Raw genomic sequence first — 115,343 nt, 5'->3', positions numbered from 1 at the left:
ATCCGGATTTTGTAACATTGTTACTGTCGTTGGTAATATCAGCGGCATAACCCACCAAAAGTCCTGGAAGGAATACCGAGCTTATATTGGAAGTGACAATTTTATCTCCATCCTTTAAATCACTATCCTTTAAAACATTGGTGATTCTAAGTCTTCCTTCTTTAAATAAAGTCAGATCACCGGCAACAATACAGCTGTCACCAGACTGCATTGCCATACTGCTTACACGGCTGGAATCATCAATGATGGAACGGACTGTAGCATAATTGGCACCTACATCCGTAACGATTCCCACAAGACCGCCGCCAGCCATTACATTCATATTCACAGCAATGCCATCCTTGGAGCCCTTGTCAATACGGAACACCTGAAACCAGTTGCTGGAATCATTGGCAATGACTCTGGCTCCCACTTTTTCATATTGTCCGTACTGCTGATCCAGACCATAGAGCTTTCTAAGGCGGTTTAGTTCCAGTTCCTCTGATTGAAGTCTGGTATTTTCTTCGGTCAGCTGTGTGATGATATCTTTCATCTCTTTATTTTCTTTTTGGGCACTGTGCAATTTAGAAAGGTCTGTGATTTCCCCGTATATGGCGGAACCCACTGAATTAACTCCTGATTGCACCGGAATCAGGACATAGCCCACGCCCGTCCGAAGAGGGGTCAGCCACGTGTCGCGAATCGAGGTCAGCCCAATCAGCAGGATACAAAATACGGTTAAAGATATAAGAACATATTTACTGCGCTTTGATTCCATTTACAAGATTCCCCGTTCTTTCAAACTGATATAACAATTATCTCCTATAATTATGTGATCTAACAGCCGAATGCCTAATAATTCTCCGGCTTCCTTAACTCTTTTTGTAAGGTTGATATCTTCTCTGCTTGGAGCTGGGTCACCGCTTGGGTGATTGTGAATCATCACCAGGCTCACAGCATGATGCTTCACAGCTTCAATGAAAATCTCTCTGGGAGAAACAACGGATACATTGACCGTTCCCTGAGAGATCATTATGTCCCTGATCAGGACTCCTTTTGTATTCAGAAGCATTACATAAACAAGCTCCTGTTCCCTGTGACGCATGTCTTCCACATAGTAGTTGACGATGTCAAGGGGATTATGAAAAGAGGCCGCTTCCAGCTGTGCTGTTCTTTTCCAGATGCGTTTAGAAAGCTCTCCGATGCATAAAAGCTGGGCACCTTTGACTGTTCCGATCCCTTTCACCTGCATGAGTTCCTGCATAGAAAGGTGTAAAAGCCCTAAAATACCCTTCTTCGGATAATTTAGGGCCAGTATCTTTTGTGCCAGTATCAGAGAATTCTCTCCTCTGCTACCCGTGCGGATAATGATCGATAAAAGTTCCGCGTCGCTTAAGCTCTGTGCCCCTTCTTTCAAACACTTTTCATAGGGCCTCTCATCCGATGGGATGTCTTTCATGGTTATACGTTTCATATGTCTCCTGTCCGTTACTCTCCAGGCACGTGTATAGACATATGTAAGAATCAAATGAACCGATACGTTATGAGGGCTGCCCCTATTCCTATAATGCCGGACATGGTGATTTTTATATTAAAACCAAAGGTAATGACTAAAATGCCGAAATTTACTACAATGGGCGTATCGAATCCAAAAGACTGTCCTGCACTTAGCCATGACAATCCGGATATACCCTCAGTAAGATTTCCAACAAAGCCTCCTAATACAACACCGGCAAGCATAAGAAGAAGCAGTATCCAGCAATTTTTGTACTTCATCTGCTCTGCTACCCCTTTTGGTTTAATGGCAGGAATGTCCATACCTATCATGATATTTTAGCATAGTTTTCCATTCGTGTATACCGTTTTTTTAGATTTGAACCAATCCTGCATCCAAAAGCTTTTGCAGAGACATTAAAATACCAAGCTTTGCATGATACCAGGTAAGTCCTCCCTGAAAATAAACAGCGTAGGGAGGTTTTATAGGCCCATCCGCACTTAATTCAATGGAGGAACCCTGAACAAATGCACCGGCTGCCATAATGACAGGGGCATCGTATCCTGGCATATCCCATGGCTCTGGGGAAACAAAGCTGTCAACCGGAGCTGCCGCCTGAATTCCCTGGCAAAATGCGATAACGCCCTCCGGATTTCCAAAGGTAACAGCCTGAATGATATCATGACGGGATTCGCTTCCGTTTGGAACCACTTGAAATCCCAGCTTTTCGTATACATTGGCAGCGAATACAGCTCCTTTTAAAGCACCGGCAACTACCGTTGGTGACAGGAATAATCCCTGATAAAAGGCCTGGTTAAGTCCAAGACTTGCTCCTACCTCTTTTCCAAGACCAGGGGCTGTCAGCCGATAGGATGCCTTGTCAATGCACTCTGTTTTTCCGGCAATGTATCCGCCTATGGGAGCAAGACCGCCACCTGGGTTTTTGATCAGAGATCCAACGATCATATCAGCCCCAACATCAGACGGCTCCATTCGCTCAACGAATTCTCCGTAGCAGTTATCCACCATACAGATTACATCCGGCTTGATTTCTTTCACAAATGCAATCAGCTCGCCAATCTGCGAAACAGAGAACGTGGGACGTGTATCGTAGCCCTTTGATCTTTGTATGGTGATAAGCTTTGTCCGTTCATTGATGGCTTTTTTAATGGATTCGTAATCAAACGTACCATTGGGCAGAAGATCCACCTGACGGTAGATGACTCCATACTCTTTTAGAGAACCAGTACTCTCTCTGATACCAATTACTTCTTCTAAGGTATCGTATGGCTTACCGGCTGGAGAAAGCAGTTCATCACCTGGGCGGAGATTTCCGGAAAGAGCGATAGAGAGGGCGTGGGTTCCGCTGATTAAGTTTGGTCTTACCAAAGCGCTTTCTGTGTGAAAGACACTGGCATAAACATCTTCCAAAGTATCTCTTCCAAGATCGTTGTAACCATAGCCAGTGGTCGCTGCAAAGTGAATATCACTGACCCGGTTATCCTGCATGGCTTTGATTACCTTCATTTGATTGTATTCTGCATTTTCATCTATTTCCTGAAAACGATCTTTTAGGTTATCTTCTATCTTTTTTCCAAAATCCAGGACTTTCTTGCAAATTCCAAGATTCTCGTACATTGCATCTATTTCCATTGTTCCTTATTCTCCAATCCGTATGTCTCATTGATCTCCTGAATCATGGTTTCCAGTACCTTGTCCAGATCATTGTTAAAGTCAGGCAGACACAGCCATTTCACATCTCGTTCTCTTTTAAACCAGGTAATCTGGCGTTTGGCAAAATGTCTGGTATCTCTTTTTAACAGATAAACCGCTTCTGAAAGAGTGCATTCTCCCTGCAGATAATCAAGAATTTCTTTGTATCCCAGTCCCTGCATGGAAACCATATTTCTGGTGCAGCCAGAGTCTTTTAACTCTTTCACTTCCTGAACCAGCCCCTGCTTCATCATCTCGTCCACCCTTTGATCAATTCTTTGATACAGGATGTCCCGATCTGTATTAACGACGTAATACAGGAAATCATAAGGAGATTCTTTTTCCCGTTCCCGTTTGTTGTGTTCCGAGATCCGCTCCCCTGTCTGCCGGTAATATTCAATCGCCCGGATCACCCGCTTTATATTGTTGGCATGAATCTGCTTGGCGGATTCAGGATCTATGGCAAGAAGCATCCCGTGAAGATGATCTGCCCCTTTTTCTTTTGCGAGAGCTTCCAGTTCATCTCTTATGGAGGTATCCTCCCCATTCTCCGTAAAATCAATGTCATTTAACAGGGCCTGGATATAAAAACCGGTCCCCCCCGCGACAATGGGGATATTTCCCCTGGAATAGATCTCTTCCACAGCTGCCTTCGCCAGTTTCTGAAACACGGTCACATTAAATTCTTCGTCTGGTTCCAGAACATCAATAAGATGATGGGGAACTCCCATCATCTCCTCTTTTGTGATTTTGGCAGAGCCGATATCCATGCGGCGGTAGACCTGCATGGAATCGGCACTGATAATTTCTCCACCGATCGCCTTTGCAAGGCGGATGGACAATGCAGTCTTCCCCACCGCAGTAGGGCCGGTTAAAATAATTAATGGTTTCATTACACAATCCTCTTAAATTTCTTTTCCAGCTCATATTTACTCATGGAAATAATTGTAGGTCTTCCGTGAGGACAGGCGTAAGGATTCTCAAGACCCAGAAGCTGATCAATCAGTTCGTTGGCCTCTGCAAAGGAAAGGCGGTTATTGCCTTTTACGGCTCCCTTGCATGACATGGAAGCAATTTTTTCATAAATGACATCCGGATTGCTGACAGCTGTATCTTCTGAAAGGCCGTCGATCATCTCAATCAAAAGTTCTTTTTTTGCAATGGAAAATAAATTAGCCGGAACTCCTCTGACCGCATATTCTCTTCCCCCAAAAGGTTCGATTTCAAAGCCCATTTCCGTAAAATATTTCAGATGCTGATTGAGCAAGACCTCTTCGTTCCGGTTCAGAGTCAGAATGATAGGCGGATTTATTAACTGGGATGTATACTCCCTTGTTTTTAGTGTTGCCATGGTTTTCTCATATAAAACCTTTTCATGGGCAGCATGTTGGTCAATAATATAAAGCTGCTCATTAAATTCCACCAGCCAGTAGGTATCAAAAAGCTGTCCAATCAGCTTATGCATGGATCGGGCCTTTGGCTCCAATAGCTTTCCGTCAAAAAGATCCATTTGTTTAGGCTTCTCTTCAGGCTGAATCGGGGGTTCCGGTAGAGTTTCTGGCAAAGCTTCCGGTAGAGCTTCCAGTGAATTAGCTTTGTTTGTAGATGCCTGGGGCTTTAGCCAGTTGGCCGAAAGTTCATCTGGTTCCCTGACAATCTCCGGCTGAATGTTTTGAGAAAACTGAGATGGTGATGGGATCAACCGTTTCTGGAACCCTTCTGTAATAGTAGGAGGAGTAGTATATTCCTTTGCCGCAGACTGTTGCTGCATTGCCATAAGTCTGTTTTTTTCAAAGGGCTCTGGAGCAGGTTCGTGCTTTTTCCCAGACATACTAAGTCGGCTGTCTTCTGTCCTTTTTACCAGCTCGACCTCAGGAATCAATTCCTTATGGGCGAGAGCACTGGCAACTGCCTGGTATACCATGTGATAGACCATTTCTCCATCCCGGAAACGCAGCTCCATCTTTGTGGGATGGACATTGACATCCAGTGTTTCAGGGTCAATGGTAAAATGCAGCATGGTAAACGGGTACTTGTGCTGCATCATAAAGGGCTTATAAGCTTCCTCAATGGCGCGGCAGATCACAGTGCTTTTTATGTATCTTCCATTAATGAAATAATTTTCATAGTTCCGGTTTCCTCTGGCAATCACAGGTTTTCCAATATATCCCTCTACGGAAATATCCGGCTTCTTTACGGAAACCTCTAAAAGATTGGAAGCAATTTCTCTTCCAAAAACCGTGTATACAATATCCTTTAAATTATGATTTCCAGAAGTATGAAGCTTGTTCTGGTTATTCTGGATAAAACGGATGGAGACCTCAGGATGGGACAATGCCAGCTTTTCCACCAGCTCCGCCACATGTGCCCCTTCAGTCATGGGAGTCTTTAAGAACTTCTTTCTGGCCGGAGTGTTAAAAAATAAGTTTCTGGCGATAAAGGTGGTTCCTTCCGGAGCACCGATTTCTTCCAGAGTCTTCTCCTCTCCGCCGTCAATCTGATAGCGGGTTCCTGTAAGTCCAATGCTGGTCTTGGTAATAAGCTCTACCTGGGAAACAGACGCTATACTTGCAAGAGCCTCACCCCTGAAGCCCAGGGAGGAAACGGTAAATAAATCTTCCACCGATTTGATCTTACTGGTGGAATGACGCAAAAATGCCAGGGGGACTTCTTCTTTTGGGATTCCGCATCCATTATCAGTGACACGGATAAAGCTGGTTCCCCCTTCTTTAATCTCTACAGTTACAGCAGTAGCCTTTGCATCAATGGCATTCTCCAGCAACTCCTTGACTACAGATGCCGGGCGTTCTATTACCTCACCAGCCGCAATCTTATTAATCGTATTTTGATCAAGTACTGTTATATTCGGCATGATACCAGCTCCTTTCTCCGATTCCCCAAACGTTTCCTTACTGCCAGCGGTTTTTAAGCTTTGTCTGAAGGCGGTATAAGGTATTAAGAGCATCAATAGGGGTCATATTTCCAAGTTCCAAGTCCCCTAATTCTTTAATGATATCATTGTCCTTTACCGTATCAAACAGAGACATCTGCTGTAAATCCACTTCATCAGGCTTTGGTACGGCTTTTCTCTGGGTGATATTTGAATTGATTTCCGCAATCTCTTTTGCCTTAACCGTAATATCCGCATCGCTCAGCTCAGATAACAGCTCCTTGGCTCTGGAAATAACCGTATCCGGGACTCCGGCAAGCTTTGCCACCTGAATTCCATAGCTCTTATCCGCACCGCCTTTAATGATCTTTCTTAGGAATACAATATCATCGCCCTGTTCTTTCACGGCGATGCAGTAGTTATTCACACCGCTTATGGTTCCTTCCAGCTCCGTCAGTTCATGATAATGGGTGGCAAATAAGGTTTTGGCGCCAAGAACCTTGGAGTTGCTGATATGCTCCACCACGGCCCATGCAATACTTAACCCATCAAAGGTACTGGTTCCGCGCCCGATTTCGTCAAGGACAATCAGGCTGTTTTTCGTGGCATTCCGAAGTATGTTCGCGACCTCTGTCATCTCTACCATGAATGTACTCTGTCCGGAAGCCAGATCATCGGATGCACCAACACGGGTAAATATTCGGTCGCAGATTCCGATGTTTGCTTCTTCCGCTGGAACAAAACTGCCGATTTGTGCCATGAGCACAATAAGGGCTGTCTGCCTCATGTAGGTGGACTTTCCTGCCATGTTGGGACCAGTTATAATAGAAAGACGGTTTTTACTGTTATCTAAGTATGTGTCATTGGAAACAAACAGATCATCCCTCATCATCTTTTCCACCACTGGATGGCGTCCGTTTTTAATATCAATCAGACCTTTATCATTGATGCTGGGCTTCACATAATTATTTCTGGTAGCAACAGAGGAAAGGGAGGTGATAACATCAATTCCAGCAACTGCACGTGCCGTTTTCTGGATTCGGAGCACCTGGTCAGCAATGGAATCACGGACTTCCGTAAATAACTGGTATTCCAAAGAATACAGCTTATCCTCTGCCCCCATAATTACATCTTCCAGTTCCTTAAGCTCATCGGTGGTGTAACGCTCCGCATTGGCCAGGGTCTGCTTTCGGATAAAGTAATTTGGTACAAGGTCTTTAAAGGAATTGGTAACTTCAAAGTAATAACCAAAGACCTTATTATACTTTACCTTCAGATTTTTAATTCCAGTCTTCTCTTTTTCCTTTGCTTCCAGTTCAGCCAGCCAGGTCTTTCCTTCCGTTTTCGCATGGCGATACTTATCGGTTTCCTCATGAAAGCCCTCTTTTATAATTCCGCCTTCTCTTACGGTAATAGGCGGATCATCAATAATGGCCTTGTCAATGAGCTCCTTTACATCCTCTAAAGGATCAAGCTCCCCATGAAGCTCTGTTAACAATTCACTGTTGAACTCATCCAGTATATTTCTAATAAACGGCAGCATCTCCAAAGAATTTTTAAAGGAAATCAAATCCCTGGGATTGGCTGTTTTATAGCTGATACGTCCGATCAAACGCTCCAGGTCGTATATAGGATTCAGATACTCGCAGATTTCTTCCCTGGATATATAATTCATATTCAATTCTTCAATGGCGTTCTGGCGTTTGATAATCTCTGATTTATGTATTAATGGCTGTTCTATGTATGTGCGAAGCATCCTGGCGCCCATCGCTGTCTTGGTACGGTCCAGGACCCACAAAAGGCTGCCCCGTTTTTGCTTTTCACGAAGGGTTTCCAGAAGCTCCAAGTTTCTTCTGGTAGAAGTATCGATAATCATGAACTGACCGGTGGAATAAGGCGTAATGGTAGTTATGTGTGATAAACTATTTTTCTGAGTTTCATACATGTACTGCATCACAGCACCGGCAGCAATGACCCCGGTATCGTAATCTTCCAGTCCCAATCCGGAGAGTGCGCCTACCTTATAATGCTCTTTTAGGATTTTCCGGCAGACTTCATCCGAAAAGAAATGATTATCCAGAGATGAAACGACCGCATGATAACGGTTCTTGATTTCTTCAATATCCACTCCGGAGACATAAAATGCTTCATTACAGATGATTTCAGACGGGTTGAATTTATTGATCTCATCGGTCAGCTCCCGTTCAGATTCCACCTCGGTAACGAGAAATTCTCCGGTCGTGATATCGGCAACTGAGATTCCAAAGGTTTCTCCCACATAAACAATTCCCATAAGATAATTATTCTTTGTTTCATCAAGGGCCTGGGCGCTTGTAATGGTTCCGGGTGTTACCACACGGATTACCTCTCTTTTTACTAACCCCTTTGTAAGCTTTGGATCCTCCATCTGCTCAGCAATAGCGACCTTAAAGCCTTTCTGAACCAGACGGTTTAAATAAGTCTCAACGGCATGATGAGGAACGCCGCACATAGGTGCCCGTTCCTCTAATCCGCATTCTTTTCCTGTTAACGTTATTTCCAACTCCCTGGAGACGGTAACCGCATCCTCAAAGAACATTTCGTAAAAGTCTCCCAGTCTGTAAAACAGGAGGCAGTCCGGATATTCCTTTTTTGTTTCCAGGTAGTGGGTCATCATTGGTGATAATCCAGCCATGCTGTTTTGTTTCCTCTTTTCTTCTTATTATGGTCTTAAAGTTCCCATGTAATAGAATCCTTTTGATTCGTCAAGATACACATTCACGATTTTTCCGATAAGAGAAGAATCCCCTTTAAAATGCACGGTGGTATTGCTTCCTAAGCGTCCGGTCATAAGTCCTTCTGCGTGATCATTCACTTCTTCCACTAATACCTTTTGTACTGTATGCTCGTCCCTGCCACACATCTCGGAAGATATTTTCTGTACTTCTGCCAATAAGCGGTCAAAACGGTTCTTAACAGCCTCATCGGAGATCTGGCATTCCATCTTTGCCGCAGGAGTTCCGGTACGTTTTGAGTAAATAAAGGTAAATGCACTGTCAAAACGAACTTTTTTAACTACTTCCAATGTCTCTAAAAAGTCTTCTTCTGTTTCTCCAGGGAAGCCAACAATAATATCTGTGGTCAGAGAAATATCCGGCATGGCTGCACGAATCTTGTCCACCAGTTCCAGATACTGCTCTTTGGTATAGCTTCTGTTCATAGCCTTTAACACATTGCTGCTTCCTGACTGAAGCGGAAGATGAATATGACGGCATACCTTACTGGAATGCTTCATAGCCTCAATCAGCTCATCGGATAAATCCTTTGGATGAGAGGTCATAAAACGAACTCTTTCCAGTCCCTCGATCTGATCCACCTGGGTAAGAAGCTGTGCAAAGGACACTGGTTCTTCTAAGTTTTTACCATAGGAGTTTACATTCTGGCCAAGGAGCATGATTTCTACCACACCATCATCGGCAAGCTTTTTGATCTCAGCCACAATGTCCTTAGGGCTTCTGCTTCTCTCTCTTCCTCTTACATAAGGAACGATACAATAGCTGCAGAAATTGTTGCAGCCAAACATGATGTTAACACCTGATTTAAACGGGTATTTACGGTCCGTCGGAAGATCCTCCACGATGGTGTCGGTACCTTCCCAGATATCCACTACCATCTTATCCCGTTCCAGTCGCTCTGCCATTAACTCGGCCAGCTTAAAGATGTTATGAGTTCCAAAAATGATATCAACAAAACGATAGCTTTTTCTGATCTTGGCAACAACCTCTTCCTCCTGCATCATACAGCCGCAAAGAGAAATCATCATATGAGGGTTTTTCCGTTTTAAATTGTTCAATTGTCCCAGACGACCATAAACTCTCTGGTTAGCGTTTTCTCTGACGGTACAGGTATTATAAAGAACAAAATCGGCTTCTTCCGAATCCGTTTCTACATAACCGATCGATTCCAGTATTCCCTGGAGCTTTTCTGAATCCCTGGAATTCATCTGACAACCAAATGTGGCAATGTGGAACGTAAGTGTATCTTTCCCTACTGCCTTTTTTAATTTATCAAGCAGAGCCTTGCAGTACTCCATAAAAAAGTACTGTCTTGCAGGCTCTTCCATCGGTGCGTAATGACAGGCTTCATCATAAGTCATATTTGTATAATCCATCTACTTAACCTCTTATTTTTATTCGATTTTCCCATTATAGCATAAATACTATTGATTGCAAAGTCCAAAATCCACTTGCTCCACTTGCATCCGGCTGGTTGCGATTTGCTCTGTGAAAGCCTCATCATGCTCCACAAAAATCATAGTGGGCTGAAATTCCCTGATCAATTCTTCAATCTGCATCCTGGAATAGATATCAATAAAATTCAGAGGCTCATCCCAAATATACAAATGCGCCTTCTCACATAGGCTCCTGGCAATCAGAACTTTTTTCTTTTGACCTTCGCTGTAAGCTTCCATATTTTTTTCAAACTGCTCTCTGGAGAAATCAAGTTTTCTTAAAACAGCTTTAAACAAAGAATCCTCTACTCCGCATGCTTTGGCATAATCAGATAAACTCCCTTGTAAAAAGGAGGTATCCTGAGACACATAGGAGATAATAAGGCCGCTGGCAGCTTCAATCGTTCCTGTATAAGTCAATGAAACAGGCCTCGCTTCCCTTCCAAGAATTAGCTTTATCAGGCTTGATTTTCCGCAGCCGTTTTTCCCCTGGAGTGAAATTCTCTCCCCTTGTTCCAACACAAAACTGATTGGCTTGCATATTGGGCGGTCAAAGCTTGGTTCCACTTCTTTTAAGGTGAGGATCCGATTCATATGATGTTTTGCAGGGTACAGTTTCAAACGCTCTGTTTCTTCTATATTTTTTAATAACCCTTTTTTCTCATCAATCGCACGATCCTGCCGTTGCTCCAGATTTTTTCTGCGCATCTGCATCCGTCTTGATTTTTCCCCTATATAAGCTCTGCTGTCAATGGATTTTTCGTGAGCCATGGACTTTTTACCTATCTTTGTTGATTCCACCGAGTCCGCCCATTCCCTGGACTGCTTTGCAGAGGCTTCCAACCGCCGAATGCCCTTTTTCAGCCTGTCATTTTCAGATAATTCATACTGATCCTGTTTTTGTTTGTTTTCATACCAGGAGGTGAAATTACCCTTTTGCACCTCTATATTTGTTTTGTTAATGGATAGAATATGATCCACGGAAGCATCCAGAAAGTTTCTGTCATGGGAAACCAATATAAATCCTTTTTTCCCACTCAGATATCGGCTGACCAAAGCTCTTCCTTCCCGGTCCAGATGATTGGTTGGTTCGTCTATGAGGAGAAAATGATTTTCCTTTAAAAACAGTGCTGCCAAAAGGACCTTTGTCCGCTCTCCATTGGATAGCGTTGAAAACGGGCGGTAAAGAACATCTTCTGTTACCTGTAATTTGGTAAGCTCCCGTTTTATCTCCCAATATTCAAATTCCCCATGTAAGGATTCCAAAATCTCCATGGTACTTCTGTCCTGATCTTCGACAGGGAAAGGGAAATAATCAAACTCTGCATCAGATACAATGCTCCCTGTAAATTCATAACGTTTCATTAAAAGGTTTAAAAAAGTGGTTTTCCCACGTCCATTTCTCCCAGTGAACCCAAGTTTCCAATCAGTGTCAATTTGAAAAGACACATGTTCAAAAACAGGCTCGATTCCTCCTTCGTATGTGAACGATAAATCTGTAACTTGTATTAATGACATATAGACATACCTCCAAATCAGCAGAAAGTGATTTTCTGCATAAAAAACGGCTGCAAGAAATCATATCTCGCAGCCGTCAGCTACCTCCTGGTTCAGGCAGGTAAATTGCAGGTATTTTAAATGTTGCAAAAAAAATCATTTGCAAACAAAAAAGGCTGGAGAATGAAGTGATATTCTTGCATAACAGGCACAACAAAAAAGCATAGTAAAGCTTATACTTATGTTGTACAGTAACTTCAGCAAGAATTATAACTTCATCCTTTCACCTCTTTCTCGTCTAATATAAATTCAAAATATCATATAAAATTCAAATTGTCAACTAAAGTTAACTAATTTGCCCTACCTGTAATCGTAATCTCTACCCTACGGTTTTTTGCTCTGCCTTCTTCCGTATCATTGGTAGAAATGGGATTGTAATGAGAATTACCTTCAATCGACATCTTCTCTGCCTGTAAGCCCATGGAGGTCATGTAATTTAATACAGTAACCGCCCGGTTTACGGATAACTGCCAGGAATCCGCTTCATTATAAGCATCCCGGTTTCCTAAATCAGCCGTATTACCGGTAATGGTAATGTGATGGATGTCTCCGTATATTGATTCCAGACTTTTTGCAATCTCTTCAATGACCGGTTTGCTTTCCGCCTGCAATATAGCGGTATCCGGCTTAAAAAGCATGGCATCCCTCATACGGATGGTAATGGATGTTCCAGTTGATGATAAGTCTATAGTTTGTTCCAAATTCCGCTCTTTTATGTAAGTTTGCAGACCTTTATATACGTTCTCTAAATTGTCTTCCGGAAGAATGGTTCCTGACTGCTCCAGACCTTTGGAGCCGCCATGGTTTAATGCCTGCTCCAATCCCTGAGACATCTCCTTTACCTTTTGCGTATCAACAGAACTCATACCGTACATGATGATAAACAAAGCAAGGAGCAATGTGATCATATCGGAATATGTAAGAAGCCAACGCTCAGAATTATCTTTTTCACCATCATAGTCCATAATGCTTCTTCTGCTCATCTTTGCCCCTCCTGTGATTAGTTGTCAATTCCCTGCTTATATCTCTTACCGCCGTCTGAGAAAGCCTGGAAGTAGAGAGCAAGTTCATTTTCAATATTTCGGGAGGTGCTTCCTCTGGCAATCATGCATACGCCGTCAACAATCATCTCTTTTTGAATATGTTTTCTCTTTAACTGAGTTTTTAACTTGGTAGCGATGGGCAAATAAACAATGTTTGCTAAAAATACACCATAAAGGGTGGCAATAAATGCGGTACCAATGGATCCAGCCAGTTTAGACGGATCATCAAAACCAGAAGCAAGTACCATGATAAGTCCCATTACCGTACCAATAACTCCCATGGTAGGTGAAAATCCGGCTGCCGCATCAAATACGCTGGCCTCAATACTTCTTTGCTGTACATAAGCTCTGATATCAGATTCCAGTGTATACTGAATATCTTCCGGTGTTTTTAATTCCTGAATTAATACAAGACCTTCCTTTAAAAGAAGATATTCCTCCTCGTTAAGCTCAGGGTCTCTGCTTATGTCATCCAGGCAGGTAACTCCTTCGGTTCTGTAACGGGTAGCGATCATGGAGATTTTGGATATAATCCGCTCCATACTGGCTGAATGAGGATGCTTAAAGCTTTTAAACATGGCCCTCATAGCCATAGCGATGTCATTAAATGAAAAGGAGGCGATTACACAGCCCACAGTTCCTCCGCAGACAATGATGAAGGGACTAATTAAAAACAAAGACGATATTACTCCGTGCTCCAGCGCATACCCCGTAAGTAACGCTGCTACACCAATAATGATACCAACAATCAGCGAAAAATCCATAATAATCTCCTTTGTAACTAGTATTATAATTTTATAGCTTCAATTTTATCACATTATGCCGAAATTTGACGCTAAAAAAATGCTAAATTTAGTTTCAATTTTTGATTAAGTGGTAAAATAACCTGATTTTCTGTAACAAAATATCTTCATAATTTCGATTCTATGGACGAACCTGGCCATTTCCGTAGATGATATACTTTGTGGTTGTCAGTTCCTTTAAGCCCATAGGGCCTCTGGCATGAAGTTTCTGAGTGCTGATACCAATCTCAGCTCCAAACCCAAATTCATATCCATCGGTAAAACGAGTGGAGGCATTGACATATACAGCGGCTGCATCAATTTCATTTAAGAATCTTTGAGCGTTGGCGTAATCAGAAGTGATAATCGCCTCGGAATGTCTGGTACTGTAGCGGTTGATATGGCTAATGGCTTCGTCAATGGAACCAACAATTTTTAAAGAAAGAATATAATCCAGATATTCGGTACCCCAATCCTCTTCTGTTGCCAGAACAAAATCAGAAACAATGGAGCAGGCCTCTTCATCTGCGCGGATTTCCACCGATTTCAGCGAAAGCCTTTCTTTTAGGAGAGGAAGGAATTCGGGAGCAACCGCTCTATGGATCACAAGGGATTCGCATGCGTTACATACCCCGATTCTCTGGGTCTTGGCATTAAAGATGATATCCAATGCCATATTAAAATCAGCCGTTTCATCCACGAAAACATGACAGTTGCCAGTTCCCGTCTCAATGACCGGAATCGTACTGTTATCCACAACTGCCCGAATTAATCCTGCGCCGCCTCTTGGAATCAAAACATCCACATATTCCCTGAGACGCATAAACTCTTTTGTGACCTCCCGGTCTGTGTCTGTAATGAGCTGAATGGAATCTTCCGGCAGTCCGGCTTCTGATAAGCCTTTTCTCAGCCATTTGACAATTGCAATATTTGATTCCAGAGCGTCACTTCCACCTTTTAATATCACTGCATTCCCGGATTTAAAGCACAGACCAAAAGCATCTGCAGTCACATTGGGCCTTGCTTCATATATGATACCCACCACTCCCATAGGAACGCGTTTTTGTCCGATGGTAAGTCCGTTAGGACGGTTTTTCATGGAGATGACCTCTCCAATGGGATCATCAAGAGCAGCCACAGACAAAAGGCCGTCTGCCATGGCTCCTATTCTTTGGGAAGTCAGTTCCAGACGGTCAATTAATCCAGCACTCATGCCTGATTTTTTCGCTTTTTCTAAATCTTTCTCGTTGGCAGCAAGAATATCCGCTTCACCTGAAAGAAGGGCTTTTGCCGCGGATTTTAGACCCTGGTTCTTTTTTTCAGAGCCCAGAATCCCTAGAATACTTGTAATTTCCTTTGCTTTCTTACCAATTTCAATCACTGTCATAATTAAGTCCCCAATCCTTTCCTTTCGGTGTGATAATCCGGTCTACCCGCTTATCGTGAGGTTCTGCCGGAATGCGGTCAAGCAGCTGAAAATCATATGCAATGGCAAAGCGAAGATGGGATGGCTCCCGTTCAAAGAAACGGTCATAGTAACCGCCGCCGTACCCCAGCCGATTGCCTTCCCGGTCAAAAGCGATCCCAGGCACAATAACAGGTGCATCCGGGTCGCAGATCTTTAAACAGGTGGATTTAGGCTCCATGATGCCCATCACCCCTTCTTTCAGATCCTTTTTACCGCTTATGGCATAGAACTCAATCTGTTTTCCAGTCACTTTAGGTACTGCTATGTATTTTCCCTGGTTTAATAATGCCTCCATGAACTTCCATGTACCGGCTTCCCCGTGAAACGAGGCATAGCAGTATATGCAAAAAGCCTGACGAATCTCTGAGAGACTTAAAAGCTTTTGGCAGATGACCTCGTTCCACACGTGTTCCGTGGTTGAATCCAGTGTTTTTCGCTGTTCCTTAATCCAGTTCCTTATTTCATTCTTTTCCGACTTTTCCATATTTTTTACCAAGATCGGTTACCGATCCGTCTTCTTCCTGAATAGAGATACTATTTAGGTTTCCTCTTAAGCTGGCACGTATGGATTCAATGTATTCCTTACGCAAAGCTGCCTGCTCTGCTGTTTCCTCTTCTGATAAACCTGTTGATTTGGATTTGTGAAAAAGAGTGTTGATGCGGTCTATTTTTTCCTGATTCATTTGTTTCTCCTTAATACTCGTAATTAATATAGTCCATTAGATCAAAATCATCATTGGGGTGGGCAATGAAAAGAGTTCCCTTTTCTTCTCCTGCCATAATTTCCTGTATTACCTCCACATGGTCTCCGTTGGCAATTACCATATCCGACCCTCCGTCGGTAGCAATACGGGCGGCTGCCAGCTTGGCGGCCATGCCTCCGGTTCCCACATCACTTCCTGATGTGGATTTTCCCATCTCCATAAGCTCTGGAGTAATTCTTTCCACCAGATTAATGAATTTTGCTTCCGGATTCTGTCTTGGGTCATCGGAATACAAACCGTCAATGTCAGAGAGCAGAATCAAAAGATCTGCCCCGATAAGGGCCGCAACAATGGCGGAAAGCCGGTCATTATCTCCGAAATTATCCACCAGAGGAATCTCAGAAGTAGAAACGGTATCATTTTCATTGACAACTGGAATGGTACCCAGCTTAAGCAACTCATCAAAGGTATTCTGGGCGTTGTAACGATTGACATCATGTGTCATTGTATTCTTGGTCAGCAGAACCTGTGCTGCTATCTGATTATATTCTGCAAAAAGCTTTTGATAAACCATCATCAGCCTTGCCTGACCGACGGCTGCAAACGCCTGCTTTTCAGCAATGGTACCTGGTCTGGAATGATGTCCTAAAGCCTGGCGGCCAGCAGCGATGGCTCCTGAGGAAACCAGTACGACTTCTTTGCCTTCTCCTTTTAAGTCACTGATAACCCGAATCAGTTTTTCGATTTTTGTAAGATTTAAATCACCGGTACATGCATGGGTTAAGGATGAAGATCCTATTTTAATGACAATTCTCTTCTTATCTTTTAACGTTTCTCTCTCCCTGATGCTCATAGTATCATCCACTTTCTCCAGTTCTTTTGTTAAAAATATCTTACAACATTTTGAAGGTTTCGTCAATTTCTATATAGGAAGCCTTTGAAATCTGGCGGCAATCGCCTCAGCCACCTTTAATCCATCCATTGCCGCAGAAGTGATACCACCGGCATAACCGGCCCCTTCTCCGCAGGGATAGATTCCTTTAATACTGCTTTCGAATTCTTCATTTCTTGGGATTCTCACTGGGGAAGAGGTTCTGCTCTCCACTCCTGCCAGAATCGCATCCGGTCTTTTAAAGCCCCTGATTTTGCGGTCAAAGGCTTCCACTCCGTCAATAATTGACTCCGTCAAATATGGAGGCAGGAAATCTCTAATGGATGTAAAATCATATTGTCCCTTAAATGCTGGCTCTACATCACCAAAACTCTTTGACAATTGCCCCTTTACAAAATCGCCGTAAAGCTGGATCGGAATTTTACCGGTACAGCTTAAATAAGCGGCTTTTTCCAGTTCTCTTTGATAGTGCACCCCGGAAAGTGGTCCTGTCGCTCCAAAATCTTCCGGTGTCACGGTAACGATTAATGCGCTGTTGGCATTTTCCCCGGCCCTGTCATGATAGCTCATTCCATTGACGGCTAACATCTTATCTTCTGAGGAAGCATTGACTACATATCCACCTGGACACATACAGAAGGTATAGACGCCTCTGCCGTTTTTACTTTTGTGTGTCAGCTTATAATCTGCTGCTCCAAGAACAGAATGGTCTTCTACCCCATACTGACATTTGTTGATGCTCTTTTGAGGATGCTGGATTCTTAAGCCCACAGCAAATGACTTGGCTTCCATGGGAACTCCTCTGTTTTCCAGAATCTCAAAGGTATCTCTTGAACTGTGACCAATGGCCAATACAAGAATTTCAGAAGGAATTTCTTCACCTCCTGCCACTACACCGATAATTTTTCCATCTTTAATCATAAAATCAGTGACAAGGCTGTTAAAGCGTACCTCTCCGCCCAGACGGTTAATCTCTTCTCTCATCCTTTTAACAATGCCACTCAGAACATCTGTTCCAATATGAGGCTTATTGATATATAGTATGGAAGGATCTGCTCCAAATTCTACAAACAGCTCCAAGACCTTGCGGTTTCGCATCACAGGGTCTTTTACCAGGGTATTCAGTTTGCCGTCAGAAAATGTTCCTGCTCCTCCTTCGCCAAACTGTACATTACTGTCTGGCTTTAAGAGACCACTTTTCCAGAATTCATCAACAGCCTTTCTTCGCTCTTCCACTGACTCTCCACGTTCCAGCAAGATAGGGCGGTATCCATTTCTTGCAAGCATCACCCCGCAGAATAGACCAGCTGGACCTGCACCGATAATGACAGGGCGGCTGGACATCTTTTCTTTGCCGCTTGCAGGAAAATGATATTCTTTTTTCTCAGACAGTATGACATTGACATTGTTCACTTTATGTAATACCGTTTTCTCATTTGGTACTTTTACATCTACCGTGTAGGTGAAATGAAGCTCCTCTTTCTTTCTTGCATCTACGGATTGCTTTATGATTTTTAAGGATTCTATCTCCTTTACTGACAGTTTTAATGTTTTGGCTGCTTTTGACCATAATGCTTCTTCTGTATGATCCACTGGCAGCTTTAATTGATTGATTCTTATCATCCATTCCCTCTTCCCGCATGTCTGCCAGCTAGTATCCCGCTGGTCCATGCCCATTGTAAGTTATAACCGCCGCAGATTCCATCCACGTCAACGATTTCTCCGGCTAGATAGAGACCCTTTAAAAGCTTTGATTCCATGGTGTCCGGGTCCACTTCTCTGGTGTCGATTCCTCCGCTGCATACCTGAGCCTGTTCATAGGAATTGGATGCAGTAACGACTGTACTCAGTCCCTTCAGAGCACCGGCGAGCGTTTTGATCTGAGTAGGGGTTATCTGACTCGTGTTGCCTCCGTTAATTCCAGCCTCCTGCAAAAGAATGGGAATCAGCTTTTGGTTGATCACACCATTTAAGAATTCTTTCGCCGGTCGCTGTCCAAAGCGACTTTTTCTTTCCATTAAGAAATCCCTTGTTTCTTTATAATCCATAGCAGGAAATAAATCCAGATCTATAACAGTCTGTTTTCCTTCCTTTAGTCCCTTCACCGCAAACCGGCTCACCTGAAAAACAGGAATGCCTGAGATACCATAATCAGTAAATTGAAGCTCTCCCCGGTCGGAAGCAATGACTTTCCCGTCTAGCTTTAAGGTTATGGCAGCTTCGGTTCGAACACCTGCCGCCTGTTTATACCATTTCTCCCGGCACCGTAACTGTACCAGAGCAGGGAGCGGAGGAATGATCCTGTGCCCAAGTGCTTTTGCAAGGTCATAACCGCTGCCATCAGATCCAGTCTTTGGAGCTGCCATGGATCCGGCTGACAAGATTACGGCATCCGCTTTTTTCTTGCCTTTAGAAGACATAACCGTTAGATCAGTCTTTATCCCTGTCACCTGACAGTCGGTAATCAACTGGATTCCAAGATCGTTCAGTTCCGTAAGCAGAGCATCGAGTACTGCAGAAGCTTGCCCGGCGTAAGGATAAACATATCCGTTTCTGTCAGTAAGTACAACTCCAAGATCCCGAAAGAACTGAAGCGTCTCATCCACCGTCACGTTTTTTCTGGCTTTTTTTATAAATTCCGGATAGCTGCTGCGGTAAGCATCATCAAACTGTTCCAGATTGGTTAAGTTACATTTGCCATTTCCGGTGGACAGCAGCTTTTTCCCAGGCTTTGATGTATGTTCCATAATTGCAACAGAAGCGCCCGATCTGGCAGCCATAATTGCTGCTGTAAGACCGGAAGCGCCTCCGCCTACAACGATTACCTGTTGTTTCATATCCTCCTCCTGTATCTTTAAACAAGCTGACTGAACTCAGCCTGTCTCTTTATTTCTAGTAAAATATTAGCTTGTATAGGACTCCAGATAATTAAACACCTCTATCATGGAAGAAAACCATATGCCCTCCATTAGTTTTCCCCGTTCTTCCTCTGGAAAATCCGTTACAGGCATATGAGTATAAAGACAAATCGTGGTCTTATCCTGATAGAGGACGAGCAAATATCCGTCCTCTGATACAAGATAATATTTTTCCTTACCTTTTGCATTGGCAGGCTGGACCTCTTCCTGATTTATGACTATCTGCGCTTCTGTTACGGTCTCGGTTTCAAGGGTCGCACCTGGTAAAGCCTTCTCCGGCCTTACGCTGTCTTTTGTTATGACAAAACCGACACCCAGGCAGATAGCAGATGCCGCAACGAACAAAAGAAAGCAGAACATATACTTCTTCATGAGATGATACCTCCTTCAAGTAAGTATAGTATCTGCTTTCTTTTCAGTTTTTAATCACAATAAATGGAATTTTCTTGCAATATTCACCATTTTACCCCCTCCTGGTAAGCCCAGAAGTTCTTTTTCATCGACACAACGTAGTTTCAGTAAAAGAACTCCATATACGGCGGAAGCCACTGCAATGGCTGCCAGAACTCCAAGAAGGTTGCTTTTTAAGATAAAATGGATCAAGGCATACGTTCCGTAGGCTGCCCCGCCCATAAGTGCAGAGGCCAGGGTCGGCAAAAGGAAGGTCTTGATTACTTCCTGTCTATAATTTAAAAATTTACCGATTGCCAGACCATTAAATAGACACATGGTCAGTGCAAATAAAATGTTTGAGTACAGAACTGCATAGATTCCCATCTTAAACACAAATAACATAACCCAAAGAATCCCCACATGGAGAACAAGTGAAATTACGGCATTCTTAAGGGGAGTACGCATGTGGTTGATTCCTTGAAGCACTGCGTTTGTTACCGTTGAAAGGGAGAAGAATACTACGGCGACAGATCCATATACCATCATACCGATAAGTGCCGTATTATCATCTCTTTGAAACAATAAATTGCAAATAGGTGCGGCTAGTACAGTAAGACCTACTGTAGCTGGTATGGATATAATCATAGAAAAGCGTATAACCATTGATATCTTTCTAATAATCTGGCCTTTATTACGCTCTGCAACCGCCTGAGATAAAGATGGAATAAGAGCGGATGCCAAAGAATTTGCAATAGCAACTGGAATATTAAAAAGCAGACGGTATTTTCCTGAATATATTCCCCAGTTAGAAGCGATCTCAGATGTATCCATACCAAGAAGCGTCATTCCATTACCATAAATACTGTTATCAATTACAATGCTGATATTATACGCAACACTGCTCAGTACGATAGGAAAAACTGTCATAACAAGAAGACTAGATAGTTCCTGATATGATTCCAGGCGCCTTGTCCGATCTCGTCTGGCCTGTTTTTTCACAACCGGACGGTAATTTAGCATAATAAACCCAAGAAATAAAAGAGCAGCCAGGGCTCCGACTCCTGTTCCTATAGTTCCTCCTGCGGCACCAAAAGCAAACGAATATTGTTTTACTCCATATACAGCATTAGATTTAAGACCTAAATCAAATAGCTTAGCTGCAGCATAAATACTGATAACTGCATTAACAATTTGCTCAAAGACCTGAGAGATGGCAGTGGGAAGCATGGTTCCCAATCCCTGGAAATAACCTCTGAAGACTCCCAAGTATGCTATAATCCAAATGGTAGGTGCTAAGGTTTTAAGAGCATAACTTGTATATGGCATTTTTAAAAAGTCATTGGCAAAAACATCTGCACCAAACCAGAGAATCGCAGCACCAATCCCCCCAACTACAGTTCCGTAAAAAAGAGAAACCTTTAAAACGCGGAAGGAATTTATATACTCTTTTCTCGCCAATCTAGTAGCCACCATCTTGGAAACAGCAGTGGGCATGCTATAAGATGAAACAATCAACAGAATAGAGTAAATTGAAAAGGCAGAGCTATAATACCCATTTCCTTCGTTCCCTAGGATACTAGCCAGAGGAATCCGGTAGAACATTCCGATAATACGCACGATAATGCCCGCAACCGCAAGAATGGTTCCCTGAATCAAAAAATTTGAGGCTCCTCTTTTGACTGGGGCTTTTTTATTTCTATTGTTTTCCATATAATTCTACATTGGGAGAATCCTGTGCAGGAATAATGCAAACCCAGGTCTTCCCCTGGTTCAGGATAATCTCATTATTCTCCATGTCGTAATAATGTGTGGGGCCGAATTCATCATTCTTCGACCACTTAACGGGAATTGCACGTCCCTGAGTGATATACATTCCATAGGAATCGCTTCGCACATTGATATCCAGATAATCAGTCGTTGCATAATGTGCTGCCGGACAGTATTGGAGCAGAATATTTTTCACCTTAATCTGCCCTTCATCCCCTTTGTGGGGACCTCCATACTGGAAGCGGTAATATAAACCATCCTCTTCATGATATTCGAACCATGGCTTATTGAGAGGATATCCCGGATAGACCTTATATGCATCCCTGACCTGGGGCGCATGTTCCAGTGTGACTTCTTTGCCTGTTTTGGCAAAGCGGTAATGGCCTTCATATGTTTTATTGTATTCATGAGAATATCCAAGCTCTTTAATAGACTTATTCAGCCTGCTCCCGCTTGTGTACGCATTGTGAGGAGGCTTTTTATCTTTGGAACGGTAATATGCCACATTACCAATGGCTTCTAACCCATTGATATTATCTACATTGGCTAAGTAAGGTTTTGCAAAGGTACTCTGGCCGTAATGAGCATAGATTGCATCGAATTCCCGGGCAAAGTATGTATAGTAAGTACGGCAGCTTCTCACGGAGCCGATCCGTTCTAAATCGTCATAATCTTCAATGATTGCCATGTATCGGTTCATACCGCCTTCTGCCGGTGCTTCATAAACCACACTGGCCCGGTTGATTCCGTACTGGGGCAGGGAAACCTTATCATTGCTCATCATCACAGCAACCGGTCTTCGGTTTCCGATGTCTGATTTAACCATCTCCCCGGTCAGATAACTGCGAATCATCCCGTCTTTTTCCTGGCGTTCTGAAAAGGTATAGTAATCACCTGGGCCTTCCTCTGGTGTTTGTTCGGCTTCTGTACTGCTGTTTATCTTGATTTCAGTGGAAGAAGCTTCTTTCGTCGATGGTACTGTTACGGATACTTCATCATAACGTCTTGTACAACCAAATAAAAAAGTGGCAGACACCACGGCACCAATAAGCCCAAACCATACCCTTTTCATCATCTTACATATCCCCTCCGACTTAATATTTCTTCCTGCTTCTGTTCCATGATCTGGCGTTCTTCCTCTTCCATATGATCATAGCCAAACAGATGCAGCATACTGTGAGCCACTAAAAATGCCATCTCCCTGGTCTCAGAGTGGCCGTATTTTTCCGCCTGTTCGATTACCTTATCAATGGAAATCACAATATCTCCAAGAAGAAGCTCTCCTGTTTCAGGATTAAAATAGTCATTTGCCATATCCTCCAGGCGGTCAAAGTCGGAAGGAAAATCATAATCCACCATAGGAAAAGAAAGGACGTCCGTAGGGTTGTCTATGTTACGGAACTCCTGATTGATCTGCCTGATATCCTCATTATCAGTAATCAGGACATTTACCTCTGCCTCATAAGGACATCCTTCATAATCCATGGATTCTTCAATCACGGCTGTAATAATATCTTCATAGGGAATATCGAGTTTTTTTTCAGACTCGTATTCAATGTTAATTGTCATAATGTGCCTTTCTGCCCCCAGGGGCCTTCGTCTTTCGTTCTCCTGCCTTATTCTTAGATTCGAAATCATCATAGGCTTGTACAATTTTTTGAACAAGAGGATGGCGGACCACATCGCTGCTTGTAAACTCGCAAAAACTGATATCATCAATTTTCTTTAAAATACGCATTGCCATATCAAGGCCGGATACAGTTCCTGTAGGAAGGTCTTTTTGCGTCTTGTCACCGGTTACAATGACTTTTGATCCGAAACCAATTCTTGTAAGGAACATCTTCATCTGGGCAGGAGTGGTATTCTGGGCTTCATCAAGAATGATATAAGCATTGTCCAAGGTACGACCTCTCATATAGGCAAGTGGAGCCACTTCAATTAACCCTTTCTCTGAATTGTGAAGAAAGCTTTCGGCTCCCATAATCTGATAAAGGGCATCATAAAGAGGCCTTAAATAAGGGTCAATCTTGCTTTGAAGATCACCAGGAAGAAATCCAAGCTTCTCTCCTGCTTCTATGGCGGGCCTTGTAAGGATGATCCGGTTCACTTCCCCATTTTTAAATGCCTGTATGGCCATAGCCATGGCAAGATATGTTTTTCCTGTACCAGCAGGCCCGATGCCAAATACAATCATCTTTTTCCGGATCTGATCAACGTATTGTTTTTGACCAAGGGTCTTTGGTTTTACCGGCTTGCCGCTTATGGTACGGCAGATAATATCTTTATCTATTTCAAGGATCTGACTGTCGTTTTCTGAAAATGATAGAGAGAGGGCATAGTCCACATTTTGCTCCGTTATGGCATTGCCCCGTTTGGACAGTTCGATTAAATTATTAAAAACGCTTCTTGCTTTTTGAACCATCTGGTCAGGTCCGATGATCTTAAGAGCACCATCTCTTGCTACCATGGTGACATGAAGAGTCCGTTCCATTTTCTTTAAGTAACTGTCAAACTGTCCGCATACATTTTTTTCGTGTTCTGCTGGAATATCTATGATTGTCTCAATTACGCTCATCTGAATGATTTGTCTCCTCCGGTTCTTCTGTTGTCTGCATCTCAATTCCTTCCTGCCTTCCAACTGGTTCATCGGTTATGAAATCCATGGCAATTTGGCATAAAGATTCATTATCTAGTATTTTAACATGATTTTCTAGAATTTGTACCCCTTTTTCCAATAAATTTTTTTCAAACTCTTTATTCATTTTATCGGCCAGCTCGTTTTTTTCTTCTTCCGTATAAGGTCGCTCATAGGAAATATATTCCTTTCCTGTTATCTTCCCTATATATATGGGCAGGTAGAAATTCTGGAATAAATGAAGCTGCTCTTCCTCCATGGTTCTTTTCCATGAAGTTCCCTCCGGGCGAGGACGCATGAGCAGAAAAGAACTCTCAAAGGCTTTGACATAAAGTCCCTTCCGGACCTTTCCAGTTTCCACATCAATCTTACGATATAATGGAATCCGTCTTGTCTCATGGTACTCCGTCTTAGCACGAATATCTGCTTCTGAATGAACATAATGAGTATTTACAATCTCTTCACTGTCTCCAATAATAGGAATTGCACCGCTTACCAGCACCTGACCTTTGGTGACCGTATCGCCTACTGCTACCTTTGGAACTCCGCTTCGGACAATCATCGATGTAATTACCCCATCCTTTTCCGCCACGATATCGCATGGTGTTTCATCCTTTACCGGGATTTCTGAAAGCACTTCATTTTCCTTTATCTTAACCAAAAGCCTGGTTCCTGATACCCTCGCAGATACCCATGTTATTTCTGGAAATGCGGTTCTAAGAGATTCCTCCAAAAGATCGCAGTCAATTTTCGACTTTATCATACCGTAATGAATCTGTTCTGATTCACAATATTTAAGAAGAGTGTCGTATGTATACATTCTGTTTCCGTCAAATTTAATATCCCAGATAAAAAGAGACAGTGTATAAAGAATGAAGAAAAAACCAAAAAGACCAGCCGCATAAAATTTACGTTTTCGATTGCGGTATAAAAAAAAAGGAAGTCCAAACTTTTTTAAAATTCTAAGTCTGACCTTCGATTTGCGGACAAGAGGCTTGATCTTTCGAAACCCGGGTACGGTCATAAAAAACTGATAGGTTGGACCAGTATTAACGACTTTCCATAATTCTATCTCATGAACCGTGCACATATTTAAAAACCGTTCCGGAGAAAAACCGGACATTTCTATAAAAAGATAACCGAAAAAGCGGCGACTCAGCCATTCAATCACGTTCTTACACCTCCAACTCCCCTGCTTAATCAAATTCCAGGGATTTGATATATCCATTGATTTTCATCTCTTCATTGGTGTAATATTCGATGATAAGCCTGCTTCCGGAGATATTTACCCGGCAGTTTTTTGCCTGAAGCTTGATAAAGCTATCTGTGTACAAGATGATGCTTCGGTAATTTTCAATCACAACACTGTGGCGTCCGAGAAAGGACACAAGCACCTCTCCAAGTACGACATCCTTGGGGAGTTTTAAGGTGGAAGCTGCCTTTTCTATCGATTCCTCCAACATATTTTCTCTGCCTTCCTCACATTTATTCCTTTATACTATATGCAAAGAGGATATGGAAAATTCTACGGCCCGCCAAAAGTAGAAAAAACCCCTGGTTACGCCTAGGCCAAACCAGAGGTTTATCTTTTAACTATTAGTTATATTTACGTTTTCTTGCAGCTTCAGACTTTTTCTTACGTCTTACGCTTGGCTTTTCGTAATGCTCTCTCTTACGAATTTCCTGCTGGATACCTGCTTTAGCACAGTTTCTTTTGAATCTGCGTAAAGCGCTATCTAAGGTCTCGTTGTCTTTAACGATTACATTGGACATAGCTCACACCTAACCTCCCTCCAGTTGTGTACTTGTGCATAATACAACTGTTTGGGTATTTTATAGCACTGATATGATTATAGCATAATTTTGCCATACGTCAAGAAAAACTTTCATAATTTTTCGTATTTCAACAGCAATTATTTCAGTTGTTCCTCTACTACTTCCATAGCTTTTGCAAGGCAATCTTCCACTCCAGCCGGGTTCTTTCCACCTGCCTGAGCCATGTTTGGACGTCCGCCGCCACCGCCATCTACAAGAGCAGCAATTGCCTTTAAAAGATTACCGGCATGAGCACCTTTCTTCTGTGCTTCGTCCGTAGCAGAGGCCATAAGGTTAACTTTATCACCCTGGATAGAGGCAATAACAATGACACATTCCCCTAATTTATCCTTTAACTGGTCTCCTAAATTACGGAGTCCGTTCATATCAACATCCATGACCTTGGTAGCTAGAACCTTAATGCCGTTTACTTCCTTAACCTGATCCATAACATCGCCAAGAGAATCCTTTGCCAGCTTACTCTTTAACTTTTCATTTTCAGAATGAAGAGCCTTGATTTCTTCTAAAAGTGACTCGATTTTTGAAGTCAGAGAAGAAGGAGTTGTTTTGGCAGCTTTTGCCGCTTCATGGAATTCACGCTCGGTTTCTTCGTAATAATTCATGAGACCATCACCAGTGAGGGCTTCAATTCTTCGAACACCAGCAGCAATTCCTGTTTCAGAAAGAATTTTAAAGGAACCGATTACACCGGTATTGGCAATATGAGTTCCACCGCAAAGCTCTGTAGAGAAATCTCCCATCTTTACCACGCGCACGGTATCTCCGTATTTCTCACCGAATAATGCCATAGCGCCTGATTTCTTTGCTTCTTCCAGTGACATGACTTCTGTATTGACAGGAAGTGCATTTTTAATTTGTTCATTCACAAGTGTTTCCACACCTTTGATTTCTTCTGGTGTCAAGGCAGAAAAATGGGTAAAGTCAAAACGAAGTCTGTCTCCATCAACCAAAGAACCAGCCTGTTCTACATGACTTCCTAAAACGACTCTTAATGCTTTCTGAAGAAGATGAGTAGCACTGTGGTTTTTCCCTGTATTCTGACGATTCTTTTCACAAACCTTTAATGTAACTTCATCTCCGGTCTGGAACATTCCTTTTATCATTTTACCAACGTGGCCGACTTTTCCACCCTGTAAATGAATGGTATCTTCTACTTTAAACTCACCATTTTCACTTACGATAGAGCCAACATCGCCCTGCTGTCCACCCATGGTGCCGTAAAATACAGTCTGACTGGTAATAATGGTACCAATATCACCGTCAGTCAGGGCTTCCACAAGTTCTGTTTCAGTCGTAAGTGCTGTTATAGGAGAGGTACAAGTTAATTTATCATAACCTACGAACTCTGTAGAAAGAGATGGATCGATGGACTGGTAAACAGTAACATCCGCTCCCATATAATTCGTTGTCTTTCTCGCATTTCTCGCGGTCTCACGCTGTTTTTGCATGGCAGCCTTAAAGCCGTCTTCATCCACACTGAAATTTTTCTCCTGCAAAATCTCAAGAGTTAAATCCAGTGGGAATCCGTAGGTATCATATAACTTAAATGCCTCGTCTCCGGAAAGAATCGTCTCATTCTTCTTTCTCATATCTTCTTCCAAATCATTTAAGATAGAAAGACCCTGATCAATGGTCTTATTAAACTTATCTTCTTCCTGAGAAAGAACTTTTAAAATCATTGCTTTCTTTTCGTCAAGCTCTGGATAACCATCCTTAGAAAGTGAAATGACAGTCTGTGAAAGGTCCGCAAGGAATTTTCCTTCGATACCCAGAAGCCTTCCGTGACGCGCAGCTCTACGGAGAAGACGACGAAGTACATAGCCTCTTCCTTCATTAGAAGGCATAATACCGTCAGATATCATGAAGGTACAGGAACGAACGTGATCGGTAATCAGACGAAGGGATACATCCACATTGGTATCCTTCTTATATTCTGTATGAGCGAGCTCAGCCACACGGTTTAAAAGAGCCTTGATGGTATCAATATCAAAGAGAGAATCCACATCCTGAACTACAACAGCAAGACGCTCCAGACCCATACCAGTATCAATATTCTTCTGCTTTAATTCTTCGTAATTACCGTGTCCATCGTTCTCAAACTGGGTAAATACGTTATTCCATACTTCCATGTAGCGGTCGCAGTCACAGCCTACCGTACATCCAGCTTCGCCGCAGCCATACTTCTCGCCGCGGTCATAATAAATTTCAGAACATGGTCCGCAAGGTCCGGCACCATGCTCCCAGAAATTATCTTCTTTTCCCATGCGGAAAATACGTTCCGGAGCAATTCCTATCTCTTTATTCCAGATTTCAAAAGCCTCATCATCTTCAAGATAAATGGAAGGATAAAGCCTGTCTGCCTCCAGCCCGACTACTTCAGTTAAAAACTCCCATGACCACTGAATGGCTTCTTTTTTAAAATAATCACCAAAGGAGAAGTTACCCAGCATCTCGAAGAATGTGCCGTGACGAGCAGTCTTTCCAACGTTCTCAATATCACCGGTACGGATGCACTTCTGGCAGGTGGTTACTCTCTTTCTCGGGGGAATCTCCTGACCGGTAAAATATGGCTTTAAAGGAGCCATACCTGAATTAATCAATAACAAGCTGTTATCATTATGAGGAACAAGAGAAAAGCTTTTCATAGCCAAATGATCCTTACTCTCAAAAAATTCAAGGAACATTCTCCTCAGTTCATTCACACCGTAGTTCTTCACGTTACTGTCCTCCGTTTGTTATATTGTCTCTTCTGACAAAATGCCGTCACTGGCGGCATCCCTGGTTTTCTATATCATGTCATTTATCTTACTATCCTATCATAAGGGGTTTTATTTATCAAGATGTTCCAATGGAAATTTTTTCATTCCAACAAAAAAGTACGGCAAAAGCCGTACTTTACTGATTATTTAAGGTAGATAATACTTCGAAATACTCCTTTACCAGATCATAGGCTCTGGTCCTTGTGGATTCTGCTAAAGAAGCGGTGTATTCAAGGCCCTCCAGGCTGCCCCCGCTGAATTTTTTCGCGGCCTCTTCTGCTTTTGCATCTCTGGATTTGATCCAGGTTTGCTGAGATTGCTCCAGGGTTTTTCGTTCCTCTTCTGAAAGCGATTGGGCAATGGCATCATATATGGTGTTTTGCTCCGTATCCCAAAGCTTTAATTCCTTGTCAGCAAGGGCTTTCATGGAATAGGTATTGGAATTTCCTGATTCGTCCCGGATCTTTTTAATTTGTTCATCCAGACTCTTTAAATGTTTTTGATAAGCAACAGCCCCATCGTCTGTATTTGATTCAACCGACACTTTGGCTTTCACATCCGGGCTTATGGGAGACAGGACAGTTTCCGGCTCGGCTGCTTCTGCTATTTTTAAAGATGGGGCAGGAGCTGAATCGGCCTCAGAAGAGTCTGTTAACATCTCGGTCTTCTCTTCTTGTTCTGGCTCTGCTGCTGCCATCATTCTTTGGGAAGCCTCTCCCTTTGCATCTGCTTTTGCCGATCGTTTTAAGCTGGCTCCTTCTTCCGGATAGGAGGACTGTTCCTTCGATTTTTCTTTGTTGTAATATGCGCCATTTTCCTGATTCGAAGTAAGTTCTGAACTGGAATAGTTCTGAACACCAACAGGACTTGGAGCAGTTTCCTTGCTGTTAATGAAACTGGTGGTAGCTAGCGTCATCAGCACACCGATCACCAGAATACTCCCTATGACAATCCAAATCCCTCTGCCTTTATTCATGAACGATCATCCTAACCTGATTTGATGAAGCTACCATATCATAAATAAATTAGAAAAGAAATAGGAATTCGCATTTAGTAAGACATTGTAAGAGATATGTAAGTTTTTGGAATCTCCTACCATTTACAGTCCCTCATCCACCAAAAGATTGTTTCCATCGGCAGCACTTGTCGCCAGCTGGTCACACCGTTCATTCTGCGGGTGGCCAGCATGTCCTTTCACCCAGTGAAAGGAAACCTGATGAGGCTCTTTTGCTTTTAAAAGTCTTTCCCATAAATCAATATTCTTTACAGGACCGCTTTTCCCCCGCTTCCAGTTATTTCTTACCCAATTGTCAATCCATCGCTGGTTAAAGGCATCGGTAACATACTTGGAGTCGGAATAAAGTTCCACCTGGCATGGCCTTGTGAGTGCCTCTAATCCGGCAATTGCTGCCATTAGCTCCATACGGTTATTAGTGGTTTTCACATAACCTGCTGAAAGCGTCTTTTCATGGAGCTGCCCTTTGGAATCCGTAAATTGCAAAACTGCACCGTAGCCGCCCGGTCCATCGGGGTTTCCTCTTGCAGCTCCGTCTGTATATAACATTACCTTATTCACGTTTTTGTATATCTCCTTATCTATCCCATTTATCACATAATGAATTAATCTGATCTGCAAACTTGGCAAGATCTTTATTGGCACCGCCTTCGTTATGACGGATTACCTGCAAAAGCCTTTCGCCGGCAGCAAAAAGTCTTCCATATACACCAGCCGGCTTCTTTAGAGGCTCCGGTGCTCTGACTACTTCAACACCTTCTGTATGATTCAGCCAAACGCCCTTAGACAGGTCGTAAATGGAACCTGAGTGAGGTGCCGTTGCCTGATACCCATATTCATTTTCAAGAAGCTGTTCAAAGGAATTGCAGACGAAATCGTCACCGTGTACCAGAAATACTTGTTTAGGCTTATTCTCAAATGCGTTCAACCAGCCAATCAGTCCTTCCCGGTCTGCATGTGAACTCATCCCTTCCATTCGCTCAATATGAGCTTCGACCTGGATGGTTTCTCCAAACAGCCTGACCTCTCCTGCTCCATCTAACAGACTTCTTCCTAATGTCCCAACGGACTGATAGCCTGTAAAAACAATGGTACAGGCAGGTCTCCATAAATTATGTTTTAAATGATGCCGAATTCGTCCGGCATCGCACATTCCTGCTGCCGATATAATTACCTTCGGATTAGGATTGAAATTAATGTTCCTGGATTCGTCACTGGTAACAGAAAGCTTTAACCCCGGAAATGAGATAGGGTTAATCCCATTTAATACCAGCTGCTTTGTTTCTTCATCATAGCAGTCAACCAGATTATCCTTAAACGCCTGGGTGGCTTCCACTGCAAGAGGGCTGTCAACGTATACTTCAAATCTATCATGGCCTATGATCCGCTTCTCTGCTTTGATACGTCGGAACATGTAGAGGAGTTCCTGGGTCCTTCCAACCGCAAAGGCAGGAATTACTACATTGCCGCCTCTGTCTAAAGTCCGCTGAACGATGTCAGAAAGCACGGAAACATGATCTGGGATCGCTCCGTGAAGGCGGTCACCGTAAGTGCACTCCATAACCACATAATCCGCTTCCTTTATATACTGAGGATCGCGGATCAGAGGTTTGTTCTTGTTGCCGATATCACCGGAGAAGACAATTTTATTTGTAACGCCGTCTTCTGTTGCCCATACTTCGATGGAAGCAGACCCAAGAAGATGGCCTACATCAGTAAAGCGGATGGTTAAGCCATCTTCAAGCTCTGCCTTTTCATCGTAGGCATAAGATATGAACTGTTTTAAGACACCAGCCACGTCATTAATCCCATATAACGGCTCTTCTTCCGGCAGACCTGCCCGTCTGGCTTTGCGGTTCTTCCATTCTGTTTCTGATTCCTGGATATGTGCGCTATCCTTGAGCATAATGCCACAAAGATCAGCCGTTGCATAGGTAGAAACCACCCGTCCGCGGAAGCCTCTGGCATAGATAAAGGGGAGCATCCCTGCATGATCGATATGTGCATGGGTCAATAGAACGTAATCAATTTCTGCGTAGCTCACAGGCAGTTCCACATTCTGGAATCTGTCAATCCCCTGCTCCATACCGCAGTCCACAAGGATTTTAAGTCCGGCTGCCTCCAGATAATGACAACTGCCGGTAACCTCGTGGGCTGCGCCAATGAACATCAATTTCATATGAGCCCTCCTTTTGTATCTGTTTTTTCGTATTATACCATTAATTTAGATAATAATGCAAATCATACCGCCATTACTATCATTAATAATTTTTTGGAGGGTGTCTTGAAGCTTTAACTGACAATCTTCTGTCAATTGGGATACCTTAGCCTGGATGCCGTCTTCCACAATCTGTTCAATGGATTTTCCAAAGATATTGGTGTTCCAGATTCCTTCTTCCCCATCTCTGGCATTTTCCTTGATGTAGGCGATCAAATCCTCTGCCTGCTGTTCACTTCCCACAATCGGAGCAATTTCAGTCTGGATATGGGCTTTGATTAAATTAATGGAAGGTGCCTCTGCACGCATCTTGACTCCATATTTATTGCCATGCTTGATAACTTCTGGTTCGTCTAAAATGATTTCGGAGCGTTCCGGCGTTACGACGCCATAACCTTTTAACCGGACCTGACTCATAGCCTGATTGACCTTTTCGTATTCCGCTTTCATCTTCGCCAGTTCGCTTAAGGTCTGCATCAGCTGATACTCACCTTCAATGGGCAGGCCTACATAATCACTTAAAATCTGATAATAATAGCTGTCATCTACATCCATGCCAAGGGCTACGCTTCCGTCAGCCATATCCATGTTCTGGACTTTAATCGAGCGGATGCTTTCCGTGGCGCCGTCATAAAGATTAGAGGCTACATCCTTCATGTGAGTTACTTTTTTCACCATATTCTTGGCTGCTTCAATGACCTGAGCCTTAAGCCAATGGGTGGCAGGAAGGATTTCCAGCCATTTTGGAATATAGAAATCCATTTCTGTTACAGGGAATTCCTTTAACACACGTTCCAGGATGTTATTTACATCCTCTTTCTTTAACTGCTCGCAATTGACAGGCAGTACCGTTACTCCGTATTTCTGGCTCATTTCCTTAGAAAGTGCAGTCGTCTCATCTGAAAATGGCTTTGCAGAATTAAGGAGAATGATAAACGGTTTTCCAAGGACTTTTAATTCCTGTACGGTGCGCTCCTCGGCTGCTATGTAGTTGGGACGTTTCAGTTCACCAATGGTGCCGTCTGTAGAAATTACCACGCCAATGGTGGAATGGTCATTGATGACTTTTCTGGTGCCGATTTCAGCCGCTTTGGTAAATGGGATTTCATAATCGAACCAGGGAGTTTTTACAAGGCGCTCTTCCTCATTTTCAATGTGTCCAGCGGCTCCTTCTACCATAAAGCCTACACAGTCAATAAGGCGCACCTTTGTCTCGATTTCATCGCCCAGACGAATGGTTGCTGCTTCTTTGGGGATGAATTTTGGTTCCGTGGTCATAATAGTTTTTCCTGCAGCACTTTGGGGCAGTTCGTCCCTTGTCTGCGTTTTCTGATGTTCGTCTTCCATGCCCGGCAATACCATTAATTCCATAAAACGCTTGATAAAAGTCGATTTTCCTGTTCTTACCGGTCCCACCACTCCGATGTAGATCTCTCCGTTGGTTCGGGCTTTGATATCATTGTATACGTTATAATTGTCCATAAAGATTCCCCCTTCTGTGCTGTTACACTATATGCGAGGGAGAAAAGATTATTCCGTTTTCTTTTCAATCATGTTTCGTATGGATTCCCCAGTGGTTTTTATGAAGCGGTAATCCTTTTTAGAGATGAAGCCATCATGAAGTGCCTCCTTTAATTCGCCTTCATTTAGAGTCAAAATCTTTCCTTCCAGGGTTTTGACTATTTCCAGAAAAAGAAGGGTAAAAGTAACCGTACTTCTATCACAATAAGTCAGGTCTCTGATGATATAATAATGCTCCCTTACCATATTCCCAAGACTGTCAAAGACTGTTTTTTTATACCAGGACTCTCTTTTCGGAAAAAACAGCTCATATTCCTGGCCAGATATATTCCATGTGATGGGCGATGTCTCACGGTCAAGCCGGAATACACTTTGGGTCTCTTCTCCTGGTACGCGAGAGATGAGGCCTGTACGGCCCATTCTGCTGCCTTTCCATGTATTTAAGGCAAAGCCTCGATAAAGGCCAGAGTCTTCCTCATAGACCATTCTAAAATAATTACAGCCATCCATTCCACGAAAGGTTCTTACTAATCTTTTATGAGCATTTTTTATGATATCATCAAGCAAAGGAAATAAGTTTTCTTCTGAGATCTCTTTCGCACAAACGTCCCCTATGCCAGCAAACATGGGCAAGGGGATCATATTTTCTTTATATGGAAAGGGATTCGTATTGCAGCTTAAAACATTTAGAACTGCACAGCGAACCGTTTCATAATCAGAGGATTCAAAATTCACTACAAACTTATCACCAGCCATACGGTATAAGTGCCCGCCCCTTTTTGTCATTGACTCGATTCGCTGGAGAGCTTTTAAAGCCGCGGCCTCTCCTGCCTCCCGTCCAAAGCACGTTTTAAGAAAACGGATACCTATGATGTCAAAGCAAACTACTATGGAGGAATCTGTTTGTTTTAGTTCCTGAAAAAGAGGCCGAAGATCAAACCGCCTGCGAAAAACCTTACAGGAATCATAGATAAACTCCTGCATTGGGAAAAATCTGTAGAACTGATGATTCTTACGGTAAACTCCAGGAGTCTCATCCCATACCTTATAAAATGCTCTGGTGAATACTTCCTGCGAGCTATATCCATAATGATAAGCAACGGAGCCTACCGTCTCTTCGGTTTGTATCAGTCTTCCGGCGGCCTCCGTTATTTTTCTTTTGTTCACGTAATCCATCATTCCGTATTGAAATACTTTTTGGAATAAGTATTTTAGATTAGATACAGAATAATTACATGCACCTGCAATGTCCTCCGGCGTAATTGGTTCGTATATATGTTCTTCTACGTAACGGATAGCATCATTTAATATGTAAAAGCTTTTCACTTTCTTCTCTTTCCCCTGTCCGTTTATAAAGTCTTCTTACAATTTCGTCTATCTCTGGCTTATTAATTGTGATATCTGTTACATCATAAGAATCTGATAATAATCGCAACAGCAGGTTAAACGAAACCATAGCAGAATCCACCTGATAGGTATGGCAGGCTGCTTGTTCCTTCACCATAAGGACGCCAGGTATGGTAAGGGGCTTTTGATTAGCAGAAAAAGAGAGTTCCACGTAATAATGATCGGTTCCCTGAATCTTAAAATCATGTACCGTCTGATCAAGCACCAGTTTTCCATGATCGATCATGATAATTCGATTGCAGATTTCCTCGATATCATCCATATCATGAGTCGTAAGGATTACCGTTGTCTTTTTCTCCTGATTCAGGCTTCGGATGAATTTACGTATTTTATCCTTTACTACCACATCAAGACCAATGGTCGGCTCATCTAAGTATAATATGGAAGGATCGTGGAGAAGGGCAACTGCCAGCTCGGCCCTCATTTTTTGTCCAAGACTTAATTGTCTTACGGGTTTTCTTAAAAATTGCTGCATCTCTAAAAGCTCCACAAACATGTCTACATTTCTACAATAAGTTTTGTTATCAATCCGATACATTCTACGGTATAGTTCAAAGGTATCTTCCATTGGAAGGTCCCAGTTCAGCTGAGACCTTTGTCCAAAAACAACACCAATATGACTGGCGTTCTTTTTACGCTGCTCCCATGGAACGATTCCTCCGGTCATAACAGTGCCGGAGGAAGGTACCAGAATACCCGACAGCATTTTTATGGTAGTGGACTTCCCCGCTCCGTTTGGGCCTATGTACCCCACAAGCTCTCCTTTCTCAATGGAGAAGGAAACATCATCTACTGCCATCTTATATTCATATTCCCGCTTAAATAAAGTATATAAAGCATTCTTTAAACCTTCTGGCCTTTGAAAGCTTTTAAATTCTCTTGACACATGGCTAACTTCAATCAATGACATTATATTTCTTCCTTTCCCTTTAAAATCATTACGACCCGGTACTATGATAAGCCCTTAGCCCTCTCAGCCAAAGAAGGTATGCCGCAAAAAAAGCCAATATTCCCACAATTGGTGTCAAGAACATAAAACAGGAAGCAAATCTTCCTTCTTCCTTGTTTAAGAAATACTGCACTGGATAGTAATTGATAAATGCATATGGCAATATAAACGTCAAAAGGGTCTGAACTCCAACGTTATAGATAGAGAGTGGATATTTTAAAAACTCCGTGAAATTCTTATAGAACAGCTGATAAAGTCCATCACTTTTATAGAGCCAAAAAGCAGGAATTGTAGTAATCATAAATCCTGCCATTTGTATCAGAGAGGCTCCTATGATATCTAAAACCAGCCAGACTGACCGGAAACCGTCCAGTGCTATTCCCAGCTTTCTTAAGCTAAAGATAATAATACCCAATGCGATGATATAATTGCTGGTATATCCTGCGCTTATTTTAGTGGATACAAGATACACAAGCGGATTTACAGGCTTTGTTAAGATACCGTCAAGCTCCCCCTGTCGAATCATACCTGGCAGCTTACCGAATGCTCCCATACAAAAGGTACCGGCTATGGAATAGGAAAGCACATCAAACGCGTAAAGCAACAGGATTTCATAAATGCTCCAGCCTCCAATGGTTTGGAATTTTTGAAGGAGTACCATAAGCATGATGAAACCAGTGGACCAGCCAAGTATTTTTGACACCATTCTCATAAAATACTGCCCCCGGTACTCCAGCTGTGTTAAAAATGAAATCCTGGCAAATGCCGTATATAAGCCAATCATGATTTTTACCCTCCCTGAATTTCAAGTTTCTTTTTTATAAAACTCCATAAACATCGTTCTGCCAAATACAAAACCAAGAGCCAGAATCCCTGCATGATAAGAGTCATTGCAATTTCTCTTCCGCTTTTCTGCCCTAACCATATGGTAATTGGTTCATGGACAATATAACGAAACGGTAAAAACTCCCCTATGGTCCGAAGCCAGTGGGGATAAAACCACAATGGAATTTCTATTCCTGAAAACAACACGAATAAGGCGTTAGTAATCATATTGGTATAAGTTCCATCTTTCATCCAGAACACCAGCAGACCAAAGATATACTGTATGTAAAACATGATGACAATCCCAGCCAACAGACACGGGATAAATGGTAATATCACGCTGATACCAGGAAACGGAAGATCCCAGATCACCCATGATAAGAAAGCAATTAAAACTCCTTCAAACAAAAAATCAAACAAGTTCTCTCCCATCTGGCGAAAGAAAAAGTACCATTTGAGGGAGATGGGGCGAATCATGTCCACTGCGATCATTCCAGACCTGACACGATCTGCAAGGTCTCTTGCCACACTGGATTTTGTTAAGAGAATAACCATAGTTGCCAAAACCGTATAAGCTGCCAGAGATTTAAAATCACTTCCAATGCCCTTTCCTACCTTTAAAAGAGCTTTCCAAATACAAACCTTTATGTATATTCTTAAAAAATCCCCTATGATGTGAAATAACAGATTCCATTTATATTGTATCTGCTGTTTAAAGCTGCATTGAATCAGCGTCATATACATCATTTTATCCCCCTGTATGTAATAACAATTATCATATCATAAGTAAAATAAAATTTCTTGATGATACGGACAAATTTTTTACACAAAAACACCCTGCACATCACTTCAGGCATGAGCCTGGCCGCAATATACAGGGTGAAAGATATCTACTCTAATATTAAGTTTTTATTATTCACTTAAATAAGCTTTTTTCACAGAATCATTATTCATAAGCTCGTTTGCATCTCCGCTTAATACAATGTCTCCTGTTTCCAACACGTAAGCTCTGTTTGCAATGGATAATGCTTTTTTCGCATTTTGCTCTACCAGCAATACAGTGGTACCTGATTTATTGATCTCCTGAATGATATCAAAAATCTCACTTACATAGAGAGGAGAAAGTCCCATAGAAGGTTCATCAAGAACGATGACCTTAGGATGGCTCATGAGAGCACGTCCCATAGCTAACATCTGCTGTTCACCGCCGCTTAAGGTTCCGGCAGGCTGATTCTTTCTCTCTAAAAGCCTTGGAAAGCGCTTATAGATCATCTGAAGAGTTTCTTCAATTTCGTTCTTATCCCGTCTGGTGTAAGCACCCAGCTTTAAGTTCTCATATACACTTAATGCTGCGAATACACGCCTTCCTTCCGGTACATGGGCCATTCCCATTCCAACAATTTTATCTCCTCTGATACGGGTGATGTCATTGCCGTCAAACTGTATACTGCCGGAAGCTGATTTTAAAAGACCGGTTATGGTATGAAGAGTTGTGGTTTTTCCCGCACCGTTGGCGCCGATTAAGGCCACGATCTCTCCTTCGTTTACATCAAAGGAAATACCTTTCAGCGCTTTGATTACGCCATAGTATACTTCCAGATTTTTCACTTCAAGTATTGCCATGTCTTAAGCCTCCTTATTCGCCCAAATATGCCTTGATGACTTCAGGGTCATTTAATACATCTGCAGTGCCGCCCTGGATCAGTACCTGACCGAAATTTAAAACAGTCAGCTTCTCGCAGATGCCGGAGACAAGCTTCATATCATGTTCAATTAACAGAATCGTCATATCAAAATTGTCACGAACAAACCGGATGGTGTCCATAAGCTCTTTGGTCTCATTAGGGTTCATACCTGCCGCAGGCTCGTCAAGCAGTAAAAGCTTGGGGCCAGTGGCAAGGGCACGGGCAATTTCCAGCTTTCTCTGTTTACCGTAAGGCAGATTAGAGGCAAGAATATCTTTTTCCTGATCCAGATCAAATACTTTTAAAAGCTCAATTGCTTTTTCATCCATTTCCTTTTCCACTTTGTAATACTTTGGCAGTCGAAGGATGCCGGTTAATGTAGAATAAGAATGGCGGTTATGAAGTCCTGTCTTCACGTTATCCAGTACAGTCAATTCTTTAAACAAACGGATATTCTGGAACGTTCTTGCGATTCCAGCATTATTAATCTCCATTGTCTTTTTGCCGGTAATGTTTTCCCCATCAAGAAGAATGGTACCTGCATTAGGTTTATATACGCCTGTCAACAGGTTGAAAATGGTGGTTTTACCCGCACCATTTGGGCCGATCAGACCATATAACTGCCCTTTTTCTATGGTAATACTAAAATTATCTACGGCACGCAAGCCACCGAAGGAGATTCCAAGATTTTTGATTTCAAGCAAAGCCATGGTTACACCCTCTCTCTTTCTGTCCTGCTCTTATGAAAAATACGTTTTCTTAAGTCAATAAGCTTAGGACTCCAGTTGAAAATCATCATGAAAATCAGGATGATGGCGTAAATCAGCATACGGTACGTATTTAAGCCTCTTAACAGCTCTGGGAGCAGAGTCAGTATCACTGCCGCGATCATAGATCCACGGATATTACCAATTCCTCCAAGAACCACAAATACAAGAATCATAATGGACTGGTTGTAGCCAAAATTCTTCTGTGTTGCAGTAAGGGAGGATAAATTGTGAGAATAAAGCACTCCTGCCACACCTGCTAAGGAAGCAGAGATGGTAAATGCCATAAGCTTATACTTTGTTATATTAATACCAATGGATTCAGCCGCAATCCGGTTGTCACGCACTGACATAATGGCACGTCCTGATCTGGAATGGATTAAGTTCAGCACGATAAAAAGAGTGACCAGAATGAGAAGCACACCAATCAGGAACGTAGCGTTCTTTGGCGTTCCGGTGATTCCCTGGGCACCATTTAAAATCATCTTACCATCTTTTTCCATATTTAGTGCCATAGCATTTTTCATGGAAAAATGTAAGCCGTTAGAGTCCTTACCAATAAAAATAACGTTAACTACATTCTTGATAATCTCACCAAAAGCAAGAGTAACAATAGCCAGGTAGTCGCCGCGAAGTCTTAAAACCGGGATTCCAACAATAATTCCAGCCACTGCAGCTGAGGCTGCACCAATCAGGATGGCCAGAAAAAAGCGAAAACCGGCATTTGGGATAGTCTCTAACATGGAAATAGAAAAAATGGCACTGGAAAATGCACCAACGCACATAAAACCAGCATGTCCAAGACTCAGTTCTCCAAGAATACCAACAGTCAGATTCAGGGAAATAGCAAGTATGGTATAAATACACAGAGGTACTAAAAGCCCTTTCATGAGACTGCTTACCTGCCCAGCGTTTACAAGCATCTGGACAATGATAAAGGCAACGATCACTAATCCATAGGTGATGATATTGCTTTTTAATGTTTTACTCAGACGAAAATTAGTTTTATTACTTTTATCCATTTATCCCACCTATACTTTCTCGCTTATCTTCTTGCCTAAGATACCAGTTGGTTTCACAAGAAGAACAACAATTAAAACTCCAAATACGATGGCATCAGACAACTGGGATGAAATATAAGCCTTGCTTAAATTCTCAATGATACCCAGCAAAAGTCCGCCGATAAGTGCTCCCGGGATGGAACCGATTCCTCCAAATACCGCAGCTACGAATGCCTTAATTCCTGGCATAGAACCAGTATATGGGGTAAGGGTTGGATATGCAGAACATAACAGTGCTCCTGCAATCGCTGCCAAAGCAGAACCAATGGCAAAGGTAAGAGCAATGGTACCATCTACGTTAATACCCATCAACTGGGCGGCTCCCTTATCTTCTGACACTGCCAACATCGCCTGTCCTGCTTTTGTCTTCTTAATAAAAGTGGTCAGGCAGATCATTATAACAACACAGCTGATAATGGTAACTATGGTTTCGCCGGAAATCGTTAATTTTCCGCCTGCTAATTTAAGAGCAGGAATTGTTACTACGGAAGTAAAAGACTTGGGATTGGATCCGAAAACAAGCAGTGCGATGTTTTGAAGCAGGTAGCTCACACCGATTGCTGTAATCAAAACTGCAAGAGGACTTGCCATACGCAAAGGGCGGTAAGCGACGCCCTCAATGACCACGCCTAAAACAGTACATAAGATAACCGCAAGGAGTACGCCTGCAACAGGACCTAAGCCCATTGTGCTGACGACTGTGAACACCACGTATCCTCCAATCATAATTACATCACCATGAGCAAAGTTAAGCATCTTGGCAATGCCATATACCATGGTATATCCTAAAGCAATAATCGCATAGACACTGCCCAGGCTTAAACCATTAATAAAATAGGATATGAAACTCATCATACCAACGCACCTCATTCGTTGTTTATTTTAAAAAAGAGGGTCGTCCCTTGGACGACCCTCCATTGGGTCATTTACCAAATGATATTTGTTTCCAAATTACATTGCGTTATAAACACCATTTACAATCTTAACAGCCTTAGGAGCTTTATCAGGCTCACCGTCAGCAGTCCATTTCATGTTCTCTCCGGTTAAACCGTTGATTGTGATTTCAGTCATGGCTTTCTTTAATCCGTCACAGATGGTAGAAGCGTCCATATCTGCAGTCACGCCTGCTTTTTCAGAAGCAGCCTTGATTGCATAAATTGCATCATAGGCATCAGCAGCAAACTGGTTTGGTGTCTCTTTGTATTTCTCTTTGTAGGAAGCTACAAACTTCTGGGTTAACTCATCCTTAGCGTCAGCTGCGAATGGTGTCAGAAGCATTACATTCTCTGCTAATGTTGTATCGAAGTTCTCTACGTTTAAAAGACCGTCAAGACCGTCACATCCAAAGAATGATGTTTCAAAGCCCATCTGCTTTGCCTGTGCAAGGATCAAAGCTGCCTGAGAATAGTAAATTGGAAGGAATACCAGCTCAGCACCAGAATCCTGTGCCTTCTGAAGCTGTACGGAGAAATTAGTGTTGTTATCAGCAGTAAAAGCTTCATCTGCTACGATTTCAATTCCCTGGTTTCCTGCTTCGGAAATGAACTTATCATGAATACCAGTGGAATAAACATCAGAGCTGTCATAAATAACTGCTACCTTGGTTGCCAGCTTGTTTTCACCGATGTACTGCGCTGAAGCGGAACCTTGGTTTGGGTCTGAGAAGCATACACGGAACTGATTCTCGAACTTTGTACAGTCTACAGCAGAACCGGATGGAGTTAACTGGAACATATTGTCATTGCTTGACTCTGCGCCTACAGCGATACAAGGAGCAGATGTAACAGTTCCCATTAATACCTGCATTCCCCAGTCTTTTAAGGTATTGTAAGCATTTACAGCTTTCTCTGTATCACCCTCATCATCCTGGAAATTGTACTCGATCTGAGCGCCGCCGATACCGCCGTTTGCATTAATCTCATTAATTGCAAGCTCAGCACCATTCATAACAGCCTGTCCATAGATTGCGGTGCTCCCTGTGATCGGTCCGATGCCACCAATTTTAATGGTGCCTTCGCCAGATGCTTTTGGTGCTTCTGTCTTTGCGCCTTCTGATGCTTTCGTATCTGCACCAGTAGTACCTGAACCAGAAGATTGTCCACCACAAGCAGTCAGGGAGGCTGCCATGGCAACTGCCATAGTAACGCTCAATAACTTCTTCATAGATTTTTTCATAATCCATTCCTCCTCATGAAATGATTTGATATATACAGTTCCTCTGACTATATATACATAGTCTTTATAATAAAATGGCTTTAAAAAAATGTCAACTGCTTTTATTTTAAATATAAAAAAAATCAGTATCCATTATTCTTCCCACGGGAGGTCGGAACTTTCGATTGTCTTATCACGAAGCATGAGATCTTTTACCGCATCAGAAGCAGATTTATTGTTAAATAAAACTTCATTTACCTGTTCTACAATGGGCATGGAAACTTCGTATTTTTCAGAGAGAGCAAGCGCAGCCTTGGCAGAGTAAATACCTTCTACCACCATCTTGACTTCCTTTGTTGCCTCTTCCATGGTTTTTCCCTGACCGATTAAAATACCGGCTCTTCTGTTTCTGCTGTGCATGCTGGCACAGGTAACAATCAGGTCACCAATGCCGGAAAGTCCGCAGAAGGTCTGGAACTTACCGCCCATGGAGGTGCCAAGTCTGGAAATCTCAGTAATACCTCTTGTAATGAGAGCTGCTTTCGTGTTATCTCCATACCCCAGTCCGTCAGCGATTCCGGCTGCAAGTGCAATGACATTTTTTAAAGAACCGCCTATTTCTATTCCATGGATATCCGGGCTTGTATAGACCCGGAACACTTCATGCATAAAAATTCCCTGAATGTATTCCGCTGTCTTTCTGGTACGGGCACCTGCCACACAAGTGGTTGGAAGTCCTCTGCTCACTTCTTCGGCATGGCTTGGGCCGGATAAGACTGCCACATCTGCCATGGGAAGCTCTTCTTCCAATATTTCTGAAAGGGTCATAAGCGTGGATTCTTCAATGCCTTTTGCAACATTGACAACTACCTGGCCATACCGACAGTACGGATTCATCTTTTTTGCTGTGGAACGGACATAAATAGAAGGAACCGCAGTCACCAGAATGTCCCGTCCAGTCATGGCTTCTTCAAGGTCCTCTGTAAAGGCCATATCCTCTGGAAGTACCAGCTCTGGAAGAGTATGATGTCTCCTCGTCGTTTTCATCTCAACAATCTCTTCTGGAAGTGCCGACCAAACCGTCACCTCATGCTTATTATTATATAGAAGAGATGCCAAAGCAATACCCCAGCTTCCCGATCCGATTATTCCAATTTTTGCCATTTCCTACACCTCATTTTATTTTTTTCCAAAGTTTAGGGAGATTTTATTCTCTGTACCACGGACAAGACGTCCAATATTTGCCCGATGACGCCAAAACGCCAATCCGCTGATCAAAGCTGTTATTATGTAGAACTCGAAAAGCAGCCCCTGATCGATTCCATAAGCCCCTAATGTGGCAAAAGCAGCCAGCCAGGTAAAAAGTATCACTGCCACTACCAGTGAGCCTAAGGAAACGTACCTGGTAATGATTACAATAGACAAAAAGGCAACGAAGCATAAAAGCGTCATACGTAAATCGGTAGCTACAATTAAGCCAGCGGTAGCCGCAATGCCCTTTCCCCCTTTAAATTTCAAATAAAAGGGATAGTTGTGGCCTAATATAACTCCAAGACCTGTATACATCATCAGCAAATACACCAGCTCTGGTTTATCTTTGAAGATCACCCGGATTAAGAGGCAGGGAAGCAGGGATTTTAAGAAATCTCCAAAAAATACCACTGCTCCTGCCTTTGCACCCATGACCCGTAAGGCATTGGTAGTACCGGAGTTTCCGCTTCCATGGTTACGGATATCAATCTTATGTGCTTTACCATAAAGATAACCGGTCTGTATCAGACCAAATAAATAACCAGCCAAAAGACAGATAATTCTTTCCATACTATTGTTCCTTTCCGCTTCTTTCTCTATAAATAATTTTAAGGGATGTTCCTTTAAAACCAAAGGATTCCCGAATCCTATTTTCAATATATCTTGTATAAGAGAAATGGGTCAGTTCCTTGTCATTGACAAAGATTACAAAGGTCGGCGGCTTAACAGCAACCTGGGTGATATAATAAAGTCTAAGTCTCTTTCCTTTGTCAGACGGCGGCTGCTGAAGAGCTACTGCCTCTGTCATGATTTCATTTAACACTCCTGTAGCGACTCTTAAAGTCTGGTTCTCACGAACCATATCAATCAGTTCGAAGAGTTTATTCATTCTCTGCCCTGTCTTTGCAGAAATAAAAGCGAATTCAGCATAAGGCATAAAGGAAAGGGTGTTTTTAATATTGTTGGTATATTCGTAAATGGTCTTGTCATGTTTTTCAATGGCATCCCATTTATTCACGGCCACAATAATACCTTTTCCCCTGTCATGGGCAATTCCTGCAATCTTGGCATCCTGCTCGGTTACGCCTTCCTCTGCATCAATTACAACGACCACCACGTCTGCACGCTCTACAGCCGATACGGTACGGATAATGCTATAGCGTTCCAGCTCCTCTTTAATCTTGCTCTTACGTCTTAATCCCGCGGTATCAATGAATACATATTCTGTACCATTGTGAACGATTTCCGTATCCACGGCATCTCTGGTGGTACCGGCAATATTGGATACAATAACACGGTTTTCTCCCAGAAGCTGATTTATAATAGAAGATTTACCTACATTAGGCTTTCCAACGATAGCAATTCTTGGGCGGTCATCTTCATCCTCGCCCTCTTCTGCCTCACCAAAATGCTTGATGATATCATCTAAAAGCTCTCCCAGTCCAAGTCTTGAAGCTGCAGATACTGGAACCGGATCACCTATTCCCAGATTGTAGAACTCATAGACATCATTGCCGAACTTCTGGAAGCTGTCTACCTTATTAACTGCAAGCACCACTGGTTTTTTTGATTTTCTAAGCATATCTGCAACCTTTGAGTCGGAATCCACAAGACCCTGGCGCACATCCACGATAAATACAATGACATCGGCGGTAGCAATGGCAATCTCCGCCTGCTCCCTCATCTGGGACAGAATGATATCCTTGCTATCCGGTTCAATACCGCCTGTATCGATCAGGGTGAAATTTCGGTCCAGCCAGCTGCAGTCCGCATAGATTCTGTCTCTGGTGACCCCTGGCGTATCTTTTACAATAGAAATGGTATCGCCAGCTAAAACATTAAACAGCGTAGACTTTCCTACATTCGGTCGGCCTACGATGGCAACGATTGGTTTACTCATATAATATCTCCTTTAATTCGTATCCGTCATAAGAAGCTTCGTTCTCTTTTACCGGCCCCAAAACAGCCTGTACTAAATCCTGACCGCTTGATTTTACAATATCTACCTGTACTTGTAAAGCTTTTTGTACATCGGTCCGTGTCAGGTCATCGAGAAATACTTCTTCTCCACTGCGGAACATACATTCCGGAAGCAGAAGTCTGCTTCCAAGATTTTTATCCTTTAATTGACTGATTAAGTCCTGGCCGGTAATCAGACCTGCCACTGTTATCTGCTCCCCGAAAAAAACATTGGTAATGGTATATACACGAACCTTTCTCCCCGGAAATTTCTCCATGATTTTTTTTGCATGATCTTCAATATACGGGGCAGCCAGTTTTCCTGTTGCAATGGCAACCTCTTCTTCCATATTATCCTGTTCCAGCTTATTTAAGGCTTCTGTGACCTCTTCTTCTAAAAGTCTGGTCATTCCCACACCATTTTCCAGCTGAACGTAACCGTCATATCGTTCTTCTTCCGGCATGGAACGTCCCGCCAGAATATAAAATTCATCACTGACATGGATAAAGTGGCTGCCATGAGCTTTAAAAAGCTTCTTTTGCCACTTCTCTACGGTATCGATCACCTTACTTGCATCATCGCTGTTTAATGGTTCCAAGGGATATAAGCCGTCACGGAATTTGGATACACCTACAGGGACGATGGATACGCTCTTCATGTGAGGAAGGTACTCTGATAAGTCCTTAATCGTCCTCTCAAGCTCCTCTCCGTCATTGACGCCTTTACATAGAACAATCTGCCCATTCATTGGGATCCCGGCGTCGTAAAGCTGTTTGATTTTTGAAAGAGCTTCTCCTGCAAAACGGTTATGAAGCATCTTGCACCGTAACGCAGGATTGGTGGTATGAACCGATATATTAATGGGAGCCAGTTTAAACTCAATAATTCTGTTGATATCCTTCTCGCTCATGTTGGTAAGGGTCACATAATTTCCCTGAAGAAATGACAGTCTGGAATCGTCATCCTTAAAGTATAGTGTTTCTCTCATACCAGGAGGCATCTGATCAATAAAACAGAAAATACAGTTATTTCGACAAGTACGATATTCACTCATCAAGCCATTTTCAAATGTGATTCCAAGATCCTCATATTGATTTTCTATTTCCAGTTCCCATTCTTCCCCGTTTTCTTTTCTGACAACCATAAGAATGGATTCATTATTTATATAATATTCATAATCAAAAATGTCTTCCAGCTCCTTGCCGTCTATAGAAATTACGGCATCTCCAGGAACTAATTCCAGCTGATCTGCAATGGAATCCGGATCGACTTTTTTAATAATATGTCCTCTTTTGCTCATATTTGTTTCCCTTTCTAGTGCTATACTAATATATCATAACAAGATTGTCTCTCTTTGTAAAGGAAGCGTTTTTTGTTTTTTTCACGAAAATACAACAATTTCTATTGACGCATTCTGTCTATCAATGGTATAAAAGGGGTAAGATAAGAAACAGGCAGATAAAAAGCTGGCTGTTCATTCATTATGGAGGAATTCTTTATCATGGCAAATGATTATGTATTTAAAGACCAACTGCCTGTTGCGCCCTTAAAACTTGCGGCACTGGAAAGCTGCCGGGAACTGGCTGAAAAAGTAAACGACCACATTGTAGGTTTCCGCAGAAACGACATCGAAGAATTAAAACGCCGTGAAGCTGATCTTCACTACCGCGGATACGATGTAAATTCCTATCTTCTTGACTGCGAATGTCCACGCTTCGGCAGCGGAGAAGCAAAAGGAATTATCAAAGAATCTGTTCGCGGAACGGATGTTTTTGCTATGGTAGATGTAACAAATTATAGTATACCCTATACAGTCAATGGTTATATCAACCATATGTCACCAGATGATCATTTTCAGGATTTAAAGCGAATTCTGGGAGCATCCTGCGCAACAGCACACAGAGTCAGCGTAATCATGCCCTTTCTTTATGAGAGCCGTCAGCACAAAAGAACCAAGAGAGAATCTTTAGACTGTGCCATGGCTTTGGAAGAACTTGTTCACATGGGAGTCAGCAATATCATCACCTTTGATGCTCATGATCCAAGAGTTCAAAACGCTATCCCATTAAGTGGATTTGACAATTTCATGCCTACTTATCAGTTTATCAAAGCAGTATTAAAGCAGTATCCGGATCTTAAGATTGACAAAGAGAACATGATGGTCATCAGCCCTGATGAAGGTGCTATGGATCGTGCCGTTTATCTTGCCAACAACTTAAGTGTTGATATGGGTATGTTCTATAAAAGAAGAGATTACTCTAAAGTAGTAGGCGGACGCAATCCGATTGTTGCTCATGAATTCTTAGGTGCTTCTGTAGAAGGAAAAACCGTGCTGATCGTGGATGATATGATTTCATCCGGTGAAAGTATGCTGGATACAGCAAAAGAGTTAAAAGAGCGTAAAGCAGATAAAGTAATTGTTTGCTGTACCTTTGGACTCTTTACCAATGGTCTTGAAAAATTTGATGAATATTACAGCAAGGGCTTTATCGACCGCGTGGTGACCACCAACTTAAACTATCGCCCGGCAGAGCTGTTAGACCGGGAATGGTATGTGGAAGCCGATATCAGCAAATACATGGCTGCGATTGTGAACTCCTTAAATCATGATGTTCCAATCAGCACAGCATTAAGCTCCACTGAAAAAATACAGAATCTGTTGAAAAAATATAAAGCATAACATCAACGAAACCTGGCTGCAGCGCCTGGATAATGATAAACTTCCAGCGCTGCAGCCAGGTTTTTTTGAACCTGAATGCCTTTTCTTATTCTGAAAGGGAAAGAAATGCCGCCAGATTCCCTCTCTCATTACCTGTAGTCCGGTGAGAAAACAAATGATCTGAGTTACAATGGGTACAGATATCTGTAACTCCTAAATTTTCCTTCCTTATTCCAGCTTCCAAAAGTATGATTTCGTTTGCCTTCCAAAGATCCAGCCAGTATTTCCCGTTTTCTTTGGGAGTATAAATCTCCTCCCAGTATTTCTCATGAAATCCCTTTTGAAATTCCTGAATCACTTCAACTCCTACCTCATAGCAGTTTTTGCAAATACTGGGACCGATGCACGCAATGATATCTTCTGCTCTGGAATGGAACGCTTCTCCCATTCTTTTCACGGTCTCTTCTCCCATTCTGTTCACGGTACCTCTCCAGCCAGAATGGCTTAAGCCAATTGCTTTATGAACCGGGTCTAAGAAGTACAGGGGCACACAGTCCGCGTAAAAGGTCACAAGTGTAATTCCCGGAACATTGGTTATTAACCCGTCCACATCCTTATATTCTCTTTCTTTGAAAATACCTTTCCCAGCGTCAGCTTCCGTTACAAGCCGTACATTGGTGGTATGGGTCTGATAGGATAACACCATCTTTTCTACATCAACGGAAAGTGCCTTTGCCATCCGTCTGTAGTTTTCAGTCACATGCTCTGGATTATCACCTCTGGTATAGGTGAAATTCATGGTCGCGTACTTCCCCTCACTGACTCCTCCCATTTTCGTGGAAAAGCCCTGTTTTACAAGACCTGTATCTTCCAGGATTGGGAATGAAAAGTAAGGGACTTCTTCTGAGACCTTATAATTTAAATAGCTGCCTTCTCGTGCACGTTTCCACATATCTTTCATCTATCTTCCTCCATTAAAATGCATCTTTAATGAGCCGGATCTCTTCGCCTAATATGGTTACCACATCAAATCTGCAGGGTGTGTCCTCTCCGTAACGGTTAAAGTACAAGTAACCTCTGGCAGCGTTTCTGATTCGCAGCTGCTTTCTTCCATCAACAGCTTCCGCCGGATCACCCTTTGAAAGATTTTTCCGGTACTTCACTTCAATGAATACCAGCTGGTTCCCGTCCTTTGCTATGAGATCAATTTCTCCCATTTTATTTTTATAATTATGTATCAGTATTTCATAGCCGGCTTTTTGAAGATAGTCGGCCGCGACTACTTCATATTCTGTTCCGATTTCTCTGTTGCTCTTCAATGAACTATGGCCTCTCCCTAATCTGTAAAGTTCTTGATGAAACTGCGGCGGTGAATGGGGCAGGGACCATATTCTTTCAGTGCACTGATATGAACCGCTGTGCCATACCCTTTGTGCTTTGCAAAGCCATATTGAGGGAATAAGGTGTCGTACTCTTCCATCATATGATCTCTTGTTACCTTTGCTAACACGCTGGCGGCTGCTATGGATACGCTCTTTGCATCCCCTTTTATAATGGGAACCTGTTCCATTCGAAGGCCCGGAATGGTAACGGCATCATTTAGAAGCACCTGGGGTTCAACTCCAAGTTTCCCAACTGCCTGCCTCATAGCTTCATAGGTCGCCTGTAGAATATTGATCTCATCCACCTTCTCTGCACCAATGACTCCAACGGCGTAAGCCACGGCCTTTTCTTTGATTTCCAAAAACAGAGCTTCTCTCTTCTTTTCTGAAAGCTTCTTGGAATCGTTTAAGTATAGGATCTGACAATCTCTTGGCAGTATTACGGCTCCTGCCACAACAGGGCCTGCAAGAGGTCCTCTTCCTACCTCATCAATGCCGCAGAGCAGCACATGGTCTTCATATCCGTATTCGTACTCTTTCATCTTCTCTAAGCGTTCCTGTTCCGCTAAGAGTTTTTCTTCTGTTAATTCTCTCATTCTCTTTGCTCCGCCTTTTTAATGGAAAAACAGGGCCGCCCAAAAAGAGCCGCCCGCATTTTACTCTGCTTTTTTTATAGGAAATTCCAAGGTCATGCGTCCAAGCTTTCCGTTTCTGTAATCATCGATTAATATATTGGAGGCTTTGATCAAGTCGTATTCCCCACCCTTTTGAAGGCAGGCTCTGGCTTTCGCCACCTCCTCAAGTATCTGATACTCATCTTCCGTTTCTACTCCGAACCGTTCCTTAAGAACATTGGGATAATCCCGTTTTAAAAAACGGATCAGCTCTATCGCCAGCTCGTCTTTATTTAAAATCTGGTCATTAATTGATCCAATGAGGGCAAGACGGATTCCCACCTGCTGATCCTCAAATCTTGGCCATAAGATTCCAGGAGTATCAAGAAGCTCCAGACTCTTATTCAAACGGATCCACTGGTTGCCTTTAGTAACTCCCGGCTTATTTCCTGTTTTTGCACAAGCTTTTCCTGCAAAGGAATTAATAAAGGTAGACTTTCCTACGTTAGGGATTCCTACAACCATGGCACGCACCGGCCGGTTTAATATTCCCCTTCTTCGGTCTCTTTCTATCTTTTCCTTACAAGCTTCCTGAACCACACCGTTAATCTGCTTAAGACCAGAGCCGCTTTTTGAGTTCACCTTAACTACATGAAAACCCTGAGCCTCAAAATATTCTGTCCATGCATTGTTATAGCGCTCATCTGCAAGATCTGACTTATTAAGCAGGACCATACGTGCCTTTCCAGCTCCCAAATCATCGATATCCGGATTTCTGCTGCTTAGTGGAACTCTTGCGTCCACCAGCTCAATAATCAGATCGATTAATTTGATGTCTTCTTTCATAGCCCTTTTGGCTTTGGTCATATGACCTGGATACCATTGTATATTCATAACATTCCTCTATTTCGAACGAATTAATTCCATCTTTACCAACGGCAGCATCCGAAACCACACCTTACCCTGGATCTGACCACTGCTTACATTACCGATATTAGCAAATCGGCTGTCTTCACTGCTGTCTCTGTTATCTCCCAGCAGGAAGTATTCTTCTTCTCCCAGCTTTACTGGTTTTTCCGCCAGTCCAGCCAGAGATACCCGGCCAAGACCTGCCGGTTGTTTTAATTTCTCACCATCAATGTAGATCTCTTCATTTTTAATCTGCACGGTTTCACCCGGCAATCCTATGACCCGCTTTACATTCATCTTACGGTCTTCTCTTTGAAACACCACCACGTCAAATCTGCCGGGATGTCCAAAATCATAAGCCAGACGGTCCATCAACACCACATCCTCTGATGAAAGAAGGGGATACATGGAATGCCCTGCAATTACAATCTGCGTTCCCAAAGAATAAACCAGAAACCATGCAAATGCGATTACTACAACAATATCAACAATCCAGTTGATTACATGACGGAGCTTATTATTGTCATCACTGTGATAAAATTCCATACCAAACACCCCATCTACTAAAGAAAGGGACAATTTGCATTGTCCCCCTCGCCTGTTCCGGAATTATTTAACTAATTCTTTAACCTTAGCAGCTTTACCGATTCTGTCTCTTAAGTAGTATAGTTTAGCTCTTCTTACTTTACCCTTTCTTACAACTTCAATGTTGTCTACGGAAGGGGAATGTAATGGCCAGGTCTTCTCAACGCCGATACCGTTAGAATTCTTTCTTACGGTAAATGTTTCTCTAGCGCCGCCGTTCTGTCTCTTAATAACGGTTCCTTCGAAAATCTGGATTCTTTCACGGCTTCCCTCTTTGATCTTGTTAAATACTTTAACAGTATCTCCAACGTGGAAAACCGGTACGGTCTGCTTTAACTGTGCTGCTTCGATATTCTTAATAATTTCGTTCATTGTGTGAACCTCCTTGATTTTTATTTGATGTTCTTAATACTTCATACGAAAAATCCGTAACAGAGGAACATCTCCTTTTCATCACAACATTTTGTATTTTATCATAAAGGACTATGGATTGCAAGTCCTTTCTTTCTTAAATTATACCCGGTTTTCCCGCTCATTTACAAGGTTTTTTAAATATTCTGCCTCTTTTTTTGAGAGGGCTGCTCCCTGTAAAAGATCGGGCCTGCGCTCAAGGGTCCGTTTAATGGATTGTTCCCTTCTCCAGGCATCAATATTCTTATGGTGACCGGATAAAAGGACCTCTGGAACCTTTAAGCCCTTGTACTCTTCCGGACGGGTATACTGGGGGTACTCTAGCAGGTTATCGTGAAAGGATTCAAATTCTGCTGAGGTATCGTTATTTAATACTCCTGGAATCAGGCGGGAGATACAATCAATCATAACCATGGCAGGCAGCTCCCCACCGGTAAGCACATAGTCTCCAATGGACAGATAATCCGTAGCAATCAGTTCCAGAGCCCTTTCATCAATGCCTTCGTAATGGCCGCAGAGAAAAACAAGATCATCTTCCCTTGCCAGCTCTTCTGCAATCTTCTGGTTAAAGACCTTCCCCTGGGGAGTCATATAGATGACACGGGGCTTTTTACCGATTTTTTCGCACAGATCATCATAAGCGTCACAGATGGGCATGGGCTGCATGACCATTCCTGCTCCGCCGCCGTAAGGGTAATCATCCACATGGCGATGCTTGTCCGTAGAATATTCCCGGATATCAATGGCCTCTATGGAAAGCAGCCCTTTTTCTGCCGCTCTGCCGATGATGCTGGTATGAAGTCCGTTTAAAACCATTTCCGGAAACAGGGTCAATATATGATAATTCATTTGCTTTACTCCTCTGCCTTAATCCAGAAGGCCGTCCATGATGTGGACCGTAACGATTCCTTCTTCTATATCCACCCCAAGAACACATTCCTTAATTGCAGGAAGCAGGACATCTTTCCCTTCCCCGGTTCTTACTTCATAGACATCATTGGCTCCTGTTTTTATCACATCCGTCAAAGTACCAAGTTCTGCTCCATCCTCAGTCACCACACGCAGTCCGATGAGATCGATGATAAAATTCTCATCCGGTCCGAGTTTAACCGCCTGGTCTCTGGATATCAGCAGATCTTTGCCCTTATATTTTTCTATTTCATCAATGGAATCGAATCCTTTGAATTTAAGGATGACCATATTCTTAAAAAACTTTACTCCCTGTATTTCCAGATCCATGTGCTCCCGTCCTGTATCTAACATCACCTTTTTTAAGGATTTAAAACGGGCGGGGTCATCTGTGGTTGGAAAAACCTTTACTTCTCCCTTTACTCCATGGGTAGAAGAAATTACACCGACTCTCAACAAATTTTCCATCTGTCTCTCCAAATCATACAAAAGAAACCGGATATAGCTACCCGGCTCATTTCAAGAAATTAAAATGCTTCTTTAAAAGAACAAAAGAAGACCGTCTTCCCGACAGGTCGGCGGTCTTTTATGATTACTGTATTTCTACGGTAACCTTTTTGTCTTCTTTGGAAGCTGCTGCTTTTATGACAGAACGAATCGCTTTTGCAATTCTACCCTGTTTGCCAATAACCTTACCCATATCGGAAGGTGCAACCGTAAGCTCAAGGACAATTTCATCATCCTTTACAGTCTCAGTAACAGCAACCTGATCAGGATTATCAACCAGTGCTCTTGCAATTACTTCTACTAATTCTTTCATATGCTTCACCTCTCACTACTGGATACCGGCGATCTTTAAAAGCTTGCTTACAACTTCTGTTGGCTGAGCACCTGTTGCCAACCACTTTTTAGCGTTCTCTTCGTCAAACTTGATTACGCTTGGTTCTGTGGTAGGATCATAGTAACCAATTTCTTCGATAAATCTACCATCTCTGGGAGATCTGGAATCTGCAACTACAATTCTATAAAAAGGAGCCTTTTTCTGACCCATTCTTTTTAATCTCATTTTTACTGCCATTGTGAAATTCACCTCCTTAAATCTAAATTTTAAAGCTATATATAGCGAACGCAGGAATCTGCCTTGCTAACCTCTAAGTAATATTAAAACGGTAATTTCAGTTTACCAAGTAATCCGCCTCCATGACGCTTGCCGCCGCCCATCATTCCCGGAAGCTGCTTCATCATCTTTTTCATCTGGTCAAACTGTTTGACGATTCGGTTTACCTCACTGATATCCACTCCGGCACCCTTTGCTACCCGCTGCTTTCTGGAAGCATTCTTCATGAGTTCAGGGGTGGTCCGTTCCTTGGTCGTCATGGAAAGAATAATGGCTTCCACACGGTCCATGGCTTTTTCGTCAAAATCAACGTCTTTTAATTGTCCCATACCAGGCATCATGCTCATAATGCTGGCCATACCGCCCATATTCTTGATCTGGCTCATCTGATCTAAAAAGTCATTGTAATCAAACTCTGCTTTCCGGATCTTCTGGGATAACTCTTTTGCTTTTTCTTCATCCACCTGGCTTTCTGCCTTTTCAATGAGAGAAAGAATATCTCCCATACCAAGGATTCTTGACGCCATACGGTCGGGGTAAAACTGTTCCAGATCGGAAAGCTTCTCTCCCATACCTACATAAAGCACCGGCTTACCGGTTACGGCACGGATGGAAAGGGTGGCTCCGCCTCTGGTATCACCATCAAGCTTAGTGACAATAACACCGTCAATACCAATCTTATCATTGAACATTCCGGCAACATTCACCGCGTCCTGTCCAGTCATGGCATCAACTACCAGAATCGTCTGATCTACGTCTATGGCCTCTTTAATCTCAATAAGCTCATTCATCATGTCTTCATCAATATGAAGACGTCCAGCCGTATCAAGAATTACTACATTCTGGTCATTCTTGGCTGCAGATGCAATGGCTGCCTTAGCGATATCAACAGGCTTATGGTTTTCACCCATGGAGAATACCGGCACGCCCTGTTTTTCTCCGTTGATCTGCAGCTGCTTAATAGCGGCCGGACGATATACGTCACAAGCAACGAGAACAGGTTTTCTGCCTTTTGCCTTTAGCTTACCGGCAATTTTAGCAGTTGTCGTGGTTTTACCGGCACCCTGAAGACCAGCCATTAAAATTACGGTCATATCACTGGCCGGCTTTAACTGAATCTCCGTGGTATCAGAACCCATTAAGTTAATCAATTCTTCGTTTACAATCTTTATTACCATCTGCCCCGGAGTCAGACTGTTCTGGACATCTTGTCCAATGGCCCGCTCCTGCACAGCGCTGATAAACTGTTTTACAACCTTAAAGCTTACGTCAGCTTCCAGTAAAGCCATCTTAACTTCTTTAAGGGCTGTTTTTACGTCGGCTTCAGACAAACGTCCTTTGCCTCTTAAGTTTTTAAATACGTTTTGTAATTTATCGGATAAGCTTTCAAAAGCCATCTAACGCCCTCCTAATGAGCTTCCAGCTCAATGATTTCGCCCGATATCTCTTTGATGCGATGGATCAGTTCCATGTCTCTTTTCTCAGAGAATTCTTTGGTCAGGCTCTGGATTTCTATTGCCAGTTTTTTTGTGCGTTCAAACTTATCTACAAGATGAAGCTTTTCTTCGTAACCTTCCAGAATCTTATTGCACCGCTTAATGAGGTCATGTACCCCCTGGCGGCTGATTCCCTGTTCTTCTGCAATCTCACTTAATGACAGATCATAAAATACCACATCTTCATAGATATGTCTTTGATGCTCCGTCAAAAGCGCTCCATAGAAATCGTACAGCAATCCCTGTCTTGCAATCTTTTCCATATCATCACCTGTGATATCATACAATAATTTCTGACGGGTGTCAAGTGTTTTTTCTTTACACCCTGTTATAAGATGGAACGGTAATTCACTGCCGAAGAGGAGATGCCAAAAATTTCTTTATAATATAATAAAGCTTCTCACTGTGGACGATATAGCTTCCATGGCCTTCCCTGGGAAGAATCCGCAAAAAGCTGTGGCGGATCTTTTTTGCAAGATACCGGGTATGGGATTCTTTTATCATATCCCATTGCCCGGCAAGTATCAAAGTTGGTACGGAAATTTTCCCAAGCTCTTTTGCTGTGATCCGGGGCTCTGTCTGAATCATGCGTCTCCTGTGATCAAAGGTCAGCTTTTCTGTAAATGCAAACAGCTTAAGCCACAAGCGTTTCATTCCCCGGGGATCCGAATTGGCTCCGCATAGGATCAGCTTTTTAAAAAGGCCGGGATACCGGATTCCAAGTAAAAGACCTACAATTCCTCCGTCGCTGTAGCCGCAAAAATATGGGTTTTTAAGATTCAGCTTCCTGGCAAACTCCGCCACATCCGCTGCCATCTCCTCATAACCAAGTGTTTCCACCCGGCTGCTTTTTCCATGGCACCTTGAATCTAAAAGATAGACGGTATAATCCTGACTTAGCTTATTGGCTGTTTCCCGAAAGATCCGGTGATCCTGGGCATTGCCATGAACCAGTACAATGGCTGGCCCGCTTCCTGAAACCTCATAATATAGTGTGACTCCGTTTACATCAATATACACAGACAATCTCCTTATCTGGCAGGAACGATCTCAATCCAGTAACCGTCGGGATCACTGATAAAATAGATTCCCATGCCGGGATTTTCAAAGCAAATGATTCCCATTTCCTTATGCTTTTTATAGAGCTCCTCATATTCATCCACATGAAAGGCAAGATGAAATTCACATTCTCCTAAGTTGTAAGGTTCCTTCCGGTCTGTCAGATAAGTAAGCTCCAGGGTGAAATCACTTTTGCCATCTCCCAGAAATACAAGCTTAAAGGAACCATCCCCTGCTACCTTCTCCCTCACCGGGGTAAGATCCAGTGCCTCTTTGTAAAATTTTAAGCTTTTTTCCAAATCTAATACATTGAAGTTAAAATGGTTGAATTTAATCATATGATTGATCCTCCTTTTTTAATAAGGGCTGCTGCAAAATGAAGCTCTGATTTTTCTCATCAGCATTCTGCAACAGCCCTGTAACCTGGCTATTATTTTGGCATAATTACTTTATTACCGCCCATATATGGCTGTAACGCTTCCGGAATTCTTACACTTCCATCGGCCTGTAAATTGTTCTCTAAAAATGCGATCAGCATTCTTGGAGGAGCTGCAACTGTATTGTTTAAGGTATGAGCGAAATACTTGTTTCCATCCTCAGCAGAGACTCTGATTTTCAGTCTTCTCGCCTGAGCGTCTCCTAAGTTAGAGCAGCTGCCCACCTCAAAATATTTCTTCTGTCTTGGAGACCATGCTTCCACATCCACAGATTTTACCTTTAAATCAGCAAGATCACCAGAGCAGCACTCTAAGGTTCTTACCGGAATATCAAGGGTACGGAATAAGTCAACGGTATTCTGCCATAGCTTCTCATACCAACCCATGCTCTCTTCCGGCTTGCAGACTACGATCATCTCCTGCTTTTCGAACTGGTGGATTCGGTATACGCCTCTTTCTTCCAGACCGTGAGCTCCTTTTTCTTTACGGAAGCAAGGAGAATAGCTGGTAAGAGTTTGAGGAAGTTTTGCCTCTGGAAGAATGGTATCAATAAATTTACCGATCATGGAATGCTCGCTGGTACCAATGAGATATAAATCTTCGCCTTCAATCTTATACATCATGGCATCCATCTCAGCAAAGCTCATAACACCAGTCACCACTTCACTGCGGATCATGAAAGGAGGAACACAGTAGGTGAATCCACGGTTGATCATAAAGTCTCTTGCATAGGAAATTACAGAGGAATGAAGTCTTGCAATGTCACCCATTAAATAATAAAAACCATTACCTGCTACTTTTCTTGCACTGTCAAGGTCAATGCCGTCAAAGCGTTCCATAATGTCTGTATGGTAAGGAATCTCAAATTCAGGAACGACTGGTTCGCCGTAACGCTGAACTTCTACATTCTCACTGTCATCCTTTCCAATTGGTACACTTGGATCAATGATGTTAGGAATGGTCATCATGATCTTTTTGATTTTTTCCTCAAAATCACGTTCCTTTTCTTCCAGAGATGCCAGATGCTCAGAAGCATCCGTTACTTTTTTCTTAAGCTCTTCTGCTTCCTCTTTCTTGCCCTGTCCCATTAAGGCACCGATCTGTTTGGAAAGTTTGTTTCGTTCTGCTCTTAGAGCATCCCCTTCCTGCTTCGCTGTTCGGTTTTGCTCATCCAGTTCGATGACTTCATCCACCAATGGCAGCTTGCTGTCCTGAAACTTCTTTTTCATATTTTCCTTTACAATTTCAGGATTTTCTCTTACAAACTTCAAATCTAACATGGTATTCCTCCTGGTTTCTTTTCAATATTCTTTGCGGAAACAGATCCACATAATAATCTGCCGTTGATTATACTACAAAAAAAGGGCAAAGAAAAGCCCCTTTTCCTAAAATTCCCCTTATTTCACCTGATTATCTGTGTCGAATGAGCAAAGAAAGGAGTTCTTCGAAACAAACTCCGTTTTCAACCGGAACATTTAATTCGTCTGACTTTAAAATACATGCTTTCACAAAATCAGCCGCTTTTCTGACGCCAGCTCTTAATGAGGCTCCCTGAACGGCATAGGCGGCTACAATACTGGAGAATACATCTCCGGTTCCAGGCCTTTCATTCCCCACATGCCGGGTTCTTATAAAATGGTGGGTTCCATCCGCTTCCAGAACAACATTCGTCACGAAGCCGCCTTCCTTTACTCCTGTAATCACAACGGAATCAGGTCCTAATTCTCTGATTTCTTCCGCCATCTGAATCAGCTCGTTTCGGCGAAAGCCTTCCTTTTGGTATTGCCTTCCAGTGAGGATGCATGCCTCGGTCAGATTGGGAGTAACGATATTGCCGTATCCCACAAGCTCTTTCATCCGGCTGCACATCTCAGGGGTATAGGTCTGGTACGCTTTTCCGTGATCTCCCATAATAGGATCAATGATTACTTTGCCTTCCTTTGATCCAAATTCCTTTATCATATCAATGACGATCTGAATCTGGGCTTCTGATCCAAGAAATCCGCTGTATATTCCGTCAAAGGACAAGTGAAGTTTCTTCCATTCCTCAATATACCGGGGCATCTTTTCTGTATAGTCATCAAAAAAATAAGTCGGAAACCCGGTGTGATTGGATAAAATGGAGGTAGGTACCGGACAGCACTGTATCTTTAAAGCCGAAAGGATGGGAATGACCACCGTCAGAGAACAGCGCCCGTATCCGGATAAATCGTTTATCACAGCAATCTTTTTCTGATGTTTTTCTGATGTCATAAATAGCTCCTATTTGAGTTTTGATAATAATCCTGATTTTGCCAGGGCAGTGCGAAGCGGCATATAAACTGCTACGGATACAATGGTCGAAGTCACAGCGTTAATGGAGGTTGCGGCTATATTATAGACCAGTGACACCTCTGCGGCAGGCTTTCCAAGAATGAGGAGTTTATAGTAATAACCAACCAAAGGATCAAAAATAACATTGAATAACAGACCTCCTACGGCCGCGATGACCGTCCATAAAAAGATATGCTTTCTATCAGAAGTCTCACCAATTTTACCAACTTTATGTGCCAGAAAGCCGGTAATGAGTCCGATGCACAATTTTAATATAAAAGTTTTTGGTGCGTAGATCACGTAGACCGGATCAAAAAGATCCCCTATGGTCATTCCAATAGCTCCACCAAGGCCTCCATAAAGACCGCCAAGGATAAGAGCTCCTAATACACATACTGCATTTCCAAGATGTATGGATGTGGCATCCCCTCCCGGAAGCGTGATTTTAAATTGCAGAAATGTAAATACAACGTAAGACATGGCTGCAAACAGACCGGTAAGTGCTACCTTATGTATTCTGGTATTGGCTCTGTTCATTTCAATTCCTCCCTTGCTGCTTTTAGTTGTTCCCTATCTTAGCATGCAAGTGGAGTGATATAAATATCCAGTTTTGATATTTTAAACCATACCACTCGTTTTCTTTTTCTATAAAATTTACGGTCTATTGTAGAGGGCTGATTGTAACGTTTTATGATAACAATTAAAATGTAAGTAAGTTTTACAGAATACAAAAACGCCTTGAACCAGAATCTAAGAGTGAAATAAGACTGGTCAAGACGCGGTTATAAAGTCTGTATGTCAGGCAGGCCATGGAACATCAGCCCCATGTATCCCATAATTGATTCCTTAGTCATGAGATTCCACACATACAAGTATCCCGGAATCAAATTCCATCCTTCCAACGGGTCCGGTCAGTTCGTTGCTGATACAGAGACTGGTTCCGATGGTGATGTCTTTTTTGTAAAGGGGATACTTAAAACCGGTGAGGGTAATGCCTGTTACCTCTTCACTTAAGGGCAGAAAAGAAATATATTTTCCATAAATCTTATCCCGTTCAAAGGTTCGGCTATGCTCTGTAACGGTAATCCAGTTCTTTTCGTCTACGATAGCTGCTTCAATCCCTTTTTCTAAAGCGAAATAAAGAAGATGAAGATTCCCCAGGAAGTGATCTAAGCGGCCGCCGGTTGCTCCAAGAAGAATAAGCCTGGTACAGCCAAGACGGAGTGCTGTATGGATTGCCAGCTCAGTATCCGTCTCATCTTTCTCCGGCTTGTGAATCTCCCAGGCAGTAGAAAGAGACCTGCTTTTAAATTCATTTAAGACCTGTTCATCTGCGGAATCAAAATCTCCTACAATGGCATCTGGTATCAGCTCCAGATGTAAGACAGCATTTAAGCCCCGGTCTACAGCAATGATTTTGTCAAAGGTTCTGTCCTTAATAAATTCCCGGGCAAAGCCATGGTCAATGGGGCCCCCTGTAACGATCAATCCTGTAATTTCTTCTTTCACCCTTCATATTCCTCGAATATTTTCAAAAAGTCTCTGGTGTTTGCTACGGCATCGCCCTTAAAGACGGCTGAGCCTGCAACAAAAACATTGGCGCCAGCATCAATCAGTTCCCTCACATTATCACAGGTAACACCGCCGTCCACCTGTATATCTGTATCAAGTCCCCGTTCCTTGCAGATGTTTCTTAAATCCCGGATTTTATTAAGAGTATAAGGAATGAATTTTTGTCCCCCAAAGCCTGGATTTACTGACATAATAAGAACCATATCGAGCTCAGGAAGGATACAGTCGAGTACGGATAACGGAGTAGCCGGATTAAGAGCAACTCCCACCTTTAGACCAGCCTCCTTGATCTGATTGACCGTACGGTCCAGATGAATACAGGCCTCCGCGTGGACACAAATTAAATCTGCACCGGCAGCCTTGATATCACTGATATAGCGTCCTGGATCCTCTACCATCATATGAACATCAAAAACCCGGTCTGTACAGCTTCTTAAGCTGCTTATTACTGGCATTCCAAATGATATACTGGGTACAAATGCCCCATCCATTACATCCAGATGAATATACTGTGCTCCTGCCAAAGACACATCTGCTACCTGCTGACCAAGATTTTTGAAATCCGCAGCTAATATAGAGGGGGCAAGTTTTAACATCGTTAGTATCTCCTTTTCTCTTTCAGTTCCTGATATAACAGCCTGTAATTATCATAACGATTCTGGCTGATTTTTCCTTCTGATACGGCTTCTTTTACGCCGCAGACCTTTTCTCCGATGTGAACACAGCCAAGAAATTTACAATTTTCTTCATAAGCTTCAAATTCCGGAAAATAATCTTTCAGGCAGCCGCACTCCATATCTTCGATGTACATGGAACTAAAGCCAGGGGTGTCCATCATATAGGTATCCTGGCCGATTCCAAATAATTCCGAATGTCTGGTGGTATGCTTTCCTCTTTGTATCTTTTCGCTGATAGTACCTGTCTCCATCTCTGCCTTAGGATATAACAGATTGGTCAGCGTGGATTTTCCCACGCCAGAGGGACCTGCTAACACTGTGGTTTTCCCCTGAACCAGATCTTTAATCTCCCTGATTCCCTGTTTCTCACAGGTACTGGTAAAATACACCGGATAGCCTGCTTTTTCATAAATAGCAGCCAGCTCCCTTTGTCTTTCATCCCCTGTAAGATCAATTTTATTAAAGCAGATATTGACAGGAACCTCCTGAACCTCCATCATAACCAGAAAGCGGTCCAGAAGATTTAAATTTGGCTCAGGCTGGGTAACGGAAAACAGCACCAGTGCCTGATCCACATTGGCAACAGAAGGACGAATGAGGGCATTTTTCCTGGGTAGAATCTTATCAATATTTCCCTTTAGCTCTGTTTCATCCAGAACTGAAATATCTACATCATCTCCAACCAGAGGCTTTACGTTCTTATTTCGGAAAATTCCTTTCGCCCTGCATTCATAAAGCTTTCCATCCGCTGCTTGTACGTAATAAAATCCTGCGATCCCTTTCAATATTTTTCCTGTCATATACAATTCCTTACGATTGGGGAACCGGAACGAATGTGATGGAATAGGAATTGATTACCTCCCCTGTTTCCACATTCACAATTTCTACCGATCCGCTTGTCACACCATAAGCTCCTTCTAAATTTTTAAATGAAACCGGAAGCATCTGGTCTCCTGTTAAGGTAACTGGTGCCATAAGATCCCGAACCTCATCTCTTCCATTTACATTCTGTCTCAGCTGAATCTTTAGGGTCAGCTGAGTACTTCCTGAACCCGGTCCGATAATGTTTTGGAGGGAATAGGATTTGTCGATGGAAGCAAGGTATTTATATTTTGCCTGCTGTGTCGTTCCACTGCTTATTACAAGGTTAACCGCTGAGCCTGATTCTACCTGACTTCCAGCCGCTGCTGACTGGCTGATTACCATACCCTTAGGGACTGTCTCTGAGACTGCCTCTGACACCGCTCCCTCTGTCAGCCCCACATCAGCCAAAAGCTCTGCCGCCAGCTCCTTTGACTGTCCGGCCAGGTTTGGTACAGTTACCGGATTTGTAAGAGCAGGTCCGCTGCTTGCAGTAATGGTCACGGTATCGCCTTCCTTGGCCTCCGTTGGGCTATAGCTTATGACATAGCCATTCTGGATGCTGTCACTGTTTTTTTGCTCAATCTTAACCACCAGCTTCTTCTCTTCTAATAAAGTCTTTGCTGATGCAGCCTCCATCTTTTCAAGTCCTAAGTTGGTCAAATCAATCTTTACATATTCCGGGCCTTTGCTGACGACCACATAAACTGCTGAATATTTGTCGACCACAGTGCCGGAAGACGGATCCTGGGAAACAATATCTCCTTCTGCCACGGTATCAGAGTATACGTAATCGCTGGTCTTCATATAGAGACCGCCGTTTTCTTTTAACTTTTGCTCTGCAAGTTCCGTTGTCAGTCCCAGTACACTTGGCATCTTCACACTCTTCTCGCTTAAGGTCTCTTCTATCGATTCCACTGCCGTTGATTCCTGTGATTTAGAGGAACCGGACCGGAACAGACCGCCTACCTTTGCGAATACAACCACCAGTACAATTACTATAATAACTGCAACTAAAATACCTGCCGCAGTAAGAAGCTTTTCAATCTTAGGATTGATATCCTCGCCGGAATCCTCTTTCTTGGTCCTGGCTGTTGTCTGCCTGGGATTCTCTCCTCTTTCCGGGCGGCGTTCCTTCCTCTGATCCTTATCCCGCATTCCATGTGGGGCAGAGGGGGCATCCTGAGAAACCTTTCTCCCGGAACGAATTTGTTCCAGCTCTGGTTTTCCAATAATCACCGTCTGGGAATCATCAATTTGTGGATTCTGCTGAACAAAATCTCCATTGGGATCCACCAGAGCATGGCGTAGATCAGCCACTACCTCCTGCATGCTGCCATAACGGTATTCCGGCTTTTTCTCCGTACATTTGAGTATGATATTTTCAATCCCTACCGGGATGTCCTCGTTATAATAGCTTGGAGGTGTAATTGGGGTCTCTAAATGAGCCAGGGCCACAGTAACCGTATTCTCTCCCTGGAATGGTACCCGTCCGGCCACCATCTCATACATGGTAATGCCCAGTGAATATACATCGCTTCTGACATCACTGTATCCTCCTCTGGCCTGCTCCGGGGATATGTAATGAACCGAACCTACCGCAGTCGCGCTGAGGGTCTGAGATGTGGCTGCCCTGGCAATGCCAAAATCCGCAACCTTTACCTTGCCATCTCTGGCTATAATGATATTCTGGGGCTTGATATCTCTATGAATGATGCCTTGTTCGTGAGCCGCTGCAATACCCTGAGCGACCTGTACGGCAACACCAATGGCTTCTTTCACATCAAGGCAGCCTTTTTTTGATATATAATTTTTTAGCGTAATTCCTTCGATCAGTTCCATCACAATATAATGGAGGTTATCCTCATCAACAACATCGTATATATTCACAATGTTAGGATGAGAAAGGCGGGCTGCCGCCTGTGCTTCCATCTTGAATTTACTGACAAAATTACCGTCTGAACTGAATTCTTCTTTTAATATTTTTATGGCGACAAGGCGGTTTAATTTATGGCACAGGGCCTTATACACATATGACATACCGCCGGAACCGATTTGTTCCAGTATCTCGTATCTGTCCTGTAAAAATGTGCCAGGTCTTAGAATCATAAGCTTTCCTCCCTGCCAATTTCCGGATTTATGAGAACGACTGCAATATTGTCCTTTCCTCCGTTATCATTGGCGACTGTTATCAATTTCTCTGCCTTCTCCCCCAGTTCCAGCTCTGAACAGATAATTTCTTCCATCTCAGCGTCCTCAAGCATATTGCTGAGTCCGTCGGAACACATAAGTACATAATCTCCCGGCTCAAGGCTGACCTCAAAAAAATCGATCTCAAGCTTTTCTTCCGTACCAACCGCTCTGGTAATAATATTCTTCTTTTCACGGTAATCCCTGCTTCCCCGTTCCATCTGTCCCAGGGAAACAAGCTCTTCTACGTAGGAGTGGTCTTTTGTAATCTGCTTTAACTGATTCCGGATCAGATAAAGCCTGCTGTCCCCTACATTTGCCACATACATGGTGGAATCTTCAATCACTGCAGCTACCAGCGTTGTACCCATGCCGTTTAATTCCGCTTTGTCTCTCGACTCCTGGTAGAGCATCTGATTGACTTTTTCGATTCCGCCTCGCAGAAGGGGTATAATTTCAGAGTCTTCGGCCTGTTTTATATGCTCCACCAGATGTTCTGATATGTATCTGGACGCATAATCTCCAGCCTTATGACCGCCCATACCGTCTGCAACCAGATAAAGGTTAGGCAGATTGCCTACAGACTCAGCTGAAGCATAGACATAATCCTGATTGGCAGTTCGGACTCTTCCAATATCGGTCATAGCGCAAGCCTTCATCGCTTCGTTCTCCCTTCCGCATTATTCCTTACTGATAAAACTCTTTCTAAGCTGTCCACAGGCACCGTTAATATCCCGTCCCATTTCTCTTCTTATAGTAACATTAATTCCGTTTTTTTCAAGATAATTTTTAAAATCCAGGATGGCCTTCCGATCTGATTGCACGTAATCCCGTTCTTTTATGGGGTTGACTGGAATCAGATTTACATGGCCATTGATTCCTTTTAAAAGATCGGCAAGTGCCTTCGCTTCTTTTAGATTATCATTCACGCCGCTTACCAGACTGTATTCAAAGGTAAGCCTTCTTCCTGTCTTTTCAAAGTACTCCTGGCACGCAGACAGTACTTCTGAGAGAGAATATCGTTTTGCTATTGGCATCAGCGTTTTTCTCACTTCGTCATTGGGTGCATGAAGGGAAAGGGCCAGTGTGATCTGAAGGTCCTCATCCGCCAGTTTTTTAATTCCGGGAACGATGCCGCAGGTTGAGACAGTAATATTCCGCTGACTGATGTTAAGCCCGTTCTCATCGGTGAGAAGGCGGATAAAATCAATGAGATTGTCATAATTATCCATAGGCTCTCCAGAACCCATGACAACCACATTAGAAACTCTCTCCCCAGTCAGCTTTTGAATCCGATAAATCTGATCCAGCATCTCTGAGGCGGTTAAATTTCGTTCCAGTCCGTCAAGGGTTGACGCACAAAAACGGCAGCCCATGCGGCAGCCCACCTGAGAAGAAATGCAGACAGAATTTCCATGATTGTATTTCATCAGAACGCTTTCGATGATGTTTCCATCGGAAAGGCTGAATAAGTATTTTCTTGTTCCGTCTATTTGTGAAATTTTTTCATCTACGACCACAAGGGATGTAAATGCTGCTGACTGCAGCAATTTTTCTTTCAGAGATTTGGGAAGGTTGGTCATTTCATCATAATCAGAAGCCAGCTTTTTATGCATCCATTCATAAAGCTGCTTTGCCCGAAATGGTTTTTCTCCTAATGATGCCACAAATGAAGTGAGCTTCTCCAAATCCATAGATTTTATATCTGTTTTTTCCATTCTATTTACCTTTTTACAAATGCCGAAAGGAAAAATCCGTCACAAGGATGGATTCCCGGCAATAACTGTATATATCCTTGCTTTAAGGTGTCAGAAGAAATCCCGGCTCCAAACTTTCCGGTAAGGTCCAAAGGTTCAAATGGAAACTCACTTAAAAACCAGAGGGCATTTTCTTCATTCTCCTGTTTGTTTACGGTACATGTACTGAAAACCAGCTTCCCGCCTGGCTTTACATAGGACTGGACAACGGAGAGAATCTCTCTTTGGAGAGATGCCAGCTCTTTTAAATCCTCTGGCTTTAACCGGTATTTGATATCCGGCTTTCTACCGATGATTCCAAGTCCGGAACAGGGCAGGTCTGCAATCACAATATCTGCCTTCTCTATGGATTCCTGATCCAGAATCAACGCATCCTGAACCTTTGTGCGAATATTTTTAAATCCGCATCGATCGATGTTCTGCTGTATTAATTCCACCTTATAGGCAGTTAAGTCACGGACTTCAACCAGTCCTGTTCCATTTAGCTTATCTGCCATATGAATGCTCTTGCCACCCGGAGCTCCGCAAACATCAATGACATAATCATCCTTCTTAGGATCTGCCGCTTCCCCTACAAAAACGGAGCTTAAATCCTGTACCTGGATCCAGCCCTTTTTAAACGCCTCCAGGCTGTCTAAATAATCGTATTTCTCCAGATAAAGAACTGCATCAGAAAGCCCGGATTCCGCTACAATAACATCCTGTTCCTGTAAGCTTTTTAATATCTCTTTTCTGGTGGCATTGACATAATTGCAACGAATCGTGGTTTTTTTGTTCTTTAAAAATGATTCCATCATTGCAACTGCAGTTTCACTTCCGTATTCCTTTTCCCACATGGATACGATCCACTCAGGCATGGAAAAGCGTATGGAAGCATTGGGCCAGGAAAGGGTTTCCTTGTTTCTTGATATATTGCGGAGAACTCCGTTTACAAAGCCTTTTAAGCCGGTAAACTTTCTTTTTACAGAAAGCTTAACGGCTTCGTTGCAAACAGCGGAATCCGGTACCCGGTCCATGTATAAAAGCTGATAGACCGACATCCGCAATATGGTTCGGATGACGGGTTTCATCTTCTTTACTTTAGTACTGGAAAAAGAGTCTATGACATAATCAATCTGGAGCAGATATTCCAAGGTTCCTTCTACCAGCCTTGAAATAAAGGCCCGCTCCGATTTGTCCAGATATTGATATTTATTTAATGCCTGACGCAGTATGATATGGCTGTATCCTGACTTTTCCAGTATCTCCATGAGGATATCAAGGGCAATCTCCCTGCTGTCTGTCTCTTTAGTCATCCTGCCTTCTTCCTCCAAATAAAAATACAAGTCTTGCAAGCTGCAGCACAGTTGCTGCAAGGGCTGCCACATAGGTGAGCGCCGCCGCTCCCAGAACTTTTCTGGTGTGTCCCAGTTCTTCACTTCCTAAAATACCCACTTCACCAAGAAGATGAATGGCTCTGCTTGATGCATTAAATTCCACTGGTAATGTGACCAGCTGGAAAAGGACTGCTACGGAAAAAAGAATCAATCCTATGTTAACTAACGGAGAGCCAACGCCCCCGATGAAAAAGCCTAAAAGTATAATCGGGAAAGCCGCCTGAGAGCCGATATTGGCTACCGGAACAATGGCCCCACGAAGCTTTAAGGGAACATATCCTGTGTTGTGCTGCATGGCATGGCCGCACTCGTGGGCAGCAACACCGATGGCAGCAACTGAGGTGGAATCATAGACGGAATCGGATAGATTCACGGTCTTTGATCTTGGATCGTAATGATCCGTCAGCTGACCACTTACCGGGCGTACCTGGACATCGTAAATTCCCTGAGAATTTAAAAGCCGCTTGGCAGCTTCTGCTCCAGTCATACCTGACATGCTTCTTACTTTTGAATATTTATTGTAGGTGCTGTTTACTCTGGCTGAAGCAACCAGGGATAATAAAGCGCCAATGATTACAAATATCAAGGTGGGATCATAATAATATCCCATCATTCCTCCGTAAAACATAATCAAACACTCCTTTCAAAAACAGTGCCTTCCGCAATCTGATATCCCCGCAGAAATGCGCCGATATCCATACGCTTTTTCCCCTGCATCTGAAGCTCTTTGATGGATAAGCCGCCCTTTCCCGTCTTTACAACGAGACAATCCTTGCCTGTTTCCACCACCTGACCGCAGGTTCCTTCGTACTCTTTGTCCACAACTAGAGCGTCCCAGATTTTTATTATTTTTCCATTCCAGTCTGTATAGGCGCTGGGCCAGGGATTCAGTCCCCGGATGAGCCGTTCAATCTCAACAGCATCCATGGACCAGTCAATATCACCCATAGATTTTTTAATCATTCCAACATAGCAGGACTGTGAATCATCCTGGGGAGTTCTGACTGCGGTTTGATCTTCCAGTTTCTTCAATGTCTTTAATATTAAGGAAGCCCCAATCTGACTCAGCTTATCGTGGAGACTGCCACCGGTTTCCTTTAAATCCAGGGAAACCGCCTCCTGATCCAGCATATCTCCCGTATCAATACCCTCTGCCATAAGCATCGTGGTGATACCGCTTTCCTTTTCTCCGTGAATCACTGCATACTGTATGGGTGCTGCTCCCCTGTACTTCGGAAGAAGGGAGGCATGGATACAAATACAGCCGTATCTCGGAATATCCAGAATACTCTTTGGAAGAATCTGTCCAAACGCTGCTACAACCATGGTATCTGGGGCTAAATCAGCCAGGACCTTAACAAATTCAGGATCTCTGGCCTTAACAGGCTGGTAAACAGGGATTCCGTATTCCAAAGCCTGTTCTTTTACTGGTGGCATCTGTATTTCTTTTCCTCTGCCCTTTGATTTATCCGGCTGGGTCACTACCCCAACCACATCATGTCCAGCCTCTACCAGTGCCTTTAGAGCAGGCACGGAAAATTCAGGCGTTCCCATAAAAACAATGCGCATATTTACTCCTCTTCCTCCACATCCATGATTTCCATGTCTTCCGGAAGATCTGTAACATCCTCTAACTCACCTTCCACCTTATCCACGTAAAGATCTCCATTTAAGTGGTCGCATTCGTGGCAGATGGCGCGGGCAAGAAGCTCCTCGCCTTCCAGTTCAAACTGTTTCATCTCAATATCATAGGCTCTTACTTTTACATGGTTTGGTCTTGTTACGGTACCAGACTTTCCAGGAACGCTAAGGCAGCCTTCCGGTCCTGTCTGGCTTCCGTCGGTTTCTATAATCTCTGGATTGATGAGCACGTACTGATTGCCGTCATCTACGTCAATTACAACGATCTGTTTTAACACCCCTACCTGGGGAGCAGCAAGGCCTACGCCATTGGCTTCGTACATTGTTTCAAACATGTCTTCTACCAGTTCTATGATTCGCGGTGTGATTTCCTTCACCGGCTTACAGTGTTTTCTTAAAATTTCATCTCCAATGGTTCTAATCTTTCTAATCGCCATCTTCTCTTATCCTCTCATTTATGAAAAATCATATTGTATCAGGACCAGGTCAAATAGATCCGGACGGCCTTCTGAAAAGACGTCGATCTGATCTCTGATTTTTATTAGTATATCATAGTTTTCGTGTTTCAAGTATAAAATTTTTCTATAAATATCATTAATTTTGTATACAGAAGCCTCGGAAGGGCCAATTGTCTGTACCATTTCCTGCTCTGCCAGAGGGGCAACATAAGCTGCCACCGTCTCTGAAGCTGATATCAGAGCCACCTCATTTTTGGAAGAAAACTGAATGGTCAAAAGAACATTTGCAGGAGGGTATTTCATCATACGGCGAAATACCATTTCCTGTTCATAAAAGGCAGGATAATCCTGACTGGCCGCCGTGGTAATGGCGTAGTGTTCAGGGCTGTAGGTCTGGATCACCACATCTCCAGGCTTCTCATCTCTGCCAGCTCTTCCGGCCGCCTGGGTCAAGAGCTGAAAGGTACGTTCTGCGCCACGGTAGTCTGGCGTATATAAGGATAGATCTGCAGCCAGAACTCCTACCAGTGTTACGTTTGGAAAATCATGTCCCTTTACTATCATCTGGGTTCCGATGAGTATGTCTGCTTCTCCCTCGGAAAAGGCGGTGAGGATTTCCTCATGGCCTCCCTTTTTCTTCGTCGTATCCAGATCCATACGAAGAATCCTGGAAGATGGAAACATCTTTTTAGTCATCTGCTCGATTTTCTGGGTCCCTACTCCAAAATTGGCAATGTAGGGAGAACCGCAGGATGGACATTCATTTGGCATGGGAATGGTGTGTCCGCAGTAATGGCAGACAAGACTGCGGTTATTATGAAGGGTCAGAGTCACATCACAGTGGGGGCATCGTATGGCATCTCCACAGGACCTACAGGAAACAAAGTTCGCATACCCTCTCCGGTTGATAAACAGCATGATCTGTTCTTTTTTTGCCAGACGCTCTTCCATCTTTTCTTTTAATGGCCTGCTGAAAATGGTCTTATTGCCTTCTTTTAATTCCTGTCGCAGATCTGCTACCAATACTTTGGCCATACGGCTGTCTTTTTTCGCCCGTTCTGTCAGTAAAAAGAGGCTGTATTCCCCTCTTAAGGCCTTCGTATAGGCTTCTAAAGAGGGCGTCGCAGAACCTAAGACCAGGGAAGCATTCTGCATGGAAGCTCTTTTTTCTGCCACTTCTCTGGCATGGTATCTGGGGACTACCTCGCTTTTATAGGCTCCTTCATGCTCCTCGTCGATAAGAATCAGTCCTAAGCGGGAAAATGGGGTGAAAAGAGCAGATCTTGGGCCTATCATAATATCAATATCCCCATTTCTGGCTCGTTCAAACTGATCGTACCGTTCTCCGGCAGACAGTCTGGAATTGATGATAGATACCCGGCTTCCAAATCGACCGTAAAACCGCATCACGGTCTGATAGGTAAGCGCGATTTCAGGAATCAGGAGAATCACCTGTTTTCCCTCCTGAATCACTCGGTCAATGAGCTCCATATAGACTTCCGTTTTACCGCTTCCTGTAACGCCATGTATGAGATATGTTTTTCTTATATTCTTCGAATAATCCCTTTGAAACGCATCCACAATGGCCTGCTGTTCCTGGTTTAACAAAACATGCTGTACCTGGCTTTTCTTTAAAGTGATGGGATTTCGATATACCTCTTCGGATTCAAGACTAACCAGTCCTTTTTCTATCACAGGCTTTAACGTAGCCGCAGACAGATTCATCTGGTTGACTGCAATCTCGTAAGGAATCATGGGATTCTCTAAAAATGCCTGAAAAAGCCTGAATCTGGCCTTATAATTCTTTCTCTCGGCTTCTTCCAAAGCCTTTTCTAATTCTTCCGGCTTAAGAAGGCAGCGAAGAATCTTTTTTTCCTTTGGCTTTATCTTCTGCTTTACCGGAAGTACGGTTTTTAAAGCCTGATTCATGGTGGAACCATACTGTTCCTTTAACCACCAGGCAAGGGAAATAAGCAGGGATTCTGCCGTAACACTGTCTGTTACAATCCCTGCTATTTCTTTAATCTTATCCTTGTCATAATCTGCATGTGGGGTAATGCCGACCACATACCCTTTGCGCATGGCATTTCCCTTCCCAAAAGGTATAAGGACCAGGGATCCCACAGAAACCTCTTCGGATAGCCTTTCGGGTATCCGGTAATCAAAGGTTCTGTCTACTTTTTCATGGGAAATATCTATGATAATACGGGCATATTGTTCTGTCATTCCTTCACCTGTTTCTATGTGTATATCAAAGGATTAAACCAGATGGAACTGATCGGCCACCTGACTGAGTTTCATACTGTTTGAGCCTTTAAAGAGAACGCCGTCTCCTTCTTTTAACTCTCCTCTTAAATATGTAACAAGAGCTTCCTGCTCCATAAATTCTTTTACAAGTATTTCTTTTGACTGTTCCCTTACGGCTCTTGCAATTTCACCTGCCAGCTCTCCAAGGGTCACTACTTCAAAAATGGGGTGTTCTGCGATATACTCCCCAATTTCATAATGGTATTTGGGAGCATCTTCTCCTAGCTCTTTCATGTCGGCCAATACAGCAATCCGTCGTTTTACCTTTGTAAGAGAATTTAATACCTCAAGACCTGCTTTCATGGAGACCGGACTGGCATTATAGGTATCATCTATAATTGTCATACCATTGGCTTCATAAATCTGCTGGCGATTCTTAAAGCCGGTAAAATCACAAAGTTTTTTTGCAGCTGCTTCCAATGGAATGCCGCACTGGGAGGCAACTGCAAGGGATACCATGGCATTTAAAACATTGTGGCTTCCCATGACAGATAATTTTACCGGAACCCTCTGATCTCCGAAAACAGCTGTAAATGCAGGAAAGCCTTCTTCCAGATGTACATCTTCTGCCCGGTAATCTGCATTTTCACCAGTACCGTAGTAAATGGTTTTACATCCTTCTTTTGCTTTTGTGTCTTTTAAAAGGTCATCATCGCCATTTAAGAACAGAATTCCGCCTTCCATCAGCCCATCCTGTATGGTTAGCTTTTCTTTATAAATATTTTCCCTGGAACCAAGCTGCTCTATGTGGGTGACTCCGATGTTTGTAATCACTGCCATCTGAATGCTTGCAAGCCTAGCAATGACTGTTAATTCCCCAGGTTCGCTCATACCAAGTTCAATGACTCCAATTTCATCTTCCGGAGTGATTTCAGAAAGGGTGATGGGGACTCCCACCTGGCTGTTGTGGTTGCCAGGTGTCTTAAAAACCTTAAAACCAGCAGAAAGAGCACATGCTACCATTTCTCTGGTCGTTGTCTTTCCAACGCTTCCAGTGATACCTACCAAAGGAATGGTAAGGCGTTCTCTATAAAAGCGTCCAATAGCCTGAAGGGCGCTTTTTGTATCCTCCACCCGGATCCATGGCTTTTCAGATTCCATGGAATCGTGTTCACTGGTAAGGACAGCGGCGGCTCCATTTGAAAATGCCTGGTCAATAAACCGGTGGGCATCCACCTTTTCTCCGATTAATGGAACAAACAGGGAGTGCTCCTTCTCACTTCGGGAATCTATGCTTAAGTGCTCTAACATTGTATCCGGATTGCCACAAAGCAGTTTGCCTCCTGTTGCTTTTAAAACTTCATTTACCGTCATGTTTACCATTACTTCCTCCGTTTCCTGTACGCCTCTGGCGCACAAACCTCCCATCTGCCGTGGAAAAGCCGAAAGCCTCAAATCACAGCTTCCGGCATGTATGTTTCACTTTTGAGTATTTTATAAGTTAAGATCTTTTGCTGCCTCTAAAACCTCTTCCCGGTCGGAAAAATGGTGACGTACCCCATTCATCTCCTGGTAATCCTCGTGGCCTTTGCCTATAATGGCAATCATATCACCTGGTTTGGCATGTTCCATACTGTAACGGATGGCTTCTCTGCGGTCCGGGATTTCAATAAATTCACCACCGGTTTTTAAGATACTGCCCCGAATATCAGCGATGATATCTTCTGTCTTTTCAAATCTGGAATTATCGGCTGTAATGATTGTAAAATCCGCCAGACGGCCGGCGCTGTCTCCCATGGAGTAACGGCGGTCCTTGGCCCGGTTTCCTCCGCAGCCAAACACACAGACAAGACGCTTTGGATGATAATCTCTCAGTGTGGAAAGAAGACTTTCCATGCTTATAGCATTATGAGCGTAATCCACAATGACGGTGCATTTATCCGAGGTATGAACGATTTCCATACGGCCGTTTACACTTAAATGTTCCAGTCCATGGCAGATTCTGTCCTTTGGAAGGTCAAGGAAGCTTAAAACACTGACGGCCGCCAGTGCATTGGCCACATTGAAGCGTCCTGGAATATTGACACGAACAGGAAGGTTATATCGTCCCTTTACATCGAATTCGATTCCCACGAAATCAGGCTGGGATACAAAATGGATATTTTCAGCTTTAAAATCCGTTCCTTCCCTGTCCATGGAAAAGGTGTAGAGCTCACATGCCGCATCCTTTGTCACTTCCTGAAAATGAGCATCATCCTGATTCATGATACCCTTTTTACAGGTGTGGAATATTCTTGATTTGTAGAACAGGTACTCTTCAAAATCAACATGCTCATCCGGTCCAATGTGATCGGGAGAAATGTTGGTAAACAGGCCGTAATCAAAGGTAATGCCTGCCACCCGGTGCATTTTGTAAGCCTGGGAGGATACTTCCATTACCATGTATTGGCACCCGGCTTCTACCATGCTTTTAAATGCCTCATGAAGTTCATAGGATTCCGGTGTTGTATTCTTGGTAGGAGTTACGGCCTCACCGATGACAATTCCGGTGGTGCCGATCATGCCGACTTTTTTTCCGCAGGCTTCTAAAACTGCCTTAATCATATGGGTGGTAGTGGTTTTTCCCTTGGTGCCAGTAACACCAATAGTCACCATCTTTTCTGCCGGATAACCAAACCTGGCTGCGGAAAGAAGGGCAAGAGCCTCTCTTGCATTATGTACATAGATTGCAGTTACGTCCTGAGGAAGGGAAACCTTTTCCTCAACCACGAAAACCTTGCCCCCGGCTTTAGCCACTGCCGGGATAAATTCATGGGAATCTACTTTCGTTCCCTTCATACATACAAATACAGCACCTTCTCTGGCTTTTCTGGAGTCATAAACGATTTCATCCACTTCCTCGTCAAGACTCCCCTGTAATACTTCATATTTTAAGTCTTTCAGCCAATCTTTAAACTTCATAGAAACCTCCATCAGAATAATCCGGTAATTATTCCATCTTTATTAATATCAATGCCGTCTGCCGCCGGCTTTTTAGGAAGACCAGGCATTGTCATGATGGCACCTGTCAGTACAACCACAAACCCAGCACCAGCCGAAACATAGGCATCCCTTACATTGATTTCAAATCCTTCCGGGCGGCCCAGCTTTGTCTGGTCATCAGAAAGGGAATACTGTGTTTTCGCCATACAGACTGGCAGGTTCCCAAATCCCATTTCCTCGAATTTTTTCAGGGCTTTTGAAGCTGCAGGGGCATAGGTTACTCCTTTGGCTCCGTATATTTCTTTGGCTACCGTCTCCACCTTTTCTTTTAATCCCATATCATCAGGATAAATGGGTGCAAACTTGCTTTCCTTGTTTTCCAGAGTATAGAGTACCTTCTCTGCAAGCTGGATTCCGCCTTTTCCGCCCTTTTCCCATACTTCAGACAGGGCGAATTCACAGCCTCTTTCCTCACAGAAATTCTTAACGAACTGATATTCCGCTTCTGTATCCGTAAGGAAGGAATTTAATGTGACTACGACGGGAACTCCGTATTTTTGCATGTTTTCAATGTGCTTCTCCAGATTGACGATTCCTTTTTCAAGTGCCGGGATATTTTCCTGGTTCAGCTGATCCTTTGGAAGGCCGCCGTTATATTTAAGAGCTCGGATCGTAGCAACCAGAACAATGGCGTCCGGCTTCAGTCCTGCCTTGCGGCATTTAATATCCATGAACTTTTCTGCACCTAAATCAGCACCAAATCCAGCTTCTGTCACCACAATATCTGCCAGCTTCAGGGCTGTCTTTGTGGCACGGACACTATTGCAGCCATGAGCAATGTTAGCGAATGGTCCGCCGTGAACAATGGCTCCTGTATGCTCCAGGGTCTGAATCAGGTTAGGCTTTAAAGCGTCCTTTAAAAGAGCTGCCATTGCGCCAACTGCATGAAGCTGATTAGCAGTTACCGGCTCTCCAGCATAATTATATGCCACAATAATCTTTCCTAGGCGTTCTTTTAAATCATCCATGTCATTAGCCAGACAGAGAATCGCCATAATTTCAGAGGCAACCGTAATTACAAAATGATCTTCCCTCACAAACCCTTCTGCTTTTGCCCCCAGGCCAATGACGATGTTACGAAGAGCACGGTCATTCATGTCAAGACAGCGCTTCCATATAATCTGACGGGTGTCTATCTCCAGAGCATTTCCCTGATGGATGTGATTATCCAGCAATGCGGATAACAGGTTATTGGCAGAAGTAATGGCATGAAAATCTCCGGTAAAATGAAGATTTAAGTCCTCCATAGGTACGATCTGGGCGTAACCACCTCCGGCTGCGCCTCCCTTGATTCCAAAACACGGTCCCAGAGATGGCTCTCTTAAAGCGATCATCGCCTTTTTCCCCATAACTCCAAAGGCTTCCCCAAGTCCTACTGTCGTTGTGGTCTTTCCTTCTCCTGCCGGAGTCGGATTAATGGCAGTTACTAAAACAAGCTTTCCATCCTTATTCTCTTTTACCTGTTCCCAAAGCTGGTCTGAAAGCTTTGCCTTATACTTTCCGTATAGCTCAATATCATCTTCTAAAATCCCGTAGGAAGCAGCCACTTCCTTAATAGGAAGCATAACCGCCTCCTGTGCGATTTCAATATCTGTTTTCATCCACATCATCCTCCTGTATGTAAGTTCCCTATCTATATTAATAACCCTGCTCCAACATCTCCTCAAATTCTTCCGGACTCATTAAAACCTTCCGGGGTTTGGTGCCCTCTTCTTCTCCGACTACGCCAGCTTCTGCCAGCTGGTCCATAATCCTTGCTGCACGGTTAAAGCCGATTTTAAACATCCGCTGCAGCATACCAATGGAGGCTTTATCTTTTTCAATGATGAATTTTCCTGCCTGAGCAAAATACTCATCTCGGTCATTTCCGCCATTTTTCATCTCCTGACCTCCTGGAGATGAAGAAATCATGCTTTCCACCTCAAGATCATAGTCTGGAGTCATTCCCTGTTCTGTCAGGAAATCCACCACCTTGGAAACCTCAGAATCCGAAACAAAGGCACCCTGTACACGCATGGGCTTTGGATAGCCTGCCGGATAAAACAGCATATCTCCTTTTCCCAAAAGCTTTTCCGCACCGTTCATATCAATGATGGTTCTGGAGTCCACACCGGAAGATACCGCAAAGGCAACTCTTGATGGCACATTGGCCTTGATAAGACCAGTAATGACATTAACGGAGGGACGCTGTGTTGCAATGACCAGATGGATGCCTGCCGCTCTGGCCAACTGGGCAAGACGGCAGATGGCATCTTCCACTTCTCCCGGAGCTACCATCATAAGGTCTGCAAGCTCGTCGATAATGATAACGATCTGAGGCATCTTTTTCGGTTTGTTCTCGTCGTCGATGTCTTTGATACTTTCTACTTTTGCATTATATCCTTTAATTTCCCTTACATTGTACTGGGCAAATTTATTGTAACGGTCCGTCATCTCCGCTACCGCCCAGTTCAGTGCACCGGAAGCTTTCTTAGGATCTGTAACTACCGGCAGAAGAAGGTGAGGAATTCCATTGTAAACACTTAGTTCCACTACCTTTGGATCAACCATGATCAGCTTCACATCTTCGGGATCCGCTTTAAAAATAATACTCATAATCAGAGTGTTGATACAGACGGATTTACCGGAACCAGTGGCACCGGCAATGAGCAGATGAGGCATCTTTGCAATGTCCGTAACAACCACCTGACCGCCGATGTCTTTTCCCACGGCGAATGCAATCTTAGAGGAGTGATTCTTAAAGTTCTCCGCTTCCAGAATATCCCGCAGATAAACCATATTATTCTCTTTGTTCGGTACTTCAATCCCCACCGCTGATTTCCCGGGAATGGGGGCTTCTATTCGGATATCGGCCGCAGCAAGGCTTAATTTAATATCATCAGCAAGACTGACGATCTTACTCACCTTTACGCCTTGTTCCGGATGAAGCTCATACCGGGTCACTGACGGACCACAGCTGATGTTGGTCACCGTTACTCCAACGCCGAAGTTTTGTAAGGTCTTTTGAAGCTTAATGGCAGTTTCCCTGTATTCCCTGTCAGAAAAAGCCGCTGCTTTTCCTTTTTTCAACAGCGTTACCGGTGGATACTGGTATTCCTTTTTCACCACTTCTTCTTTTTGTTTGATCTGCTGGCTGACAGATAGATCGCCTTCCTTAGCGGCTTCCTCCCGTTTGCTCACCAGTTTCTTCTGCAGGGCTTCCGTATCTGTTTCAATGATTTTTCCGGAAGCCGTAACCACTGTCCTCTGTTCTTCAGGAACTGTAAAGGTATCTGGTCTTTCTGTCGGAAGAAACTCCTCCTCTACGACTTCCATCTCCTTTAAGGTTCGACTCTCTTTCTTCATATATATAGAAGGTTCGTCTAATTCTTCCACAAATAGCTCGTCCTTTAAGTCCGGCTCAAATGGAACGATATCTTCCTCTTTCTCTTGAACAGGAGAAATGCTGCCGCTGAATACATCGGCTGGATTTGGTCGTTCCAACTCCAGAGCCGTAACGGCTGCCAGGCGTCCTGCCTGGATATCAATATCCTCTTCTAAGTATTCTTCCATGGCTGGAACAGAAACCGGCTCCATTCCTAATTCAGCTTCAAAATCCACAGCTTCTGGTTTCGCCCCAATCTGAGGCTGAAAATCACTGAGATTTGTTGCATCCAAATTAACCCCGCGAAGCTTTTGCTCTTCCCGAAGCCTTTTTCTCTCTTCCTGCCGTTCTGCGTGAATCTCTCTTCGTATATCAATATTTTCTTTTGCATGGCGGTACGCTTTTCCGCTCCCGCTCTTTACCACGTTGACAAAGGACTTTTCCGTAATACAGACTCCCGAAATAATAAGGAGTACGATAACTACCAGGTAGGCACCTACGACACCAATAATCGCAGTGAGTCCCTCAGAAAGAAGGCCTCCGATCAATCCGCCTCCCATTCCGGTCACAGAGGACTCCAGATAAATATCTATGAGAGTGGTCCCCTCACCAGGCTTGGCTCCAAATAAGAGCTGCAAAAAACCGCACAAAGAAACCAGCGCCAGTACAAAGGACGCCAGCTTAAATGCCGCTCTTGGATTTCCCTGATTTGATAAGTAAAAGGCAGTCCCAGCAAAAAGAAGTACCGGTGCGATGTATCCGATTCCTCCGAAAATACCAAGCTGCACACTGCGTAAAAACTGACCGACCACACCGCATAATCCAAAATTGCTTAAAAACAGTATGGCGGCAACCGCAAATGACATCATGATAACTACTTCTGAGTGGATAAATTCCGGCTCCGGAAGAACTACTTTTTTTCTGGGGCTGCTGTTTCCTGATCTCCCGCCTTTTCCTCTTGTCCCTTTTTTTTCTGTTGTCTTCTTCTTTGTTGTCTCAGGCACAATACTTCCCCCTTTTATCCATTGGTAACAGTATACAAAAAAATCGGGAGAATTGCAACGATTAACGGGAACCAGTTTCGATCAGCTCATATAATTTTCTTAAGGCATCCTTGATTCCGCCTACTTCATCGATCAAGCCTTCTTTTACAGTTTCTTCACCAACCAGAACGGTTCCTAAGTCTCTGGTCAGCATCTCTGTATTTAACATCAGCCGTTTTACCTGGTCATAAGCGATTTTTGCGTGACCGGATACGAAGCTTAAGATACGATCCTGAATCATTTCAAAATATTCATAGGTCTGGGCTGCTCCTATTACCATACCAGTCATACGAACCGGGTGCACCATCATGGTTCCTGTGGGAACAATAAAGGAATAGGTGGTGCTCACAGCCAGCGGAACTCCAATGGAATGACTTCCTCCCAGTACAAGGGATACGGTTGGAATGCTTAAGGAAGCAATCATCTCTGCAATGGCAAGCCCTGCATCCACGTCTCCGCCTGAGGTATTAAGAAGGACCAGAAGCCCTTCTACGGAATCATCGTCTTCAATTTCTGCAAGCTTTGGAAGGATATGATCATATTTGGTAGCTTTGCTGTTGCCGGAGAGATTTTCATGACCTTCGATTTCTCCTATAATAGAAAGTAAATGGATTTTTCTCTTATGGGCGTTATCATCAAGAGTCATTTGCCCATACTCCTCCAGCTTTTCATCTTCTTTCTGCTCTATATCTTTTTCTGTCTTTTTCTCATCGAGATTTTCTTTCCCTGTATCACCAGAAGCTCTCATTTCATTTTGCTTCTCATCTTGTACCTGGCTGTTACCATCGTTTCTTTCCTGATTATCTGCCACTTTAGAAAAACCTCCTGTTTGCTCTATTTTTGGTAGTTTTCTTATGATGTGGAGAAATGGCAAAAAATATGCTTATTATTGAAATTCCAGGGTAATCCTGTCAAATTGCCAGTCTTACGTTTTTATGACTAACAACATTTTGATTGTGATTATAACAAGTTGTTGACTTTGATACTTTTCCATGTTAAACTATCAAACAATAAAAAGCCAGTTACGTTTCATTGCCAATGAAGGCAGCGCCGGAGGGATCTGTATGCGCTGCTTTTCTATCAATGGATTGCCTCTAAAGCTTTTGCATATTCTGAAAAAAAGGAGAAGCGTCCCATGAACAACTTATTCATTGCACAGACTTTTGGAAGATCTTCCAATTATACGGATATTCCTAACAATTTGTTCAAAATACACGATGTAAAAAAAGGGCTTAGAAATGAAGATGGAACCGGAGTCATTGTAGGACTTACCCGTGTATCTGACGTTGTAGGCTATGAGTTTGAAGATGGAAAAAAGATTAATATCCCAGGTAAGCTATACTACAGGGGAATTGAAATCAGCGATCTGGTAACGGGAAAAGGAAATGGGCGTTACGGTTATGAAGAAACCGCATTTCTGCTTCTCTTTGGTTATCTTCCTTCCGATAAGGAGTTAAAGGAATTTACTTCTGTTCTTCAAAAATATTATCCGCTTCCCAATGAATTTTTTGAGAGAAATATGCTCCGCAGCCCTTCCAGCAATTTAATGAACAGTCTGCAAAAAGGCATTCTGGCTCTTTATGATTATGATAATGATCCCGATAATACAGATCCTTATCAAACGCTTCTAAAAGGAATCAATATTCTTGCAAAGCTGCCAACCCTTGCAGTATATGCATATCAAAGCAAGATCCATCATTATGACCGGGAAAGCCTGGTCATCCATTATCCTCGCCCGGAATATTCCATGGCAGAAAATATCCTTCATCTCCTTCGGCGGGACGGAGGCTTTACCGAGCAGGAAGCAAATCTTCTTGACGTGATGCTTATGATTCATGCCGATCACGGCGGTGGAAATAACTCCACTTTTACAAATGTAGTTATCTCTTCCACTGGAACTGATATATATTCCGCCATTACCGGATCCATTGGTTCCCTAAAAGGGCCAAAACACGGTGGTGCCAATATCCGGTGCAGCGAAATGTTGTCTGCCATTGAACAGGAAATTGGATTGCATGCCACTGAGGATCAGATGAAAAAGGTCATTGAACGAATCCTTTCTAAGGATTTCTATGATAATTCCGGTCTCGTTTATGGCCTGGGTCATGCGGTTTACACGGTATCTGACCCCAGAGCAGATCTTTTAAAAGACTGCTGTGAAAAGCTTGCAAAAGAGAAAAAACGATTGGATGAATACGAATTTCTGACGAAGTTTGAAACCGTTGCAAAAGCCTGTCTGGCTGGAAACGGAAAGTCCTTGTCCAACAACGTGGACTTTTACAGCGGCTTTGCCTATCAAATGCTGCAGATTCCAGAGGATATGTACACCCCCTTATTCGTCTGTGCACGCATGGCAGGCTGGCTGGCACACAATATTGAAAATAAAATGTATGACGGAAGAATCATGCGTCCTGCAACAAAATACGTGGGTGAAACAAATCCCTACATAAAAAGAGAGGAACGATAATTATGGTAAAATTATATGAAGGCGGAGCTTACCTTATAAATGGAACGGAGCTCATTCCAGAGGAAGATAGCGCAAAAATCGCTGCTCTCACCGGAAACACTGTCAACAAAGAGGAAGCAGCAAAAGGCACCATTGCCTACTCTATTTTAGAGGCCCATAATACCTCAGGCAATATGGAGCATTTAAAGCTTCGTTTCGACTCAATGGCATCCCATGACATTACCTTTGTAGGAATCGTTCAGACGGCCCGGGCTTCGGGACTGAAGGAATTTCCGATTCCTTATGTACTTACCAACTGCCATAACTCCTTATGCGCGGTAGGCGGTACCATTAATGAGGATGATCATGTCTTTGGCCTTTCTGCCGCCAAAAAGTACGGTGGTATTTTTGTGCCTCCCCATATTGCAGTCATTCACCAGTATATGCGTGAGATGATGGCTGGATGCGGCCGCATGATTCTTGGCTCTGACAGCCATACCAGATATGGTGCCCTTGGAACCATGGCAATCGGCGAAGGAGGAGGCGAGCTTGTAAAACAGCTTCTTCTGGATACTTATGACGTTACATATCCGGGAGTGGTCGCTATCTATCTTACCGGCAAACCATCTCCTGCTGTGGGACCTCACGATGTGGCACTGGCCATTATCGGTAAGGTATTTAAAAACGGCTATGTGAAGAATAAAATTATGGAATTTGTAGGACCTGGCGTCTCTTCCATGGATACGGATTACAGAAACGGCGTGGATGTAATGACAACGGAAACCACCTGTCTTTCTTCTGTTTGGAGAACCGATGAAGATACGAAAGCTTATCTGACCCTTCACGGCAGAGGCGATGATTACAAAGAATTAAATCCAGCTGATGTTGCCTATTATGACGGAGTTGTCACGGTAGATCTAAGCGCAATTAAGCCTATGATCGCTCTCCCATTCCATCCAAGCAATACCTATGAAATTGATGAGCTTAACGCCAATCTGGCAGATATCTTAAGAACCGTGGAAAAGGAAGCCGATCAGTATACCGGAAAGTCAGGAGTGAAGCTCTCTCTTACGGATAAGATCGTTGACGGAAAGCTTATGGTTCAGCAGGGAGTGATTGCAGGATGTGCAGGAGGTAATTACTCCAACGTCATGATGGCTGCCCATATATTAAGTGGCAAAGACTGCGGCAACGATGTATTTAATCTGTCTGTTTATCCGTCTTCTCAGCCGGTCTATATGGATCTGGTGAAGAAAGGTGCTATTACAGAATTAATGACTGCAGGCGCTACCATCCGTACTGCTTTCTGCGGTCCATGCTTCGGAGCAGGTGATACTCCATCCAACAACTCCTTAAGCATACGTCATACCACAAGAAACTTCCCGAACCGGGAAGGTTCCAAGCCTGGTAATGGTCAGATTTCTTGTGTTGCTCTTATGGATGCAAGATCCATCGCGGCCACAGCAGCAAACGGCGGACTTCTCACCTCTGCGGAAAGCGTTGTAGATGATTATGAAGTGCCGGCATATGAATTTGATTCCTCTTCTTATGAAAGAAGAGTTTATCAGGGATATGAGGCTCCTCAATCAGAAGCTGAGCTGGTCAATGGACCTAATATTAAAGATTGGCCGGCTATGAGTTCTCTGACTGATAACATCATCCTTAAAGTATGTTCAAAAATTATGGATCCGGTTACTACCACAGATGAACTGATTCCATCGGGAGAGACCTCTTCCTTCCGTTCTAATCCACTTGGCCTCGCGGAATATACATTATCCCGCCGGGATCCGGAATATGTAGGAAGATCCAAGCAGGTCAATGAGCTTGAAAAGACACGTAAAAATGGGGAATGCCCACTTAAAGCAGACAGCGAATTAGAAAAAGCATTCCATGCACTGCGCCTTTATTTAGATCAGCCGGAGCTTAAGGCTTCTGAGACCGAAATAGGAAGTGTACTCTATGCGGTTAAACCAGGTGACGGCTCTGCCAGAGAGCAGGCAGCAAGCTGCCAAAGAGTTCTTGGCGGTCTCGCCAATATCGCCAATGAATATGCAACCAAGCGTTATCGTTCCAATGTCATGAACTGGGGAATGCTTCCCTTCCTTCTTGATGAGGAGCCGGCGTTTGAAGTAGGTGACTTTATCTATGTACCTGATATTCGTACTGCTCTTGATGGCGATATGGAACATATCAAGGCCTATGTGATCCGCAATGAAGAGGGCAATCCCATTCAGGAGATCAATCTCCACATTGCAGATATGACACCGGAAGAACGGGCCATCGTAAAATCCGGATGCTTAATCAATTATAACCGTGACAAAAAAGAAAATAGGTAAATAATATAAGCCCAGAAGACTGGATATGAATCCGATCTTCTGGGCTTTCTTATGAGTTACGTTATTATCTTATTTAATCTCCTATCATATTACGGATCTTTACCGGAGAACGGTAATTCCAGTTAGAGATCTTAATGCCGCTTCGTCTGCTGGCCGCATGTACAATCTGACCGTTACCAATATACATGGCAACGTGATTGATAGTCCCTTTGCTGTTGGCATAGAACAACAGATCTCCAGGCTTCATCTCTGAAGACTTCACAGAAGTTCCTCTTCCAGCCTGTGAGCCGGAATAATGAGGCAGACCGATACCAAACTTAGAATAAACGGACATGGTAAAGCCGGAACAATCTGCTCCCTTTGTCAGGCTGGTTCCGCCCCATACATATGGGTTTCCTAAAAACTGCAGCGCATAATTGACAATCTGAGTTCTTAATGAAGACTGGGCATTGGCCTTTTCCTCAAGGGGTGAGAATTTGATCGCCTGAGGAAGAGCGTAACGTACATCCACAAAGTCTGTAGCCACATAAGCACTGCTGTCTTCCTCCAGCTCGATCTCTACCCAGCCGTCAACCTGCTTTAATACAGGATATCTTTCGTTGTTGGATATCTGTGTCCAGATCTTGGAATCTGTACTGGGTTCTGATCTCGCATTGAGCATATCCGTATTTACAATGGCCATAAGCTGAGCAACCTGCATGGCTTCATCCTTTGCCGCCTGCCCGGTCAGAATGTAATCTGATTTTACATAGCCTGTAATGCTTCCGGATTGGATCTTATACCAGCCGTCAGCCGTTGTCTCTAAAATCTCACCGGCAGCCTTACTCGGCATCTTAGCAATTACTTTTCCTTTTTCGTTAGGCTCTTCTCTTACATTTAAATAATTATCTACATCGGATATTCCAATATTCTTATAGTAATTAAAGACCATTGCCTTTAAATCCAGTTTTCTCGCTTCATTTAAAGAATATTCTAATGCCACATAATCAGTGGAAAGATATCCGGTTGAAATCTTTACCCAGCCTTCGGTCTGATCAAGCACTTCATATCTTTCATCGGCAAGAGCCTGCCCCACCGGATCCGAGCTTTTTGAAGCTTCTTTTCTGATATTCATGCTGTCCGCTTTAATGACTGCTCTTAATTTTACCAGGCTTTCTGCTTTTTTAACAGCTTCCTCTCCTGTCAGCACATACTCTGAATTAATATAGCCTTCGATTCCTCCGGAAGTAATCTTATACCAGCCATCATCTGTCTTTTCTAAAATATCACAGGCACCGTCGCTCTGCAACTTTCCAATCACATCCCCATCAGTACCAGGAGTCTTTCTGATGTTTAAATAACCGGAAGCTTTGACAATTCCAAGATTTTTATAAGAAGCTACCACCTTCTTTACCTCTTCTGCCTGCTTAATCGCTTCTTCCGATGCTTTCACTGCTTCGCCATTCTTAGCATCTGCCTGATTCACAGCCTCTGAAGCGGTAGCCAGAGCTGCAGCTTGGGCACCTCCTCCATTGCGCTTTGCGAAAGCTCCGGCTGTAATGACTCCAGCCACCAGTAAAACACCGGCGCCTCCAACTATGAGATACTTTTTATAATCATTCTTACCGCGGCTCTTTCTTGCTTTATCCAAGCGGATCACATAATCTTTATTGTCGTTTTTATTATCCATTCTGTACTTTCTCTCCATTGTCATATTTTCACCGGACAACTGATTTGGACTATGAGTTTATCCGCCTTAGTATAGCATATTTTGTCATGATTTGCGATATTTGTCTCACAAAAATTTATTAAGATTATGTTACATTATGATACGTAATTCAAAAATCTATTAAATTTTTGTAAAATTATGGGATGGTACCCTGCCCAAAAGCGGTGTCCATCCCATGTTTTTACTGCTAATTCGCTAAAATCATACGGTCATTGGAGAACTCTTCTCCGCTGGCCTCTTCAAATTTTCGAAGAAGATCTTCTACTTCCAGATTTTTCTTTTCTTCACCAGATATGTCAAAAATGATTCTGCCCTCATGCATCATAATGAGCCGGTTTCCAATCTGAATGGCATCCTTCATATTATGAGTAATCATGAGAGTCGTAAGATTCTGCTCGTCCACGATTTCCTCTGTAATCTCAAGAACCTTTTTTGCTGTCTTGGGATCCAGTGCTGCTGTATGCTCGTCAAGAAGAAGAATTTGGGGCTTCTGTAAGGTGGCCATTAAAAGAGTAAGAGCCTGGCGCTGTCCGCCGGAGAGTAGCCCCACTTTATTGGTCATACGATTTTCAAGGCCAAGACCAAGCTTTTTTAAGGCTTCCTGGTAAAAGGACTTTTCATTTTGCTTAATTCCCCAGGCAAGCCCTCTTTCTTTGCCTCTTCGATAAGCCAGAGCCATATTCTCCTGAATCTCCATTCCGGCAGCCGTTCCCATCATAGGGTCCTGAAAGACTCTGCCAATGTACTTGGCACGTTTATACTCCGGAAAACGTGAGATATTGACACCATCAATTTCAATTTTTCCGGAATCAATGGGATAAACACCGGCGATCATATTTAAGGTGGTGGATTTCCCTGCACCATTTCCTCCAATGACAGTGACAAAATCGCCTTCATTTAGGTGGAGATTGATTCCGTTAAGGGCCTTTTTCTCATTGATTGTATTTATATTAAAGGTTTTCTTTACATTCTTGATATCCAGCATGATCATTCTCCTCCTTCTGTATAGGCTGCTTTTAAACGCCATTTCCGAATGACCACAGGGACGCATAGGGCCACGGCTACGATAGCGGCTGATAAAAGCTTCATATCGTTGGCATTCATACCCATTCTTAATACTACGGCACGGATTACAAAATAAATAACGGCGCCTACAACGGCAGAGGCTAACTTACTGCCAAAGGAGCGTAGTTTGCCCATGAGAACCTCACCGATGACAATAGCGGCAAGACCGATGACTATGGCACCGGTTCCCATTCCGATATCCGCATATTTCTGGCTTTGGCAAACGAGGCCTCCGGAAATACCGACAAGTCCGTTACTTATGGTCAGGGCAAGAAGCTTGGTCCAGTTGGTATTGACGCCAAGGGCGCGGACCATTGCCTCATTGTTACCGGTGGCACGCATTGCACTTCCGATCTCAGTGCCGAAAAACCAGTACAGAAGAACGATCATAACAACGGCAAAACCAACTCCGATCATCAGAGCACCTGCCTGCTTGTTGATTCCAGTTGCATCAATGAATTTAGAGACGATAGTATCTGTTTTTAAAAGAGGTACATTGCTCTTTCCTCCCATAATTCTTAAGTTGATGGACCAAAGTCCGATCTGAGTCAGAATTCCTGCCAGAATGGCCGGAATCTCAAACACGGTATGTAACAGTCCAGTAATAGCACCAGCCGCCATACCTGCAATTCCAGCGATCAATAAAGCAATCCAGGGATCCATCTTAAAAACCAGTACCATAACTGCACATACACAGCCACCCAGGGCAAAGCTGCCATCAACGGTCAAATCGGCAATATCCAAAAGCTTATAGGTGATGTAAACACCAAGCACCATAATTCCCCATAAAACGCCTTGTACCACTGCGTCCTGAAGGGATATCATCAAACCACTCATCTATTTAATCCTCCGCATATTTTCTTTTACAGGCATAAATGCCTTACATAAAAAATGGAATTCCATCTTTTATGTAAAGCATCTATGAGAGGGTTAAGCGGACCTGATACCTCTGGCCCGCTTTATATCTCACTGAAATTTCTTTTTATTATTTAATACTTGAAACATCAATTCCTAAGGTTTTAGCCGTCTCTTCATTCACATAAAGCTTGCATTTTTCTATCGGGAGATATTCAATCGGCATCTTAGAGATGTCTTCTCCGTCTTTTAAGATCTTAACTGCCTGCTGTCCGGTCAGGTATCCCAGTTCAAAATAATCAATTCCGTAAGTAGCAAGTCCGCCTGCTTTTACCATGCCCTCTTCACCACATATGGTAGGAAGGCCGTTTTCATTGGCGACCATGGCAACTGTAGTCATTCCGGCTGCTATGGTATTATCTGTTGGTGCATAGATAGCGTCTACTTTTCCAACCATGGAGGTTACAACGGTCTGAATCTCATTGGAACTGGATACGGTGTAATCTACAGCAGTCATACCTTCTGCTTCAATGGCTTCTCTTGCCATCTTTGCCTGAATCTCAGAATTGGATTCTGAGGAGGCATAAAGAATTCCAACTGTTTTTGCTTCTGGAAGAATCTTCTTTAATAAGGCAATCTGTTCTTTGACCGGAGTCAGATCAGAAGTACCGCTGACATTTCCGCCTGGGGCATCGTTGCTTGCAACCAGATCAGAAGCGGCCGGGTCGGTAACAGCGGTTACCAGTACCGGGATATCACTGGTTGTTCCAGCTACCGCCTGTGCTGCTGGAGTCGCGATGGAAAGAATTAAGTCACTTCCGTCATTGACCAGCTTACTGGCTATGGTCTGGCAGGTGGACTGATCGCCTGCGGCGTTTTGCTGATCTGCAACGTAGTTGAGTCCGGCATCATCAAGTGCTTTTATAAATCCCTTATTGGCTGCATCAAGGGCAGTATGCTGAACCAACTGCAGTACACCGATCTTATACTGCTTCCCATCGGCTGTTTTTTCACCTGTGGTCGCGGCACCTTCTGTTGTCGCCTGGGCTGTAGTCGTCTCAGTGGATGAGCTTTTACTTTCTTCGGTTTTTCCACCGCAGGCAGTTAAGGACATCATCATTGCACCGGCAAGAATCAGTGACAGTATTTTTTTTGTTTTTTTCATAAACTTCTCTCCTCACCATCTAAAAATCTCGTCCTGTTTTGAACTTATTTCGTATCATACTACAAAAAATACCTGCCGTCAATTTTATTACTTTAAATTTATGTAATTTTAAAGCATTAAAGTGCATTTTCGTAAAATATGCACTATTATACCTCCTTAAAACTAGTTTCATTGCACAAAAAAACCGGAGCAGTTTTCTGCCCCGGTCTGAACATTTAATTGGTTAAAAATCCCTTTCCAATGATCTCACTGGAATTGGAAATAAGGATAAACGCCGATGGTTCCACCGTACGGATATAGTTTCTAAGCTTCATCGCCTGAGACCGCTTCATGGTCGTTAAAATGACCGTTTTTTTATGGTGAGTGAATGCTCCCTGTGCTTCATAGACCGTAGCACTCCGGTTTAGACCATGGATGATATAATCGCAGATCGGTGCCGGATCATCGCAGATGATACTAAAGCACTTACATAAGTTCATATTTTCCATGACATCATCAATGACAAGGGACTTTGCAAGAAGACCAAGGGAAGAAAACAATCCGGTCTGAGGGCCAAATACAAAATAGGCCATAATCACTCCAGTCACGTCTACCAGCAAAAGCACGGTGCCAATATTGAAGCTGGTATAGCGTTTTAAAATCATTGCTATAATATCAGTTCCGCCACTGGATGCACCCACGTAAAAAAGAAGGGCCGATCCCACACTGGGCAGTAAGATAGCAAAAATAAGCTCTAACAACGGTTCCGACGTAAGCGGCCCTTTCATAGGGCAGATACGTTCCAGAATATATAAGGATAATGACATGACAAGGGTGGCATATACTGTCTTAATACCAAACCCACGTCCCAGAAACAGAAAGCCCAGTACCAGCAAAACTGTATTCACGATATTGGTGAACTGGCTGGCTGACCAGTGGGTCAAGGCGCTGATAACAGTAGCAAAGCCCGTAACCCCTCCAAAAGCAAAGTTGTTAGGGAATTTGAAAAAATAGACTCCCACTACCATTACCCAGATACTAAACGTAATCATTCCATAATCCGCAAGCGTTCTCAGCATTTTATTTTCTATCTGCTTCATGACCGTTTCTATGTCTCCCTCCGGATCGTTCCGTCCGGTTCTGTATATTTTTTTCAGTGAGTCAGGCCATTACCTCTGACTCCCAATAGAATATAACTCAAAGGGAAAATAATTACAAACATCAATCTATCTGATAGTCTCACAATGTTTCTATTGTGAAACAGGTAGGAATCCAACACTGGTCAAAAACCGGTGAAATCCTCTTCGTCCTTCTTCGCTGCATTTGTATACACCGGAGTCTTCAAGCACCCGTTCAAACACGAGTCCGACCTCTTTTTTCAGGATATCCTCAATATTATCAGCAGTCACGGTATCATAGTTTGGAAGAAAATTCTTTACCCAATCACCATGCTTTTCTATGATCTCATTGGAGCTTATGTCCTTTCCAGTCAATATATAATCTGCTAAAAGATTCAGTTCCTCTTTCAGTCTGGATGGAAGTACGGCAAGGCCCATGACTTCAATCAGTCCTATGTTCTCTTTTTTAATATGGTGAAGCTCAGAATGAGGATGGTAAAATCCAAGAGGACATTCTTTCGTTGTTATATTGTTTCTCAAAACAAGATCTAATTCATACATACCATCTTTCTTTCTTGCAATGGGAGTGATGGTATTATGAGGCTGTCCATGGGTTTCGGCTAAAATAAAGGACTCTTCATCGGTATAGGTTCTCCAGGCGTTAAGTACCTTTTCTCCCAGGGAAATCAAATCATCGGGATTTTCACTTCTGGTTCTTAATACTGACATAGGCCATCTTACGATTCCAGCCTGTACTCCCTCATAGCCTTCGATCTCATAGCTTGCTTCTATCTTTGCCTTTGCCATGGCAAAATCATAATTACCGCCCTGGAAATGATCATGGGAAAGAATAGATCCGCCTACGATTGGAAGATCTGCATTGGAGCCAAGGAAATAATGGGGAAACTGCTTTACAAAGTCAAACAGCTTTACAAACGTATCACGCTCTATCTTCATAGGGATGTGCTGTCCATTGAACACAATACAGTGTTCGTTATAATACACGTAGGGAGAATACTGAAAGCCCCACTGGCTCTGGTTCATGTTTAGCCTTATGATACGGTGGTTATTTCTTGCAGGGTGATTGGTCCTTCCGGCATATCCCTCATTCTCCATACAGAGAAGACATTTGGGATATCCGCTTTGCTTTGCAAGCTTAGCCGCTGCAATTGCTTTGGGATCTTTTTCTGGCTTTGATAAATTTACGGTAATGTCTAAATCTCCGTACTTGGTGGATGTAATCCAACGCATATCCTTTTTGATCCGGTAGCTTCTGATATAGTCCGAATCCTGAGCCAGATTATAATAATACCCGGTAGCAGCAAGAGGTGACTGATTGTGATACAGGTCCCAGAACTTCCGTTCCACTTCACTTGGTCTTGGCATCAGGCAGTTCATTAGCCTTGTATCAAACAAATCCCGAAAGGTAATACTGTCTTCCTCCAAAAGGCCCTGTTCACAGGCATAATCCAGCATCTCGTTTAAAACAGCCTCAAGATCGATATCCTCAACTTCTCCATCCGGTTCCTCATATTCGCAAAGCTTTAGCACATCGAGAATCTGGTTTACCGCATAATAATGGTCTGCTTCCTCGATCAGGCCTGTATTACGTCCATACTGTATAAGCTTTTTAATTGCCATGTTAATCATCCTGCTCCTCCTGGTCTTCTTTTGCCTTATTCCACAATTATATCCTTTCGTACCATGCAAAACAATAGAATTTATTTTGAATTTACTGCAATTTTTTTAGGTAATAGCGGATTCTCTCTATCATCATATTCCCTAATATGCCGATGACAAGACCTGCCAATGTGCCTGCCACAAGGAGAACGGGAAGATAATAAAACACGCCCGCCTGCCTGACAACAAAGGCTGCCACACTAAGCTGACCTATGTTATGAGCCACACCTCCCATAATACTGACTCCAACCGTTCCAAACAAACGGAACTTTTTACAGACAGCCATAACAAGAAGGCTGAGTGCCAGACCTCCCAGGCTATAAAATACTGCGAACAGATTGCTGAAGGTAAATCCCACTAAAAGAATCCGGATCAGCGAGATTACCACAGTTCCCTTTATGCCAATGGTATAAAGGCCTGTCATTGTTACAAGATTGGCAAGTCCCAGCTTTACCCCCTGTATTCCAAGTGAAATGGGAATCAGGGTCTCTATATAGCTAAGAACAAAAGCAAGTGCAATCAGCATTCCATAAAGGGATGCTCTTTGTGCCGATCCTTTCCCATTCATAGTTTACTCTCCTTTTATTCCCTGAAATAATATGTAAAATCCCGGAGAACAGTCTTATCTTGCTAAGCCTTTCTCCGGGATATCATTTCTATCTTATTATTTGGAAGCCTGTGTCAGACAATCCTTGACTCCATTAACAAATCCATACAGATTAATGCTGACGGAGGCTACGGTATCCGTATAACCACTAGCATTGATCAGTCCCTCTAAAGACTGATGCTGCAGGACATAATCCGCCACTGCCGCGGCCTGCTCATGCCACTTGGGGCCGTTATCTGTCATCTTATAGCTGCCATCCATAGACAGTTTACTCTTTTTGGAACCGTCCTTTGCGACACAATCCCAGGTCAGGCTTGTAATGGTATTATCCTTAATTGTCATATTCACCTGATCCTTAAAACCATTCTTATCAAACTCTGGTGCTTCATAGGAATAAGCTCCGTCTTTTAAAGAAGATTTATTTTCTGCCGCCTCACCAGATGCCTGGCTTAAGCAGTCCTTTACACCGTTTACAAATCCATATAAGTTAATGCTGACAGAGGCCACGGTATCGGTATAGCCTTCTTCATTGATCAAGCCTTTGACAGACTGATGTCCCAGCACATAATCAGTAACAGCCTTTGCCTGCTCATGCCATTCCGGTCCATTCTCCGTCATCTTGTATTTTCCATCCATAGACAAACGGCTTTTCTTTGTTCCATCCTCCTTAACACAATCCCAGGTCAGGCTTGTAATGGTATTGTCTGAAACAGTCATATTCACCTGGTCCTTAAATCCATTGTCATCAAACTCCGGCGCTTCATAGGAATAGGTTCCGTCCTTTAAGGAAGACTTTGCATTGGGAGCTTCGCCGGCTGCCTGGCTTAAGCAGCTCTTTACGCCGTTTACAAATCCATGGAGGTTAATGCTTACAGATGCCACGGTATCCGTGTAGCCTTCTGCATTCATAAGCCCTTCCACAGACTGGTGAGCAATTACATAATCAGTCACCGCCTTGGCCTGTTCATACCATTCCGGACCGTTATCTGTCATCTTATAGTTTCCATCCATAGATAGTTTGCTCTTTTTGTTACCATCTTTCGTAATACAATCCCAGGTAAGGCTTGTGATCGTATTGTCCTTAATGGTCATATTCACCTGGTCTTTAAAACCATTCTCATCAAATTCCGGCGCTTCATAGGAATAGGTTCCGTCTTTTAAACTGGATTCCTTCTGCCCGACTGTTTCTTCCTGATAAGCTGAGCTCGATTCAGGTGTTTCTCCCTTTGCCTGGGCAAGGGCCTGATCTACAGCCTTTTTAATGGCATTGCTGCTTAAGGTCGCTCCACTTACAGCATCGACCTCAGTGGATTGCTTGGAAAGGATGGTATCTGTAAGGCCCGGAAGCACCTTATCTAAAAGTGTTTCCTTCTCACCCTTTACATTAATCGACTGCATCTTTTTGGCTGTTACCACTACATCAACGGTAACGTCACCGCCATATCCGCGGGCAGATCCCGTATACGTACCCGGAGTGTATAAACTGGTTCCTGACATGCTGTCAACCGCTTTGTAAAGAGGTTCTGAACCGAATACAGTGGCACCTGCCAGTACGATCATAACTCCAAGACCGATTAATCCATTCCTTTTTGCATTTGCGTTAAACTTTTTCATATCTTCCTCCTGCCTGATAAGGTTTGATTATATTTTAACATAGTTTATAAGCTTTTATCAATTAGTTTATTGATTATTTATCTTTGGTAAGAGCTGAAATTATGTGATATAATAAGATTATGAATTTCCATGTTCTGGGAAATCATCATACTTAACTGAGTAAAAGGAAAAAACAACATGATTATAAAAAAATATAAAAAAGAAATGATTCTTATCGCGGTAATTTTAATCGTATCCTGCCTTCTCCTCCTTTTCAACCAGATCCTTTTTAGGGGACCGGCGGGTAAGGTGGAAATAACGGTTGACGGTAATGTAATCCAGACCCTCAATTTAAATGAGGATGGAGAGATTTTGGTTCACGGATTCAACGGCGGAACGAACCGGGTCGTGGTAAAGGCTGGAAAGGTAAGCGTAACAGAAGCTTCCTGTCCGGATAAGGTCTGCATTCACAAAGGCTGGATTCAGTACACAGGTGAAAATGTGGTCTGTTTACCCAACCATATGATTGCCAGGATCATAGGAGAATAGTCTTTTTAGCCTTCTCTTTTATCTCCAAAGTAAAATAATGCTACCGTACCAGGGCCTGTGTGAGACCCGATTACAGTCCCTACGTTGTTAATCACAACAGGTCCGGATAAATGTAAAAAACGGTCCTCAATGAGCAGCGCCACTTCTTTTGCATCCTTTTCACATGCAGAATGGGACATAAAACACTTGCCGCTGTAATTGATGCCGCCGTCCGCATGAAGCTCCATCATACGGACAATCTCCTGTATGGCTTTTTTCTTTGTTCGGATCTTCTGGACCGGTACTAAGCAGCCCTTATCGTCGATATTCATGAGAGGACAGATATTAAGAACAGTACCTAACATAGCGGAGGTGGCAGAAATTCTTCCGCCTCGTTTAAAGCTGGTAAGATCAGTGGAAAAGAACCAATGATGAACTCTCAGACGGTTCTCTTCTACCCACCGAGCGGCATCTTCTAAAGACATATCCTTATCCCTCAAATCAGCAGCCGCATCCACCAAAAGGCCGTAACCGGAAGAAGCTCCAAGGGTATCCATTACGACAATGGTTCTGTCCGGATACTTTGCTTTCATCTCTTCCCGTGCCACGCAGGCGGAATTATAAGTTCCTGAAATTCCGGAAGATAGGGTAAGATGCAAGATATCCTTGCCTTCCTTTAAAAATGGTTCAAAAAATTCACAGTATTCATCCACGTTGACCTGAGAGGTAACTGGAGTTGAACCTTTCGATATTCGGTTATAAAATTCATCAAATGGAATGCTTCTTCCTAAATCATCTAAATAGGTAATTCCATCCATAGTATAATGAAAGCAGACAAAAGGAATGTGACGACGGTCAAAGTAATCCCTGCTCATATCTGCAGTAGAGCAACAGGTTAAGATAAATTTCCCCACAAATAACACCTCCTGGCATTGTTTGTCTCTATTTTATCACACTTTTCCATGAATTGGAATCTTTACTATAAATTCTGTCCCCACATCAAGCTCTGAGGTCACATTGATGGTGCCATGATAGAAGTTTACAATGTGCTTAACAATAGAGAGACCGAGACCAGTTCCTCCCTGTTTTTTGCTTCTGCCTTTATCCACCCGGTAAAAACGTTCAAAGATCCGGCTAAGAGAATCCTTTGGAATTCCCATACCATTATCCTTGACCTGTACAATTAAATTCCGGTCTTCCTCTCTTACCCTGACCCAGACTTCCCCTCCAGGCTTATTGTATTTCACCGCATTGGTAATCAAGTTACCGAAAAGCTCTTTCATTTGCTGGCTGTTTGCATAAATACAGATGGGCTTACAATCCAGATGAATGAGAACTTCATGGGAGGCAGCCAAAGGCTTTAAAGAATCTAAAATATCATTAAGGACAATGGAGAGACGTACATCACTTTTCAGTACCTCCGCATCCTTTGTCTCAAGCTTTGAGATCATCAGAATATCGTTGATTAAATTGTTCATATTGGCCGCTTCTTTTTTGATCCGGTTAAGAAACTCCTTCTTTTGCTCCTCATCCTGAATGATTCCACTCTCCAAAAGCTCTGCGTATCCCTGAACAGAGGTTATGGGAGTCTTTAATTCATGGGAAGCATTGCTGAAGAATTCCTGACGGATCTGCTTTTCCATCTCTATCTGATTCAAGTAATCCTTTACATTCTTTGACATCTTGGTGGTCGTATCAGCTATGATATTGATTTCCGGATACTGATACGTTTCAAAGGAAAGATCCGTATAATCCCCCTTTACCTTAAGCATCTCCTGAGATATCTCTTTCAAAGGTTTTGTAATGGATTCTGCAAAGCTGTCTGCCGAAAAAGCGGAATACATGATAGCAACCAGGAAGGTAAGCCATACCGCAGGAAGGAGCAGCATTAAGTATTCCTTCATACCCGTATATGGAATGGCCATGCGAAGGATGTAATCTGATTCACTGGAACGTATGGCTACATAGAGCATATTTTCTTTTAAGGTCTCAGAATAACGTCTGGAATAACCGATTCCTTCTTCTATGGCTTCTCTTATCTCTTCCCGGTCGGAATGATTATCCAGAGTGTTTACAGGTACATCTCCCGTATCGGCAATGACAACTCCGTCCTTTTGAATGATGGTAAAACGACCCTGCTTTTCATCTAAGACGGTTTTCAGTTTTTCTACCTCATCCATAAAATTTCCGTTGTAATCCAGCACCTTATCAATCGCACCCAGAGTATAGAGCATGTCTTTTCTTGAGTTCTTTAAAAGTGCACTGCTGGAAGCAATATAGAAAATGAATGTACTTAAAAACAGCACCACTAAAATTACCTGCAGAAATTTTGCAAAGATTGCTTTTCTCATGAACTCCTCCGCTTATTTTTACTCTTCTGTACGAATAAACCGGTATCCGACTCCGCGGACCGTTTTAATGCATGCACTTCCTTTTTCTCCCAGCTTCTGCCTTAAGGTTCTGATGTGCATATCAAGAGTCCTTGTCTCACCGTCATAATCGTATCCCCAGATTTGATTTAAGAGTTCATCTCTGGTCACTACCTTATTGTGGTTTTCCATTAAATACTGTAAAAGCTCAAATTCCTTTAATGTCAGCTCCACCTTTGTTCCTTCGCAGTATACCTCTCTCGTTTTTTTATTGAGGCTTAAGCAGTAAAGCTCCAGTTCATCCTCTGCTGCATTGGACCTTGTGGACCGTCTTAAAAGACTGCGGATTCTGGCTGCCAGTTCCATTACACCAAAAGGCTTTGTCATATAGTCATCTGCACCGCCGTCAAGACCGGCCACCTTATCAAATTCTCTGTCCTTTGCAGTGAGCACCAGGATAGGAAGATCTTTTAAGGATTCGATTTTCCTGATTTTTCGTATGGCAGTTAAGCCATCCATGCCAGGCAGCATCCAATCAAACACAGCAAGGGCCGGTTTGTCTGATTCAATCTGCTTTAAGCAGTCCTCGGCCATCTCAAAGGCTGCCACCTCATATCCAAATCCCTCCAGGGCAATTTTAATTAAATCTCTGATATTATCATCGTCTTCAATTACATAGATCTGTTCCATACGAAATCTCCCTTTCCTTACATTTCATCTCTGACAAAACCTGCAATATTATGAGCATGGTCTGATATGCGTTCCAAATTATTTAAAGCATCTAAATATATGACCCCGTTTTCTGGTTTACAGGCTTTCGACGCCAGCCGAAGGATATGGCGCTCCCTGAACTCTTCCTCTAAGTTGTCCACAAGCTCTTCGCTTCGGACAACGGCACGGACCTCAGACATATCGGAAGAGGCTCTTGCTTTTATAGCGTGCTCCAGAGAAGAACGGACGGAGTGAAACATCTCCTTAAGCTCATTATCCCCCTCTTTAGAAAACACAATGTTTCTTTTGGTCTTTTCCAGTGCCAGCTCTGAGAGATTTTCACAATGATCGCTGATACGCTCAAAATCACTGACCGTATAAAAAAGATTTTTTACAATTAAGTGCTGCTCTTCATTCAAAGACTGATTGCTGATCTTTATAAGATAGTCTGTGATGATTTTTTCATAATCATCAATTTTTTGTTCCATTTTTTTCACCTGGCTGGCATGGCTGCCGTCATCCGTCAAAAGGACACGTGCTGCCATATCAAAGTTTTTAAGAGCCGCAAGCCCCATATTTACCACTTCATGAGTCACGCTTTCAATGGCAAAGGAAGGTGTATCAAGAATTCGGTTGTCCAGATGGCGCTTCATCTCATCCTTGGAATCCAGAGAACAACCACTGGCTGATGATCCTTCTCTAATAAGAATACCAGAGGCTTTGACCAAAAGTCCAGCAAACGGAAACAGGAGAATGGTGTTACTTACATTAAAAACCGTATGAAAAATGGAGATTCCAACACTGGTGACAGGAGAATCCGCAAGTTGCGTATTCAACCGGAATATCAAAACCATGGCTGTCCCAAAAATAACGGCACCAATGGTATTAAAAAGAAGATGAATGACTGCCGCCCTTTTCGCCGTTGGGTTCGCTCCAATACTAGACCTTAGTGCAGCCGCACAGGAACCAATATTTTGTCCTAAATTAATGAAAACAGCGGTTTGCCAGCTGATCATCCCGTTTAGGGCCAGGACCTGTAAAACACCTACAGATACTGTGGAGCTTTGAATCAGTACCGTAACAAAAAGTCCTGTCAGGATACCAAGCAGAGGATGCCTGCCCAGATCAGTAAGAATATTTAAAAGTTCTTTATTGGTGCGATAGGCAGAAGCGGCGTCAGACATAAAACCAAGTCCAATGAAAAGGAGTCCAAATCCCACCAGAATTTCACCTGCCTGTTTTGCTTTTCCGTTTCTGGAGAGATAACGGATCATGGCTCCTGATACGATCAGAATGGGAGAAAAAAGCTCTGGCTTTAACAGCTCTCCCCATTCATTCATGGATACGATCCAGCTGGATACGGTCGTTCCCACATTGGCTCCCATAATGATTCCCACTGCCTGTGACAGGTTTAATATCCCGGCATTGACGAATCCCACCACCATAATGGTGGTAGCATTGCTGCTGAGAATAATGGCGGTAATCCCGGTCCCAAGTAAAATTCCCATGACCGGATTGTCAGTCAGGGCTCCTAAAAGCTGCTGCATTTTATGTCCAGCCGTTTTTTGAAGCCCATCTCCCATTCGGTCGATTCCATAAAGAAAGATTCCAAGTCCTCCAAGGAATTTAATTAACATCTGTATATCTTCCATCGACATAGTATTCCCCCTGATCTTACGGCATGTCTTGTAAGTACTATATCAAATCTATGTAAAGTATCATGCGCTGAAAGGTAAAATATTTGTAAATTTTTATTTAGTGTAAGATTTCCTCATAAACCCGAAGCACGTTTTTGTAAAATACAGCTTCAATTTCGCCCTCTGTAAAGCCTGCTTTATTCATGGCTGCTTCCAGGATGGGCAGATCTTCCGGAGACTTCATCTCCAATTCTCCCCCGATACCATCAAAATCAGATCCCAGTCCGATGCACTGGATGCCTCCAACCTGCTTCATGTGCTTGATATGGGCAATCATATGCTCCACACGGCTTAAGACGGTATCTTCCTTTTTCCAGTCATATAAGAAGGCAGCGCAGTAATTAAGACCAGCAACACCTCCTCGCTCAGAAAGCCGCCGTATCATATCGTCCGTTAAATTTCTGGGATTGGAAGCTACCGTTCTTGCGTTGGAATGACTTGCCACAAACGGCTTTTTCGTATAACGGAATACATCCTCGATACCGGCATCCGATAAATGAGAGACATCCACGATCATGCCTAGAGCCTCCATCTCATTTACGAATTCTATCCCTTTTTCCGTCAGACCATGTTCTGTATCCGGTTCAAAAAAGGCTTCTCCATGTTCCTGCCAGATGCGGTTAGGACTTGCCAATTCATTCTTATGGTTCCAGGTCAATGTCATCATACGAACACCAAGGCGGTAGAAATTCCTTAAAAATGCAATCTCCCCCTGGCAGACGCCCCCCTCTTCTATGGTGAGGAGAGCCGACATTTTCCCTTCCTTTCTGTTTCTTTCAATATCCTCATAACAGGTGACCACACCAATCAAATCTTCATGCTTTGCAATCTCCGTATAAAAAAGGTCCACCAGCTTCATACAGTATTCAAAGGGACGTTCATGCTTTGTTAATTCTGTGAACAGCGCGAAATTCTGCAAGCAGTAATCTCCCTTTTTCATCCGTTCTAAATCAATGTGGCAATCATTTTTCAACAGTGAGTAAGCCTTTCCAGCTTCTCTTCGATAGAACAATTCTGAAATCGTATCGCAATGCATATCAATAACCTTCATGATTTCTGCCTTCCCTGCTCTCTATATTTTAAATGCATTTAAGGAGTAACCCATGATGAGTTACTCCTTTTGTTACTATGCAAATAGTATCATTCTTATGCTGTATTTGCAAGGAAATATTCAATTCTTATTCACTGCGCAAGGCATCAATTGGATTTAACTTAGCCGCCCGGTTTGCAGGCATATATCCAAAGACCAGACCGATTCCTACAGAAACACTGAAGGAGATTAAGACAGCCCCTGGGGTCGGGGTCGCATTCAGGCCCATAAAGCTGCTGATAATTGTGGTGGCTATGGAACCCACTACGATTCCGATGACACCTCCCAGAGAGCTTGTCACTGCCGCTTCTATCACAAACTGCTGCATAATATTTCGTTTTTGAGCGCCAAGAGCCTTTCGGATTCCAATTTCCCTGGTTCGTTCTGTTACGGATACCAGCATGATATTCATAACTCCAACTCCGGCTACCAACAGAGAGATTGAGGCAATTCCCCCAAGCATCATGGACATCATGGACATGATGGAATTTAACGAATCCAAAAGCTCACTCATCGCAGAAACCCGAAACAAATCCTGGTCTTTAAAGATACCCATCAAAAATGAGTTAATTGCATTTTTAGCCTGGGTTGTATGATCTGTATCTGCAGTGGAAAACACATAGCTGTTTACATTGGCACTATTGGTCTGCCTGACTGCACTGCTGTAAGGAAGATATAAAACATCATCGGAGCCACCAGCCTCCAGCTCATCCTCATTCTGTCTTGAAATGACTCCCACAATCTTATAGCTGACACCATCAATTTTTAAGGTTTCCCCAATGGCCTTATCCACGCCTCCAAACAAATCCCAGGCCACATAATAGCCTGCCACAACTACCTTTTGCCGTGACAAAATGTCGGAAAACTGAAGAAACCTTCCAGATTCCAGTGTCTGATCCTTCATTTCCAGATACTGCTCACTGACGCCGGTCACCGTTGTATCCGTCAGGGTTTCCGTCCCGTTTTTAATGGTACCGGTGATGGAAATCTTAGGCGTCATCTGAGAGAAGAGATCCTGATTCTTTTCATAGAACTCATACATTTCATCTACAGTAACGGATCTTGAGGAAAGATTTGATACATTTACATTGATCTGGTTTGTTCCCATACTGGAGAACTGTTCTGTCATATAATTCATTTGGCCGTTTACCAGGCTGACCAGTATGATAACAGAGGCCACTCCTATAATAATTCCCAGCATGGTAAGAAAGGAACGCAGTTTGTTTCCCCATATGCTTTTTATGGCCATTTTAAAGGATTGCAGAATATTCATTTACGTCTCCATCAAAATTAATCTTTCCATCGTGTACCCTTACTACCCGTTCCGCCTCCATGGCTATGGTGCTGTCGTGGGTAATTATAACAATTGTATTGCCTTCCTTGTTCAGCTGCTTTAAAAAGTCCAGTACATCCCGGCTGGTCTTGGAATCGAGAGCACCTGTAGGCTCATCCGCCAAAATAAGGGAAGGACTTCCAGCCAGGGCACGGGCAATGGATACTCTTTGCTGCTGACCGCCGGAAAGCTGATTTGGAAGGTTTCTCCATTTTTCCTCCAGCCCCACTCTCCTTAAAGATTCCATTGCCTTTTCTTTCCTCTCCTCCGTACCAATTCCGGAATAAAGCAGAGGAAGCTCCACATTCTCTAAGAGATTTAATTTGGGAAGCAGATTGTATTGCTGAAAAATAAAACCGATCATCTTATTTCGTACCTTAGCCAGCTGATGATCCCCCATATTTCCCACATCCTCACCCCCCAGATAATAGGAGCCGGAGCTTGGTACATCAAGAGCGCCAATGATATTCATAAGAGTGGATTTACCGCTACCTGATTTTCCTACAATGGCTACAAACTCTCCTCTGCAAATGGTCAGAGTAACTCCGTCGCTTGCACGGACTTCCTCACCGCCCAATTGATAAATCTTATATATATCTTTTAATTCAATCAAAGGTTCCGCCATATTTATGTCTCCTGCTTACTCTATTTATCATCCGCCGGTACGATTGCCGCCGGTGTTACGATTGCCGCCGGTACTACGATTGCCGCCACCGCCACCAGATCCGCCGCCGAATCCGCCGCCTGGCATACCGCCCATACCGCCTGGCATCATGTTATTCTGAGTCTTTTCTACAGAGGATGGTACTACGTATACTTCCTCTCCCTCTGTGAGTCCGCTTTTAATCTCAACATAATCTTTACTGATCAGGCCTGCGCTAACTTCCACACTGCGAAAACCGGCAGGTACATTTCCAATCTTTTCTTTCACGGAATCATCTTTTACATAGACGGTATTGCCTCTCATCAATGAATCAGCAGGAATGGCGATGACATCCTTTGCCTCATCAAGAATAATGACACCATCTACGTTCATACCTGGAAGAAGTTCATCAAGCCCATCGTTAAGCGTAACGGTAACAGGATAATTCGTAACACCGTTAGAGGTAGAGCTTTGCAGACTGACATTTGTCACAGTCCCGGAAAATGTCTTACCGGATACTGCATCCGCAGTAATATTGACGTTTTGGCCTGCTTTTACAGATTTCACATCAAGTTCATCCACTAACATCTCAAACGTATAATTGGACATATCATAAATGACTGCAAGTACTGTGTTTCCGGTGGTGCTCTTTGATATTTTATCTCCGACTTTTACTGTTTTTTTTATGACCTTCCCTGAAATGGGTGCGGTAACGGTATAGTTATCATAAGTATCCTGAGTGCTTTCAAGCTTGCTTTTTGCGGATTCCAGACTTTCCTGAGCTTTGTCCAGGGAATCCTTATAGGTTCGCAGTAATTTATCAGCAGATTTGCTTTCTATGGAGAATATTGGGGTCCCTTTTGTTACGTAGTCGCCTTCCTTTACAAGCAGTTTCTGTATTTCAACCGTGGAGGATATATCTGCCTTCATGGTAGTTTCAAGCCTGGGTTCAAAGGTCGCTTCCATACTGCTTACAAAATTGCCCACGAGAGCCGTTGCAGCTGTTTCCGAGGTAATGCCCCCGGGATTTGCAACCTCTATGGTGACATACCGCACAATACGTCCGCCTGTTAAAGTAACATCCATATTGCTGACCGAGGTAACCACTCCATTGATCTGTTCTCCCGTATCGGTGAGGGTCAGGATCGCTCCGTTGCCAGACAAGATCTGAGCTGCTTCTGCCGAAAGGAATGGAACCTTTAGTTTCATCGTTTTGTCATCATAGATTGCAGCTATTTCCGTACCATTGCTCACTTTGTCTCCATCTTTGATGGAAAGGGTTTTGATAAATCCGTTTTCTGTAGCTTTATACGTATTTCCGCTATAATCAGACAACGCTGTATTATAATCCTCCAGTGCATTCTGATAGCTTTCCTGGGAACGTTCCAGAGAATTATTGGCAGATGATATCTGAGATTCCATGGAGGAGGTATCGATCCGGTAAAGCACCTGTCCCTTTTCTACCACATCCCCTTCCTCAAACTCGGCGGCTGTCACTTCCCCTTCCGCCAGTGAAGTGATGTCATACGTATCCTTAGGAGAAATCGTCCCTGAGGAAGAAAGTTCAGATGTAATATCTCGCTTGGAAACCGTTGCTGTCTGTATGCTCTTGGCCTTAGCGGAAGCATTCTTTGACTTATTCATCATGAGGAAGCCAACGATTCCACCAAAAGCCAAAAGCACCACGATCAGAAGGATCAGAAGTTTTTTCTTATTTTTCATTCTGTTTTCTCCTGTCAATCTTCAATATAGTCAACTACTGTTCTGGTCTGATTTCCTTCTGCATCCTCGGACAGTGTATATACCAGATTTACAGAATCTCCTACCCGAAGATCTCCATAGGAAGAAAATGCAAACTGCATCTCCGTGCTGGTAAGTACATAAGTGTTGCCATCATCAAGAATAATTGCGGTGGGTGTCATTAAATCTGTGGAATTGTAAACCACATTGGTGATTTCTCCTAACACAGCAGACCGCCCGCTTTCATTTTCATTCCCCACCGTATAAAGCCATACCGTTTTAGAAAGTGTATGGTAATAGACCAAAACACCATCCGTGCTGTCAAAGGCAGTGGTAATGGCATCACTGGAATTTTTAACCGGATCTCCATCTAAATAGATATTGGCATCACTGAGATCAAAGGGCAGATATGATTTCAGCCTGCTCTTGCTGTTAACCACCCTTGGTCCCTTCACGCTGTTATCCACCATGGAAAATGGATTGATCTCTCCATCGGAAGTCAGTTCACAGTCCAGACTCTTGCCAAACATGGTTCCTGATTTTGTATCCGTTTTAAGCAGATTGTAAAAGAGATTCACACAGTCTTCCTTTGTCATGAGCTCCGACGCTTCTTTGTTTAAGCCATCATCCAGCTCAAGAAAATGATACTTCGACATTCTGGATCCCGTCTGATCTCCTGTAAAATCGGAGTTTTTGTATTCTAAAAGTCCTAACACTCCTTTTACCGCTTCCTGAAGCGTTATGTATTCCTCGGGCTTAAAATTACCTCCCAGATATCCATTCATGAATCCCTGTTCTGATGCGATCCGTATGGAAGATGCATATTCATGGTCCCTTGGCACATCTGCGAACACAGAAGTATTACTGGTACTGCCAACTGTGCTCCGATAGGAAGAAGCATTGACAAGCATACCGGCAAATTCCCCTCGCGTTACCTTCATATTTATATTTCCCGTATTCATGATCCCGGATAGTCCAACCACCTTTTTTCTTAAATCAAAACCTGCGGAAGCATGGGTAATCATGGGGTTGACTGCCGTTGCTGCCATTACAACAGCCAGGGCGGCTGCCATTCTTTGTCCGTGCATGTAAAATTCTCCTTTCCAGTCTGAAACTCTTTCCAATTTTAACAGACTCCTATGTCAGAAATGTGACTGTTAACTGAAATTAACCTGAAATGGCATAATATTACCATAGGAAGATATTTCAGTATAATTTCAGCTTTCTTTTTTATAATGAAAAGGTTAATTTGCTTAAAATCAAAGGATTGTTTATAATAGGTTTCAGTCTATATCATGATGGAAAGAAGGGAAACGCATGAAAGTATTGATTGTGGAGGATGAAATCAGGCTCGCTGACGCATTGGGACAGATCATGAAGGAACAAAATTATCATACAGATATTGTTAATGATGGAACTGACGGCCTTTATTATGGCCTGTCAAATGAGTACGATGTGATTATACTGGATGTCATGCTGCCAGGAATGAACGGCTTTCAGATTGTACAAAAGCTAAGAGAATCCAGAATCAAAACACCAGTTCTCCTTCTGACTGCACGGGATGATACCAGCGATAAGGTCAAAGGTCTTGATAAAGGAGCCGACGATTACTTAACAAAGCCCTTTATTCCAGAAGAGCTTCTTGCTCGGATCAGGGCCCTTTCCCGCCGGCAGGGAGATGTATTTCTTGATGAAATGGTGTTTGGAGATCTTTCCCTTGATTTATCCTCCAATGATTTATGCTGTAGAGAAAAATCCATTCATCTGGCTTTTAAGGAGTTTGAGGTTTTAAAATTACTTATGAGCAACTCTGGTAAGATTATCTCAAAGGATACCTTAATAGCCAGAGTATGGGGCAATGATTCTGACGCTGAAGATAATAACGTTGAAGCCTACATCTCATTTTTACGTAAAAAACTCTCTTTTGTCGGCTCTCAAGTAGAGATAAACACCATACGAAAAGTAGGTTATCGACTGGAGGGACCCAGATGATACGAAAATTAAGATGGAAATTTATCATCATTAATATGACTTGCGTAGCAAGTATTCTTTTGGCTGTCATAGGACTTTTTTATTTTTTTGCTTCCAACCGCCTGGTCCGGCAGACAGAGATGGCTATGATTCAATCCATGGAAAGGGATCGATTCCCACCGCCATTTAAATTGGAACCTGGGAGGCACAAAAAGCAACCCCCACCACCTCCTATTCCCTCTTTTGTCGTTACTTTAAATTCTGATCACACCATAAGGGCCATAGAGCAAAACAACATTACAGTTACAACAGAGCTTGCCTCTACCTTAATTCAAATGGCGGATTCCACGGAGCTTACTCAGGGAGTTCTTCCAGACTATTCCCTTCGTTTTCTAAAGGCAGAAACTCCGGAAGGCACAAAAATTATTTTTGCAGATCAAAGCTACGAGATTAACAACATCAAGACTCTTACGATCAACTGTATCATGCTTTTTATGGGGGCCGTATTCCTATTTCTCATGCTGAGTCTGTATCTCTCCCGTCTTGCCCTAAGACCAGTTGAGGCTGCCTGGCATCAGCAGAATCAGTTTATTGCAGACGCCTCCCATGAGCTGAAAACTCCTCTGACTGTAATCCTGGCAAATCTGGATATTATATCTACTCACCCCCAGTCTACTGTCAGGGAACAGAATAAATGGCTGAACAACACAAAGGAAGAAGCTACCAGTATGAAACAACTGGTGGAAAACCTCCTGTTTCTTGCCCGTTCCGACGCTGGAGCAGGCAATGAAAGGCCGGCAGAAATTTCGTCCATTGATTTCAGCGACCTGGTTTTAAAAAGCACTCTTATCTTTGAATCCATTGCCTTTGAAAATAAGGTGGAACTGGTGAACGAAATCGAACCTGATATCATTCTTTCCGGGTATGAATCCCAGCTTAAGCAGGTTGTTACCATACTTCTTGATAATGCCTGTAAATATGCTGGAAAAGGTGGTACTGTTTCTATTGGGCTAAAAAAAGCAAGCCACCTGGCTGCTTTAACCGTTTGTAATTCTGGTGAGATTATTCCACTGGAGGAACAGCAGCATATCTTTGAACGCTTTTACCGGACAGATAAATCAAGAGTAAGAAAAGAGGGAGGATATGGTCTTGGACTTTCCATTGCAAAAACGATAATAGATTGTCATAAAGGTAAAATCAGCGTGACCAGCAGCCAGCCTGAGGGGACCATATTTACGGTAACCCTGCCTCTAAAACCATAAAACAGCAAAATAAAAGACCCTGAGACAACCATGGCGAATAGCCAGTTTGCAGTCTCAGGGTCTTTTCTATGTTTATTTTCTTATGGCAATCTCTTGAGCTTCAATCTTTTTTCTAATATTTAACATCCGCTCATCCGTATTTGCTATCACCTCTGCACATTCCCGAAGCTCCGTACTAATCTCCTCAGAATTTGCTTCCACCTCTTTTTTGTACTTCAGCTGATGGTCAAGGCTTGCCCAAAAATCCATGGCAATGGTACGTATCTGGACCTCTACCCGCATCCACTTCTTCTGGTCCGAGAAAAATACTGGAATTTCCACAATCATATGGTAACTGCGGTAGCCATTGGCCTTAGGGTGACGGATATAATCCTTAATTGCAATGATATGGACGTCATCCTGTCTTGTCAGCATCTCTGCCACCGCGTATATGTCATCAAGAAAGGAGCAGATGACCCGGATTCCTGCCACATCATCTAAATTTTCCATCATGGATTCCAGCGAGACAGGAAGACCTCTGCGCTGCAGCTTTTCCACAATGCTGATGGGCTTCTTCACTCTGGATTTCACAAGCTCAATGGGGTTTCTGGAGTTTCTCACAGACAATTCGTCATTTAAAACCTCTAATTTCGTTTTCAGCTCCCGGATGGCACAGGTATACATCATCATAGCTTCCTGAAACTGGTAAGCCTGCTTAATCAAAGGATCTGGAACCTGAACGAGATTCGGTACATTTACAATTGACTGGTTCAATTCGCTATTAGGGTTCATGCTTATATTCATATAGTCACCTCAATGTTAAGAAACAATCTTAAGCCTTCTCAGCCGCTAAAACAGCTTCATCAAGCCATGGTGCCTCTAAGTATTCTACCGTACCGCTATCCACAGCAGATGCGATTTTAGGATCAATGGGGATTTTCGCTAAAATGGGGAGGTCATGGGTTTTTCCTACTTCATCAATGTGACTCTCCCCAAAGACTGAAATCTTTTTTCCGCAATCCGGACAATTTAAGTAGCTCATGTTCTCGACCAGTCCCAGAATAGGGACATTCATCTTCTTTGCCATATTGACTGCCTTTGCAACAATCATGGAAACCAGCTCCTGAGGAGATGTGACAATAAGAATTCCATCTACCGGCAGAGACTGGAATACGGTCAGTGGAACATCACCGGTTCCAGGAGGCATATCTACAAACATATAATCGATATTTTCCCAAAGAGCTTCCTGCCAGAACTGCTTTACTGCTCCTGCAATGACCGGTCCTCTCCAGATGACCGGATCTGTCTCATGATCCAGAACAAGATTGGCAGACATCACCTCAATACCAGTGGATGTGGTTGCTGGAATCATAAGCCCATTCGGCGTCATTCCCACTCCTGAATCCGTAATACCAAATGCTTTTGGAATGGAAGGTCCTGTGATATCTGCATCAAGGATGGCTGTTTTATAGCCCTTGGAATTCATGCGTACTGCCATCATGGTAGTTACCAGTGATTTGCCGACTCCACCTTTTCCGCTGACAATACCAATTACTTTTTTTACTGTGCTGGCAGGATTTAACGGCTCAAGAAAGCTTTTAGGCCCTTCCTGCCTGCTTGGACAGCTTTCGCCGCAACTATTGCAATTATGTGTACAATCTAAATCGCTCATGTTCATTCCTCCTATAAAAAAGTTTATCAATAGAGGGCAGTCCATCGACTACCGCCTGAAATTATCATAACTGTCCCCTTATCCGTAGAATTGAAACACGGATATTTTAGATTATAGTATGAAAGAGAGTTTCTGTCCATGGATTTTATACAAGCTTTATGAAAACAATAGTTCATTTATAATACAAAATAACCAGACCACTGTCTGTTAACCGCAAAAAAAGACCCGTACTTTCTTATAGAAAGAACAGGCCTTTTTTTCATTATTTAGCTCTGGAGGCCTTTGTTTTTTGTATGATTTGAAACACTCCCATGGTATCAAGTGCTTTTACCAGGGTATAAAAAATCATGGAGTCAATGGGCCACATCACAAGATTTTTTAATGCCCTTGCAGGGAGAATGACCATAAATCCTTTTCCATACAGTATGGATAAGCAGATGGTGTTTAATATCACATTGCAGATTAACATCACAATGAACTTTGAGATGAGAACCCTTTTTAAGGTCATGGCCTTTTTATAGTAAAAACAGCCATACATAAAACCGGATAATAAAGTTACCATAGTAAGGCCCGGGAAAAATGGTCCATTGGGCTTTAACAGGTACTTTAATACATCCATACTTCCTGAAAACAGACCGCCTACAATCGGGCCAAACAAGTAGGAAATGATTCCATTTGGTATGGAAGCAAAACCAATTCTGATATAATTTCCAAAATCAATGGAGAACATACCAAGAATAATTGCCAGGGCGCCAAACATGGCGGCAGTGGTGATGGTTCTTACATGCTTTAGCTCTTTGTAAGAATCGGTGAACAAAGTGGCGAATTTTTTCATAAAAAAATACCTCCTTTGCAGACCTCAGACTACAACCGGAGATATAAAATACTTATCTTCTGATGCAGCGGGATGCGACTCGTGTACCGCAAGAAAATCTTTTCGTCCGAATGACAACTCCCTGTTCACTCAGCACTTAACGCACACTAGTCTACTCTGCGACTTTCATATTTATTTTTAACGACACAAGTATAACACAGATTTTAAAGAATGCAAGTATTTTTTTTGTGCACGAAATACATTTGACATCTGTCAAAAAAAAGTTTAGGATAATCCTTAGCTGAAATTTCGACAAAAAACGCAGGAGGCGTAGTTATGAGGTACTTAAGGCAATTCAGCATCATTCTTTTTATCTCCTTGATTGGAGAGATTATCCATCTTTTTATCTCTCTTCCCATTCCTGCCAGCATTTATGGTTTGCTGCTTATGTTAATTGGGTTAAAAACAAAACTCATACCTTTAAATGCGGTAGAGGATGCCAGCATGTTTCTGATTGAGATCATGCCAGTTATGTTTATACCGGCGGCAGTAGGACTGTTGGATTCCTGGGGGATTCTTGGTTCTATGCTGGTTCCTTTTATTGTTATCACCCTGGTATCAACTATTCTGGTTATGGTAATCACGGGAAGAGTCACCCAGTTTTTTATCCGTATGGATAAAAAAGGAAAGGATGATGATCATGAGTAATACAATCAATGGTTTTTTATTTTTCGGGGCTGTTATCAGCCTTCTGGGTTATGAATTAGGAATCCAACTAAAAAGAAGGTTTAAATCCCCTCTTTTTAACCCACTGTTAATATCCATTCTGGTCGTTATGGCTCTGCTCTCTATATTTAAGATTCAATATGAGGTATATAACCAGAGTGCAAAATATATCAGCTATCTTCTTACCCCAGCTACCATCTGTCTCGCCATTCCCTTATATCGTCAGATGGAACTGCTTAAGAAACATTCCAAGGCTATTTTAGCCGGAACCTTGACCGGGGTCATCACCACCATGGTCACAGTACTGCTTCTTGCTATGGTATTTGGTCTCAATCATCAGGAGTACGTGACGTTTTTGCCAAAATCCATTACAACTGCTATTGCCATGGGAATTTCTGAAGAGATGAAGGGATTTGTTACGATTACCGTTGCCAGTATCATCATCACAGGAATTCTTGGCAATATCATTGCCGAAACTGTCTGTAAGGTATTCCATATCACGGAACCGGTTGCAGTAGGTATTGCCATCGGCTCTTCTGCCCACGCCATAGGAACTACTAAGGCGCTGGAGCTAGGGGAAATCGAAGGGGCAATGAGCAGCCTTGCTATCGCTACATCCGGGCTTTGTACGGTGGTGTTTGCATCGTTTTTTGCTAATTTATATTAAGTTTTAGTATAAAAAAAAGAGGTCGTAAGACCTCTTTTAATAACTGCCAAAAGATGCCATGAGTATACTGGCAAATAAAGCATATAAAATAAATCCAAGTACTGACAGAATCACCTGCATGATTAAATTCGCCCTGCAGAAATTCTTACGATTCTCATTTCCATTGCCAAATGCCCAAACTAACATCATGATAATGTTAACACAAGGTACTAACATGATCAGTAGTGTGATTAACCACTCTCCCATTGTCATTACGCTTTTGTTTGGGTCCATCTGAGTTGAATACTGACTTTCCTGGTTATTTACGTTGTAATCGTTCTCCATACAAATCCTCCTTGGTAAAATCTGACATTAATATGTCAATCCAAATTATAACATATAATTCAATAAATTGGAATTGTATATTTTAGCTGTATTTTTAATGCAGACTTTCTAAAATTCGCATTAGTAAGCTATTGGGATAGAATACATATGGCTCCCGGTAAGGAAAATAAAGTTTCATGCGGACGACATACAAAATCAGAGAACCTATAATACTGGCTGACAGCAAAATTCCAGCCAGCTTTTTATTGCCTTTTTTCATATAGGTTACACGTATTTCATTTAGGATGCAAAGAAATACAAAAGGAGCAGCTGGATTAAGCTCGATACATTGTTTTATATTTCCTTTTGCCAGAGAGAGAAGGGCTCTTGACCCTCCACATCCAGGGCAGGGGATCCCCAGTAACCCCCGGAACGCACACAGCCCACCGGTTAAAGCATACAGTATCACGCAATAAATACCAAAGCAAGCCAACAAAAATAAGATGTATAACTGATTCTTTTTATCCTTCGTACTCATTTCAATTCCCCCTATAAAACAGAAAGAAGGGATGAAAGCCCAAATCTCTGATCGCTTATAAATATCCGGTCTAATGCATTTAAGTTTAAATCGGAATGCTCCACTTCTCTGGAAAAGCGGTGGGTGAAATGAACAAATTCAGAAAAATCCAATCTTCCTTCCCTCATTTTAAAGGTTGCCTGTGCCATCTCCTGAATCAGCAGAGTGCATACCACAGCCAGCTTTATCTTTCCATAAGGTTGTCCATCATAAACAGAGCCGCAAAAATAGGTAAATACAAAATAAACCAAAAGCTGCTCGCACCAGATTTCCCACTGCTCTTCTCTCTCCGGATTTTCCCTTAAGTACTGAAAAAATGCATTGCGATTCGCCTCATAAGAGGCTGTCCCTTTTTCAAACAACAGTCTTTTTATTGTACTGATATACCGAGGCCAGTCTGCATCCAGAACCTCACATTCCTGAAAGATGGAAAACAGCTCCTTCATTTTTAGAAAACGGCTTTCAGTCTGTGCTTTCCTGCCAAGAAGCTTTTTTTCAGCGACCGAATGAAGGGATTCCTTCCGGTACCGTTCCAGCAATCCGTCAATTTCACACATGCGGTCGGTCCTGATCCTGCTTTGGAGATCATGGGCAAATCCCAATACCAATGCCATTCGATGACTGGAGCTAAATCTCCTGTCTTGCAGAAAGGAAATTATGAGATCCCTGGCATCCGTTAGCTTGGTAAAGAGAAGAAAGTCAAAATCAGGATAAACTTCTTCTTTTTCGTCCTCTTTCGTCAGGAAGGTAACCGGTTCCTTTGTGCCAAGTATGATCCTGGCCGCCTCCTCGCAGGACATGGATAGGGAAATCTCCCTGACCCCCTCATATTCCTCCGTATGCCTTGGATATTCCCTGCAGGTCTTGCATAGCATATCCGGTCCAGCTTCTATGTATAAATCACAAAGATTTTCCCGGTTTAAGAAAGCACATCGTTTGCCGCATTGCTTAAAAAAGCTGTTTTTCCAGTCTATGGACTGTTTTAAGCGCTGACCAAACCCACCCTTTTGACTCCAGTAGCGTTTTTTTGACTGATCATCAATCATGATTGACCAGCCAGCACAGCAGGTATCCGTACAATCTCCTGCTACACAATGAAATTTATGATAATAATGAGGTATTGTATACTGCATGAATCTTTCTCCTATACGAAATAACGTTTTTCCCAGTGAAAATGAGGTCTAACTCTGAAAGAGCCAAACCTCATTTTCTATCATTCAAAGCTTTCCAAAGGCGAGAAATAAAAACAAAAGTCCGCTGACCCAGGAAAGATCCCAGTCTTTTCGCGCCGATAGCTCATGTCCCAAAAAGAGACCGATATACATTACTACAATTCCAACAAGCAACGAAACAAATGCCGTCAGGCCCGGAGGCATCATGAGAAATCCAGATAATCCTCCAGCCACAAGACTGTCAATTGACATGGCCAGGGAAAACATAACGGTTTCCTTCCATGATAAGGATTTCGATTCATCCCAGTCTGCTGCCATGGGATTTCCATAAATATTTATGATAATACTCAGACCAGAAATTGAAAACGTTAAATCCTTCCTGACATTTACATGACTGTTAATATATTTCTTGATGGCAAAATCAAGAAGCTTCATAGCCCCCAGAAAAAACAGACAGGTAAAGCCAAGCCCTCTTGCAAACGCTTCCGGAACCAATCCATTCAGCACGCTGCCAAACATGAGAGCCGCTCCCAGGCATCCGCTGCATATTAAATTTACCGCGATTACCTTGGCAAAGGAAATACGAAGCCGGTTTGCCCCATAGGCAAGGCTGGCAACAAAGCTGTCCGTAGAAAGAGCGAGTACTAAAATGAATATATCACGCATACGCCATTGAACTTACCTTTTTTCTTTTAATATATTCATCACGAAAGGTTTTGGAACCCTTACTACTCAATCGTCTTAAACCCTGGGTAATACCGGACGAGCACTTTTGCCAGGATTTTATTCTCTGGTACATAAGGATCCGGCCAATATCTGGCATCTGCTGAGTTATTCCTGTTATCACCAAACATCAGATAGCAGCCTTTGGGCACTTCAAAGTGAAAGTCTTTTGTCTCCATCGGTTCTGGCAGATATGGCTCTGCGAGAGGAGTCTCTGAGCCATTGATATAGATTTTATTCTCCCGCACATCCACAGTCTCACCAGGAAGTCCGATAATTCGTTTCACCAGACGCGTCTCCTGAGATCCAGGCCCAGTCTCATGATCGAATATGACTATATCACCCCTTTGAGGATCTTCTCCAAACTTATAGGCAAGCCGTGATCCAAACAGGCGGTCTCCCGTCATAATCGTCCGCTCCATGGAGCCGCTCGGTACCCTGCTGTTGGCAATGATAAATGTATTCAGGAAAAATGCAATGGCAGAAGCCATCAGAATTATCTTCACCCAGTCAAAAATCTCTTTTTTCCAGTTTATCTTCTCTTTTTCCATGTCCTCTTGATTCTTCTCTTCATTCATACAAAGCTTGTCCTTTACTATTTTATTCCTATATTGTATCAAATTAAACCAATTGGTTCAAGCTTAAAAGCAGGGACTTGGAGTTGCCCCTGCTTTATTCATTAAATACTATACTTTTTTAATTCCGCTCTTAACCGTTCCAATGCCTTTTTCTCTAGTCTGGATACATATTCGTCTGTTTCATTAGGGACAAATGAATGGTTCCATAAAGCTCCACCTGATGGTAACAGTTCCATTCCTTTCTACGGTAATACTCTCTATGA

109 protein-coding genes and 1 riboswitch (1 of these 110 running past the window's edge) are annotated in these 115,343 nt (G+C 43.0%); of the genes, 8 read left to right on the top strand and 101 right to left on the bottom strand.

The window, feature by feature from the left end; genetic code table 11:
• From mreC to T546_RS0108670, 43 genes are all read right to left on the bottom strand, one after another.
• Positions 1-757, bottom strand: partial view of a rod shape-determining protein MreC gene (gene mreC, locus T546_RS0108880; RefSeq protein ID WP_026891306.1) — the 5' portion only. It extends 140 nt beyond the left edge of the window; the window shows 757 of its 897 coding nt (coding positions 1-757); its start codon is at positions 755-757; the stop codon falls past the left edge of the window.
• Complete coding sequence (radC, locus tag T546_RS0108875; protein WP_024835926.1) at positions 758-1,453, bottom strand: RadC family protein; 696 nt, start codon at positions 1,451-1,453, stop codon at positions 758-760.
• 50 nt (positions 1,454-1,503) lie between these two features.
• On the bottom strand, positions 1,504-1,755 hold the full coding sequence (locus T546_RS0108870; protein WP_026891305.1) for a DUF4321 domain-containing protein: 252 nt from the start codon (positions 1,753-1,755) through the stop codon (positions 1,504-1,506).
• A 91-nt stretch (positions 1,756-1,846) separates the two neighbouring features.
• Positions 1,847-3,127: a methionine gamma-lyase family protein gene (locus T546_RS0108865; protein WP_026891304.1), complete on the bottom strand. Its 1,281-nt coding sequence runs from the start codon at positions 3,125-3,127 to the stop codon at positions 1,847-1,849.
• On the bottom strand, positions 3,118-4,080 hold the full coding sequence (gene miaA / locus T546_RS0108860) for a tRNA (adenosine(37)-N6)-dimethylallyltransferase MiaA (RefSeq protein ID WP_026891303.1): 963 nt from the start codon (positions 4,078-4,080) through the stop codon (positions 3,118-3,120). The genes T546_RS0108865 and miaA overlap by 10 nt, the downstream gene beginning before the upstream one ends.
• Positions 4,080-6,059 carry a DNA mismatch repair endonuclease MutL gene (mutL, locus tag T546_RS0108855; RefSeq protein WP_026891302.1) on the bottom strand — a complete coding sequence of 660 codons (1,980 nt, stop codon included), beginning with the start codon at positions 6,057-6,059 and terminating at the stop codon, positions 4,080-4,082. Before mutL ends, miaA begins: the two co-directional genes overlap by 1 nt.
• Before the next feature lie 37 nt (positions 6,060-6,096).
• Entirely contained in the window at positions 6,097-8,751 is a 2,655-nt protein-coding gene (mutS, locus tag T546_RS0108850) for a DNA mismatch repair protein MutS (protein WP_026891301.1), read from the bottom strand.
• Positions 8,752-8,778: 27 nt separating this feature from the next.
• Positions 8,779-10,227 carry a tRNA (N6-isopentenyl adenosine(37)-C2)-methylthiotransferase MiaB gene (gene miaB / locus T546_RS0108845; protein ID WP_026891300.1) on the bottom strand — a complete coding sequence of 483 codons (1,449 nt, stop codon included), beginning with the start codon at positions 10,225-10,227 and terminating at the stop codon, positions 8,779-8,781.
• A 48-nt stretch (positions 10,228-10,275) separates the two neighbouring features.
• On the bottom strand, positions 10,276-11,805 hold the full coding sequence (gene abc-f / locus T546_RS0108840; RefSeq protein ID WP_026891299.1) for a ribosomal protection-like ABC-F family protein: 1,530 nt from the start codon (positions 11,803-11,805) through the stop codon (positions 10,276-10,278).
• Positions 11,806-12,134: 329 nt separating this feature from the next.
• Positions 12,135-12,827, bottom strand: a complete 693-nt coding sequence (locus tag T546_RS23170; protein ID WP_024835934.1) for an OmpA/MotB family protein — start codon at positions 12,825-12,827, stop codon at positions 12,135-12,137.
• Between the two features lie 17 nt (positions 12,828-12,844).
• Positions 12,845-13,651: a motility protein A gene (locus T546_RS23165; protein WP_034598653.1), complete on the bottom strand. Its 807-nt coding sequence runs from the start codon at positions 13,649-13,651 to the stop codon at positions 12,845-12,847.
• A 160-nt stretch (positions 13,652-13,811) separates the two neighbouring features.
• The gene (locus T546_RS0108825; protein WP_026891298.1) at positions 13,812-15,056 is read right to left on the bottom strand and encodes a glutamate-5-semialdehyde dehydrogenase; all 1,245 of its coding nucleotides are present in this window, start codon (positions 15,054-15,056) and stop codon (positions 13,812-13,814) included.
• Entirely contained in the window at positions 15,043-15,621 is a 579-nt protein-coding gene (locus tag T546_RS23160; RefSeq protein WP_034598651.1) for a 5-formyltetrahydrofolate cyclo-ligase, read from the bottom strand. The genes T546_RS0108825 and T546_RS23160 overlap by 14 nt, the downstream gene beginning before the upstream one ends.
• Positions 15,599-15,820 carry a DUF896 domain-containing protein gene (locus T546_RS0108815; RefSeq protein ID WP_026891297.1) on the bottom strand — a complete coding sequence of 74 codons (222 nt, stop codon included), beginning with the start codon at positions 15,818-15,820 and terminating at the stop codon, positions 15,599-15,601. Before T546_RS0108815 ends, T546_RS23160 begins: the two co-directional genes overlap by 23 nt.
• A gap of 10 nt (positions 15,821-15,830) precedes the next feature.
• Positions 15,831-16,694: a glutamate 5-kinase gene (proB, locus tag T546_RS0108810; RefSeq protein WP_024835939.1), complete on the bottom strand. Its 864-nt coding sequence runs from the start codon at positions 16,692-16,694 to the stop codon at positions 15,831-15,833.
• A gap of 69 nt (positions 16,695-16,763) precedes the next feature.
• Positions 16,764-18,356, bottom strand: coding sequence for an NAD(P)/FAD-dependent oxidoreductase (locus tag T546_RS0108805; protein WP_026891296.1), 1,593 nt, complete (start codon positions 18,354-18,356; stop codon positions 16,764-16,766).
• Complete coding sequence (locus T546_RS23155; protein WP_034598648.1) at positions 18,353-19,570, bottom strand: BaiN/RdsA family NAD(P)/FAD-dependent oxidoreductase; 1,218 nt, start codon at positions 19,568-19,570, stop codon at positions 18,353-18,355. The genes T546_RS0108805 and T546_RS23155 overlap by 4 nt, the downstream gene beginning before the upstream one ends.
• A 66-nt stretch (positions 19,571-19,636) precedes the next feature.
• A complete protein-coding gene (locus T546_RS0108795; protein ID WP_024835942.1) occupies positions 19,637-20,023 on the bottom strand; it encodes a hypothetical protein in 387 nt (128 codons plus the stop codon).
• 54 nt (positions 20,024-20,077) lie between these two features.
• Positions 20,078-21,754: a putative polysaccharide biosynthesis protein gene (locus T546_RS0108790; protein WP_026891295.1), complete on the bottom strand. Its 1,677-nt coding sequence runs from the start codon at positions 21,752-21,754 to the stop codon at positions 20,078-20,080.
• Positions 21,741-22,886: a DUF3048 domain-containing protein gene (locus T546_RS0108785; protein WP_026891294.1), complete on the bottom strand. Its 1,146-nt coding sequence runs from the start codon at positions 22,884-22,886 to the stop codon at positions 21,741-21,743. Before T546_RS0108785 ends, T546_RS0108790 begins: the two co-directional genes overlap by 14 nt.
• Positions 22,883-23,380 (bottom strand): rRNA maturation RNase YbeY, encoded by a 498-nt coding sequence (ybeY, locus tag T546_RS0108780; RefSeq protein ID WP_026891293.1) that lies wholly within the window; start codon positions 23,378-23,380, stop codon positions 22,883-22,885. The genes T546_RS0108785 and ybeY overlap by 4 nt, the downstream gene beginning before the upstream one ends.
• Complete coding sequence (locus T546_RS0108775) at positions 23,370-24,386, bottom strand: PhoH family protein (RefSeq protein ID WP_026891292.1); 1,017 nt, start codon at positions 24,384-24,386, stop codon at positions 23,370-23,372. Before T546_RS0108775 ends, ybeY begins: the two co-directional genes overlap by 11 nt.
• On the bottom strand, positions 24,373-25,617 hold the full coding sequence (gene yqfD, locus T546_RS0108770; protein WP_026891291.1) for a sporulation protein YqfD: 1,245 nt from the start codon (positions 25,615-25,617) through the stop codon (positions 24,373-24,375). Before yqfD ends, T546_RS0108775 begins: the two co-directional genes overlap by 14 nt.
• A gap of 25 nt (positions 25,618-25,642) precedes the next feature.
• Positions 25,643-25,909: a YabP/YqfC family sporulation protein gene (locus tag T546_RS0108765; RefSeq protein WP_026891290.1), complete on the bottom strand. Its 267-nt coding sequence runs from the start codon at positions 25,907-25,909 to the stop codon at positions 25,643-25,645.
• Between the two features lie 133 nt (positions 25,910-26,042).
• Complete coding sequence (gene rpsU, locus T546_RS0108760; RefSeq protein WP_008975787.1) at positions 26,043-26,219, bottom strand: 30S ribosomal protein S21; 177 nt, start codon at positions 26,217-26,219, stop codon at positions 26,043-26,045.
• A 140-nt stretch (positions 26,220-26,359) separates the two neighbouring features.
• On the bottom strand, positions 26,360-28,966 hold the full coding sequence (gene alaS, locus T546_RS0108755; RefSeq protein WP_051629714.1) for an alanine--tRNA ligase: 2,607 nt from the start codon (positions 28,964-28,966) through the stop codon (positions 26,360-26,362).
• 211 nt (positions 28,967-29,177) lie between these two features.
• On the bottom strand, positions 29,178-30,017 hold the full coding sequence (locus tag T546_RS0108750) for a lysozyme inhibitor LprI family protein (RefSeq protein ID WP_026891288.1): 840 nt from the start codon (positions 30,015-30,017) through the stop codon (positions 29,178-29,180).
• Between the two features lie 123 nt (positions 30,018-30,140).
• A complete protein-coding gene (rnhA, locus tag T546_RS0108745) occupies positions 30,141-30,617 on the bottom strand; it encodes a ribonuclease HI (protein ID WP_024835951.1) in 477 nt (158 codons plus the stop codon).
• Between the two features lie 16 nt (positions 30,618-30,633).
• On the bottom strand, positions 30,634-32,235 hold the full coding sequence (locus T546_RS0108740; RefSeq protein WP_026891287.1) for an MBL fold metallo-hydrolase RNA specificity domain-containing protein: 1,602 nt from the start codon (positions 32,233-32,235) through the stop codon (positions 30,634-30,636).
• Positions 32,236-32,280: 45 nt separating this feature from the next.
• Positions 32,281-33,756: a stage IV sporulation protein A gene (gene spoIVA / locus T546_RS0108735; protein WP_026891286.1), complete on the bottom strand. Its 1,476-nt coding sequence runs from the start codon at positions 33,754-33,756 to the stop codon at positions 32,281-32,283.
• A gap of 48 nt (positions 33,757-33,804) precedes the next feature.
• Positions 33,805-35,121, bottom strand: a complete 1,317-nt coding sequence (locus tag T546_RS24575; protein WP_026891285.1) for a helix-turn-helix domain-containing protein — start codon at positions 35,119-35,121, stop codon at positions 33,805-33,807.
• On the bottom strand, positions 35,096-36,112 hold the full coding sequence (locus T546_RS0108725; protein ID WP_026891284.1) for an ABC transporter ATP-binding protein: 1,017 nt from the start codon (positions 36,110-36,112) through the stop codon (positions 35,096-35,098). Before T546_RS0108725 ends, T546_RS24575 begins: the two co-directional genes overlap by 26 nt.
• A gap of 28 nt (positions 36,113-36,140) precedes the next feature.
• The gene (locus T546_RS0108720; protein ID WP_026891283.1) at positions 36,141-36,935 is read right to left on the bottom strand and encodes an ABC transporter permease; all 795 of its coding nucleotides are present in this window, start codon (positions 36,933-36,935) and stop codon (positions 36,141-36,143) included.
• A 5-nt stretch (positions 36,936-36,940) separates the two neighbouring features.
• Positions 36,941-37,723, bottom strand: coding sequence for an ABC transporter permease (locus T546_RS24570; protein WP_084326257.1), 783 nt, complete (start codon positions 37,721-37,723; stop codon positions 36,941-36,943).
• A 165-nt stretch (positions 37,724-37,888) separates the two neighbouring features.
• The gene (locus T546_RS0108710; RefSeq protein ID WP_026891281.1) at positions 37,889-38,599 is read right to left on the bottom strand and encodes an ABC transporter ATP-binding protein; all 711 of its coding nucleotides are present in this window, start codon (positions 38,597-38,599) and stop codon (positions 37,889-37,891) included.
• Positions 38,600-38,612: 13 nt separating this feature from the next.
• Positions 38,613-39,371, bottom strand: coding sequence for an ABC transporter ATP-binding protein (locus tag T546_RS0108705; RefSeq protein ID WP_024835959.1), 759 nt, complete (start codon positions 39,369-39,371; stop codon positions 38,613-38,615).
• Positions 39,372-39,373: 2 nt separating this feature from the next.
• Positions 39,374-40,450, bottom strand: a complete 1,077-nt coding sequence (locus T546_RS0108700; RefSeq protein WP_026891280.1) for a branched-chain amino acid ABC transporter permease — start codon at positions 40,448-40,450, stop codon at positions 39,374-39,376.
• 9 nt (positions 40,451-40,459) lie between these two features.
• Complete coding sequence (locus T546_RS0108695; protein ID WP_026891279.1) at positions 40,460-41,341, bottom strand: branched-chain amino acid ABC transporter permease; 882 nt, start codon at positions 41,339-41,341, stop codon at positions 40,460-40,462.
• Positions 41,342-41,440: 99 nt separating this feature from the next.
• The gene (locus T546_RS0108690) at positions 41,441-42,664 is read right to left on the bottom strand and encodes an ABC transporter substrate-binding protein (protein ID WP_026891278.1); all 1,224 of its coding nucleotides are present in this window, start codon (positions 42,662-42,664) and stop codon (positions 41,441-41,443) included.
• 132 nt (positions 42,665-42,796) lie between these two features.
• Entirely contained in the window at positions 42,797-43,807 is a 1,011-nt protein-coding gene (locus T546_RS0108685) for an NAD(P)H-dependent glycerol-3-phosphate dehydrogenase (protein WP_026891277.1), read from the bottom strand.
• A gap of 15 nt (positions 43,808-43,822) precedes the next feature.
• Positions 43,823-44,464 (bottom strand): glycerol-3-phosphate 1-O-acyltransferase PlsY, encoded by a 642-nt coding sequence (plsY, locus tag T546_RS0108680; protein ID WP_026891276.1) that lies wholly within the window; start codon positions 44,462-44,464, stop codon positions 43,823-43,825.
• 1 nt (position 44,465) lies between these two features.
• Positions 44,466-45,794: a ribosome biogenesis GTPase Der gene (gene der / locus T546_RS0108675; RefSeq protein ID WP_026891275.1), complete on the bottom strand. Its 1,329-nt coding sequence runs from the start codon at positions 45,792-45,794 to the stop codon at positions 44,466-44,468.
• Complete coding sequence (locus T546_RS0108670) at positions 45,787-47,154, bottom strand: radical SAM protein (RefSeq protein WP_026891274.1); 1,368 nt, start codon at positions 47,152-47,154, stop codon at positions 45,787-45,789. The genes der and T546_RS0108670 overlap by 8 nt, the downstream gene beginning before the upstream one ends.
• Positions 47,155-47,355: 201 nt before the next feature.
• Here T546_RS0108670 and T546_RS0108665 point away from each other — a divergent pair, with 201 nt between their 5' ends.
• On the top strand, positions 47,356-48,534 hold the full coding sequence (locus T546_RS0108665; RefSeq protein ID WP_026891273.1) for a ribose-phosphate pyrophosphokinase: 1,179 nt from the start codon (positions 47,356-47,358) through the stop codon (positions 48,532-48,534).
• Between the two features lie 85 nt (positions 48,535-48,619).
• On the opposite strand, the gene pgeF is transcribed toward T546_RS0108665, so the two are convergent.
• The 33 genes from pgeF to T546_RS0108500 form a co-directional block, all read right to left on the bottom strand.
• The gene (gene pgeF, locus T546_RS0108660) at positions 48,620-49,465 is read right to left on the bottom strand and encodes a peptidoglycan editing factor PgeF (RefSeq protein ID WP_026891272.1); all 846 of its coding nucleotides are present in this window, start codon (positions 49,463-49,465) and stop codon (positions 48,620-48,622) included.
• A gap of 22 nt (positions 49,466-49,487) precedes the next feature.
• The gene (locus T546_RS0108655; RefSeq protein ID WP_026891271.1) at positions 49,488-49,832 is read right to left on the bottom strand and encodes a YraN family protein; all 345 of its coding nucleotides are present in this window, start codon (positions 49,830-49,832) and stop codon (positions 49,488-49,490) included.
• 17 nt (positions 49,833-49,849) lie between these two features.
• A complete protein-coding gene (locus T546_RS0108650) occupies positions 49,850-50,491 on the bottom strand; it encodes a ribonuclease HII (RefSeq protein ID WP_026891270.1) in 642 nt (213 codons plus the stop codon).
• A gap of 60 nt (positions 50,492-50,551) precedes the next feature.
• Positions 50,552-51,403, bottom strand: coding sequence for a ribosome biogenesis GTPase YlqF (gene ylqF, locus T546_RS0108645; RefSeq protein ID WP_026891269.1), 852 nt, complete (start codon positions 51,401-51,403; stop codon positions 50,552-50,554).
• A gap of 9 nt (positions 51,404-51,412) precedes the next feature.
• On the bottom strand, positions 51,413-51,964 hold the full coding sequence (lepB, locus tag T546_RS0108640; protein WP_026891268.1) for a signal peptidase I: 552 nt from the start codon (positions 51,962-51,964) through the stop codon (positions 51,413-51,415).
• A gap of 63 nt (positions 51,965-52,027) precedes the next feature.
• Positions 52,028-52,375, bottom strand: a complete 348-nt coding sequence (gene rplS / locus T546_RS0108635) for a 50S ribosomal protein L19 (protein WP_026891267.1) — start codon at positions 52,373-52,375, stop codon at positions 52,028-52,030.
• 141 nt (positions 52,376-52,516) lie between these two features.
• Positions 52,517-53,263, bottom strand: a complete 747-nt coding sequence (gene trmD / locus T546_RS0108630; RefSeq protein WP_026891266.1) for a tRNA (guanosine(37)-N1)-methyltransferase TrmD — start codon at positions 53,261-53,263, stop codon at positions 52,517-52,519.
• An 18-nt stretch (positions 53,264-53,281) separates the two neighbouring features.
• Positions 53,282-53,791, bottom strand: a complete 510-nt coding sequence (rimM, locus tag T546_RS0108625) for a ribosome maturation factor RimM (protein ID WP_026891265.1) — start codon at positions 53,789-53,791, stop codon at positions 53,282-53,284.
• 124 nt (positions 53,792-53,915) lie between these two features.
• A complete protein-coding gene (locus T546_RS0108620; protein WP_024835976.1) occupies positions 53,916-54,143 on the bottom strand; it encodes a KH domain-containing protein in 228 nt (75 codons plus the stop codon).
• Between the two features lie 15 nt (positions 54,144-54,158).
• Positions 54,159-54,401 carry a 30S ribosomal protein S16 gene (rpsP, locus tag T546_RS0108615; protein ID WP_024835977.1) on the bottom strand — a complete coding sequence of 81 codons (243 nt, stop codon included), beginning with the start codon at positions 54,399-54,401 and terminating at the stop codon, positions 54,159-54,161.
• A gap of 83 nt (positions 54,402-54,484) precedes the next feature.
• Positions 54,485-55,837, bottom strand: a complete 1,353-nt coding sequence (ffh, locus tag T546_RS0108610) for a signal recognition particle protein (RefSeq protein ID WP_026891264.1) — start codon at positions 55,835-55,837, stop codon at positions 54,485-54,487.
• A gap of 11 nt (positions 55,838-55,848) precedes the next feature.
• Positions 55,849-56,199 (bottom strand): YlxM family DNA-binding protein, encoded by a 351-nt coding sequence (gene ylxM / locus T546_RS0108605; RefSeq protein WP_026891263.1) that lies wholly within the window; start codon positions 56,197-56,199, stop codon positions 55,849-55,851.
• Between the two features lie 85 nt (positions 56,200-56,284).
• On the bottom strand, positions 56,285-56,956 hold the full coding sequence (locus tag T546_RS0108600) for an alpha/beta fold hydrolase (protein ID WP_026891262.1): 672 nt from the start codon (positions 56,954-56,956) through the stop codon (positions 56,285-56,287).
• An 11-nt stretch (positions 56,957-56,967) separates the two neighbouring features.
• A complete protein-coding gene (locus T546_RS0108595; RefSeq protein ID WP_026891261.1) occupies positions 56,968-57,333 on the bottom strand; it encodes a VOC family protein in 366 nt (121 codons plus the stop codon).
• A gap of 92 nt (positions 57,334-57,425) precedes the next feature.
• Positions 57,426-58,712, bottom strand: a complete 1,287-nt coding sequence (serS, locus tag T546_RS0108590) for a serine--tRNA ligase (RefSeq protein ID WP_026891260.1) — start codon at positions 58,710-58,712, stop codon at positions 57,426-57,428.
• Between the two features lie 130 nt (positions 58,713-58,842).
• A complete protein-coding gene (locus tag T546_RS0108585) occupies positions 58,843-59,685 on the bottom strand; it encodes a pyridoxamine kinase (protein WP_026891259.1) in 843 nt (280 codons plus the stop codon).
• A gap of 9 nt (positions 59,686-59,694) precedes the next feature.
• Positions 59,695-60,282: an ECF transporter S component gene (locus T546_RS0108580; protein WP_026891258.1), complete on the bottom strand. Its 588-nt coding sequence runs from the start codon at positions 60,280-60,282 to the stop codon at positions 59,695-59,697.
• 309 nt (positions 60,283-60,591) lie between these two features.
• On the bottom strand, positions 60,592-61,254 hold the full coding sequence (locus tag T546_RS0108575) for a thiamine diphosphokinase (protein WP_026891257.1): 663 nt from the start codon (positions 61,252-61,254) through the stop codon (positions 60,592-60,594).
• Entirely contained in the window at positions 61,251-61,913 is a 663-nt protein-coding gene (gene rpe / locus T546_RS0108570) for a ribulose-phosphate 3-epimerase (protein ID WP_026891256.1), read from the bottom strand. Before rpe ends, T546_RS0108575 begins: the two co-directional genes overlap by 4 nt.
• Positions 61,914-61,915: 2 nt before the next feature.
• Entirely contained in the window at positions 61,916-62,794 is an 879-nt protein-coding gene (rsgA, locus tag T546_RS0108565) for a ribosome small subunit-dependent GTPase A (protein ID WP_026891255.1), read from the bottom strand.
• Between the two features lie 10 nt (positions 62,795-62,804).
• On the bottom strand, positions 62,805-64,964 hold the full coding sequence (pknB, locus tag T546_RS0108560) for a Stk1 family PASTA domain-containing Ser/Thr kinase (protein ID WP_034598626.1): 2,160 nt from the start codon (positions 64,962-64,964) through the stop codon (positions 62,805-62,807).
• Complete coding sequence (locus tag T546_RS0108555; RefSeq protein ID WP_026891253.1) at positions 64,961-65,704, bottom strand: Stp1/IreP family PP2C-type Ser/Thr phosphatase; 744 nt, start codon at positions 65,702-65,704, stop codon at positions 64,961-64,963. The genes pknB and T546_RS0108555 overlap by 4 nt, the downstream gene beginning before the upstream one ends.
• 21 nt (positions 65,705-65,725) lie before the next feature.
• Positions 65,726-66,763, bottom strand: coding sequence for a 23S rRNA (adenine(2503)-C(2))-methyltransferase RlmN (gene rlmN / locus T546_RS0108550; RefSeq protein WP_026891252.1), 1,038 nt, complete (start codon positions 66,761-66,763; stop codon positions 65,726-65,728).
• Between the two features lie 5 nt (positions 66,764-66,768).
• Positions 66,769-68,097, bottom strand: a complete 1,329-nt coding sequence (gene rsmB, locus T546_RS0108545) for a 16S rRNA (cytosine(967)-C(5))-methyltransferase RsmB (RefSeq protein ID WP_026891251.1) — start codon at positions 68,095-68,097, stop codon at positions 66,769-66,771.
• Positions 68,090-68,806, bottom strand: coding sequence for a zinc metallopeptidase (locus tag T546_RS0108540; protein WP_026891250.1), 717 nt, complete (start codon positions 68,804-68,806; stop codon positions 68,090-68,092). The genes rsmB and T546_RS0108540 overlap by 8 nt, the downstream gene beginning before the upstream one ends.
• Positions 68,807-68,808: 2 nt before the next feature.
• Positions 68,809-69,747, bottom strand: a complete 939-nt coding sequence (gene fmt / locus T546_RS0108535) for a methionyl-tRNA formyltransferase (RefSeq protein ID WP_026891249.1) — start codon at positions 69,745-69,747, stop codon at positions 68,809-68,811.
• A gap of 2 nt (positions 69,748-69,749) precedes the next feature.
• Positions 69,750-70,256 (bottom strand): peptide deformylase, encoded by a 507-nt coding sequence (gene def / locus T546_RS0108530; RefSeq protein ID WP_026891248.1) that lies wholly within the window; start codon positions 70,254-70,256, stop codon positions 69,750-69,752.
• An 18-nt stretch (positions 70,257-70,274) separates the two neighbouring features.
• Positions 70,275-72,503: a replication restart helicase PriA gene (gene priA, locus T546_RS0108525; protein WP_026891247.1), complete on the bottom strand. Its 2,229-nt coding sequence runs from the start codon at positions 72,501-72,503 to the stop codon at positions 70,275-70,277.
• A 33-nt stretch (positions 72,504-72,536) separates the two neighbouring features.
• Entirely contained in the window at positions 72,537-73,907 is a 1,371-nt protein-coding gene (locus T546_RS0108520; RefSeq protein WP_026891246.1) for a UDP-N-acetylmuramoyl-tripeptide--D-alanyl-D-alanine ligase, read from the bottom strand.
• Positions 73,908-74,018: 111 nt separating this feature from the next.
• Positions 74,019-75,485 (bottom strand): UDP-N-acetylmuramoyl-L-alanyl-D-glutamate--2,6-diaminopimelate ligase, encoded by a 1,467-nt coding sequence (locus T546_RS0108515; protein WP_026891245.1) that lies wholly within the window; start codon positions 75,483-75,485, stop codon positions 74,019-74,021.
• A gap of 11 nt (positions 75,486-75,496) precedes the next feature.
• Positions 75,497-77,167: a formate--tetrahydrofolate ligase gene (locus tag T546_RS0108510; protein WP_026891244.1), complete on the bottom strand. Its 1,671-nt coding sequence runs from the start codon at positions 77,165-77,167 to the stop codon at positions 75,497-75,499.
• A 37-nt stretch (positions 77,168-77,204) separates the two neighbouring features.
• Positions 77,205-79,934, bottom strand: a complete 2,730-nt coding sequence (locus tag T546_RS0108505; protein ID WP_026891243.1) for an FtsK/SpoIIIE family DNA translocase — start codon at positions 79,932-79,934, stop codon at positions 77,205-77,207.
• Positions 79,935-79,995: 61 nt separating this feature from the next.
• Positions 79,996-80,721 (bottom strand): ClpP family protease, encoded by a 726-nt coding sequence (locus T546_RS0108500; protein WP_034598700.1) that lies wholly within the window; start codon positions 80,719-80,721, stop codon positions 79,996-79,998.
• Between the two features lie 387 nt (positions 80,722-81,108).
• On the opposite strand from T546_RS0108500, the gene T546_RS0108495 reads away from it, so the two are divergent.
• Positions 81,109-82,440, top strand: a complete 1,332-nt coding sequence (locus tag T546_RS0108495) for a citrate synthase (protein ID WP_026891241.1) — start codon at positions 81,109-81,111, stop codon at positions 82,438-82,440.
• Between the two features lie 2 nt (positions 82,441-82,442).
• A complete protein-coding gene (locus T546_RS0108490) occupies positions 82,443-84,755 on the top strand; it encodes a hydratase (protein ID WP_026891240.1) in 2,313 nt (770 codons plus the stop codon).
• A 73-nt stretch (positions 84,756-84,828) separates the two neighbouring features.
• Here the strand turns inward: T546_RS0108490 and T546_RS0108485 are convergent, their stop codons facing one another.
• The 8 genes from T546_RS0108485 to T546_RS23140 all read right to left on the bottom strand — a co-directional run bounded on the left by T546_RS0108485 (position 84,829) and on the right by T546_RS23140 (position 94,546).
• The gene (locus tag T546_RS0108485) at positions 84,829-86,424 is read right to left on the bottom strand and encodes a C40 family peptidase (RefSeq protein WP_026891239.1); all 1,596 of its coding nucleotides are present in this window, start codon (positions 86,422-86,424) and stop codon (positions 84,829-84,831) included.
• A gap of 226 nt (positions 86,425-86,650) precedes the next feature.
• The gene (locus T546_RS0108480) at positions 86,651-87,448 is read right to left on the bottom strand and encodes an ABC transporter ATP-binding protein (protein WP_026891238.1); all 798 of its coding nucleotides are present in this window, start codon (positions 87,446-87,448) and stop codon (positions 86,651-86,653) included.
• A 2-nt stretch (positions 87,449-87,450) separates the two neighbouring features.
• Positions 87,451-88,365 (bottom strand): ABC transporter permease, encoded by a 915-nt coding sequence (locus T546_RS0108475; RefSeq protein WP_026891237.1) that lies wholly within the window; start codon positions 88,363-88,365, stop codon positions 87,451-87,453.
• A 148-nt stretch (positions 88,366-88,513) separates the two neighbouring features.
• Positions 88,514-89,548, bottom strand: a complete 1,035-nt coding sequence (locus T546_RS0108470) for an ABC transporter substrate-binding protein (RefSeq protein WP_026891236.1) — start codon at positions 89,546-89,548, stop codon at positions 88,514-88,516.
• A 215-nt stretch (positions 89,549-89,763) separates the two neighbouring features.
• The gene (locus T546_RS0108465; RefSeq protein ID WP_026891235.1) at positions 89,764-90,627 is read right to left on the bottom strand and encodes a YitT family protein; all 864 of its coding nucleotides are present in this window, start codon (positions 90,625-90,627) and stop codon (positions 89,764-89,766) included.
• Positions 90,628-90,777: 150 nt separating this feature from the next.
• A complete protein-coding gene (gene galT, locus T546_RS0108460; protein ID WP_034598622.1) occupies positions 90,778-92,295 on the bottom strand; it encodes a UDP-glucose--hexose-1-phosphate uridylyltransferase in 1,518 nt (505 codons plus the stop codon).
• Between the two features lie 82 nt (positions 92,296-92,377).
• Positions 92,378-92,893 (bottom strand): Gx transporter family protein, encoded by a 516-nt coding sequence (locus T546_RS0108455; RefSeq protein ID WP_026891233.1) that lies wholly within the window; start codon positions 92,891-92,893, stop codon positions 92,378-92,380.
• Between the two features lie 96 nt (positions 92,894-92,989).
• A complete protein-coding gene (locus T546_RS23140; protein WP_051629690.1) occupies positions 92,990-94,546 on the bottom strand; it encodes an FMN-binding protein in 1,557 nt (518 codons plus the stop codon).
• A gap of 177 nt (positions 94,547-94,723) precedes the next feature.
• Here T546_RS23140 and T546_RS0108445 point away from each other — a divergent pair, with 177 nt between their 5' ends.
• The gene (locus T546_RS0108445) at positions 94,724-95,074 is read left to right on the top strand and encodes a NusG domain II-containing protein (protein WP_026891232.1); all 351 of its coding nucleotides are present in this window, start codon (positions 94,724-94,726) and stop codon (positions 95,072-95,074) included.
• Between the two features lie 5 nt (positions 95,075-95,079).
• On the opposite strand, the gene T546_RS0108440 is transcribed toward T546_RS0108445, so the two are convergent.
• The 9 genes from T546_RS0108440 to T546_RS0108400 form a co-directional block, all read right to left on the bottom strand.
• Complete coding sequence (locus T546_RS0108440; protein ID WP_026891231.1) at positions 95,080-95,967, bottom strand: DegV family protein; 888 nt, start codon at positions 95,965-95,967, stop codon at positions 95,080-95,082.
• 36 nt (positions 95,968-96,003) lie between these two features.
• Positions 96,004-97,404, bottom strand: a complete 1,401-nt coding sequence (locus tag T546_RS0108435) for a sensor histidine kinase (protein ID WP_026891230.1) — start codon at positions 97,402-97,404, stop codon at positions 96,004-96,006.
• Between the two features lie 18 nt (positions 97,405-97,422).
• Positions 97,423-98,112 carry a response regulator transcription factor gene (locus T546_RS0108430; protein WP_024836014.1) on the bottom strand — a complete coding sequence of 230 codons (690 nt, stop codon included), beginning with the start codon at positions 98,110-98,112 and terminating at the stop codon, positions 97,423-97,425.
• Positions 98,113-98,129: 17 nt separating this feature from the next.
• Entirely contained in the window at positions 98,130-99,791 is a 1,662-nt protein-coding gene (locus T546_RS0108425; protein ID WP_026891229.1) for a Na/Pi cotransporter family protein, read from the bottom strand.
• A gap of 97 nt (positions 99,792-99,888) precedes the next feature.
• Positions 99,889-100,881, bottom strand: coding sequence for a dipeptidase (locus T546_RS0108420; RefSeq protein WP_026891228.1), 993 nt, complete (start codon positions 100,879-100,881; stop codon positions 99,889-99,891).
• A gap of 127 nt (positions 100,882-101,008) precedes the next feature.
• Positions 101,009-102,187, bottom strand: a complete 1,179-nt coding sequence (locus tag T546_RS0108415; RefSeq protein WP_026891227.1) for an ABC transporter permease — start codon at positions 102,185-102,187, stop codon at positions 101,009-101,011.
• Positions 102,171-102,878, bottom strand: coding sequence for an ABC transporter ATP-binding protein (locus tag T546_RS0108410; RefSeq protein ID WP_026891226.1), 708 nt, complete (start codon positions 102,876-102,878; stop codon positions 102,171-102,173). The genes T546_RS0108415 and T546_RS0108410 overlap by 17 nt, the downstream gene beginning before the upstream one ends.
• Positions 102,879-102,905: 27 nt before the next feature.
• Positions 102,906-104,618: an HlyD family efflux transporter periplasmic adaptor subunit gene (locus tag T546_RS23135; protein ID WP_051629688.1), complete on the bottom strand. Its 1,713-nt coding sequence runs from the start codon at positions 104,616-104,618 to the stop codon at positions 102,906-102,908.
• A 14-nt stretch (positions 104,619-104,632) separates the two neighbouring features.
• On the bottom strand, positions 104,633-105,724 hold the full coding sequence (locus T546_RS0108400; RefSeq protein WP_026891225.1) for an S-layer homology domain-containing protein: 1,092 nt from the start codon (positions 105,722-105,724) through the stop codon (positions 104,633-104,635).
• A gap of 229 nt (positions 105,725-105,953) precedes the next feature.
• On the opposite strand from T546_RS0108400, the gene T546_RS0108395 reads away from it, so the two are divergent.
• Together T546_RS0108395 and T546_RS0108390 are read left to right on the top strand one after the other, a co-directional pair.
• Positions 105,954-106,628 (top strand): response regulator transcription factor, encoded by a 675-nt coding sequence (locus tag T546_RS0108395; protein ID WP_026891224.1) that lies wholly within the window; start codon positions 105,954-105,956, stop codon positions 106,626-106,628.
• Positions 106,625-107,869, top strand: a complete 1,245-nt coding sequence (locus T546_RS0108390) for a sensor histidine kinase (protein WP_026891223.1) — start codon at positions 106,625-106,627, stop codon at positions 107,867-107,869. The genes T546_RS0108395 and T546_RS0108390 overlap by 4 nt, the downstream gene beginning before the upstream one ends.
• Before the next feature lie 72 nt (positions 107,870-107,941).
• Here T546_RS0108390 and T546_RS0108385 read toward each other — a convergent pair whose 3' ends face one another.
• The 3 genes from T546_RS0108385 to T546_RS0108375 all read right to left on the bottom strand — a co-directional run bounded on the left by T546_RS0108385 (position 107,942) and on the right by T546_RS0108375 (position 110,355).
• Positions 107,942-108,652 carry a GTP pyrophosphokinase gene (locus tag T546_RS0108385; RefSeq protein WP_026891222.1) on the bottom strand — a complete coding sequence of 237 codons (711 nt, stop codon included), beginning with the start codon at positions 108,650-108,652 and terminating at the stop codon, positions 107,942-107,944.
• A 28-nt stretch (positions 108,653-108,680) separates the two neighbouring features.
• Positions 108,681-109,520 carry an Mrp/NBP35 family ATP-binding protein gene (locus T546_RS0108380; RefSeq protein WP_024836024.1) on the bottom strand — a complete coding sequence of 280 codons (840 nt, stop codon included), beginning with the start codon at positions 109,518-109,520 and terminating at the stop codon, positions 108,681-108,683.
• Positions 109,521-109,782: 262 nt separating this feature from the next.
• Positions 109,783-110,355 (bottom strand): folate family ECF transporter S component, encoded by a 573-nt coding sequence (locus T546_RS0108375; RefSeq protein WP_026891221.1) that lies wholly within the window; start codon positions 110,353-110,355, stop codon positions 109,783-109,785.
• 63 nt (positions 110,356-110,418) lie between these two features.
• Positions 110,419-110,516, bottom strand: a riboswitch (THF riboswitch).
• A 154-nt stretch (positions 110,517-110,670) separates the two neighbouring features.
• Between T546_RS0108375 and T546_RS0108370 the strand changes: the two genes are divergently transcribed.
• A complete protein-coding gene (locus T546_RS0108370) occupies positions 110,671-111,042 on the top strand; it encodes a CidA/LrgA family protein (protein ID WP_026891220.1) in 372 nt (123 codons plus the stop codon).
• A complete protein-coding gene (locus T546_RS0108365) occupies positions 111,035-111,727 on the top strand; it encodes an LrgB family protein (RefSeq protein ID WP_026891219.1) in 693 nt (230 codons plus the stop codon). Before T546_RS0108370 ends, T546_RS0108365 begins: the two co-directional genes overlap by 8 nt.
• A gap of 36 nt (positions 111,728-111,763) precedes the next feature.
• On the opposite strand, the gene T546_RS0108360 is transcribed toward T546_RS0108365, so the two are convergent.
• From T546_RS0108360 to lepB (T546_RS0108340), 5 genes are all read right to left on the bottom strand, one after another.
• Positions 111,764-112,051, bottom strand: coding sequence for a hypothetical protein (locus T546_RS0108360; RefSeq protein ID WP_242842209.1), 288 nt, complete (start codon positions 112,049-112,051; stop codon positions 111,764-111,766).
• Positions 112,052-112,145: 94 nt separating this feature from the next.
• Positions 112,146-112,568, bottom strand: a complete 423-nt coding sequence (locus tag T546_RS0108355) for a DUF2752 domain-containing protein (protein ID WP_026891217.1) — start codon at positions 112,566-112,568, stop codon at positions 112,146-112,148.
• 11 nt (positions 112,569-112,579) lie between these two features.
• Entirely contained in the window at positions 112,580-113,740 is a 1,161-nt protein-coding gene (fliB, locus tag T546_RS0108350; protein ID WP_026891216.1) for a flagellin lysine-N-methylase, read from the bottom strand.
• A gap of 84 nt (positions 113,741-113,824) precedes the next feature.
• Positions 113,825-114,445 carry a manganese efflux pump gene (locus T546_RS0108345; protein ID WP_026891215.1) on the bottom strand — a complete coding sequence of 207 codons (621 nt, stop codon included), beginning with the start codon at positions 114,443-114,445 and terminating at the stop codon, positions 113,825-113,827.
• Positions 114,446-114,507: 62 nt separating this feature from the next.
• Positions 114,508-115,080 carry a signal peptidase I gene (lepB, locus tag T546_RS0108340; protein ID WP_051629686.1) on the bottom strand — a complete coding sequence of 191 codons (573 nt, stop codon included), beginning with the start codon at positions 115,078-115,080 and terminating at the stop codon, positions 114,508-114,510.
• Positions 115,081-115,343 lie beyond the last annotated feature (263 nt).

This window comes from [Clostridium] aerotolerans DSM 5434, assembly GCF_000687555.1.
GTDB classification, from domain to species: Bacteria; Bacillota; Clostridia; order Lachnospirales; family Lachnospiraceae; genus Lacrimispora; species Lacrimispora aerotolerans.
Note: the sequence above shows the minus strand (reverse complement) of the source record. Positions and strands in the feature narration are given on the sequence as shown.

What these genes read in the sequence shown, in the direction of transcription:
- radC (WP_024835926.1), bottom strand. Translation starts at nt 1,453, where the DNA reads ATGAAACGTATAACCATGAAAGACATCCCATCGGATGAGAGGCCCTAT.
- T546_RS0108870 (WP_026891305.1), bottom strand. Translation starts at nt 1,755, where the DNA reads ATGAAGTACAAAAATTGCTGGATACTGCTTCTTCTTATGCTTGCCGGT.
- T546_RS0108865 (WP_026891304.1), bottom strand. Translation starts at nt 3,127, where the DNA reads ATGGAAATAGATGCAATGTACGAGAATCTTGGAATTTGCAAGAAAGTC.
- miaA (WP_026891303.1), bottom strand. Translation starts at nt 4,080, where the DNA reads ATGAAACCATTAATTATTTTAACCGGCCCTACTGCGGTGGGGAAGACT.
- mutL (WP_026891302.1), bottom strand. Translation starts at nt 6,059, where the DNA reads ATGCCGAATATAACAGTACTTGATCAAAATACGATTAATAAGATTGCG.
- mutS (WP_026891301.1), bottom strand. Translation starts at nt 8,751, where the DNA reads ATGGCTGGATTATCACCAATGATGACCCACTACCTGGAAACAAAAAAG.
- miaB (WP_026891300.1), bottom strand. Translation starts at nt 10,227, where the DNA reads ATGGATTATACAAATATGACTTATGATGAAGCCTGTCATTACGCACCG.
- abc-f (WP_026891299.1), bottom strand. Translation starts at nt 11,805, where the DNA reads ATGTCATTAATACAAGTTACAGATTTATCGTTCACATACGAAGGAGGA.
- T546_RS23170 (WP_024835934.1), bottom strand. Translation starts at nt 12,827, where the DNA reads ATGAGCAGAAGAAGCATTATGGACTATGATGGTGAAAAAGATAATTCT.
- T546_RS23165 (WP_034598653.1), bottom strand. Translation starts at nt 13,651, where the DNA reads ATGGATTTTTCGCTGATTGTTGGTATCATTATTGGTGTAGCAGCGTTA.
- T546_RS0108825 (WP_026891298.1), bottom strand. Translation starts at nt 15,056, where the DNA reads ATGACAGTGATTGAAATTGGTAAGAAAGCAAAGGAAATTACAAGTATT.
- T546_RS23160 (WP_034598651.1), bottom strand. Translation starts at nt 15,621, where the DNA reads ATGGAAAAGTCGGAAAAGAATGAAATAAGGAACTGGATTAAGGAACAG.
- T546_RS0108815 (WP_026891297.1), bottom strand. Translation starts at nt 15,820, where the DNA reads ATGAATCAGGAAAAAATAGACCGCATCAACACTCTTTTTCACAAATCC.
- proB (WP_024835939.1), bottom strand. Translation starts at nt 16,694, where the DNA reads ATGAGCATCAGGGAGAGAGAAACGTTAAAAGATAAGAAGAGAATTGTC.
- T546_RS0108805 (WP_026891296.1), bottom strand. Translation starts at nt 18,356, where the DNA reads ATGATAAGAATCAATCAATTAAAGCTGCCAGTGGATCATACAGAAGAA.
- T546_RS23155 (WP_034598648.1), bottom strand. Translation starts at nt 19,570, where the DNA reads ATGAAACAACAGGTAATCGTTGTAGGCGGAGGCGCTTCCGGTCTTACA.
- T546_RS0108795 (WP_024835942.1), bottom strand. Translation starts at nt 20,023, where the DNA reads ATGAAGAAGTATATGTTCTGCTTTCTTTTGTTCGTTGCGGCATCTGCT.
- T546_RS0108790 (WP_026891295.1), bottom strand. Translation starts at nt 21,754, where the DNA reads ATGGAAAACAATAGAAATAAAAAAGCCCCAGTCAAAAGAGGAGCCTCA.
- T546_RS0108785 (WP_026891294.1), bottom strand. Translation starts at nt 22,886, where the DNA reads ATGATGAAAAGGGTATGGTTTGGGCTTATTGGTGCCGTGGTGTCTGCC.
- ybeY (WP_026891293.1), bottom strand. Translation starts at nt 23,380, where the DNA reads ATGACAATTAACATTGAATACGAGTCTGAAAAAAAACTCGATATTCCC.
- T546_RS0108775 (WP_026891292.1), bottom strand. Translation starts at nt 24,386, where the DNA reads ATGAGCGTAATTGAGACAATCATAGATATTCCAGCAGAACACGAAAAA.
- T546_RS0108765 (WP_026891290.1), bottom strand. Translation starts at nt 25,909, where the DNA reads ATGTTGGAGGAATCGATAGAAAAGGCAGCTTCCACCTTAAAACTCCCC.
- rpsU (WP_008975787.1), bottom strand. Translation starts at nt 26,219, where the DNA reads ATGTCCAATGTAATCGTTAAAGACAACGAGACCTTAGATAGCGCTTTA.
- alaS (WP_051629714.1), bottom strand. Translation starts at nt 28,966, where the DNA reads ATGTTCCTTGAATTTTTTGAGAGTAAGGATCATTTGGCTATGAAAAGC.
- T546_RS0108750 (WP_026891288.1), bottom strand. Translation starts at nt 30,017, where the DNA reads ATGAATAAAGGCAGAGGGATTTGGATTGTCATAGGGAGTATTCTGGTG.
- T546_RS0108740 (WP_026891287.1), bottom strand. Translation starts at nt 32,235, where the DNA reads ATGAAATTGATGTTCATTGGCGCAGCCCACGAGGTTACCGGCAGTTGT.
- spoIVA (WP_026891286.1), bottom strand. Translation starts at nt 33,756, where the DNA reads ATGGACAATTATAACGTATACAATGATATCAAAGCCCGAACCAACGGA.
- T546_RS0108725 (WP_026891284.1), bottom strand. Translation starts at nt 36,112, where the DNA reads ATGTCATTGATTGAAGTTAGCCATGTGTCAAGAGAATTTAAAAGCTTT.
- T546_RS0108720 (WP_026891283.1), bottom strand. Translation starts at nt 36,935, where the DNA reads ATGATTGGCTTATATACGGCATTTGCCAGGATTTCATTTTTAACACAG.
- T546_RS24570 (WP_084326257.1), bottom strand. Translation starts at nt 37,723, where the DNA reads ATGATGTATATGACGCTGATTCAATGCAGCTTTAAACAGCAGATACAA.
- T546_RS0108710 (WP_026891281.1), bottom strand. Translation starts at nt 38,599, where the DNA reads ATGGCAATACTTGAAGTGAAAAATCTGGAAGTATACTATGGCGTAATC.
- T546_RS0108705 (WP_024835959.1), bottom strand. Translation starts at nt 39,371, where the DNA reads ATGGCTTTGCTTGAAATCAAAAATCTTGGAATCTCCTTCGGTGGCTTG.
- T546_RS0108700 (WP_026891280.1), bottom strand. Translation starts at nt 40,450, where the DNA reads ATGGATAAAAGTAATAAAACTAATTTTCGTCTGAGTAAAACATTAAAA.
- T546_RS0108695 (WP_026891279.1), bottom strand. Translation starts at nt 41,341, where the DNA reads ATGAGTTTCATATCCTATTTTATTAATGGTTTAAGCCTGGGCAGTGTC.
- T546_RS0108690 (WP_026891278.1), bottom strand. Translation starts at nt 42,664, where the DNA reads ATGAAAAAATCTATGAAGAAGTTATTGAGCGTTACTATGGCAGTTGCC.
- T546_RS0108685 (WP_026891277.1), bottom strand. Translation starts at nt 43,807, where the DNA reads ATGGCAAAAATTGGAATAATCGGATCGGGAAGCTGGGGTATTGCTTTG.
- plsY (WP_026891276.1), bottom strand. Translation starts at nt 44,464, where the DNA reads ATGGAAAGAATTATCTGTCTTTTGGCTGGTTATTTATTTGGTCTGATA.
- der (WP_026891275.1), bottom strand. Translation starts at nt 45,794, where the DNA reads ATGAGTAAACCAATCGTTGCCATCGTAGGCCGACCGAATGTAGGAAAG.
- T546_RS0108670 (WP_026891274.1), bottom strand. Translation starts at nt 47,154, where the DNA reads ATGAGCAAAAGAGGACATATTATTAAAAAAGTCGATCCGGATTCCATT.
- T546_RS0108665 (WP_026891273.1), top strand. Translation starts at nt 47,356, where the DNA reads ATGGCAAATGATTATGTATTTAAAGACCAACTGCCTGTTGCGCCCTTA.
- pgeF (WP_026891272.1), bottom strand. Translation starts at nt 49,465, where the DNA reads ATGTGGAAACGTGCACGAGAAGGCAGCTATTTAAATTATAAGGTCTCA.
- T546_RS0108650 (WP_026891270.1), bottom strand. Translation starts at nt 50,491, where the DNA reads ATGAGAGAATTAACAGAAGAAAAACTCTTAGCGGAACAGGAACGCTTA.
- ylqF (WP_026891269.1), bottom strand. Translation starts at nt 51,403, where the DNA reads ATGAATATACAATGGTATCCAGGTCATATGACCAAAGCCAAAAGGGCT.
- lepB (WP_026891268.1), bottom strand. Translation starts at nt 51,964, where the DNA reads ATGGAATTTTATCACAGTGATGACAATAATAAGCTCCGTCATGTAATC.
- rplS (WP_026891267.1), bottom strand. Translation starts at nt 52,375, where the DNA reads ATGAACGAAATTATTAAGAATATCGAAGCAGCACAGTTAAAGCAGACC.
- trmD (WP_026891266.1), bottom strand. Translation starts at nt 53,263, where the DNA reads ATGAATTATCATATATTGACCCTGTTTCCGGAAATGGTTTTAAACGGA.
- rimM (WP_026891265.1), bottom strand. Translation starts at nt 53,791, where the DNA reads ATGGAAAATTTGTTGAGAGTCGGTGTAATTTCTTCTACCCATGGAGTA.
- T546_RS0108620 (WP_024835976.1), bottom strand. Translation starts at nt 54,143, where the DNA reads ATGAAAGAATTAGTAGAAGTAATTGCAAGAGCACTGGTTGATAATCCT.
- rpsP (WP_024835977.1), bottom strand. Translation starts at nt 54,401, where the DNA reads ATGGCAGTAAAAATGAGATTAAAAAGAATGGGTCAGAAAAAGGCTCCT.
- ffh (WP_026891264.1), bottom strand. Translation starts at nt 55,837, where the DNA reads ATGGCTTTTGAAAGCTTATCCGATAAATTACAAAACGTATTTAAAAAC.
- ylxM (WP_026891263.1), bottom strand. Translation starts at nt 56,199, where the DNA reads ATGGAAAAGATTGCAAGACAGGGATTGCTGTACGATTTCTATGGAGCG.
- T546_RS0108595 (WP_026891261.1), bottom strand. Translation starts at nt 57,333, where the DNA reads ATGATTAAATTCAACCATTTTAACTTCAATGTATTAGATTTGGAAAAA.
- serS (WP_026891260.1), bottom strand. Translation starts at nt 58,712, where the DNA reads ATGTTAGATTTGAAGTTTGTAAGAGAAAATCCTGAAATTGTAAAGGAA.
- T546_RS0108585 (WP_026891259.1), bottom strand. Translation starts at nt 59,685, where the DNA reads ATGACATCAGAAAAACATCAGAAAAAGATTGCTGTGATAAACGATTTA.
- T546_RS0108580 (WP_026891258.1), bottom strand. Translation starts at nt 60,282, where the DNA reads ATGAACAGAGCCAATACCAGAATACATAAGGTAGCACTTACCGGTCTG.
- rpe (WP_026891256.1), bottom strand. Translation starts at nt 61,913, where the DNA reads ATGTTAAAACTTGCCCCCTCTATATTAGCTGCGGATTTCAAAAATCTT.
- rsgA (WP_026891255.1), bottom strand. Translation starts at nt 62,794, where the DNA reads ATGACAGGAAAAATATTGAAAGGGATCGCAGGATTTTATTACGTACAA.
- pknB (WP_034598626.1), bottom strand. Translation starts at nt 64,964, where the DNA reads ATGATTCTAAGACCTGGCACATTTTTACAGGACAGATACGAGATACTG.
- T546_RS0108555 (WP_026891253.1), bottom strand. Translation starts at nt 65,704, where the DNA reads ATGAAGGCTTGCGCTATGACCGATATTGGAAGAGTCCGAACTGCCAAT.
- rlmN (WP_026891252.1), bottom strand. Translation starts at nt 66,763, where the DNA reads ATGGAAAAAACAGATATAAAATCTATGGATTTGGAGAAGCTCACTTCA.
- rsmB (WP_026891251.1), bottom strand. Translation starts at nt 68,097, where the DNA reads ATGACTAAAGAGACAGACAGCAGGGAGATTGCCCTTGATATCCTCATG.
- T546_RS0108540 (WP_026891250.1), bottom strand. Translation starts at nt 68,806, where the DNA reads ATGTTTTACGGAGGAATGATGGGATATTATTATGATCCCACCTTGATA.
- fmt (WP_026891249.1), bottom strand. Translation starts at nt 69,747, where the DNA reads ATGCGCATTGTTTTTATGGGAACGCCTGAATTTTCCGTGCCTGCTCTA.
- def (WP_026891248.1), bottom strand. Translation starts at nt 70,256, where the DNA reads ATGGCGATTAGAAAGATTAGAACCATTGGAGATGAAATTTTAAGAAAA.
- priA (WP_026891247.1), bottom strand. Translation starts at nt 72,503, where the DNA reads ATGACAGAACAATATGCCCGTATTATCATAGATATTTCCCATGAAAAA.
- T546_RS0108520 (WP_026891246.1), bottom strand. Translation starts at nt 73,907, where the DNA reads ATGGTAAACATGACGGTAAATGAAGTTTTAAAAGCAACAGGAGGCAAA.
- T546_RS0108515 (WP_026891245.1), bottom strand. Translation starts at nt 75,485, where the DNA reads ATGAAGTTTAAAGATTGGCTGAAAGACTTAAAATATGAAGTATTACAG.
- T546_RS0108510 (WP_026891244.1), bottom strand. Translation starts at nt 77,167, where the DNA reads ATGAAAACAGATATTGAAATCGCACAGGAGGCGGTTATGCTTCCTATT.
- T546_RS0108500 (WP_034598700.1), bottom strand. Translation starts at nt 80,721, where the DNA reads ATGAGAGCTTCTGGTGATACAGGGAAAGAAAATCTCGATGAGAAAAAG.
- T546_RS0108495 (WP_026891241.1), top strand. Translation starts at nt 81,109, where the DNA reads ATGAACAACTTATTCATTGCACAGACTTTTGGAAGATCTTCCAATTAT.
- T546_RS0108490 (WP_026891240.1), top strand. Translation starts at nt 82,443, where the DNA reads ATGGTAAAATTATATGAAGGCGGAGCTTACCTTATAAATGGAACGGAG.
- T546_RS0108485 (WP_026891239.1), bottom strand. Translation starts at nt 86,424, where the DNA reads ATGGATAATAAAAACGACAATAAAGATTATGTGATCCGCTTGGATAAA.
- T546_RS0108480 (WP_026891238.1), bottom strand. Translation starts at nt 87,448, where the DNA reads ATGCTGGATATCAAGAATGTAAAGAAAACCTTTAATATAAATACAATC.
- T546_RS0108475 (WP_026891237.1), bottom strand. Translation starts at nt 88,365, where the DNA reads ATGAGTGGTTTGATGATATCCCTTCAGGACGCAGTGGTACAAGGCGTT.
- T546_RS0108470 (WP_026891236.1), bottom strand. Translation starts at nt 89,548, where the DNA reads ATGAAAAAAACAAAAAAAATACTGTCACTGATTCTTGCCGGTGCAATG.
- T546_RS0108465 (WP_026891235.1), bottom strand. Translation starts at nt 90,627, where the DNA reads ATGAAGCAGATAGAAAATAAAATGCTGAGAACGCTTGCGGATTATGGA.
- galT (WP_034598622.1), bottom strand. Translation starts at nt 92,295, where the DNA reads ATGATTAACATGGCAATTAAAAAGCTTATACAGTATGGACGTAATACA.
- T546_RS0108455 (WP_026891233.1), bottom strand. Translation starts at nt 92,893, where the DNA reads ATGAATGGGAAAGGATCGGCACAAAGAGCATCCCTTTATGGAATGCTG.
- T546_RS23140 (WP_051629690.1), bottom strand. Translation starts at nt 94,546, where the DNA reads ATGAAAAAGTTTAACGCAAATGCAAAAAGGAATGGATTAATCGGTCTT.
- T546_RS0108445 (WP_026891232.1), top strand. Translation starts at nt 94,724, where the DNA reads ATGATTATAAAAAAATATAAAAAAGAAATGATTCTTATCGCGGTAATT.
- T546_RS0108435 (WP_026891230.1), bottom strand. Translation starts at nt 97,404, where the DNA reads ATGAGAAAAGCAATCTTTGCAAAATTTCTGCAGGTAATTTTAGTGGTG.
- T546_RS0108430 (WP_024836014.1), bottom strand. Translation starts at nt 98,112, where the DNA reads ATGGAACAGATCTATGTAATTGAAGACGATGATAATATCAGAGATTTA.
- T546_RS0108425 (WP_026891229.1), bottom strand. Translation starts at nt 99,791, where the DNA reads ATGTCGATGGAAGATATACAGATGTTAATTAAATTCCTTGGAGGACTT.
- T546_RS0108420 (WP_026891228.1), bottom strand. Translation starts at nt 100,881, where the DNA reads ATGAAGGTTATTGATATGCATTGCGATACGATTTCAGAATTGTTCTAT.
- T546_RS0108410 (WP_026891226.1), bottom strand. Translation starts at nt 102,878, where the DNA reads ATGGCGGAACCTTTGATTGAATTAAAAGATATATATAAGATTTATCAA.
- T546_RS23135 (WP_051629688.1), bottom strand. Translation starts at nt 104,618, where the DNA reads ATGAAAAATAAGAAAAAACTTCTGATCCTTCTGATCGTGGTGCTTTTG.
- T546_RS0108400 (WP_026891225.1), bottom strand. Translation starts at nt 105,724, where the DNA reads ATGCACGGACAAAGAATGGCAGCCGCCCTGGCTGTTGTAATGGCAGCA.
- T546_RS0108395 (WP_026891224.1), top strand. Translation starts at nt 105,954, where the DNA reads ATGAAAGTATTGATTGTGGAGGATGAAATCAGGCTCGCTGACGCATTG.
- T546_RS0108390 (WP_026891223.1), top strand. Translation starts at nt 106,625, where the DNA reads ATGATACGAAAATTAAGATGGAAATTTATCATCATTAATATGACTTGC.
- T546_RS0108385 (WP_026891222.1), bottom strand. Translation starts at nt 108,652, where the DNA reads ATGAATATAAGCATGAACCCTAATAGCGAATTGAACCAGTCAATTGTA.
- T546_RS0108380 (WP_024836024.1), bottom strand. Translation starts at nt 109,520, where the DNA reads ATGAGCGATTTAGATTGTACACATAATTGCAATAGTTGCGGCGAAAGC.
- T546_RS0108375 (WP_026891221.1), bottom strand. Translation starts at nt 110,355, where the DNA reads ATGAAAAAATTCGCCACTTTGTTCACCGATTCTTACAAAGAGCTAAAG.
- T546_RS0108370 (WP_026891220.1), top strand. Translation starts at nt 110,671, where the DNA reads ATGAGGTACTTAAGGCAATTCAGCATCATTCTTTTTATCTCCTTGATT.
- T546_RS0108365 (WP_026891219.1), top strand. Translation starts at nt 111,035, where the DNA reads ATGAGTAATACAATCAATGGTTTTTTATTTTTCGGGGCTGTTATCAGC.
- T546_RS0108360 (WP_242842209.1), bottom strand. Translation starts at nt 112,051, where the DNA reads ATGGAGAACGATTACAACGTAAATAACCAGGAAAGTCAGTATTCAACT.
- T546_RS0108355 (WP_026891217.1), bottom strand. Translation starts at nt 112,568, where the DNA reads ATGAGTACGAAGGATAAAAAGAATCAGTTATACATCTTATTTTTGTTG.
- fliB (WP_026891216.1), bottom strand. Translation starts at nt 113,740, where the DNA reads ATGCAGTATACAATACCTCATTATTATCATAAATTTCATTGTGTAGCA.
- T546_RS0108345 (WP_026891215.1), bottom strand. Translation starts at nt 114,445, where the DNA reads ATGCGTGATATATTCATTTTAGTACTCGCTCTTTCTACGGACAGCTTT.
- lepB (WP_051629686.1), bottom strand. Translation starts at nt 115,080, where the DNA reads ATGAATGAAGAGAAGAATCAAGAGGACATGGAAAAAGAGAAGATAAAC.